The sequence below is a fragment of the Bradyrhizobium betae genome, from assembly GCF_008932115.1.
GTDB lineage: Bacteria > Pseudomonadota > Alphaproteobacteria > Rhizobiales > Xanthobacteraceae > Bradyrhizobium > Bradyrhizobium betae.
Map to the genome: position 1 here is coordinate 2,641,365 of NZ_CP044543.1, position 112,746 is coordinate 2,754,110.

Here is a 112,746-nt window from a genome sequence, read left to right on the forward strand (position 1 = left end):
AGCAGCCCGCTCGACAGGGATCAGTATCACTTTGACGAAGTGATTTTCGAGACGGAGCCGGCGGATGCGGCAGAGTGCGCCAACGTGATCCGCCCGATCCTCGATCAGCTCGCTAATGCCGGCGGCACGCCCGGCTCTCCCGTGTTCGATGCGAGTGGTGTTTTCGTCCCGTTCCAGCGGCGCTGAGTACCGGCTAGAGCGGGAAATCTATTGCGGCTGTCGAACACGCATGACGGTGAGCCGGGCTTGCGCCAAATAAAGCTCGTCGGCCTCGCGCAATTTCGGTTCCATGTAGTCACGATAGCCCGGGTACTTCGAAGTGAGGTCGCGCCGAAGAGCCCCAGTGTACGCGCCGCACCTCGCGACGACCGTCGCCGCAGCAACATCCAAATCTGATGCCACTGGGGCCACGGTGATGGCTTCCCGATTGATGCAGTCTGCTGCCTGACGAGCGTTCGTTTCTGCCTCCTCACGAACCTCCGCTCGGGAGGCGCACGCTGCAAGCAACAATGAAAAGGCAAAGATGAGTGTTAATCGCATTGGCGCCTCACCCTAGCGAGTTAGGAGCAAAAATTTTTAATGATCTCCGGGCCGATATCGACGGGGGCTCCGCTGCCTGTGTCGACGTAAGCTTCCCTGTCTTTCACGAAATACACAAAGCGACGCGGTGCGGATTTCGTGTCTTGCCGCCTCTTGTAGTCGACGGTGCCACAAACGACTGTTGTCATGACACCTTTGTAGTCGATGACGTTCAACTTCTGCACGTTGGTAAACTTCGCCGCACTGGGATTTTGAATCTTCGCTAGAACGGCCTGCCTCGCCTTGTCGAAGGTGGGCTGATCGGCATCGCGCGTACCTCTAGCGTCTGGATTTTCGTTGGCAGCAACAACCATCGCCGACAGCTTTATCCAACCTGCGATCAGCTTCCCTCGGTCGGACTGCTCGACCTTCATCCGCTTGAGAGCTGTGTTTACTCGGGCGAGAACTCGTTCGATCTTCACGAGATCATCAGGCTCGCTGCCACCTCGCCGCTTGGCGTTGAACTCGGAAAAATCGCTAGCGATATAATCGATTGTAAAACAAAGCGCGACGCGATCCTGAGACGGGTTCGGCATCACGTCTTTCCAGCACTCTGCCAGTCGAGCAATCACACCGGGCATTCCCTGTGCTTTAAAGGCAGCATTAAACTCGCCAACGCCTCGTGTTACGCTCGCGTTGTTCTCCTGTGCGAAGCCGATGCCGGTGCAATAGGTCGCTAAGACAAGTGATAAGGTGCAGGTCTTCGCTAGGCGAGGGCCGATCATCGCGCCAGTTGCTTTTCATTTGCGATCGTAACGTTGATTCCCAGCCGCATGGCATCCTTGATCGTGAGCCACTGCACCTCAGAAGGCGAGGGATGGGTTATGTATCGGATTGCATCGGTAGAGAGGCCGAGCTGTCCCAGAAATGCGCCAACCAAAGCGTTGGCTTCGCCGCTCTCGACACTCTGAGTCCCACTTCTCCGGGAAGCTGCGTGGAATCCAATCTGCGATGCCGGCTCCATGTAGCGCCCGTCGCCTGCTAACCAGGCCAGCGCACACGCGGATGCGCACATGTCGCCGGGTCGAACGGCCGTCGAGTAGCCCCTAACCTTGATCTGCTCTGCTATCGCAAGACCGCTTGTCAGCTCACCACCCGGGCTATTGAGCTGCACGATCATCATGAGCACCGGGACCTGCTGAGCGAGCTGCTCAAATTTCTTCGCGTCGCCTTTTTCGATCGGACCCGTGATCTTCAAAACAGAAACTGGATTGCCCTTATCCAGATGCATTTCCGCAGCGGCGGCGCTTGTGCCGAACCCAACGGCAACGGCCGCAACTAGATATCGGAGAACAGCTCGCATCGCTCACTCCGTGCGCTTGACCGGGTCCAGCTCAAAAAGGGGCGACGTCCGGTGCGGAGGGCCTCCACCACGCGTTCACATTATCCGGCACGTCAACGACCTTTCATCACCCTGTTGAAGTCGATTTCATAGCCTGCGGCGTCCAGCTCCTTAGCGAGAGCCATCTTCCAAGCGCCAGCTTCATCCCATTTGACATAGACGGTGCCGACGTAGTCGGTCGGCATTTCGATGTCACCTTTCAGAAGTGCGCAGACTTTATCGCGTCCAAGGCGCCCGACGAAATAGCCCAGCTCTAGGATCACGTTCTGCCGAGCGCGTGGCCTCTCATTAGCTTCAGCTTTAGCGCGCCCCAGATCGTCCGGCGTTAGCAGGACAACAGCGAACCCAACATTTCCATGCTGGATCAGTTTCTCGGGAATGGTCATGCCCCGACTTGCTTGCTCGTGAAGGATTATCGCTTCGAGCCCTTGCTGCTCAACAAATCGCGCAAGGGTCTCCCGCGGAGCATCATCGTGACCATGAACAATAAAGACCTTGCTCTTATCCGCAGAGAAGCCTTCGGATTTCACGGTTGGAATTCTCTGTTGAACGTAAGCCTTGTAGTCCCGGGCGAAGGGGATGATGACCGATTTGGTAAGCTTACGAATTCCCGCGATCAGCTTGCTGCCATCGTAAAACCAGTGATGAGCAAAATCCATGAGCCATCTCGGATTTTCGGCAGCCCTCTCGATTAAGACGATGGTTAGACCCAGTTCCTGCTCCTTATCGTCAGGCCAAGACAGACTTTCACTGCCTAGCATACCATGGCCGCGCTGGGACTGCTCAACGAACTTGTCGAAATCGACGGCGCCCTTTAAGGCCTCGTTCAGCTCCCTCAGCTCCTTGGACTCTAAAGCCTTGCCGAGCTTTCTTACTGGCCTCTCATATGTGTTGTAGTCGGCTTGCTGCAAATCCAAGATAGCGTTGTTCAACTCTGCCAGCGCACCAGCGATCGTCATTGCTTGTCGCCTTCAAGACGCGCAGCTGCCGCGCGCTCTAGAATTTTACTGCGGCCCCATTCCTTGACTTGCTCGGCGACGTTAGCGGCCCAATCGTTCCGCTCATAGCGTGCTGCTTTCGCATCGATCGCGTTGTTCAATTCTTGAATCGCAGCCTCGATGCTGGAAGGGTCGCTCGGATCAAACGCGACGCGCGCTATCTCGCCGTTAAGCTCCTCCGTGAACTTCGCCAGTTCATCCATCTTTTTGGCTAGCTCGCCAAATCCAGTGACTTTTGCCACGTTCGCATCCCCAAAAGCGCGTCGTACAGGCTCGGCAACCCCGTCGATCTTGCGTCGATTCGGGCGAGGTAGTGCAGCACTATAGTTGCACGCACCACCTCCGAACACGGTTTATTGCACCGGCCTCACTCTTCGTTCTCGGCGACGAATTTATCTAGCCCGGCCGGAGTGATCGCGATGCGCCGGCCGATGCGAAGCACCTTCAGCTCACGGCGCTGGATCAGACGGCGGACTGTGAGAGGCGCGACACCGAGAAAGTCGGCGACGCCTTCAACGTTGAGACAGTTCTGGGGAAGTGGTTTTGGCACAAGGGTCTCCCTTGGAGACCTCGGCGGGGCTTAGAGAACCCACCATTGCCGGAGGTGTCGGAGGTGCCTATGCCGTCGCGGCGGGGCGGTGCCGCGCTGCCCGTCTAGGACGGGGCTATGCGACTGGGCTACTCCCGAGCCAAAAGGCCGTCAATGCGGTTTAGGAGCGATATTTCGAGACCACTCAGGAACGCGCCGGGGATATAAACGTGGAAACGAAAAATCCGAAATCGATCCAAATCCTATAAAAAAGGTATCTTGTGCGATCGAAAATGAACATGTAGTCCTCGCAAAGTCTGACAGACGCTAGATATTGTGTCGGCAATGCGCCGAATCACAATGATATATCAAAGACTTGCTAAAGTGTTCTTAATTTGTTCCGAGGCGTTACCAAAGTCTCAATAACAGCGCGACGCCGCGATGGCGTGGACCCGGCGGTCGCCAAGCAGATGAGCGACGAAGCCGTTCTTCGGAAAGATTTTTGCGAAGGCCGCATCGCGGATGCTGAGGCCGCCGGCATAAGCGCCGAAAGCCGGCATCACGGCGCGCATCCCGTCGGAAGCAAAGCAGCGCCGCTCCATCGACCGGCCGCGCGCGGAGACACGGGCTTTGGGGTGCAGATGGCCGGCGATCTCGCCATGCGCGCCGGTCGGCTCGTGGCGAAAGGTAATGGGACCGATCGCGACTTCGTCGGCGACGGTGCCGCCGAGATCGCGCGGTGGCTCGGGATCGTGATTGCCCGAGATCCAGATCCAGTCGCGGCCGGCCTGAAGCGCTGCCACGGCGTCGCGGTCGCCCGCCGACAAGCGTCCATGCGCGGTGCGATCGTGAAAGCTGTCACCGAGTGCGATGACCACGCGCGGATCATGGCGGGAAATGACTGCCGCGAGACGGCTGAGCGTCGCGATCGTATCGTAGGGCGGCAGCAGCACGCCGCGCTTGGCGAAGCTCGAACCCTTTTCCAGATGCAGGTCGGAGACGACGAGCAGGCGCTGCTCTTCCCAGAACAATGCGCCAGAGAGGTCGGCTGCGAACGTCACATCGCTGATGGTGACTTTCGAAACACGCATGTCCTCGACATCCCCTGAAACCAGCGCGCCTGCCGTCACGTCCCGCCTTCTCTTATCCCATCGCCTCTTTGACCAGCTCGTCGGCGGCTTCCGCCAGCAGCTCGTCTGCAGCTTCGCCATAGACTGACTCGCGGCCGATTTCCAGCATCACGGGGACGGCGAGCGGGGAGACGCGATCGAGTTCCCGGTGGGTGATACGGCCCTGGATGCGGGTGAGCATGTCGCTCAGACGGCGCAGATCGAGCAGGCCTGTGGCCGCATCGGCGCGCGCGGCACGGAGCAGCACGTGATCAGCCTGGTGCTTGCGCAGGACGTCGTAGACGAGATCGGTCGAGAACAGCACCTGGCGGCGGCTTTTCTCTTCGCCGGTGTGGCGGCGGGCAATCAGGCCGGAGATGATCGCGCAATTGCGGAACGTCCGCTTCATCAGCGCGGACTCGGCGAGCCATGCCTCGAGGTCGTCGCCGAGCATGTCAGGGTCGAACAGCGCGTTGAGGTCGAGCTTGCCGTTTCGGATCATGAATGACATGTCGCCGAGCGCCCAGATCGCCACCGCATATTCGTTGGCGACGAAGCCGAGCGGCCGGGCGCGGGCCCGCTCCAGCCGGCGCGTCAAGAGCATGCCGAGTGTCTGGTGCGCGAGGCGTCCCTCGAAGGGGTAGAAGACGATGTAATGCTTGTCCGCGCGCGGAAAGCTTTCGACCAGCAGTTCGCGCACCGCCGGCACGCGCGACACATCCTTCTGCAGCGACAGCCAGTCGCGCACCTGCTCCGGCAAGCCGTTCCACGCACGGCTGTCATCCAGCAGCCGGCGCACCCGCTCGGCGAGATAGGTCGAGAGCGGGAACTTGCCGCCCATATAGGACGGCACCTTCGGGTCCTTGTCATGCGCGCGCGAGACGTAGACCTGATCCTCGACCAGAGTTTCGTAGCGCACGACCTCGCCGCTGAACACGAAGGTGTCGCCCGGGCTCAAGCCCTCGATGAAGGCCTCCTCGATCTCGCCGAGCAACCTGCCGCCGCGCGCGATCAACCCTGTCGAGCCGCCTGCCTTTCCCTGACCGCCGCCGCGCGAACGCACCAGCCGCACTTTCAGCATGTCGTCCTCGACGATGGTGCCGACATTCATGCGGTAGCTCTGCCGTACCTTCGGATTGGCGACGCGCCAGCGGCCCTGCTTGTCCTGCTTGATGCGGGCGAAGCGCTCATAGGTTTTCAGCGCGTAGCCGCCGGAGGCGACGAAATCGACGACATCGTCGAAATCCTGGCGCGTCAGATCCGCGTAGGGCGCTGCGGTGCGCACCTCGTTGTAGAGTTCGTCCGCGAGAAAAGGCTCGCCGCAAGCGCAGCCGAGGACGTGCTGGGCCAGCACGTCCAAGGCGCCAGTGCGCAGTGGCGGCGTGTCCTGCGCGTTCTCGGCGATGGCGTCGATGGCAACGCGGCACTCCAGCACCTCGAAACGGTTCGCCGGCACCAGCACCGCGCGAGAGGCTTCGTCGAGACGGTGGTTGGCACGGCCGATCCGCTGCATCAGGCGCGAGGAGCCCTTGGGGGCACCGATATTGACGACCAGATCGACATCACCCCAGTCGACGCCGAGGTCGAGCGAGGAGGTACAGACCACGCCGCGCAGTCTGCCGGCCGACATCGCGTCTTCGACCTTGCGTCGCTGGGCGACGTCGAGCGAACCGTGATGCAGCGCGATGGCAAGGTTGTCGTCGTTCATGCTCCAGAGATTCTGGAACAGCATCTCGGCCTGGCTGCGGGTGTTGACGAAGACCAGCGTGGTCTTGTTCTGCTTGATCAGCTGGTAAATTTCGGGGAGCGCATGGCGCGCACTGTGGCCGGCCCAGGGCAGCCGCTCGCGGGTGTCGAGCATCTCGACCAGTGGCGGCGCGGCGCCGCCGGCGATGACGATATCGGCCGATTCCGCCTTGTCCTTCGGTTGCGGCACCAGGAAGCGCGCCAGCGATTCCGGCTCGGCCACAGTCGCCGACAGACCGATCGCGCGCATCTGCGGCGCAAGCCGCCACAGCCGCGCCAGCCCGAGCGACAGCAGATCGCCGCGCTTGGAGGTCACCAGCGCGTGCAGCTCGTCGAGCACGATGCGCTTGAGCGAGGAGAACAGGAACGGCGCGTCGTCGGAAGAGAGCAAGAGTGCGAGCTGCTCGGGCGTCGTCAGCAGGACATCCGGCGGATAGCGCCGTTGGCGCTGGCGTCGCGACGTCGGTGTATCGCCGGTACGGGTCTCGACCTTGATCGGCAATCCCATCTCAGCGATAGGACGTTCGAGGTTGCGCGCGATGTCGACGGCGAGGGCTTTCAGCGGCGAAATATAGAGAGTGTGCAGACCGCCGCTGCGTTGAACGCCGCTGCCGGTTGAGACGACGGATCTGGCCGGAACCGCCGGCACCGCCGGCACCGAACTCAGCTCCACCAGCGTCGGCAAAAATCCCGCCAGCGTCTTGCCGGCGCCGGTCGGCGCGATCAGCAGCGCGCTAGCGTCTTCGCGCGCCTTCTCCAGCAGCGCCAATTGATGCGTGCGCGGCGACCAGCCGCGGGCCGCGAACCACGCGTTGAAGCGGTCGGGCAGCAGCGCGGCCGGCTCGGCCGGGATTTTGAGGATACGGGGCGGCACGGCACCACAGGTAAGCCGTGGGGCTGGGTTCGTCGAGGGGGCTTACTTCGCCTCGCCCCGCTTGCGGGGAGAGGCCGGCGCGAGGCAACGGGTGAGGGGGAGCCTCCGCGAGTCCAATTGTCGCCGTCCCCGCGGAGGCTCCCCCTCACCCCAACCCTCTCCCCGCAAGCGGGGAGAGGGAGAACATCACTCCGACATCGGCTTGTCGGAAATGTCCCAGTCCTTGCCGGTGAAGGTGGAGATGAAGAGGGTCTTCATCGGCGTGTAGTCGTCGGGCGTGTAGCTGTAATTCACGCCGTCGAGGAAGTAGGGCGAGTGGAAGCCGTTGAGGTTCGACGCCTGCTTCAGCACGTTGGCGCGGGTGAGATCGTCGCCGCAGCGGCGCAGGATCTCGCCCATGGTCACGGCCTGGCCGTAGCCGGCGAACGCGATCGTGTTGTCCTGATCGATCGCCGGCGTGTACTTCTTGCGCAGTTCCTCGAACGCCATCACGTCGGGGTCCTTCTCCCATTTGGGCAGGCCGACTTCCTTGTTGTAGCGGATGGCGACGATGCCGGTGGCATTCTCGAGGCCGGCGGCGTTGAGGATCGAGCGCCCGGTGGAGCCGGCCGACAGGAGCTGCAGCGGCTTCCAGCCGAGCTCGACGACCTTGCGGATCGACTGCGACGTCGCCTTGCCGGTGGTGATGTTGTAGAAGACGTCGGCGCCCGACTTCGAGAGGTTGATCAGCTGGGAATCGACCGTCGGCTCGGTGAGATCATAGGTCTGCTCCATGATCACCTTCGCGGTGCCGCCGGCGTCTTCCAAAACCTTCTTGAAGGGACCGAGGAAGTCGCGGCCGAAATCGTCGTTCTGGTAGAGGATGCCGATCTTGGCGTTTGGCTTCACGGCGACGACGTGGCGCGCCAGGATACGCGCCTCGGTCGGATAGAGCGGCAGGCCCGCCATCGTCCATTTGAACTCTTTCGGGTTGTTCCATTTCGATGCGCCGGTGTTGAGCAGCAGCTGCGGCACGCCCTTGGAGTTCAGGTATTTGTGCACGGAGGTCTGCGGCGCGGTGCCGAGCGAGCCGTACAGCGCGAGCACCTCTTCCTGCTCGACCAGACGCCGTGTCGCCTCGACGCATTTTGGCGCGCTGTAGGCGTCGTCCATGGTGAGGAATTTGACCTTGCGTCCGTTGATGCCGCCCTTCTCGTTCAGCATCTGGAAATAGGCCTCACCGATGCGGCCGAGCACGCCGTAGAGCGAGCCGGGACCGGAATGCGGCACGGTCTGCCCGATCTTGATCTCGGTGTCGCTGGCACCCGCATCGTATTTCTTCTCGGCGGCCCAGACGTAAGGCGCGGGCAAGGTGGATGCAGCGATAGTTGCGATTGCGCCGGCGCTGAAATCGCGCCGCGATGGATTCTTGATCATTTATTTGTTTCTCCCTAGTGCGCGCATTGTGCTGGCATCGCAGCTCCGCTCGCAAGTGGGAAGTCGTCGCTTTGCGACGCAATGACGCTGAGATTGCAGAGTCTTTAGCGCCTAGACTCAAGTTTTTTCAGCGACGACAACGAGACCGCTGACCGGCTCGTTGTTCTCGGTGCGCGGCGAGGCAGGCTCCAGTGTCAACAGTTTGAGGCCGACCATCGCAATCGCAGCGCGTGCATATTCCGCCGAATGGGCATAGCGCAGGCCCTCGCCAAGAACGATGCCGCTGCCATCATGCGTCTCCAGCGTGAAGGCGAGCACGCCGCCGGACGCGAGCACACGCGCTGCTTCGCTCAGCACCGGCGCCAGATCGGAGAGATAGACGAAGGCATCCGCGGCGACGACGAGGTTCGCGCATCCATCGTCCTTGCCGCGCAGGCCTTCGATCATGTCGGCGACTTCGAGCTCGGCATAGAGACCGGTGGCGCGTGCCTGCTTGATCATGCCGGGCGACAGATCGATGCCGACGAAATGATCGACCTGCTTGGCGAAGGCGGCGGCCGCGAGCCCCGTGCCGCAACCGAGATCGATGGCGCGCTTGAACAAGGCGGGCTTCTTCGCAGCGACGCGGGCGGCCACCACCGCCTTGAAGATCAGGGACGGCGCGCGATAGTCGAGATCGTTGACCAGGACATGCTCGAAGCGCGGCGCATATTGATCGAACAGGGCCTGCACATAGGCCTTTGGCATCTCGGACAATTGCTCGTCGCCGAGCCGTATCAGATGCAAATGGGCGCCATGCTTGTCGTCGGGATCGGACTCGCGCGATTTTCGAAACGCCGCGATCGCCTTGTCACGCTCGCCAAGCTGCGCGCGGATTTCGCCGAGCGTGAACCAGGCCGAGGTAAAATTCGGCGCGAGCTCGATGGCCTGCTCGATGAGGTCGGCGGCGGCGGGCAGATCGCCCTTGAGCTGGAGGTCGCGCGCGAACTCGAAACGACGGTCGGCCATGAGATCGCCGGAGGAGTGGAACAGGCGCAGGGGCATTGGGAACCAGGAAGCGAAGCGGGTGATGACTCGAAGATGCGGGGTCGCAACCTATATATCAGGCATGCGTCCGCAAGACATCCTGTTGCCAGCTGCTGCCGGCCTGTGCTGCAAGCCCGGCGGTTTCCATATCGACCCCGTCCGACCGGTGGAGCGGGCCGTGATCACCCACGGCCATTCCGACCATGCCCGCGCCGGCCATGGCGCGGTGCTGGCGACGCAGGAAACGCTGGACATGATGCGGTTGCGCTATGGCGAGAATTTTGCCGGATCGACGCAAGTCATCCGCTATGGCGAGGAGATCCGGCTCGGCGATACCAGGGTGAAATTTCATCCAGCCGGTCATGTGCTGGGCTCGGCGCAGATCGCGGTGACCTGCAAGGACACCTGCATCGTCGCCTCCGGCGACTACAAGGACGCACCAGATCCGACCTGCACGCCGTTCGAGCTGGTGCCCTGCGACGTCTTCATCACCGAGGCGACTTTTGGGCTGCCGGTGTTCCGGCACGGCGATGCCGCCGACGAGGTCGAGAAGCTGCTCGCCTCCGTCGCGCTGTTTCCCGAACGCGCGCATCTGGTCGGCGCATATTCGCTCGGCAAGGCACAGCGCGTGATCAAGCTGCTGCGGCAGGCCGGTTATGACGCGCCGATCTATCTGCATGGCGCGATGGAGAAGATCACGCACTACTACCAGAGCCGGGGAATCGATCTCGGCGAGCTCAGGCCAGTGGCCGGAGTGAAGAAGGCGGCGCTTGCCGGCACCATCACGCTGGCGCCGCCTTCGGCGACATCGGATGTCTGGACGCGGCGCTTTCCCGATCCCGTCACCGCCTTTGCCTCCGGATGGATGCGGGTGCGCGCCCGCGCGCGGCAGCGCGGCATCGAGCTGCCGCTGGTGATCTCCGATCATGCCGACTGGGACGGCCTCACCGCCACCATCGCCGCGACCGGCGCCGGCGAGATCTGGGTCACCCACGGCCAGGAGGATGCGCTGGTGCATTGGTGTCGGTCGCAAGGCTTGCGGGCACAGCCGCTCGATCTCGTCGGCTATGGCGACGAAGAGGAAAGCGAGACGCCGCTTGCCGACGAGGCCGACGCATGAACCGCTTCGCCGAACTGCTCGACCGCCTCGCCTACGAGCCCGGCCGCAACAACAAGCTGCGGCTGATCACCGGCTATTTCCGCGAGGTCGGCGATCCCGACCGCGGCTACGCGCTGGCAGCGCTCACAGGCGCGCTCAGCTTCAAGCACGCCAAGCCGGCGCTGATCCGCGACCTGATCGCATCGCGCACCGACCCGGTGCTGTTCGGACTGAGTTACGATTATGTCGGCGATCTCTCGGAGACGGTGGCGCTGATGTGGCCGAAGGCGGTGGGCGTCCACAACAACCCGCCGCCCCCCACTCTCACTGAGGTCGTCACCACGCTGCGCACCCTCGGCAAGACCGAGCTGCCGAAGCAGATCGAACGCTGGCTCGACGAACTCGATGAAACCGGCCGCTGGGCTTTGCTGAAACTCGTCACGGGGAGCTTGCGCATCGGCATCTCCGCGCGGCTGGCGAAGACTGCGGCCGCGGCGCTCGGCGACAAGGATCCACACGAGGTCGAGCTGATCTGGCCGGGGCTCAGCGCTCCCTATCTCGACCTGTTCGCCTGGCTGGAGGGCCGCGGCGAAAAGCCCGTCAATCGCGATCCCGCACCATTCCGCCCCGTGATGCTGGCGCATGCGATCGAGGATGCTGACTTCCAGAACCTCGATCCCGCCGACTACATCGCCGAATGGAAATGGGACGGCATCCGCGTGCAGGCGGTGGCTGGCCGCGACGAGCGCGGGCAGATCACGGCGCGGCTCTATTCGCGCACCGGCGAGGACATCACGGGCAGCTTTCCGGACCTCGTGCCGTCGCTGCGCCTGCCCGGTGCGATCGATGGTGAACTGCTGATCCTGCGCGAAGGCCGCGTGCAGAGTTTCAACGTCCTGCAGCAGCGGCTCAACCGCAAGCTCGTCTCGCCGAAGCTGATCAAGGAGTTTCCGATTCACCTGCGCGCCTACGATCTGCTCGGCGACGACGAGAACGATCTGCGCGAGCTGTCTTTCGCGGAGCGGCGCGAACGGCTGGAGACATTCATCGGGAAGCTCGGGGATCCCCGCATCGATCTGTCGCCCACCGTGCCCTTCGCGAGTTGGGACGCGCTCACCGCCGCACGCGCCGATCCCGCGAGCGCGGGCGCCGGTGAGGATGCTGAGGCCGTCGAAGGCGTGATGCTGAAACGGCGTGATGCGCCGTACCTGCCCGGGCGACCGAAGGGGCAGTGGTGGAAGTGGAAGCGCGATCCACACATCATCGATGCCGTGCTGATGTATGCGCAGCGCGGCCACGGCAAGCGCTCGTCCTACTACTCCGACTACACATTCGGCGTCTGGACGGAGGGCGATGGCGGCGACGAACTGGTGCCGGTTGGCAAGGCCTATTTCGGCTTCACCGACGAGGAGCTGTTGCAGATCGACCGCTTCGTCCGCCGCAACACCACCGAAAAGTTCGGCCCCGTCCGCCATGTCGTGCATGAGGGCGACAAGGGGCTGGTGCTGGAGGTCGCCTTCGAGGGCCTGCAGCGGTCGCCGCGGCACAAATCCGGCGTCGCCATGCGCTTTCCCCGCATCAGCCGCCTGCGCTGGGACAAGCCGCCGCGCGAGGCGGACCGGCTGGAAACGCTGGAAAAAATGCTGAAGACGGACGAATCCCTGCCAACAATTAAGGTTGCGGCATCCGCCGACAGCCATTGACGAGGGAATACCGGTTCCCCATGTGCCCCGCCGTGACCTATAATGGGGCCAGATCCCCGCGAGGAGTTTTTTGAGATGGTCCAAGACGTCAGAGATTTGCCGGCCGGCCGCAGCGATGGGCTGAACCGCTTTCTCGGCGGCTCGCCGCTGGCGGTCGCGTTTCGCCTGGTCCTGCTCTCGATCCTGGTCGGCGTCGTGCTCGCGGCGATCGGCTTCGATCCCTGGAACATCCTTTACAGCATCCGCCTGCTGTTCCAGCGCCTGTGGGATCTCGGCTTCGACACGGTGAACTGGCTGTGGCGCTACTTCCTGCTCGGCGCCGTCATCGTGATCCCGGTCTGGCTGCTGATGCGCGTGTTCGGCGCACCGCGCAGCCGGTAAGCCGATCGGGCGATGGGTCGGTCAACGCACTGATGCACGCGCCCGTTCATCCCAGGGTCGGCTCACGCCAGGTCTTCGCCATTGCCGGTCCCGCGATGGTCGCGAACCTGACCACGCCGCTCATCGGCGTGGTCTCGACCACCGCGATCGGACGCCTCGACGATGCCGCGCTACTGGGCGGCGTGGCGATGGCGTCGGTGATCTTCGATTGCCTGTTCTGGTTGTTCGGCTTCCTGCGCATGAGCACGCTGGCCTTCACCGCGCAGGCGCTGGGTTCCGGCGAGACCCGCGAGCTGACCGCGATCCTGATGCGCGGCTTCATCGTCGCCGGCCTGATCGGCGCCACGTTGATCGCGTTGCAATTGCCGCTCGCCGCCGCGCTGTTCGACCTGATGGGCGGCAGCGAAGGCGTCACGCGCGCCGCCAAGTCCTATTTCATGATCCGGATCTGGTCGGCGCCGCTCGCCCTCGCCAACTACGTCATCCTGGGCTGGCTGGTCGGCCAGGCCCGCGCCAATCCGGCGCTGTTGCTCCAGGTCGCCATCAACCTCGTCAACATGGTAGCGACGGTTCTGCTGGTGCTGGTCTACGACACCGGCATCGCGGGCGCGGCGGTCGCCGCGCTGCTGTCGGAGACGATCGGATTCGTGCTCGGCGTGATCGTGTGCCGGCGCTTTGCGGATGGCGGCCTTGCCGTTCCTCGCGCGACGCTATTCGACCGGGACAAGTTGATGCGGCTGCTGTCGGTGAACTCCGACATCTTGATCCGCACCGCGGCACTGATCGCCGTGTTCCTGTTCTTCACCGCCAAGGGAGCCCGCGCCGGCGACGTTACGCTGGCCGCAAACTCCGTGCTCAACAATTTCCTGCTGGTCAGCGCCTTCTTCCTCGACGGCCTTGCCAACGCAGCCCAGCAGCTTTGCGGCCGAACTTTTGGCGCGCGCGATGCCAGGGGCTTTGCGGACTCGACCCGGCTGGTGCTGCTGTGGGGGCTCGGCTTCGCGCTGGTCGTGTCGGTCCTGTTCGCCCTGTTCGGACCGGCCTTGATCGATTTCATGACGGCGAGCGAAGCCGTCCGGCGAGCTGCGCGCGAGTTCCTGCCGTTCGTCGTATTCGCGCCCCTGCCCGGCGTTTTCGCGTTCGGCTTCGATGGCATCTATATCGGCGCGACCTGGGCGCGCGAGATGCGCAATCTGATGCTGGCCGCGCTCGCAATCTTCCTGGCCACCTGGTGGGCGCTGCAATCGTTCGGCAATACCGGGCTGTGGTGGGCGTTGATCGCGTCCTACGTCGCGCGCGGCGGCTTGCAGGCGGCCCGCTATCCGGCGCAGTTCAGGGCAACGTTTCGTTCTTCCCCTTCTCCCCGCTTGCGGGGAGAAGGTCGGGATGAGGGGGAGTCTCCACAGGGACGGTGAGAGTTGGACTCGTGGAGAGTACCCCTCACCCGGAATCCGCGCTGCGCGCGCATTCCGGCCTCTCCCCGCACGCGGGGAGAGGCGAAGAAAAGCGCCTCACATCCCCGGCCAGTCTTCCGCCGTCAACGTCGCTGCATCGGCACCGACGATCTCGGAGAGCGAATCCCGGCCCGTGCGCAACATCGTCGATGTCAGGTCGCGCTTGATCTCGTCGACGAGACCGAGGCCCTTGTAGACCAGCGACGAATAGAGCTGGATCAGGCTCGCGCCCGCACGGATTTTCGTCAACGCGGCGCCCCCGGAATCGACGCCGCCGACGCCGATCAGGGGGAATGCGCCTTCGACGCGCACATAGGTCTCCGCGACCATGCGCGTCGACAGGCGGAACAGCGGCCGGCCGGACAGGCCGCCCTGTTCCTTGGCGCGCGTCTCCTCGCGCAGCGTGCTCGGCCGCGCGATCGTGGTGTTGGACACGATCATGCCATCGACCCGGCGCGAGCGCGCGACCTGCACGACGTCGTCGAGCTGGGCGAGGCTTAAGTCCGGCGCGATCTTGAGCAGCACCGGCGTGTCGCCAGCCTTCTGGCGCACCCGCTCGCGGGCGTCGATGACGCGCCCGAGGAGATCGTCGAGCAACGCGCCTTCCTGCAGATTGCGCAGGCCCGGCGTGTTCGGCGAGGAGACGTTGACGGTGAAGTAGCTCGCCACCGGCGCAAAGGTCTCGATCAGCTTGACGTAGTCGGCGACACGATCTGCTGAATCCTTGTTGGCACCGACATTGACGCCGACGATGCCGCCGTGCTGCGCGCGCGCGGCGAGCCGGCGCAGCACCGCTTCGGCGCCGTCATTGTTGAAGCCCATACGGTTGATTACCGCCTCGTCGCGCTCGAGGCGAAACAGCCGCGGCCGCGGATTGCCGGCCTGCGGCTTCGGCGTCACCGAGCCGATCTCGACGAAGCCGAAGCCGAGCCGCAGCAGCGCGTCCGGCACCTCCGCGTTCTTGTCGAAACCTGCGGCCATGCCGATTGGATTGGGGAAGTTGAGCCCGAAGGCGCGCACCGCGAGCTTGGGATCGTCGGCGCGCGGCTTGCCCGGCGGCAGAAAGCGCAGGCCCTGGATCGCCAGGCGATGCGCATCCTCCGGATCGAGCCAGCGCAGCACCGGGAGCGAAAAAGCGTCGAAGGCGCGGATCACGGCAGAAGCTCCGGGATGTCGTGGCCGCCATCGGAGCGCATGTTGAGGTTCATCACCGAGAGCACCGCACCTAAATCGAGCTCGCCATAGAGATGCGGAAACAGCTCCTCATTGCGCGAGCGCTCCCAACGCAATGCGCCGCCGAGCGCATCGCCGTCGACCTCGACCAGAAACAGCGCCCGCTGGCCGAAGTAATGCTTGCGCAGGGTCTCGGGAACCTGAGCAGCGGTCGAGAAGTGGATGAAACCGTCGCGCGAATCGTCCTCGCTGCCCCGGTAAACACCCTGCCGTTCCGCCTCGCGCCAGGCCGAGGCCGGACAGATTTTGTAGATCTTGACCACCGCTTGCGGAGCCCTTTGAATTTCCCGGGTTTTTTCGTCTCTTGCGGGTCTTTAAACCCGGGCGCGACCGTAAAGGCGGCTCCCCCTGAACTCAAGAGTTAGAGCCGCCCCTTGCACGGAAAGCGGAAAACCGGTTGATTTGAGGACAGTTTTCCTGAGTTGCGACGGGCTGGACCTTTCATGGTCAGGCAGGCCAAAGCGCAGAGGATACTCTCTCACGACCAGATCTGGGTCGCGCTGGATCGGCTGGCGGAGCGCGCCGGCCTGTCGCCGTCCGGTCTTGCCAGGCGCGCCGGGCTCGACCCCACCACCTTCAACAGGTCCAAGCGCGTCACCGCCGACGGCCGCGAGCGCTGGCCATCCACCGAATCAATCGCCAAGGCGCTGGCGGCGACCGGCGACTCGCTCGATACCTTTGCCAGGCTGGTCGGCGACGATTCAGGCGACCGCCGTGCGGTGCCGCGGCTCGACCTCGCGCAGGCCAGCGCGAGCGGCGCCTTCGACGAGCAAGGCCGTCCCTCCGGCAAGGGCTGGACCGAGACTGCGCTTCCCACCGACGAGGACAGCCACACCTTTGCGCTGGAGATCTCCGGCGACGCGCTCGCGCCGGTGTATCGCGGCGGCGACATCATCCTGGTCTCGCCCCGCGCGCCGGTCCGCAAAGGGGATCGCGTGGTGGTGAGGACCAAAGCGGGCGAGGTCACGATCGCGACGCTGAAGCGACGCACGGCCAAGGCGCTGGAATTGCAGCCGCTCGAAGCGGCGCAGTCCGAGCGCACGATCGCGGCGAGCGACGTCGGCTGGATCGCGCGCATCGTGTGGGCAAGCCAGTGATTGCAGCGTAGCCGGAGCATGACACCACCGGCCGCGCGGCATCTCGCCCCGGCGACCTTGCGACTCACCACCCCCCTCGCCTAGGTTGCGCGCGCATTGCCGATCAAATTCATCTCAGGGGGAATATGATGAATCGCCGTCACGCATTGAAAGCCCTCGCGGGTCTCGCTCTTTGTCCAGTTTGCAAGCCGGCCTTTGCCGCCGAAGGCGCGCATTGGAGCTATGAGGGCGCCGGCGCCCCGGCCAAATGGGGCGATCTCGATGCAGCCAACAAGGCCTGCGCGGTCGGCCTGCAGCAATCGCCGATCGACATCGAAGCGGCGGTCAAATCGCAATTGCCCGCGCTGAAGCTGAGCTGGGGCAAGAGCGCCGACACCATCGTCAACAACGGGCATACCATCCAGCTCAACTTCGCCGAAGGCAGCACGCTCACGCTCGGCGACGTCAAGTACAAGCTGCTGCAGGTGCACTTCCATCGGCCGAGCGAGCACCAGATTGGCGGCAAGAATTTTCCGATGGAGGCGCATTTCGTCCATCGCAACGATGCCGGCGGTCTCGCCGTGGTCGGCGTGCTGATGGCCGAGGGCAGGCCGAACGCCGCCTTCGGCAAGATCGTCAAGACCATGCCGGCGGCCGAAGGGCCCCCGGTGAAGGCCGAGACGAGCATCGATCTCCACGGCATGCTGCCGACGAGGCTCAGCTACTTCCGCTACCCCGGCTCGCTGACCACGCCGCCCTGCTCCGAAGTGGTCGAATGGCTGCTGCTGACCAACCCGGTCCAGGTGTCGGCGGCCGACGTCGCGGCGTTCGCAAAACTCTATCCGATGAACGCGCGCCCGGTGCAGAAGGACAACCGGCGTTACGTGCTGCGCTCGATCTGAGCGGGGGCGCCCACTCCGCGACTTCGCCGTATTACTCGATGTCATTCCCCGCCACCGGGTCTCGCCTTTGGCGAGCCCGATGACAGGCTCCGCCGGGGACTCCAGTACTCCGCAGCGTCTCGGCCTGATCAGCTATCTCGGCGTACTGGATCGCCCGGTCAAGCCGGGCGATGACGCCGAGGTTATCCCTCACGCGCTCCGCGCCAGCGCGCCGTCGATCATGTTCACCGCGTTCTGGACGCCGTACACCGCCACGAAGGAGCCGAAGCGCGGCCCCTTCTCCTGGCCGAGCAGCACCTGGTAGAGCATGTTGAACCAGTCGAGCGTCACGCCGGGGCGGCCATCCTTGCCCTTCTTGACCTGGTCGAGGAACGGCTCACGGCGGCCGATCTCGTAGACCACGTTCTGGATATCCTCTGGCGTTGCGTCTTGCGGCAGCTGCGACAGCGCATCGCGCAGATCCTGCAACGCGGCGCGCTCGACCTCGGTCGGTTCGCGGAACTGCTTCGTCGGCGCGACGAAGTCGCGGTAATAGTTGATGGCGTAACCGACCATCGCATCGAGCTTGGGATGTGTCTGCGGGCTCACGCCGGGGCGGTAGCGACCGATGAAGCCCCACAGCGTCTCGGCATTCTCCGCATTCGACGACGACACCAGCGTGAGCAGGAGCTGGAAGGTGACGGGCATATCGCCCTTCGGCGGATGGCCGCTGTGGACGTGCCAGACCGGATTGCCGAGCTGCTGCTTGCCGTCCTGCTTGGCGAAGCCGTCGATGAACTGCTGGTAGTCGTCGACGTTGCGCGGGATGACGTCGAAATACAGCCGCTTGGCCGCCTTCGGCTCGCGATACATGAACAGCGACAGCGATTCCGGCGAGGCGTAGCGCAGCCATTCGTCGATGGTGAGGCCGTTACCCTTCGACTTCGAGATCTTCTGGCCCTTCTCGTCGAGGAAGAGCTCGTAGTTGAAGCCTTCGGGCGGCGTGCCGCCGAGCGCCTTTGCGATCGCACCCGACAGCTTCACCGAGTCGATCAGATCCTTGCCGGCCATTTCGTAGTCGACGCCAAGCGCGACCCAGCGCATGGCCCAGTCGGCCTTCCACTGGCATTTGACGTTGCCGCCTGTGACGGGCGTTTCAACTTCCTGGTTGGTGTCAGGATCGACATAGGTCACGGTGCCGGCCGCGACGTCGCGGCGGATCATCGGCACCTGCAGCACGACACCCGTGGTCTTGCTGATCGGCAGGAACGGCGAATAGGTCGCGCGGCGATCCGGGCCGAGCGTCGGCAGGATGATCGCCATCACCTTGTCGTAGGCAGCCAGCATCTTCAGCAGCGTCGCGTCGAAGCGGCCGGACGTATAATAGTCGGTCGAGCTCGCGAACTCGTAGTCGAAGCCGAAATGATCGAGGAAGGCGCGCAGGCGCGCGTTGTTGTGCGCGCCGAACGACGGGTACTCGTTGGAGAACGGATCCGGCACGCGCGTCAGCGGCTTGCCGAGATGCGCGGCCAGCATCTCCTTGTTGGGAACGTTGTCGGGCACTTTCCGAAACCCGTCCATGTCGTCGGAGAAGGCGAGCAGGCGCGTCTTGATCTTGTCTTCGGTCAGCACGCGGAAGGCGTGGCGCACCATCGAGGTGCGCGCGACCTCGCCGAACGTGCCGATATGCGGCAGGCCTGATGGCCCGTAGCCGGTCTCGAACAGCACCTCGTCCTTCGGGCTTTTCTTCAGCCGCGCGACAATGGCCTTCGCCTGCTCGAACGGCCAGGCGTTGGATTGTTCGGCGAGCACGCGCAGGTCGCTCGGATTCGCGGCAAGATCGATAACGGACATCAGGGCCTCCGGGCCGCGGAAAATAGCGATTTCCGGGCAGAATGCAAAAATGGTTCTGATCGTCATTCCGGGGCGACGTGCGAGCATCGAACCCGGAATCTCGAGATTCTCAGGTGCGCAAGTGCGCACCATAGTTCGCGCTTCGCGCGCCCCCGGAATGACGATCGATGGTCAGAACGGGCTCACCGAAAAATACCGCAGCCACAGATCGGTGTAGCGGCCTTTTTCCCAGACGCGGAACAGGGCCCAGTTCAGGGCCTGGCGCAGCACGTCGTTGCCCTTGCGGACGGCGATGCCGATGCCTTCGCCGAAGAAACGGCTCTCGACGAACGGGCCGCCGGAGAAGGCGCAGCAATCGCCGGAATCGGTGCCGTTGATCCAGAACGCCAGCGAGATGGCATCGCCGAAGATGAAGTCGACCTCGCCCTTGCGCAAGGCGCTCCGGAGCGCGTCGTCGTTCGGATAGCCGTGCAGCTCGGCGTCGGTGAACATCGCCTTCAGATAGGCCTCATGTGCGGAGCCGGCGATCGCCCCGACCTTCTTGCCTTCGAGATATTCGGGCCGGATCTCCGGCATCACGGCGTCCTTGCGCGAGGCGAAGCGCGCCGGCACGCGGTAATAGGGATCGGTGAAATCGACGCGGGCGCGCAGCTGCGGGCTCACCGCCATCGAGGCGATGATGGCATCGCCCCGGTTGGAGCTGAGCGCATCGACCAGCGTCTCGAACCGGCGCATCTGCACCGTGCAGGTGACCTTGATCTCCTCGCACAACGCGCGGGCCAGATCGACGTTGAACCCTGCCGGATTGCCGTCGGCGCCGGTGTAGTTGAACGGCGGATAGTCGGTCTCGGTCAGGAAGCGGATCACGGTCAGGCGCGACAGGTCCGGCCGCTCCGGCCGCCGCCGCGGGTCCCAGAAGCCGGGCACCGCCTGCGGCGCGGCTTGGGGGGCGATCTGAGTTGTGGCTTGAGACGTCCCTTGGGGGGCAGCCGGAGGCTGCTTGGCCGGGGCCTGGGCCTGGGCCTGGGCGGCCGGCAGGCCCGAAAGCAGGCAAGCGCCGGCGGCCAGGCCGAGCAGGACGCGGCGCACGGTCTTGGACGATTTTGCCTGTCGCGACGGGGCCATCGGCGGGAAATGAACTGATATCGTTGGGATCGGAGGGCGTTATAGACCATCCGCCCGGGAACGCGAGGGCCGATTGCGGTTAAGAGCGGAGCCTAGAGGTACCGCTTCAGCTCGGTGGCGGCCTCTTCCGGGGTCCGCTTCAGGTTGAACGGCGAGACGAACCGGCCGTCGCGGTCCATCAGATAGATCAGCGCGGTATGGTCCATGGTGTAGTCGCCGTCCTTGGTCGGGACCTTCTTGGCATAGACCCGATAGGACTTGACGACGTTGGCGATCGCGTCGGGATCGCCGCTGAGGCCTTCGAGATGCGGGTCGAAGCTCGACAGATAGTCCTTCATGGTCGCGGGCGTGTCGCGCTCGGGGTCGACCGAGATGAAGACGGCATTGACCTTGTCGGCGTCCTTGCCCATCGCGCGCAGCACCTCCGAGATCTCGAACAGCGAGGTCGGGCAGACGTCGGGGCAATGGGTGTAGCCGAAGAAGATCAGGGTCGGCTTGCCCTTCAGGTTCTTGTCGGTGACGGCCTTGCCGTGCTGGTCGGTGAGCTGGAACGGTCCCCCGATCGCGGCCGGCTGCGCCACTTTGCTGACCCCGCCCATGGCCCAGAACACGAGCAGCAGCCCGACGATGAGGCTTGCGGCGAAGGCTGTCGCGATCACCAGCGGACGGGCGGCTGAACTCATGAGCGGAAAACTTCCTGTCGCGGGTCAGAAGCAGGCGGCAAAGCCGGTCCTGATCATTTCGAAGAACACCTGGCTGCCATAGTGGAACCACAGCGCCAGCGCGCCGAGCACGACCAGCCCACCGACGCCAGCACCAGCCGACAGCAGCACGAGCGGCAGCCGGCCGGCAGTAGGCGAATTGTCCTGTACCGGATGGGTGGGGTGCAGTGGTTGAGCCATGACAATTATCGGGGCGAAGGCCGTGGTTCCTGCCCTTCAAATAGGCTTCAGCCCGCCCGCAGGCAAGCGCCACGGGCGGACCAGGGATCACGTCGTGCTGACAGTCTCAGCGAAGCAACTGGCCCCGGGCGGACTCCAGCTCTTCCACTTTCGGGGAAGGCCGGGGCGAGGCGGGCTTGTTGGCCGAGGCCTGCGCGTCCAGGTAGCAGGGCTTGTACATGGCCTGAAGCTGCTTGCCCTTCAGGAACAGCATGTGCGGGGTGAGGCCGCCGCGCTGGTTGATCCAGCGTTTCACCTGCGACGGATACATCGCATAGAGCATCTGGGTCGCTTCGGTGTTGGTGACGGCGCGGCCGTTGGTGCCGAAGTCCCAGGCGGCGTGGAAGCCCAGCGTCGCGTGCGAGGTCACACAGATGCGGTCGTGCGGGATAGCGCCGAGGACGATGGTGCAGGCCGATGCGCAGAGGCCGTCGATGATGACGGTGTCACCGGACTGGCGCAGGTCCTGGTACTTGTCGACATAGGTTCCGATCCGGCCGCCGCGGTCATCCGCGATCCGAACCACCGCGTGAGAAGCTCCCATGCCCACGATCAGGAGAACCGCCGCGAGCAACCCCGTCAGAACCTTCATTGTCCCCCGCCCCAGTCGAATTCGAATCTGCGTGTCAGGTGGTGATGCACAGCTAGCGTCGGTCGTAACCGCGGTTTTGTCTAGGCACGCCGGCTCGCTCAAAACAAATTCAAATCCAGTGTTGCGTCCGCGCTGCACTCCGTCCGTTCCGGTCCCAAACTGGAACAAGTTAACGGTGTGTTACGCGCCGCACTCTTGATCTCAATTGCAACCGCTGGCTTCAATCCCGGGCAACTACAGGGGGAACCATGAAGGGGGAAACGCATGGCTGAAGAGACTGACGTCATCGTCGTCGGTGCAGGCCTGTCGGGACTGGTGGCCGCGACCGAAATCGCGGATGCGGGCAAGCGCGTGGTCGTGGTCGACCAGGAAGGCGAGCAATCGCTGGGCGGCCAGGCCTTCTGGTCGTTCGGCGGCTTGTTCCTGGTCAATTCGCCGGAGCAGCGCCGGCTCGGCATCAAGGACTCATACGACCTCGCGATGCAGGACTGGCTCGGCACCGCCGGCTTCGACCGCGACGAGGATTTCTGGCCGCGCCAATGGGCCGAGGCCTATGTGGCGTTCGCCGCCGGCGAGAAGCGCGACTGGCTGCGCGCGATGGGCCATCGCATCTTCCCAGTGGTCGGCTGGGCCGAGCGCGGCGGCTATGACGCAATGGGCCACGGCAATTCGGTGCCGCGCTTCCACGTCACCTGGGGAACCGGGCCCGGCATCGTCGAGCCGTTCGAGCGCCGTGCGCGCGAGGCCGTGAAGAGCGGGCGCCTCACCTTCAAGTTCCGCCATCGCGTCGATGCGCTCTCCATCACCAATGGCACGGTGGATGGCGTCAGCGGCGCCATCCTGGCGCCTGACACGATCGAGCGCGGCAAGAGCTCGTCGCGCAATGTCGTCGGCGAATTTGCACTGAAGGCGCAGGCGGTGATCGTGGCGTCCGGCGGCATCGGCGGCAATCACGAGCTGGTGCGGGCGAACTGGCCGAAGCGGCTCGGCGAGCCGCCGAAGTTCATGATCTCCGGCGTGCCCGAGCATGTCGACGGCCGCATGATCGGCATCACCGAAAAATCAGGCGCGCGGCTGATCAACCGCGATCGCATGTGGCATTATGTCGAGGGAATCCAGAACTGGAATCCGATCTGGCCGCGCCATGGCATTCGCATCCTGCCAGGTCCCTCCTCGATGTGGTTCGACGCCACAGGCACGCGATTGCCGGCGCCGCTGTTCCCGGGCTCCGACACGCTCGGCCAGCTCCAGTACATCATGTCCACCGGCTACGAATATTCCTGGTTCATCCTGACCCAGAGCATCATCAAGAAGGAATTTGCGCTGTCGGGCTCGGAGCAGAATCCGGACCTGACCGGCAAGAGCTGGCGCATGACCTTGCGCCGCGCCACCAACAAGGGCGCGCCGGCGCCGGTGGAGGCCTTCAAGAGCCATGGCGTCGACTTCATCGTGCGCGACAGGCTGGAGGATCTCGTTGCGGAGATGAACAAGGTCGCCGGCAGCGACCTCCTCAAGTTCGATCACATCAGGATGCAGATCGAGGCGCGCGACCGCGAGATCGCCAACCCCTACGTCAAGGATGCGCAGGTGATGAACATCCACAATGCGCGGCGCTATATCGGCGACAAGCTGATCCGCACCGCCGCGCCGCACCGCATCCTCGATCCCGCGCAGGGACCGCTGATCGCGGTCAAGCTCAACATCCTCACCCGCAAGACGCTGGGCGGATTCGAGACCGATCTCGACTCGCGCGTGTTCGGCAGCGAGGGCAGCGTCATTCCCGGCCTCTATGCGGTCGGCGAAGCCGCGGGCTTTGGCGGCGGCGGCGTGCACGGCTATCGCTCGCTGGAAGGCACCTTCCTCGGCGGCTGCCTGTTCTCGGGCCGCAATGCGGGCCGCGCAGCGGCAAAGGCAGTGGGATGAGCCGTGCGGCAATGTGGCCCCTCCAGCCGATTGCCGTAGGCGACGCATGCGTGCCCGGGCACGCATGCGTACCCGGGGTGGCAGAGCGCGGGGCACTGGGCTAGACAGGGCCGCCATTCCAGCAGGAGATCCCAAATGAGCATTCAGCGTTTCGAAACCGGCCCGCGCATGAGCCAGGCCGTCGTGCACGGCAACACCGTCTACCTCGCCGGCGTCGTCGCCAACAAGGCGGCCGGCGAAAGCGTGACGAAGCAGACCCAGGACATCCTGGCGACCATCGACAGCCATCTCGCCAAGGCCGGCACCGACAAGTCGAAGCTGCTCTCGGCCACCATCTACATCACCGACATGAAGACCTTCGGCGAGATGAACGCGGTGTGGGACGCCTGGGTCTCGCCCGGCAACACCCCGGCCCGTGCCACCGTCGAAGCCAAGCTGGCCGCGGCACAGTACACCGTCGAGATCATGGTCACGGCGGCGAAGTAATTTTTGCGCAAGTTTGCATGCGAATGGAGCGCGATGAGACCATCATCGCACTCCATTTTTTTTGGAAGCGCTTGAAACTCCGTCGTCGTCCCGGCGAACGCCGGGACCTATACCGCGTGATCTCTCGAGTCGTGGAAGGTGGTAGTACCGAACGCCTAATCTTCGCCAAACTACTCCCTGGGGTTATGGGTCCCGGCGTTCGCCGGGAAAACACCTGTGATTAGGCGCGTGCTGGCTCATGCCATCGCCAGCCGATACGCAGCCTGCGCATTCACACCAAACGCCTTCTCGCGCACCTGCGCACCCAGATTCGCGAGGCACCTCTCCAGCGCATCCTTGATCTCGCCATAGCTCCCTGCCAGCAAGCATACCGGCCAGTCCGAGCCGAAGATCAGGCGATCCTCGCCGAAACATGTCGCGGCATGCGCGACGAACGGAAACAGCCGGTTCGCATCCCAGTCATTCCATTTCGCTTCCGTCGCGAGCCCCGAGATCTTGCACCAGACGTTGCCGCAAGCAGCTAACGCCGCGATGCGGTTGGACCATTCGACGCTCCCACCTTCGGCGATCGGCGGTTTGGCGGCGTGGTCGAGCACGAAACGCGCCTGCGGAAAGGCTTGCGCCGTTGCGATCGCGGCGGGCAGCTCGCGAGTACGCACGAGGAAATCGTAGGCGAGATCGCGAGCGAATACCACGGTGAGGCCGCGCCGCACATCCGGACGCAACAGCCAGTCGGGATCGGGCTCATCGTGGACCTGATGGCGGATGCCGACGAGCTTGTCGCCGCCGGGCGAGGCCCGCAACCGGTCGAGCGTGTCACCGAGCGCGCCATCGGTCAGATCGACCCAGCCGACCACGCCGATGACGGAGGGCGTCGCGTGCGCGATGCGCAGGAATTCCTCGGTCTCCTCCAGCGCGGAGCGGCACTGCACCACGATGCTGGCATCGATGCCGTTCGCTTTGAGCAGCGGCGCGAGATCGGCGGGACCGAAGCTGCGGCGGATCGGCGCCAGCTCGGGTGCATCCATCCAGGGATAGTCCGCGCGCGCCGGGTCCCAGAAATGCTGGTGGCCGTCGATGATCATGGCTTATGCCCCGCCCGGCAGCGGCGCGCGGGCGTCGACGAGGTTTCGCGCGCGCAGCTCCTGCCAGAAGGCTTGCGGCACCGTCGTCTGCGACATCGCGATGTTGTCGGCGACTTCGGTGGCGTTGCGGGCGCCCATCACGGCGACCGTCACCGCCGGATGGGCCATGCCAAACTGAAGCGCGGCGGCCTTCAGCTCGGTGCCGTGCTTGCGGCAGAGCTCATCCAGCTCGAGCGCCCGCGCGATCAGCGCCGGATCGGCGTCCTGATAGTCGAACTTCGTGCTCGTGCGCGGATTGGCCAGGATGCCGCTGTTGTAGATGCCGCCGAGCAGGATGCCGATGTGCTTTGCCGTGCAGACCGGAAACAGCGCATCCAGCGCGCCCTGGTCGAGCAGCGTGTAGCGGCCGGCGAGCAGGAAGCAGTCGACAGGTACGGCCTCGGCAAACCGGACTGGCATCTCCGACTGGTTCATGCCGGCGCCGATCGCCTTGACCGTGCCTTCATCGCGCAGGCGCTGCAGCGCGCGGAAGGCGCCGGCAATTGCGGCGTCATAATGATCGTCGGGATCGTGCACGAGCAGGACGTCGACACGGTCGAGCCCGAGACGGACAAGGCTCTCCTCGACCGAACGCATCACGCCGTCATGGGAGAAGTCGAACACCGGCCGCTCGCGCTGCCCGCTCTTGTAATAATCGTCCTCGGCAGCGGCGCCATCGGGCGCGCGCAGCAGGCGGCCGACCTTGGTCGAGATGGCATAGGAATCGCGCGGCTGCTGCCGCAGGAAAGCCCCCAGCCGCCGTTCGGCCAGGCCAAAGCCGTAGAGCGGAGCGGTGTCGTAGAAGCGGATGCCCGCCGTCCACGCCCGTTCGATGGTCGCTTCCGCGTCGGCATCGCTAACAGGGGTGAACAACCCGCCGAGCGGGGCGGAGCCGAGGCCGATCGAGGTGACGTCGAGGGTGCCGAGCTGCGCGCGTTTCATATCCATGTCCATCCGACAGTCCCAATCATCTCTCCCGCTCCCGGAAACCGCAAGCGAGAGGAGGGCTCCCTTAAACGAATGACGCGCAACACCGAAGAAGTTCCTAAGATTGCATTTCTGTGATCCGCGCTGAGGCGGATTGCTCGCAGCGAGACGGAAGAGATTGCGATGAAGTGGGTGCTTGATATCTCCGAGGACTACCGGTCACAACTCCGCGAAGGTCCCTTTTTCAGACGCGTCGCCACCGCGACCCGGCCCGATGATCTGGAATGGGTTCACCAGCTCGTTCACCAGTCGCGCGAATTCACGCAAGCGCTGTGTCTGCGTTCCTCGCTGTGCCAGGACAGGCGCTATCAGCCCATCTTCGCGGAGCACGCGATGGAGGAAGCAGACCATCCCGATCAACTCATCGCCTGGATGAGGGCGCACGGATTTGTGCGGAACACCGAACCCGGCGACGTGCCACCCACGATGGAAACGATGAATGCGATCTCATATTGCTGGCGCAGCGCGATGCGAGATCCACATGACGTGCAGGTCGTCGCCCTGAATGTGCTCAGCGAGGGGGTCGCGCTCGACTTCTATTCGAACGTGATCCCCGTGCTGGACAGGCTCAGGATCTTGAGCGGGCGCTACTGGAAGGTCCACACCGACGTCGATGCCCGCCATCTGTCCATGGGGCTCGATATCTGCGGCAGCGTCACCAGGGATTCCGACCGGGGCAAGCTGTATCAGCGCGTGCTGTGGCAATCCGCCACGCTGTATCATCAGATGCTCAGCTCCTGGGTCGGCGAACGGGTCGAACCGCTGCCGCAGCGCCTTTGATCGACCTGATCGGCCGCGGCGGGCGGCGCGCTGCTCACCGGGTCAGATCCAGCGTCAGGAACAGGCTGTTGGGATCCTCGACATAGTCTTGGAACGGCCCGCAGAGGACGAAGCCGTGAGCCCGGTAGAGCGCATGCGCGGGCTTGAAATAATCCCACGAACCGGTCTCGAGGCTGAGCCGAACCATGCCCCGCGCGCGGGCCTCGGCGATGATGTGACCGAGCATCTGGCCGCCAAAGCCGCGCCGGCGCGTGGCCTGCAGCGTGTGCATCGACTTCACCTCGCCATGATCGGCGATGAGCGTCTTCAGCGCACCGGTGGCGACCAATGTCTCTCCGTCCCATCCGGTCCAGAACGCGACGTCGGGCGCGCGCAGGCCGGCCAGATCGAGCGCATGCGCACTGCCCGGCGCCGTCTGCGCCCGCGCCGCCGTGACGTGATGATCGAGCAGCGCAATGACGCGCGGATCGAAGGTATCGCCGGTGCGGATCTGCATCGTCACGGCCTCACCCCATTTGCGAGCCGTTTCTGCATGAAGACGAGATCGAGCCAGCGGCCGAACTTGCAGCCGACCTCCGGCATGCGGCCGACTTCGGCAAAGCCGAGCGAAGCGTGCAGCCCGATCGAGGCGGCGTTGGCAGCCTCGATCCCGGCGATCATGGCGTGCTTGTTCAGCCCATTGGCGCGCTCGATCAGCGCGGCCAGCAGGCTGCGGCCGACGCCGAGCCGGTGATGCTGCTCGCCGACATAGACGGAATTCTCCACGGTGTGGCGATAGCCGGGAAACGGGCGGAAATCGCCGAAGGACGCGAAGCCGACCACCTGCCTGCCCTTCATCGCGACCAGCACGGGATAGCCGGCTTCCTGTCGCGCGGACATCCACGCGCGGCGCGAGGCGAGATCGGCCGGGCCGTCGGTCCAGACCGCCGTAGTGTTGATCGCGGCGAAATTGTAGATGGCGAGGATATCCTCGGCATCCTCCAGCGTGGCGTCCCGCACGATCAGCGACATCACATTTTCCCGTATGAGGCGCCGCGCCGCGTGATGACCACGTAGCGTGCGTCCTGTCTGGTTTCGTTCTCGAAGATCACCGCGCGCATCACGTCGAAGTCGAGACAGTCGCCCTCGCGCAGGCGGACCGTCTTGGCGTCGATATGCACGGCGATCGCGCCCTCCAGCATCAGCAATTGCTGGGTGAAGGCGTTGCGGCCCCACGGGCTGTACGGTACCCGCGCCCCGGCCGGCAGATCGACGACGATGATCTCGATCCCGCTCGCCGCATCCGTCGGCGAGGCGTGACGCCGGCGATAACCGCTGTCGGGATCGCGCCAGTGCGGCTGGTCGGCGAGCCGCACCAGCCGCTCCGGCGGCTTCTCGGCGAGAGCGACGACATCGCTCAGCGACACATCGAGCGCCGCGCAGAGTTTTCCCAGCAGCGCAGCGGTCGCGCTGCTCTGCGCCCGCTCCACCCGCCCGATCATGGCCCGGCTGACACCGGAGCGCGCCGCGAGTTCGTTCAGCGTCATGCCGGCCTGCGTCCTCAGCGTCTTCAAGCGGCGACCGATGGCACGGTCGAGTTTCTGCTGGTCCATCGTCCTCATCCAAGCATTACCCCGCGCGAGGGACCGCAGCCGCCAGGGCCAAACGAGCTTAGCGCGGGCAGCGGCGAACGCCGGGAGCGAGAGGCCAATATATTAGAAATTTGGCGTGGCAGCGCTCGGCGCAATTGCACCTGTCAGATCGACCGGAATGGAAGCCACAATCGGGAAAGCCTTGGAGCGGGCGAAGGGAATCGAACCCTCGTATGCAGCTTGGGAAGCTGCCGTTCTACCATTGAACTACGCCCGCGGATGCGCGGCTCACGCCCGTCCTGATTAGCCGAGACGGCGCCGCGCGCCAAGCGGTTTGGCGCGCTCGGCCGGACGGTTGTTAACGTCCCGGTAAGATTTTGGGTGCGCCGGATTGTGGCGGTGTTATGATCGCGTGTCTGGGGAGAAACCTGCACTGAGTGGGGCGTGTGCATGGTGGGGCGGGCTTACGCGATCTTCGACACGGCCATCGGGCGCTGCGGCATCATCTGGAGCAGCAGCGGAATTGTCGCCGTGCAATTGCCGGAGGCGCGGGAAATCGATACCCGCCGGCGGATCTTCGCGGTTCATCCCGAGGCGCGCGAGCAGCCCCCTTCCGTGAATGCCGAGCTTGCCATCGAGGGCATCGCAGGCTTGCTGCAAGGCGGCGATCCCGATTTTTCCGAGGTCAGCCTGGATGCCGGCCGCGTGCCCGGCTTCCACCGCCGCGTCTACGAGGCGGCCTGCGCCATTCCGCGCGGGGAGACGCGCACCTATCACGAGATCGCCAAAGCGCTGGGCGCCTCGGGCGCCGCGTATTCGGTCGCGCAGGCAATCGCCAAGAATCCTTACATGCTGATCGTGCCCTGCCACCGGGTGCTGGAGGCCGGCAATTACACCGACCGGCTCTCGCCCTATGGCGGGGTGATCTCCAAGCGGCGGCTGCTGGCGCTCGAAGGCGCCCATCCGATCGCCAGCAAGACGCTGTTCGAGGTGCTGCTGCCCGTTGCCCCGCCGCGGCCGTCCACCTAGATAGGTGGCATGGATGCAACCACGCTGCTGACGACACCGTCGATGACGGTTTCCGAGTTTCGCTGCGATGCGGGACCAGACGACAAGCCGTTTGCCGAATGCCGCACCGGACATTCCATTGCCTATGTCCGCTCGGGCAGCTTCGGCTGCCAGTGCCGCGCCGGCTTCTTCGAGCTGGTGGCGGGCTCGATGCTGGTCGGCGCGCCCGGTGAGGAATACACCTGCACGCATGACCACGTCTGTGGCGACGTCTGCCTGTCATTCCTCCTCAGCGAGGACCTCGTCGATAGCCTCGGCGGGCGCCGCGAGGCCTGGCAGGTCGGCGCGACGCCGCCGCTGTCCGAACTGATGGTGCTGGGCGAGCTCGCCCAGTCGGCAGCAGGTGGCAATAGCGACCTCGGGCTCGACGAAATCGGCCAGATCCTGGCCGGTCGCTTTGTCGACATCGTTTCGGACAAGGCGCGCAAGCAGGCCACGCCGACGGCGTGCGATCGCCGCCGCGCAGTCGAAGTGGCATTGTGGATCGACGAGAACTCCCATGCCGAGGTCGATCTCGAACAGGCGGCGCGGCATGCGGGCCTCAGTCCGTTCCATTTCCTGCGGCTGTTCTCCAGCGTGCTCGGGGTCACGCCGCATCAATATCTGGTCCGCTCGCGGCTGCGGCACGCGGCGCGGCTGCTGACAGACGACGACATCGCGGTCACCGACATCGCCTATGACGTCGGCTTTGGCGACCTCTCCAACTTCGTCCGCACCTTCCATCGCGCCGCCGGCGTGTCGCCGACGAAATTCCGGCAGGCGTCTCGCGGGCAGAGCAAGATTCTCCAAGAGCCGCTCGCCCTCAACTGACTAGGTTCGTCTCCGGCGCGCGCCACTCGCGGCGCGCTTTGCAATGGAGACGACCATGTACGACCATATCGGATTGCGCGTTGCCGACCTCGACGCCGCCACGCGCTTCTACACCGCGGTGCTGGCGCCGCTCGGCCATGTCCTGTGCTCCAGCGGTGACGGCTATGCCGGCTTTGGCCCGAAGGGCGTGCCCGCACTCTGGCTGCATCTCAACAAGGGGCGCAAGGCCGACGGCGCGCATATCGCGTTTCGCGCCGCCGATCATGACGCGGTCAAGGCATTTCACAGCGAGGGCCTGAAGAGCGGCGGCCGCGACAATGGCGGCGCCGGCCCGCGCAAGGATTACAGCCCGACCTACTACGCGGCGTTCCTGATCGACCCTGACGGCAACAATGTCGAGGCGGTTTGCGTGTGAGCGCTTGCTGCGCACGGGCATTCGTAGGGTGGGCAAAGCGTAGCGTGCCCACCATCGCGTGCGACGGCGCCGATGAATGGTGGGCACGGCGCGCGAAGAGCGCGCCTTTGCCCACCCTACGAATTCTATCCAAATGGACACACTCATGGCCTCCATCCACAACGATGTTTCCCTTAACGTCCCTGCCGACAAGGTCTGGGATGCCGTCCGCGATTTCGGCGCGCTGCCTCAGCGGCTGGCGCCGGGCTTCGTCACGGCCTGCACGCTCGACGGCGATGCGCGCATCGTCAGCTTCGCCAATGGCTCGGTCGCACGCGAGGTGCTGGTGGATTGCGACGAGGCGCGGCGTCGGCTGGTCTATGCGATCGACAACGAGCGGCTGACGCATTACAGCGCCTCGGTGCAAGTGATCGCCGAGGGCGACAAGGCGTGCCGCCTGGTCTGGATCATCGACATGCTGCCGAGCGAGCTTGCGGCTTACGTCCAGGGACAGACCAGGGAAGCGGTGGCCGCGATCCACCGGGCGTTTCCGCCTGCGTGATCTTTCTCACAGAGCTTCTCCCTGCTCGACCGTAACCATGGCCGCGTGCGTCCGGTTGGCTTCGCTCTCCCGGCGGAGCCACGCACGCGAGGAGCAGGCCATGAGAGGTGCGGACAAGGTGATCTGCCAGGCAGCCGCGGTGCTGCTGCTGTTTTCGATCTCGAGCGCGCCGGCAAGGGCGCAGTTCCTCGGCGGCGGAGGCGCCGGCGGCGAGGACATGATGACCCAGATGGCGCCGATGCTGGAAATGATGAAGGCGAAGATGGGCAAGCGCCGCTTCGCCATGCTGATGCAGACCATGGGCCCGATGATGAGCCGCATGATGGAGAATGGCGGCGGCGGGATCGGCGGCATGATGGGCGGCGGCTTCGGCGGCGGCAATTTTGGCGGCGGCTTCGGTGCGCCGAACTACGGCGGCTACACGCCGATGGGCGGAGGCGGCTATATGCCGACCGGGCTCGGCGGCATCGGTGGCGGCGATATCATGGGCATGATGGGCGGCGCCGGCGGCGGCGACATGATGGCGATGATTCCGCAACTGATGCGGCTCGCCAATGTCGGCGGCGGGGGCCATCGCCGCCACAAGCACCGTTAGGGCCGGCACCTTCGGACATGAGGCAACCACCCTTCGCGGGGCACGAAGGATGGTTGCGCCGGGCCGGCGGTCGGGGAGCCGCCGGTATCAAATCCGATCGTTGATCAGGACGCCGGACATCGACGGATCGCTTGGCTTGGTCTCGTCGCTCGATTGCTTCGCGCTGTAGGTCGAATCCGCGATCGAGTTCTTCAGCGACTGAAGGAATTGTTCAAGCAGGTCCGTCGTCGAGCTGCCGCTCGACGAACTGTCCGTGGCGGTGATCGAAGACGTTCCGCTTGCATCCGTCGTGTCGCTCGATCTCGTCGCGCTGGACGAAGTCGAATCCGTCAGCAGGTTCTTCAGCGAGTCGAGGAGTTGCTGAAGCAGGTCCACCACCGAATTGCCGCTCGACGAACTGTCCGTGGCGCCCGCGGGGGGAGGCCCGCCGGGCGGCGGTCCGCCTGCTCCACCGGGGCCACCTGCCCCGCCCGGTCGCTGGGAGAACGCCGCCTTGAAGATGCCCTGCAACTCGGTGGCCTGCTCGTCGGTCAGCTTGCCCGCCGAAACTTCCTTCTTGATGAGATCATCGATCTTCGAGGTGAATGCATCGGGCGATGATCCGCTGCCGCTGGACTGATCGCTCGCGCTGCTTGATTGCAAGGCAGTGTCGATGTCGCTGAGCGCGGATGACAGCGCCGACTGATCAGATGCATTGATCGCGCCGGAACTGACTTCCGCCTGCAATTCATCCTGGAGTCGTTTCAACGGCGATGCGTGGTGGGAGGAGAGCGCCGAAATCGAGGTCATGATGGCCTTCCGTGCTTCTGGTGAACTCGCGGCGAAATTGTTCCCAGGAGCTGGCGCGAAGCCTTCGGCAAGGTGCGGGACCGGTTGCTGGATATTGCCAGGCAACGGTCGGAAATATTCAGAAACAAAAATCCGGCGAGCGAGCCTAGTCCACCGCGGCCGACAGAGCCGGTCTGATCGCGCCCTTGCGCTCGCGCGGCCCCCAGCGGGTCAATACGACGCTGGAGCAGGAGAGCAGGCCGAGCACGACCATCGAGCTCGCCGCCAGCCAGAAGAAGCTCTGCGCGGTGGCATCGTGCGTCGACAACCACCAGCCGAGCGTCGCGATGTAGGTCAGCCGCGCGGTCTGCGCCAGCACCGGCCCGATCACCTTGGCCGCGCCTTGCGAGGAGAAGTACATCGTCGAGGCGAGCCCGATGAAGGCGTAGAATGGCGCCACCGTCGACAGATATTGGTGGCTGGTGGCGCGCACCGTCGCGCTGTCGGTGAAGATGTTGACCCAGAGATCCGGGAAGGTCGCGACCAGACAGGCCGGCGCGCCGACGGCGACGAAGGCGCTCGCACCCGCGATCCAGGCGATCCGCCGGGCGCGCGCAATGCGCCCGGCGCCGACCGCCATGCCGATCATCGGCACCGAGGCGATGCCGAACGAGAACGCGATCGAGGTCAGCAGGAATTCCAGCCGCGCCCCGATGCCGTAGCCGGCGAGGATCGCGGTGCCGAACTTCGCCAGCATGTGGGTGAAGATCGAGATCGTCAGCACCGATTGCAGCGGCGAGAAGCAGGCGATGGCGCCGACCTTGAGGATGTCGAAAAACATCACCCATTGAATGCGAAGACCGCGCAGTTTTGGAACGACGCGGGCGCGGCCGGAAAACAGGTACCAGCCCATCACGCCGATGTTCATGGAGTAGGCGATCAGCGCGCCGGCCGCGACGCCGCGCATGCCGAGCTGCGGCATCGGCCCGAGTCCGAGGCCCAGCGTGCCGCCGAGCACGATCTGCCAGACCGCGGAATTGAGGATCAGCAGCGACGGCAGCTTCATATTGCCGGTGCCGCGCAAAACGCCGGCCATGGTGTTGAGCAGCCAGGGCAGCACGGCGCCGCCGAAGAACACCTGCGTATAGGCGATCGCATGGGTCAGCACATCGCCGCGGCCGCCGAGCATCTCGAGCACCTGCGGCCCGAAGATCAGCATGCCCAGCATGAAGACGAGGCCGAAGCAAATGCCGATCAGCAGCGCATGCGCGGCGAGCGTGCCGGCGCGCTCGCGATCTCCCGCGCCAAGCGCGCGTGCGATGGCGGAGGCCACCGCGCCGCCCATGGCGCCGCCGGACATCGTCATGGTCAGGATCACTGTCGGAAACACCAGCGCCATCGCGGCCAGCGCTTCCACGCCAAGACGCCCGATATAGGAGGTCTCCGCGATCACCACGCAGGTGCCGGCCGACAGCGCCACCACGTTGGGCCAGGCCAGGGAGAGCAGCGTGCGCAGGATCGGGCCATCCGTCAGCGCGCTCCTGGCGGGGCGCGGAGGCGGCGGCAGCGGACGTTCTTGCTCATCGACCGGGATTTCGGCGATGTCGGACATGTCCTCTCCCGGGCACGAGCGCCTTTTGCGGCGCGGCAATCACTTGGTGTACCAATGACTTTTCTCGCGCGTAAGGCGCGGCGGGGCTTGTTAGCACGGTGGGCGCCGATTCCTCCTGCGCCTGATGCAGGCGTGCCCTGCGGCAGCGCATTTCAACGGGTGGAATTACCCGATCGTCCAGACCAGCGGCGGCCGGCCGCCCGCTGTCGGGCGCAGGTGCACGCCAATATGCCGGCCGCACCCCGCGGCCAGCCCCTCGAACAGTCCTTCCAGCACCCTGGCGCCGGCGCGGTGATGATCCGCGACATCGTCCATCAGCTTCCAGCTCTGCTGGCGGATTTCGAAGGTGCCCTCGGATTGCGAGGTCTCGGCAACGTCATCCTGCGCGGCGAACAGCGCTTCGAGGAACGACGCAAACTCCGCGGCGCCGCCTCGCTTCATGGCGAGCGCCGCGGCGACCTCGTCGAAATATTGCATGCCAATCAGCTTGCCGGTGAGATGCAGGAGATAGCCGGCGTCTTCCGGGCCGAACAATTGCACCATCACGGGCGCTGCGGTCCGGACATATTCCATGGCGTAGTTGCGATAGGCTTTTTCGAGCCGCGGTTTTGGCCAGCTCGCAACGGGAAGCGCCGGCGCGGTCTTCGCATCGAACAGCGGCGCTTCGAGGTGACGCGCAAACACCAGGCGCTGGTCGAGTTCGAGCGGGTGGTCGTACTGGTGATAGTAGCCTTCGAGCCCGTCCTGGCCGTCGACGCTCTGCTTGGTGCAGACGAAGCCCAGCCTGAGATCGCCGAGCGCGACGCCGTTGTTGGCGTGCCAGCCGCGCAGCATCGCGCGGCTGACTTCGCCCGGCACGCCGCAGATCGCGGTGCCCTTCCAGATCCAGCGCGGCGGCGGATAGCGGATCCACGCCTTGGTGTCGCTCTCATACATGTATTCGACGTGCACGCCGCCGATCCAGTTGGAGAGATAGTGATACTGCGCGGCCGCCACCGCCGGCGGCAGATGACTGAGGCCGAGCTTCTTCAACCCCGGCAGGAAGCGCTCCTGCTGCTGGCGGCGGAACACGCGGAAGACGAATTCCGCAGCGTCGGCCGTGCCGCGCCGCGTGACGACGGTGAGGATGAGGCCGGTGAAGTAAGCATGATAGAGATCGGCCACCGCGCGCCAGCGCTTCCATTGGGCTTCCTGCGCAGTGTCAGCTGCGGCGGTCATGTTCGCTCCCGGCTTGTTGTTTTGCCGGAGTGTGTCATCGCGGATGGAGTGACGCAACCGACTACACATTGGCTGTCATCGCCCGCGCAGGCGGGCGATCCAGTATTCCAGAGACGATTGTGATTGAATCGAGAGGCCGCGGCGTACTGGATTCCCCGCCTACGCGGGGAATGACAGCGGAAATTAGGGCTGGCACTACACCCGGAAGTGCTTGCTCAGCTTTAACCCCTGCGCCTGGTAGTTGGAGCCGATGCGCTGGCCGTACATCGCGTCGGGACGGGCCAGCATCTTCTCGTAGACGAGGCGGCCGACGATCTGGCCGTGCTCGAGGATGAAGGGCACTTCGCGCGAGCGCACTTCGAGCACCGCGCGGGAGCCTTGCCCGCCGGCGCCGGCATAGCCGAAGCCGGGATCGAAAAAGCCGGCATAGTGCACGCGGAATTCGCCGACCAGCGGATCGAACGGTACCATCTCCGCGGCGTAGTCGGGCGGCACCTGCACCGCTTCCTTGGAGGCGAGGATGTAGAACTCGCCGGGATCGAGGATGAGGCTGCCGTCGGGGCGGGCCGAGATCGGCTCCCAAAACTCTCCCACCGCATAGCCCGAGCGGCGGTCGACGTCGACAACGCCGGTGTGGCGCTTGGCGCGGTAGCCGACGAAGCCGCTTCCCTTCTCACCGGACAGATCGACGGAGACGGCAACACCGCCCGACAGATCGGCATCGTCGATGTCGACGAGACGCTCGGTGGCATGCAAGCTTTCGAGCGCGTCGGCATTGAGGATGGCATCGCCGGTGCGGAAACGAACCTGCGACAGGCGCGAGCCCTCGCGCACCAGCACCGGAAACGTCTTCGGGCTGATCTCGGCATAGAGCGGGCCGTGATAGCCGGCGCCGATCATGTCGAAGCGGCGGGTGCCGTCGGCGATCACGCGGGTGAAGACGTCGAGCCGGCCGGTCGAGCTCTTCGGATTCGCGGCCGCGACGATCTCCGGCGGCAGCGCGAGGCTCTCGAGCAGCGGCACGATGTAAACGCAGTTGGTCTCCAGCACCGCACCGTCGGCGAGGCTGAACTCGTGCAGCTTCAACTCGTCGATGCGCTCGGCGACGGTGGCGCCAGGACCAGGCAGGAAGCTGGCGCGAACACGATAGGCGATGTCGCCGAGGCGAAGGTCGAGGCTCGCCGGCTGGATCTGGCTTTCGACGAAGTCGTAAGCGGGCAGAATGAGCCCCGCTTCCGCCATCGCCGCGATCATGCGGTCGGGCAGGATACCATTGGCGTCGGCGGCGACCGTGAACGTCAAACGGGGGTCCTCGTCAGGGGCAAATGTATCCGGACATGCGGAAAATACAGCTTTTTACGGCTATCCGATGGACGCCTTGACGAAAAGGGCATTGCGGAATATGAGCATGACTTATCCCGTGGTGATTTGAGCCGGCCGGCTTGCAGCCACGTTAAATAAGTCGCTAAACAGGCCGGGGACCTCTGTGATCCCGGCCCGTGGAAGTTATCCAGGCCGGTTTTTTTGTGACCATTTTCGATGGTCACGCAGAGGAGGTCCTATGTCGAAGTCCCCGGCGTCCGCCACGCAATACCGCCCCGAAACCCGCCTGGTCCATTCCGGCACCCTGCGCTCGCAATATGGCGAGACGTCGGAGGCGCTGTTCCTGACCCAGGGCTACGTCTACAACAGCGCCGAGGAGTGCGAGGCGCGGTTCAAGGGCGAGGACCCCGGCTTCATCTATTCGCGCTATTCCAACCCCACCATCGCGATGTTCGAGCGCCGCATGATCGAGCTCGAAGGCGCCGAAGCGGCCCGCTCGGCCGCGACCGGTATGGCCGCGGTGACGACCGCGATCCTGGCGCCGCTGAAGGCCGGCGATCACGTCGTCGCCTCGCGCGCGCTGTTCGGCTCGTGCCTCTATGTCATCCAGGACCTGTTGCCGCGCTACGGCATCGAGACAACGCTGGTCGACGGTTTCGATCTCGACCAATGGCAGCGTGCGCTGAAGCCGAACACCAAGACGTTCTTCCTGGAGAGCCCGACCAACCCGACCCTCGACGTGCTCGACATTCCCGCCATCGCCGAGATCGCGCATAGCGGCGGCGCGCGGCTCGTCGTCGACAACGTGTTCGCGACCCCGATCTGGCAGAGCCCGCTCGCTCTCGGTGCCGATGTCGTGGTCTATTCCGCGACCAAGCACATCGACGGCCAGGGCCGCTGTCTCGGCGGCATCATCCTGTCGTCGGAGGCGTTCGTCGCCGAGCACCTCCATAATTTCATGCGCCAGACCGGCCCGTCGATCTCGCCGTTCAACGCCTGGGTCCTGCTCAAGGGCCTGGAAACGCTGGCCGTGCGCGTGCGCGCGCAGACCGACACAGCGGCGCGCGTCGCAGACGTGCTGGCGGACCATCCCAAGATTTCGCGGCTGGTCTATCCCGGCCGCGCCGATCATCCGCAGGCAGCGCTCGTGAAGAAGCAGATGCGCGGCGGCTCGACGCTGGTCGGCTTCGAGGTGAAGGGCGGCAAGCAGGGTGCGTTCCGCATGCTCAACGAGCTCAAGCTGGCGAAGATCTCCAACAATCTCGGCGATGCCAAGAGTATCGTCACGCATCCGGCGACCACGACGCATCAGCGCCTGAAGCCGGAAGACCGCGCCGCCCTCGGCATCAGCGAGGGCTTCATCCGCTTCTCCGCAGGACTCGAGCATGCGGATGACCTGATCGAGGATCTGACGGCGGCGCTGGAGAAGGCGTGAGCCACACACTCGGACCCGTAGGGTGGGTTAGCCGCAAGGCGTAACCCACCTCTTCTGTCTCCGCGGAGATGAACAGTGGTGGGTTACGGCTTCGCCTAACCCACCCCACGGCACCGAACTACATCGGCCGGTACGCGCGCACATCGCCGGGCACGTTCACGCCGAGCTTGATCTGGCCGACTGAGCGGATGATGTCGTCGCCGAGGAGCTGGGCGAAGCAGGCGTAGCCCCAATCGTTCATGTGCAGTCCGTCGGCGATGACGAAGCTCTCGACCGGGATCGATTGGTTCTCGTGCCAGTCGCGCATCACCTCGAACCGCGGGAAGATGCCGACGTGACGGAGCTCGGCGACCTTGCCGAGCAGCTTCACCATCTTGCCGGCGCTCTCCTTGCGCTGGTTGACGGCCGGCGAATATTGCGGATCGACCAGCACGATGTCGGCGCCGCCGGCGGCCTGGATGCTGGCGATGCCGTCCTCGACGAGCTTGGCGGTGTCGCCGGGATCGAGGTTGCGCAGCACGGCGTTGGTGCCGACCTGCCAGATCACGAGATCCGGATGCACGTCGATCACCTCGGTCTGGAGGCGCTTCATCATCTCGGGCGCGTCCTCGCCGCCGACGCCGGCATTGATGACGGTGATGTCGGCGGTCGGATATTGCCGGCGCAGCTGCGTGGCGAGACGGTTCGGATAATTGAAATCGGGCGAGCTCGCGCCATAGCCGGCGGTCGAGGACGAGCCGAACGCGACGATCACGACCGGCTTGCCGGCAACGAGCTTGTTCGCGACATGCGGCAGCGAGCCCATCGCCTTCGAGCCGCCCTTCGGCGCGAGACACGGCACGCGGTTGAAGATGTCGCCCGCGGATTTGGCGACCTGCTTCACCCTGTCGATCGCGCGCCCGGTGATACCGCGCTGCTCCGCGGATGGGTGGGTGGCGGCAATTGTGGTCTGGGAGGGCGAGGCGGGCGCGGGATTAGCGGACTGCGCAGGCGCGGGCGTGCCCTGCGCGGCTTGAGCTTGAGCTTGAGCCTGCGCCACTGGCGTCAGCAACAGCAGGACCATTGCGGGTGCGGCCAGCCATGCCGTCAGGCGAAAAGGGTGGAGAGAACTCATTAACGCTAGACCTCAATTTTGCTGCTGGGTCGGCCCCAGATGGGCTGCGTCGATCACAAACTGTGCCAACGCCCGACCAAGGCAATCGTGGACCTGCTTCGCCAGCTCGGGCCCGCGGGACGGGCTGAACAGGTCGAACTGACCCTGATCATTCCACTGCCGCATGATCGCGAAACGGTCGAACAGCGGGACGTCATGCTCCTGCGCCACCACCCGCATATTGTCGAGATAGGGCGGTACCGAGATCATGGTTTCGGTGCGCGGGCTGTACTGCAAGTTCATCAACACGACGTCAGCCCCTGCATTTTGCAGCGCGGCAACCCCTTCGGTCACAGCACCGCGAAAATCGTCGGGATCGATGGCTCGGATAGCATCCACGGTCCCGGTCTGCCAGATGACCAAAGTAGGCCTTTTTGCTTCCATCAGCTTAACGAAGGTTCCAGCTGCCTCCTCCGCCGTTTTCTTGCTCTGTATTTCTACGGAGACGTGCACTGCTTCCGATGGCGGCAGCTTGTCCTTCAAAATGGCCTGCATGCGCGCTGGATATGAGGCGTCCTCGGAAGCCGGAATCGTGGTCGAACGGCTGCCGATGACCAGGATTTCGAGCGGTTTGCCGCCCTTGATGGCATCGGCCACCTTGGGAAGCTGGCTTTCGCTGGTCAGCAGATAGGACGGCAATTCGCAGGCTGGAGGCGCGGCCGGGACGGAAGGCGCAGCATCGCCCGCGCGCGCCGAGGGCGCGGCGAGGTTACCGCACAGCAGGACCAGGCTCAGGAGAACCTTCGCCTTCATCAGCCCCCTCCCGCCAGATCGGCGCTGCCGACGGCGTTTTTGGTCTTCGCACCACTCTTGTCAGCCACGCGTTTGTACCACGAAATCACCCATGCCACGCCCCACATGATCAGGATTCCGGAGAGACTAATTAGCGCATGCACGGCTGGGCCGCCGGAAACTTCGGCCAGGATGAAATGGCCTGCAAAAGCGAGGAAGACGCCGAGACAGAAGATCTCCAGGGAATGCGAGCCGCACAGGATCAGCGGCCGCAGCCAGGGCGATTTCAGGCCCGGCCAGTCGCGCGGCAGGAAACGCACGGTGAGTGCGGCGAGCGCCAGGAAATGCGTGAAGCGCAACACGTCGAGGTTAGTCTTGTCGATCGGATACATCCATTGCTCGAGCCGCTTCGGCATCAGATGGGGCACTTGCGGCACGTACCAGGTCAGCGTCACGTAGAACGCCGCCACGAGATAGGCGATCGAGATCCACATCGTCACCGGCGAAGCCAGAATACGTGACATGCGCCGCGCACCTCCGAGCGCACACCATGCACCGAAGACGAAAAGCAATTGCCAGGCCAGCGGATTGAACGCCCAGAAGCCGTTCGGATAGGCGGAGAAGTAGAGGTCGTATTCCCAGGTGGCGGCGTAGAGCGCGACCGAGAAGCCGAGCGTCAAATCGGGCTTCCACTTCATCGACCACAGGATCAGGGGCAGCGCCAGCATCAGCACGATGTAGAGCGGCAACACGTCCATGTTGACGGGACGGAAGCGGAGCAGCAGCGCCTGCACGATGGTGACGTCGGGCTGCTTGAGGAAATCCATGATGCCCATCTCTTCGGTGTAGAGCGGGTTCTCGAAGCTGGTCGCGACGTAGGAGATTTCGGCGAGGAAGATCGTGAACAGGAAGACGTGGGCGACGTAGATCTGCCAGACGCGCCGCATGATGCGCGCGGTGGCGATGACGACACCCGACTCCAGCATCGCCCGGCCGTAGACGAACGCCGCGGTGTAACCGGAGATGAAGATGAAGATCTCGGTGGCGTCGCTGAAGCCGTAGTTGCGGATCGTGAACCAGGTCAGCAGGCTTGCCGGCAGATGGTCGATGAAGATCAGCCACAGCGCGAGACCACGGAACAGGTCGAGCCTGAGCTCGCGCTCGCCGATGGCGGGCAGCGAGATGGCCGCGGCGGCGGCGCGCGGCTTCGCCTCTGCAGGCTTGGCCTCCACGGCGGTGGCGGTTCCTGCGATCGTCGATCCCGTCACTTGGTGGGCAATGGTCATCGGGGCCCGAAACCCTCACGCAAATCGCGACGTTGAAATGGAGTGTACCGGTCCGGCCGTGGTCTCGCAAAGCGGCCGGATCACATCGGGGTGTATTTCCCCGGGGGTGTACTTCCTCGCAAATTCTGGCGGGACGATGTCGCCAAGGCCGCCTGTGGCGTTTGGTTCCCGGGCGGATTTCGGTATGATGGCAGCCATGTACCGCGCCGTGACCCGCCAGATCGAAGTGACCGTCGAGCCGAATTTTGTTCCGGAGCAGTCGGCGGCCGACCGTTCCCGCTTTTTCTGGTCCTACACCATCGTCATCACCAATTCCGGCGACGAGACCGTGCAGCTCAAGACGCGGCACTGGATCATCACCGACGCCACCGGCCGGCAGCAGGAGGTGAAGGGCGAGGGCGTGGTCGGCGAGCAGCCGACCCTGGCCCCCGGCGAGCGCTTCGAATACACCTCCGGCGTCCCGCTCACGACCGCCTCCGGCTTCATGACCGGCCGCTACCAGATGGTCAGCGAAAGCGGCGAACGCTTCGAGATCGACGTGCCGACATTCTCGCTGGACAGCCCGGACAACAAGCGGGTGTTGAATTAGGGCGCTTTCGCAGTCCCGTCATCCTGAGGCGCGAGCGATGAGGCGCTAGGCGCCTCATCGGGAGCCTCGAAGGATGCACGGCCCCGATGCAGCCGGGCTGTCGCCCTTAGAGGCTTGCTCCGCGGCGCGATGCGCCGCAGAGCGCGCACCTCCAGCGACAACCGCTTCGCGGTTGCGCGGGGGTGACGGTTACAAGATTGATCCCCCATCAACGATTTTTGAATCTCAGACACGCCTTCGCAGCCTCGCGGCGCATCTCGCCCGAGTTTTGCTTCTTCTCTCGGCCCTCAAATCCAAGAGGGCGCAGGGAAGACCGGGTGCCGACGGGCACCCGCGGTCTGCTGCGCGAAAATGTAGCGCAAAGAGACCGCACAGCAGCATACAGGTGTCGCCGATCACTCGGCCTTCCCTGCGCGATGGTCGGACGGCTTATGCCGTGCTCTCCCGGGAGCCGAACTTTCCTTCTGGCCTCCCTCGCCCCGCGAATTGACGATGCCGTCCGCCCGGTTGGGCTCGCGCGCATCTCCGCAAAAGGCTTGACCGTAGCAACGACGGCCAGGACCACACGGTTTTGCCGTACGCTTCGGCGCCGCTCGTCCGCACGTGGCCACGGGCTCACAGGGACTACCCGCCCTGCCCGGACCTCTCGCGCACGACGCTGCCGCGTCCACCGCAGGCCCGGCTCGCAACTCGTGACGACGTACGATCGCCGCTCAAGGATGAGCCGGGATGAAGCGACACATACGCCATTTCCGAATTTCGGTAAAGTGGAATATTTTTACGAGGAGAGATTGACAGCCTTCGCAGGTGTTTTGCCCGTCGGGCAATTTGAAGCCTGCAGCTGGGCCATCGCCCTTCGAGGCCTCCGCTTCGCTACGGCACCTCAGGGTGACGGGGATGGAGTGGTGCTCGCAAAGACGGAGTATGACGCCTACGCGTCTTCCACGCCCGCCTCGTCCGGCGTGAATTCGTATACCGACGAGCAGAACTCGCAGGTCACGACGACCTTGTCGTCCTTGACCATGTCGGCGCGGTCCTCGGCCGAGAAGCTCTTCAGCATCGCACCGACCGCATCGCGCGAGCAGGAGCATTGCGCCTTGAGGACCAGCGGATTGAACACGCGCACGCCGCGTTCGTGGAATAGACGGTACAGCAGCCGCTCACCGGAGAGATCCGGATCGATCAGCTCGACGTCTTCGACGGTCTCGATCAGCGAGCGTGCCTCGACCCAGGCGTCGTCTTCAGCGACCGCGTGCACCTCGACGCCTTCGGGCGCATCGCCGGGGTGCAGATCGGCCTGCCGCGCGCGCTCCGGCGCCTTGGGCAGGAACTGCATCAGCATGCCGCCGGCGCGCCAGCGATGCTTGCCGCCGTCGTTCGAGCGCCACTCCTCGCCGACCGCAAGACGCACGCGCGTCGGGATCTGCTCGGAGCGCAGGAAATATTCGTGGGCGGCGTCTTCCAGGCTGCCGCCGTCGAGCGCGACCAGGCCCTGGTAGCGGCTCATGTCGGGGCCCTGGTCGATGGTCATGGCGAGATGACCGCGGCCGAGCAGCGTGCCGGAATCCCTGATATCGCCGAGACGCTCGGCATCAAAGCGCGCATAGGCGCGCAGGCGATCCGGCGCCTGGTAGTCGACGACCAGGAACGAGACCGGACCGTCGGTCTGGGCCTGGAGGATAAAGCGGCCCTCGAATTTCAGCGCCGAGCCGAGCAGGGTCGTCAGCACGATGGCCTCGCCGAGCAGCTTGCCCACCGCAGGGGGATAATCGTGCTTGGTCAGGATCTCGTCGAGCGCCGGGCCGAGCCGCACCAGCCGCCCGCGTACGTCGAGCGCGTCGACCTCGTAGGGCAGCACGGCATCGTCGATCGGAACCGCCGATGGCGCGCGAACCGGGCCTTCGGGCCCGGTTTTCATGTCAGGGGATTGGGAAACCATGGCGCATTATCTGGGGTCGGAGGGCGGAAATGGAAGGGGGTGCGGGGTGCCTCAAACTCAGTGTCGTCCCGGGGCGCGCGGAGCGCGAACCCGGGATCCATAACCACAGGATGACGTGATAGCGCGAGATGGACAACTCCGAGTCATCGCTACACGACGTCCTGTGGTTATGGATCCCGGATCTGCGCGCCGCTGCGCGGCGCTTGTCCGGGACGACAGCGGAGGGTGGCGCAGCAGCCCACTCTACCGCCGCTTCACTTCACCGCATCAAAACACCAGGCCAGAATGCCCTTCTGCGCGTGCAGGCGGTTTTCGGCCTCGTCGAACACGACCGATTGCGGGCCGTCGATCACGTCATCCGTGACTTCCTCGCCGCGATGGGCGGGCAGGCAGTGCATGAACAGCGCGTCGGGCTTGGCCAGCGACATCAGCTTCGCATTGACCTGGTAGGGCTTGAGCACGTTGTGGCGATGCTCGCCTTCCTTGTCGCCCATCGACACCCAGGTGTCGGTGACGACGCAATCGGCGCCCTTCACGGCGGCCTCCGGATCGGTGCCGAGCATGATCGGCGCGCCGGTCGCCTTGATGAAATCGCGCATGACTTTCTTCGGCGCGAGCTCCGGCGGGGTTGCGACGTTGAGCTGGAACTTGAACCGCTCGGCGGCATGAGCCCACGAGGCCAGAACGTTGTTGTCGTCGCCGGTCCAGGCCACCGTCCTGCCCTCGATCGAGCCGCGATGCTCCTCAAAGGTCATCAGGTCGGCCATCACCTGGCAAGGATGCGACCGGCGCGTCAGGCCGTTGATGACGGGCACCGTCGCATATTCGGCAAGCTCGAGCAGCGCATCGTGGTTGAGGATGCGGATCATGATGGCGTCGACATAGCGCGACAGCACGCGCGCGGTATCGGCGATGGTCTCGCCACGGCCGAGCTGCATCTCGGCACCGGTGAGCATGATGGGCTCGCCGCCGAGCTGGCGCATGGCGACATCGAACGACACGCGGGTGCGGGTCGAGGGACGCTCGAAGATCATCGCCAGGGTCTTGCCTTCGAGCGGCCTGACCGGCTGATGCGCCTTCTGCTTCGCCTTCATGGCGGAGGATGCGGCGAGCATGCTCTTGAGTTCCGACAGCGGCAGCTCGTTGATATCGAGGAAGTGCTTCGGGGACTTGCTCATCAGCTTGCCGCCCGCTTGGTCTGACTGGACGAGATTGCGGCGCAGGCGCGCTCGAGCCGCCCGACGCTGTCCTCGATTTCGGCTTCGGTGACGATCAAGGGCGGCAGGAACCGCACGACATTGTCGCCGGCGCCGACCGTGAGCAGTTTTTCGTTCCGCAACGCCGCGACGAGATCGCCGGATGGCACCACGGCCTTGATGCCGATCAGCAGGCCCTCGCCGCGCACTTCGCTGACCACGTCGGGATGGCGGTCGATCACGGAGGCGAGCTTCTGCTTGAGCAGCAGCGACATCTTCTGCACGTGGTCGAAGAAGCCGGGCTTGAGCATGACGTCGAGCACGGCGTTCGCAGCCGCGATCGCCAGCGGGTTGCCGCCGAAGGTCGAGCCGTGCGAGCCGGGGCCCATGCCGGACGCCGCGTCCGCGGTCGCCAGCACCGCGCCGATCGGGAAGCCGCCGCCGAGCGCCTTGGCCAGCGACATCACGTCGGGTGTGACGCCGGTGCGGCGATGCGCGAACAGATCGCCGGTGCGGCCCATGCCGGTCTGCACCTCGTCGAACGCCAGCAGCAGCCCCTTGTCGTCGCAGACCTGGCGCAACGCCCTCAGGAACGCGGGCGTCGCCGAACGCACGCCGCCCTCGCCCTGGATCGGCTCGATCAGGATACCGGCGGTCTGCGGACCGATCGCCTTCTTGACGGCTTCGATGTCGCCGTGCGGGACCTGGTCGAAACCGTCCATCGGCGGGCCGAAGCCTTCGAGATATTTTGCCGATCCGGTCGCCGCCAGCGTCGCCAGCGTGCGGCCGTGGAAGGCGCCTTCGAAGGTGATGATGCGATAGCGCTCCGGATGCCCCTTGGAGAAGTGATGATGGCGGACCAGCTTGATCACACCCTCCAGCGCCTCGGCGCCGGAATTGCAGAAGAACACGAAGTCCGCGAAACTCTCGCTGCACAGACGCGCGGCGAGCTTCTCGCCGTCCGGGCTCTGGAACAGGTTCGACATGTGCCAGAGTTTCGTCGCCTGCTCCTGCAACGCCTTGACCAGCGCGGGATGGGCATGGCCGAGCGCATTCACCGCCACGCCCGAGGTGAAATCGAGATAGCGCTCGCCATTGGTCGCGATCAGCCAGCAGCCTTCGCCGCGCTCGAAACCGAGGTCGGACCTGGCGAAAACGGGGAGCAAATGCGGCGCTGCGCTGTTAGTCATGACGGTCACTTGAATGTTGCGGACGATGAGCGTGCATTACGCAACGCACCATTCACCGGCCCGGAAAACGAAACATGCCGCCTTTTAAGGGCGGCACGCGGGACTATCTTATGCCCCGTGAAACGGGTGTCAATGCCGCCTGGAAAGCCTCGCGAAACGATGAATCCGTAGTCTTGCGGTGGCGATCTTGCGTGTTTTCGCGACGGAACATGTGGAAGCGAGTCGGCGGACTCTTGCGCGTGAGTCACGCCATATTGTAGCGTTTGGCTTGTCAGATACGACATCTCGTGCGGCAGTTCTGATCTCTAAGTCCTCATGTACCGGCGTAAACGTTCGGGCGGCTCTCGATGCCCGGCGAGCCTTAAGGGATTCTGACGGCACGGGTTTTTCGAGGCTTAGGCATTCGCTGTGCAGCCCCAGGATGGCAGGCGCGCGGCGAAGGAAAGGGTGCAATGACGGTTTTGACCTGGTCGGATGATCGCGTCGAGCAACTGAAGAAGCTCTGGGAGGCCGGGTTGTCGGCCAGCCAGATCGCGGCAGAGCTCGGTAATGTCACCCGCAACGCCGTGATCGGCAAGGTGCACAGGCTCGGCCTGTCCGGCCGCGCCAAGAGCCCTTCATCCGCTGCGCCGCGGCCGCGCAAGGCGCGTCCCGCCCAGCACATGATGCGGGTGAGCCGGCCCATCGCACGCGGCAACACCGCGCTGGCTCAGGCCTTCGAGGTCGAGGTCGAGGCCGAACCTGTTACCTACGACAACGTGGTGCCGATGAGCCAGCGGCTGTCGCTGCTGGAGCTCAACGAGGCGACCTGCCACTGGCCGGTCGGCGATCCCTCGAGCCCGGACTTCTTCTTCTGCGGCGGCAAGGCGCTCTCCGGCCTGCCCTATTGCGCCCAGCACTCGCGGGTTGCGTATCAGCCGGCAGCGGATCGCCGGCGCGCGCCGGCCAAGCCAGGTCCGCGCTGAGTTAGCGGAATTCTCTGATTGCCAAGACGGGTGCCGTCACACGATGACGGCTCCAGATACTCGGTGTCATCCCCGCGGACGTGGGGATCCATAACCACAGGGCGCAGTTGTTGCGAGCGATGGTTACTCCGAGTCTTCGCCAAACCACATCCTGTGGTTATGGATCCCGGGCTCGCGCTACGCGCGCCCCGGGATGACAGCGGAGATTGCTGCCGCAGCTACCAAGCAACAGCCTTTAAATCACCTTACGTCTGCTCCGCCTTCGCAAACCGATCGTCGAGCGCATAGCCGGCGCCGCGGACGGTGCGGATCGGGTCCTGCTCGCGGCCGAGATTGAGCAGCTTGCGCAGGCGGCCGATATGCACGTCGACGGTGCGTTCATCGATGTAGATGTCGCGGCCCCAGACGCTGTCGAGCAGCTGCTCGCGCGAGAACACGCGGCCGGGATGCTCCAGGAAGAACTCCAGCAGGCGATATTCGGTCGGGCCGAGGTCGATCGGACGGCCCGAGCGCGCCACGCGGCGCTTGTCGCGATCAAGCTCGATGTCGCCGTAGGCCAGCACGGTGGCGAGCCGCTCCGGACTGGCGCGGCGCAGCAGGCCCTTCACGCGCGCCAGCAGCTCCGGCACCGAGAACGGCTTGACGATGTAGTCGTCCGCGCCGGTCGCAAGTCCCCGCACCCGCTCGCTCTCCTCGCCGCGCGCGGTGAGCATGATGATCGGCAGCTGCTTGGTCTCCGGCCTGGTGCGAAGCCGCCGGCACAATTCGATGCCGGACAGCCCCGGCAGCATCCAGTCGAGCACGATCAGGTCGGGGATGTGCTCCTTGAGACGGGTGTCGGCGTCGTCGCCGCGCATCACCGTCTCGACGTCATAGCCGTCGCCTTCGAGGTTGTAGCGAAGCAGCTCGGTGAGAGCTTCCTCGTCTTCAACCACCATAATGCGTGCGCCCATCGGGTCGTCGCTCCTCAAGTCGTCAGGTATTCGGGATTGTCGTGGCGAAGGTCGTCATGTCGCCCTTCGGCCGCTTGTCGGTGATCGCCTGACCTTCGATCATGTAGAACACGGTCTCGGCGATGTTGGTGGCGTGATCGCCGATGCGCTCGATGTTCTTGGCGCAGAACATCAGATGGATGCAGAACGAGATGTTGCGCGGATCCTCCATCATGTAGGTCAGGAGCTCGCGGAACAGCGAGGTGCAGATGGCATCGACTTCCTCGTCGCCCTTCCACACCGCCATCGCCGCCGGCAGATCGTGCGCGGCATAGGCGTCCAGCACCGACTTGACCTGCTGCTGCACGAGGTCGGTCATGTGCTCGAGACCGCGGAACAGCTTGAGCGGATGGAAATCCGTCTCCAGCGCCGCGACGCGCTTGCCCATGTTCTTGGCGAGGTCGCCGATGCGCTCGAGATCGGTCGCGACGCGCATCGCGCCGACGATCTCGCGCAAATCGACCGCCATCGGCTGGCGGCGCGCGATTGTGAGCACGGCGCGCTCCTCGATCTTCTTCTGCAGTGCGTCGAGCTCGGCGTCGATGGTGACGACGCGCTGACCAAGCGCGACGTCGCGGCGGATCAGCGCGTCGACGGAATCGACGATCATGCGCTCGGCGATGCCGCCCATTTCCGCGACCAGCCGGGTGAGTTCCTGCAGGTCGGTGTCGAAGGCCTTTGCGGTATGTTCAGTACCCATGTCCCGTCTCCTCAGCCGAACCGGCCGGTGATGTAATCCTGGGTGCGCCGATCGGTCGGCGACGTGAAGATCTTGCTGGTGTCGTCGAACTCGATCAATTCGCCGAGATACATGAAGGCGGTCTTGTCGGAGACGCGCGCCGCCTGCTGCATGTTGTGGGTGACGATCGCGATCGTGTAGTTCTCGGACAGCTCCTGGATCAGCTCCTCGACCTTGGCGGTCGAGATCGGATCGAGCGCCGAGCACGGCTCGTCGAACAGGATCACTTCGGGCCGCACCGCGACGGTGCGGGCGATGCACAGACGCTGCTGCTGGCCGCCGGAGAGCGACAGGCCCGACGCGTTGAGCTTGTCCTTGACCTCGTTCCAAAGCGCGCCGCCGCGCAGCGCCTTCTCGACGCGGTCGTCCATCTCGGACTTCGAGATCTTCTCGTAGAGACGGATGCCGAAGGCGATGTTCTCGTAGATCGTCATCGGGAACGGCGTCGGCTTCTGGAACACCATGCCGACGCGAGCGCGCAGCAGGTTGAGATCGAGCCTGGGGTCGAGGATATTGGTCTGGTCGAGCATGAGCTGGCCGCTGGCGCGCTGGCCCGGATAGAGGTCGTACATCCGGTTGAAGATGCGCAGCAGGGTCGACTTGCCGCAGCCCGACGGGCCGATGAACGCCGTGACGCGGTTGGTGCCGAGCGCCAGGTTGATGTTCTTCAGCGCGTGGTGCTCCCCGTAATAGAAGTTCAGGTTGCGCACCGTCACCTTGGCGGGGGCCTCGGGCAGCACCGACGCCTGGGGCAAGCCACCGGCCGCGCTCATCGATACGGAAAGCTCACTCATTTTGCGGTCCTCTCGGCGCCAAGGATGCGCGCGCCAATATTCAGGGCAAGAACGGTCAGGGTGATGAGCAGCGCGCCGCTCCAGGCGAGCTGCTTCCAATAGGCGTAGGGGCTCTGCACGAAGTTGTTGATCGTGACCGGCAGGTTCGCCATCGTCTTGTTCAGGCTGAGGCTGAAGAACTGGTTCGACAGCGCGGTGAACAGCAGCGGCGCGGTCTCGCCGGCGACGCGGGCGGTCGCGAGCAGCACGCCGGTGATGAGGCCGGAGCGGGCAGCACGATAAGCGATGCGTTTGATCACCAGCGAGCGCGGCAGACCGAGCGCGGAGGCCGCCTCGCGCAGCGCGTTCGGCACCAGCAGCAGCATGTCCTCGGTCGTGCGCAGCACCACCGGGATGACGATGACCGCCAGCGCGAGCGCGCCCGCGATCGCCGAGAAGCCGCGCATCGGCACCACCACCGCGCCGTAGATGAACAGGCCGATGATGATCGAGGGCGCCGAGAGCAGGATGTCGTTGATGAAGCGGATCACCGAGGTCAGGCGATCGTTGCGGCCGTATTCGGCGAGGTAGGTGCCGGCGAACATGCCGAGCGGCGCACCGATGCCGACGCCGATCACGGTCATGATCAGCGAGCCGACGATGGCGTTGAGCAGACCGCCTTCGTTCGAGCCGGGCGGCGGCGTGTTCTCGGTGAACAACTGGACGTTCAGGCCGGCAAGGCCGTTGTACAGCAGCGTGATCAGGATCAGCGCGAGCCAGGTGACGCCGAAGGCGGCGGCTGCGAAGCAGAGGCCGCGGATGACGAAGTCCTTGCGGCGGCGGCGTGAATAGATCGGATTCATGGCGCTAGTTCCCCGCCTTCTTTTCCAGCCGCATCAGCATCAGCCGCGCTCCCGCGAGCACGAAGAACGTCAGCACGAACAGCAGCAGGCCGAGCAGGATCAGGCCGGACTGGTGCAGGCCGTCGCTCTCGGCGAATTCGGATGCGATCGCCGCCGAGATCGTGGTGCCCGGCGCGAAGATCGACGAGGAGATCCGGAACGAATTGCCGATGATGAAGGTCACCGCCATGGTCTCGCCGAGCGCACGGCCCAGCGCCAGCATGACGCCGCCGATGATGCCGACACGGGTGTAGGGGATCACCACGCTGCGGACGACTTCCCAGGTGGTGCAGCCGACGCCGTAGGCGGCTTCCTTCAGCACCGGCGGCACCGTCTTGAACACGTCGACCGAGATCGAGGTGATGAAGGGCAGCACCATGATCGCGAGGATCAGCGCGGCATTGAACAGGCTGAGATAGGACGGCGGGCCGGCGAAGATCGCGCCGAGCACGGGAACGCCGTCGAAGATCTTGATCATGAACGGCTGGAAGCTGTTGGCCAGGAACGGGCCCAGCACGAAGAAGCCCCACATGCCGTAGATGATCGAGGGAATGCCGGCGAGCAGCTCGATCGCCATGCCGATCGGACGGCGCAGCCATTGCGGACACAGCTCGGTCAGGAAGATCGCAATGCCGATGCCGACGGGAATGGCGATCAGCATCGCGATGAAGGAGGTGACGAGCGTGCCGTACATCGGTCCGAGCGCGCCGAGCACCGGCGGATCGGCGGACGGCGCCCAGCGCTGCGTCCACAGGAAGGAGAGGCCGTATTCCTTCATCGCCGGATAGGCACCGACGATCAGCGAAATGATGATGCCGCCGAGGATCAGCAGCACGGAGATCGCGCTCAGGCGCGTGATCCAGTAAAACGTGACGTCCCCGAGCTTGAACGCGCTCAACGCCTTGGCGCGATCATAAGGTCCGGCGGCATCAACTACATTGCGCTCGACAGCCATCTCAGCCACGCCGATCCCCTGTACTAACAATACTTGCTTTTAGGTCGCCGGTCTCGCGCCCCGGATGCCTTGCAGCGCGAAGCGGTGCGACGCTGATCCGGGGCCTAGCGCTTGGGGGTCCCGGCTCTGCGCTGCAGCGTTGCACGCTGCAGCGCGTCCGGGACACGAGAGCCCTACTCAGCTCTTGATGTCGGCGGACCAGGTCTTCTCGATCAGCTTCACGACGCTGTCGGGCATCGGGATGTAGTCGAGCTCCTCGGCCATCTTGTCGCCGCTCTTGAACGCCCAGGCGAAGAACTTGAGCGCTTCCTTGGAGGCGGCCTTGTCGGTCGGTTCCTTGTGCATCAGGATGAAGGTCGCCGCCGTGATCGGCCAGGACTTCTCGCCGGGCTGGTCAGTCAGGATGACGTAGTAGCCGGGAGCCTTGGCCCAGTCGGCGTTGGACGCGGCCGCCTGGAAGGCTTCGACCGTCGGCTGCACCGTCTTGCCGGCCTTGTTGACGAGACCGGTGTAGGTCAGCTTGTTCTGCTTGGCGTAGGCATACTCGACGTAGCCGATCGAGTTCTTGGTCTGGCTGATGTTGCCCGACACGCCTTCGTTGCCCTTGGCGCCGACGCCGACCGGCCACTCGACGGCGGTGCCTTCACCGATCTTGCTCTTCCAGTCCGCGCTGGCCTTGGAGAGGTAGTTGGTGAAGTTGAAGGTGGTGCCCGAGCCGTCCGAACGGCGGACCACGGTGATGGCCTCCGACGGCAGCTTCACGTTCGGATTGAGCTTCTTGATCGCGGCGTCGTCCCACTTGGTGATCTTGCCGAGATAGATGCTGGCGAGGGTCTCGCCGTCGAACACCATCTCACCCGGCTTCACGCCATCGAGATTGACGACGGGAACGATGGCACCCATCACCATCGGCCACTGGACGAGGCCGTCCTTCTCGAGTTGCTCGGCCTTGAGCGGCGCGTCGCTGGCGCCGAAGGTCACGGTCTTGGCCTGGATCTGCTTGATGCCGCCGCCGGAGCCGATCGACTGGTAGTTCAGACCGTTGCCGGTCTCTTTCTTGTAGGCGTCAGCCCACTTCGAATAGATCGGGAAGGGGAAGGTCGCACCGGCGCCCGTGATGTCGGCAGCAAAGGCTACCGTCGTCGATGCGGCGACCAAGCCGGCAGCGACGATCGTCTTGAGGAAATTCATGCTGGTCTCCATACAGGGGAGCGAAGCGCCATCAGCGCCCGATCGCGCTCCCCGTGCCGCCCCTTTAGGAGCGGTCGGCTGTGCTTTTACGAAGGTTTCGTGACAGTCGGATGACAGGCGTAACCAGCTGAAATGACTTTGATTTCAGGCTGAAGCCGGAGTCCTGACCTGGGGAAAACAAGCCGTGAAAGTGGCGCCCTGCTTGGGCACGCTTTCGATCAGAAGCCGGCCGCGATGACGGTTAAGAATATGTTTCACCAGCGATAATCCGAGCCCGGTCCCGCCCTGCGAGCGGCTGTCGCCGACGTCCACCCGGTAGAACCGCTCGGTCAGCCGCGGCAGGTGCTCGGGCGCGATGCCGGGGCCGAAATCGCGGACCAGGACCCGGATTTCCTGAGTTCCATCAGGGGCCGAGCCGGGCACGAGCGACACGATGACGCGTCCGCCCGAGGCACCGTATTTGAGCGCGTTCTCGATCAAATTCTCGAACAGGCGGAGCAGCTCCTCGCGGTCGCCCGCGATCATCACCGGCGCTTCCGGAAGGTTGGTCTCGATCTCGACCTGGCGTTCCCGGGCCAGCGGCTCGAGCCCGTCGGCGACCTGGAAGATGATCGGCAGCAGGTCGACCAGGGCGTCGGGCCGCACATGGGCCGACAGCTCGACCCGCGACAGCGACAAGAGATCGTCGATCAGGCGCGCCATCCGCGTCGCCTGGTTGTGCATGATGCCGAGGAAGCGCTCGCGCGCCTTGGGATCGTCCTTGGCCTGGCCCTGGAGCGTGTCGATGAAGCCCGACAGCGCGGCGAGCGGCGTACGCAGCTCGTGGCTGGCGTTGGCGACGAAGTCGGCGCGCATCTCCTCGACCCGGCGCAGCGGCGTCTGGTCGTGGAAGGTCATCAGCATGCATTTGTCGGCGCCGCCAAAGGTGGTGGGCACCGGCACCGGCGTGATGATCAGCTCCATCCAGCGATCGACGGGTACATGGTCGAGATAGGTGGCGCGCCGCGGTTCGGTGGTCGCGATCGACTCGCGCAGCGCCGTGATGATTTCCGGCGAGCGCAGTGCGAACTGGGCGAGCTCGTTCCTGCGCAGCGCGGGCGCCAGCTGGGCGGCCGCGGCATTGAGATGGATGACGCGGCCGGCGCGGTCGAGCAGCACCGCCGGGTCCGGCATGCCGGCGACGACCGCCGCCACCGCCGCGCTCTCGACCGGGTTGACGCGCCGCGTGTCGTCGCGCGAGGTGGCGGTATCGTGCAGCCGCCAGGGGATCAGCGCCGCAGCCGCGATGCACAGCAATACCGCGACTGCCCGCATCACCGACAATTCGCCGAGCGCGACCAGCACCGACAGCGCCAGCGCCGCGGCGATCAGGATGATCGTCGAGTGCCGCAGCCGGTCGGACCATGGCTGTGCGGAGGGAGAAGATGGGGCGTCGATCGCCATCGGGGCAGGCTTATCCTTGGGGGCAGTGCCGGTCAGGCGCCGCCGTCGCTACGCTCTCTCACATAGGCGGCTTCAGGCGCCGGGCCCGGGTCGAGTTTGAGCGCCGCCTGTTGCAGTCGCTTCGATCGCGCGCCGATTATAACCTCGCGAAACGTCAGCAAGATTACAGAGATGACGAAGGGAGACAGATAATAGAGCACGCGGAACAGAAGCATGCCGCCAAGCAGCTCCTCGCGGTCCATCTGCCAGAGGCCGACCAGCATGGCGGCGTCGAACACGCCCAGGCCCCCGGGCGAATGGCTGGCAAAGCCGAGCAGCGTCGCCGAGACGAAGATCACGGCGACCACGACGAAGCCGAGATTTGGCTCGTCCGGGACCAGCACGTACATCGCGAGCGCGCAGAAGCCGAGATCGATGATGCCGATCGCGATCTGGAGCAGCGTCAGCGGACCGCCCGGCAGCACCACGGTCCAGGGGCCGCGACCGACCACGCGCGGATGGGTCCAGACCCAGACCACATAGGTGACCAGCCCCGCGATGATTGCCATCGCCAGGGCCCGGTTCAGCCAGGGCGGCAGCTGGTCGATCGAGGCGGCGGCTTCCGGATGGTAGGTGATGCCGAGGCCGAGCACCGCGGCATTGCCGAGCCAGAAGGTCAGGCCGGCGAGAAAGCAGATCTTTGCGACGTCGATCGCGTTCAGGCCATAGGCCGAATAGATGCGGTAGCGCACCGCGCCGCCGGTGAAGACGCTGGCGCCGACATTGTGGCCGATCGAGTAGCTGGTGAAGGCGGCGAGCGCGTTGATGCGGTAAGGCACATGGCTGTGGCCGATCGCACGCACGGCGAACAGATCGTAGAAGGTCAGGGTGAAATAGCCCGCGGCCACGAACAGCGCCGCCATCGCGATCTGGCGCGGCTCGGTGCTCTTGATCGCCTCGATCACCTCGTTCATGTCGATGCCGCGCAGCATGTGGTAGAGCACATAGCAAGCGATGCCGATGACCGCGACGCTGATCACAACTCCAAGCTTATGCAGGACTTGCTTCTGGCGCAGAAACGTCATCGCCCTGCGTATGGCTTCCAGCATCTAGACCTCGAAAAACGCTTCAGCGGCCAGGGTGGCCGGCGGACAGGCGGACGACGCACAGGCACTCAACGAACCCTCGCCACCGGCTCCGGCATCGCGCATGCCCCCTGTCTCTCCACTAGCGCGTTTTCGGGCGCAGTGGAATTCGCCAATTCGAACAAAAACTCGTGCCTTCAATATTTTAGGCAGGATTGCGGACTCCTGATGCACGGTTTGGCGCTTTCGGCGGCAAGACTGGCGCGAATCTCCATGGCAATCCTGCGCAGGTGCGATGAAGTTTTGATGATTTCAGCCGTATAATGTTCCGTCATGGCTTAAGCCGACGTCAATCTATGGGCCGCGCCCGCCCGTTGAAAGAGGGGGCGACCGGTGCGTCTGGTCACGGTTTTCCGGTGCCCTCCGCGACCAGGGTGCACGGCAACATCACAGAGCAGCCGCAGGCTGGCTCCGCGAGACCACCCGGTCGCGCAGCCAGGCGCCAATGGTGCAGCCGACGAGGTAGCAGGCGAACATGATCAGGGCGAGGTCGAGCCAGTAGCCGAAGCGGCCGGGCACCACATGCGCGAGGGAGGCTGCGACCAGGGCGACGGCGAGCGCCGCGAGCCAGCCTGCGGTCACCTTCGAAGTGCCGTTGCCGCGCTGGACCACCGAGATCCAGCCCATGCAGAAGCCGAGCAGCAGCGAGCCGATCAGCCAGCCCATATGAAACGAGACGAGATAGGGCATCGTCACCTCACCAGAAATTCGATGCGGCGGTTCTGCGCCTTGCCGTCGTCAGTGTCGTTGCCCGCAACGGGTTGCGTGCTGCCATAGCCGACCGCGGTGAAGCGGCTGGCGGGCAGGCCGGCCTTGACCAGATAGTCGATCACCGCTTGGGCTCGCTTCTCCGAGAGAGCTTGATTGACGGAGTCCTCGCCGTCGGCATCGGTATGCCCGGCAACCTCGATATTGGTGGTGGGACAGCGCAATGCCGTCTCGATGAGATGATCGAGAATACCGGCGGAGTCCGGATCGATGTCGGCGCGCCTCGTTGCGAAGCGGATCTTGCCCTTGTTCAGCAGCTCCGAGAACAATTGCTGGCAGACGGTGCCGTCGACCGGCCCCGCCGCGGGTTTCACCGTGATCTCCGGCTTGTACTGCCAGTTCTTGGGAAAATCCTTGCCGAGGCCTGCGCGGATGTCGTTCGCGGCGCCCTCGTAGAGCGCATCGCCCGACAGCTTCACCTCGCGATCGGAGACGACGAGCGTGCCGGTCGACAGCCGCGACAATGCGCCAAGGGCTGCGACCACCGCGGTATTGAAAGAGCCGGGGGCTCCGATGCTGGCCTTGAGATTGTCGACGACCTTCTCGGTGAAGAACTTTCGCGAAGCACTCGTTGCAATGGCCGCGTGCAGATTGTTGTCGGGCACGTAGCCGGTCAGCGTCACGGTCGCGGCGACCGGGTCCTTGTAGGCCTGGAAGATATAGGGCGGCGCCTTGATCTCGTTGGCGGCGATCGAAAAGCCCTCGGGCAGGTTCTTGAGCGCAGCCGCAATCGCCTCGCGGCCGCCGAGATCACGCGCCATGCCGGAGAGATTGACCTTGGTGTCGGTGATCGTGATCTTGCCGTCCTTCAGCCTGCCGATCTGGTCGAGCAGCAGCATCGCGGCCGCCTCGAACCGCGGCGGCGCACCGCGCGCCAGACCCATCTGATCGGCGACTTCGACGCCGCCGACCTCCTTGCGAGCCGCCTCGGTCAGCCGGCCCTTCATCGACGGCAGCGGCGCGGAGCCCGACAGCGTCACCCGCACCACGTCACGTTCGGCATTCCAGACGAAGGGTTTCGCCTCGGGAACAAGGCGGGTCCGGTCGTCGACCACGCGCACACCGGGCACGATCTCGACCGCCATCACGGCGTCACGGCGCCCTTCCTCGGAAAAGGCGTCCGCGGCCAGGCTGACGTCGCGGCCGTCCACCGTGATCCGGGTCTTGTCCAGGACGGTGTCCTTCAGGGCGGCCGAGCTGCGGGCGGAGAGGTCCGCCTCGACCGGCAAAGTGTTATTCCAGGCCGCAAATCCCCACATGACGGCCAGGGGGATCAGCCCTGGCCACCATTTGCTGGCCCACCTGAAAAGCTTTTGCATTCGACGACCTGAAATCTGGAACCGGAGACAAAACAAACCCTTGGCAGGCTGTCAAACCTGAAATGGCGGCCCTCCCAAGGCTCTGCATGGACAATTGGAATAACTTTTTCTTCAAGGGTCACACCCTAAGTTGAGGGCGGAATGCCCAGGGGTCCACCAGCCTGCAATGAAACAACTCCGCAATAACGTCATCCGCGCCGGGCTGGGGGCGCTCTATTTCAGTGGGGCGCATCACTTGCTGCGTCCATTGCTATCGGGCGTGGGCGCCATTTTCATGCTGCACCACGTGCGGCCGGCCCGCGAGGCTGTGTTTCAGCCGAACCGGCATCTCGAGGTCACCCCGGAATTCCTGCGCGCCACCCTCTGCCATTTGCGCTCGCGCGAGATCGACATCGTCAGCATGGACGAGCTGCATGAGCGGCTGGTGCAGGGCCGGTTCGCCCGCCGCTTCGCCGCCTTCGCCCTGGACGACGGCTATCGCGACAATCTCGACCATGCGCTGCCGGTGCTGCGCGAATTTGACGCGCCTTTTACCGTCTACGTCGCGAGCGATTTCGCCGAGGGCACCGGACGTCTGTGGTGGACCGCGCTGGAGGCCGTCATCGCCAAGGCCGAGCAGATCGATGTGCAGGTCGGCCATTCCGCGCTGCGGTTCGATGCGACGACGCCAGCCGCCAAGCAGGCGGCATTCGATCGCCTGCACGACTGGCTCCGCGCGCTGCCGGGCGAGCACGATCTCAAGCGCGAGATCGAGGCGCTCTGTGCCAGATACGACGTCGACATGGCCGCGTTGTGCCGCAGCCTCTGCCTGAGCTGGGACGAGGTAAGGACATTTGCCGCCGATCCGCTGGTCACGATCGGCGCCCACAGCGTCAGTCACTGCAATCTCGCCAAGCAGAGCGAGGAGATCGCCGCGCAAGAAATGGCAATCAGCCGTGCAGGAATTGAAGAGGCGCTGGAGCGTCCCGTGCTGCATTTCGCCTATCCCTATGGCGACCGCGAGGCGGCGGGCGAGCGTGAATTCGCGCTTGCCGCGGCCGCCGGCTTCAAGACTGCGGTGACGACGCGGCCCGGCATGCTGTTCGCCGAGAACGCCGACCACATGACTGCGCTGCCGCGCGTCTCGCTCAACGGCAACTACCAGGACGCGCGCATTCTGCCGGTGCTGACCTCGGGCGCAGCGACCGCGATGTGGAACGGCTTTCGCCGGATCGCGGCGGCGTAAGCCTCAATCTCCGCCGTCGTCCCTGCCTAGTGCGCAATTGCGCACGGGCGCAGGGACCCATACCGCGAAATCCATCAATCGCCTTCGGTAACAATACAGAACGACCAGTCTTCGCCAAACTTCTCCCTGTGGTTATGGGTCCCCGCCTTCGCGGGGACGACATCGCGTTTGCTGGACGACTTTAGCGCCACACGCTTATCCTGCCGCATTCCTTGACTCCCTTCCCCTCCCCGCTCAAAAGGTCGCCAACCAAGGGAGGCACCATGTTCAACGATCTGTTCTCGCTCAAGGGCCGCACTGCGCTGGTGACCGGCGGCTCGCGCGGCATCGGCAAGATGATCGCGGCGGGATTTCTCAGCGCCGGCGCCGCCAAGGTCTACATCACCGCGCGCAAGGCGGGGCCGTGCGAGGCGACGGCCAAGGAGCTCACCGCGCAATATGGCGGCGAGTGCATCGCGCTGCCGATCGACATCTCCACGCTCGCCGGCTGCGAGCTGCTGGCCAGCGAATTCAGGAAGCACGAGCAGAAGCTGGACATCCTCGTCAACAATGCGGGCGCGGCCTGGGGCGCGGAGTTCGACGAGTTTCCGGAGAGCGGATGGGACAAGGTGATGAACCTCAACGTCAAGGCGCCGTTCTTCCTGACCAAGGCGCTGGCGCCGACGCTGCGCGCATCCGCAAGCGCGGAGCGGCCGGCCAAGGTGATCAACATCGCCTCGATCGACGGCATCTTCGTCAATCCCGGCGAGACCTATTCCTACGCGGCGAGCAAGGCCGGCCTGATCCATCTGACACGGCGCATGGCCGTCAAGCTCGTCTCCGATCACATCGTGGTCACCGCGATCGCGCCCGGCCCGTTCAAGTCCGACATGAACCGCGCGGCACGCGATCATGCCGACGAGGTCTCGACCCGCGTGCCGGTGGGCCGCATCGGCACCGACGAGGACATGGCGGGCGCGGCGATCTATCTCGCCTCGCGCGCGGGGGACTATGTGGTGGGCGCGACCATCGCGGTGGACGGCGGGATCGTCTACGCCAATCCGGGGATCAAGGGGAGCGGGTGGGATAGCGATTAGACTGGAGCTGATTCAGCTCTCACCTCATACGCGGTGTCATGCCCCGGCTTGACCGGGGCATACAGTACGCCGCGGCTTCTCGGCTAAACCCTGACCGCCTCTGGGATACAGGATCACCCGCTTTCGCGGGTGATGACAGCTACCATTGTTGCAAGAGCGTCCGCCTCAGCCTTACGTCTCGATCTTCACGTACTCGAAATCGCCCGGCTTGTTGTCGATGCCGACCTTCGGCGGCGAGATCCAGGAGGCGTATTTGCCAGTCTCGGTGACGGGCTGCATCAGCGAGGTGATGAAGTCGCCGTCGGCGGTCGAGGGCAGCCACTCGTCCTTGCGCTTGGTCCAGGTCGCATCGTCGATCAAGAGACCATCCGGCGTCGCGTGCACGTCCTTGAACTCGCCGATGTGTCGGTGGAAGGCGACGTTGGGCAGCTTGAGCTGGAAGTCGTAGCCCGCGGTCGAGATCACCTTGTTCCAGCGCAGCAGGCCCTTGACGCAATCCTGGCTGTAATCGTCGCGCAGGCGCATGTTGAGCGCGGTCAGCGCCGGCTCGTCGACCAGCTTGATCTGTCCGTCGATGAACTTGAGCACCGGATAGGTGGCGTTCTTGAGCTGGTGGTCATCGTCGATCTGGGTTTCGTGATAGCGGCCCTTGATGCCGGTGTTGAAGGCGTTGGCCGCGTTCGTCGAGACTTCCGAGCCGAACAGATCCAGCGACAGCGTGTAGTGCAGGTTCAGCTTCTTCTGGATGGTCGGAAGATCGATCACCCCGAGCGCGCGGACCCTTGCGATCTCGGTGGGATCAGTGATGCCGGCTTCGCGCATCGCATCGCAGGTGCGCTGCACGACACGGGTGATGCCGGTCTCGCCGACGAACATGTGGTGGGCTTCCTCGGTCAGCATGAAGCGGCAGGTGCGCGACAAGGGATCGAAGCCCGACTGCGCGAGGCTGTGCAGCTGCATCTTGCCGTCGCGGTCGGTGAAGTAGGTGAACATGAAGAAGGACAGCCAGTCCGGCGTGGCCTCGTTGAAGGCGCCCAGCATGCGCGGCGCGTCGGCATCGCCGGAGCGGCGGCGCAGCAAATCGTCGGCCTCTTCACGGCCGTCGCGGCCAAAGTACTTTTGCAGCAGGTAGACCATCGCCCAGAGGTGACGGCCCTCCTCGACATTGACCTGGAACAGGTTGCGCATGTCGTAGAGCGAAGGCGCAGTCTTGCCGAGATGGCGCTGCTGCTCGACCGAGGCGGGCTCGGTATCGCCCTGGATCACGATCAGGCGGCGCAGAAGTGCGCGATATTCGCCGGGGACTTCCTGCCAGGCCGGCTCGCCATAATGCTCGCCGAACGGCACGACGCGGTTTTCTTCCTGGGGCGCCAGCAGAATGCCCCAGCGATAGTCGGGCATGCGGACATAATCGAACTTGGCCCAGCCGCGCGGATCGACCGAATAGGCGGTGCGCAAATAGACCAGCGATTCCTGGAAGCCTTCCGGCCCCATGTCGCTCCACCAGTCCATGTAACCGGGATGCCAGCCTTCGAGCGCCTTCAGCACCTGGCGGTCTTCGGCGAGATTGACGTTGTTCGGAATCTTGGTCGAGTAGTCGACGTTCATGATGTTCATGTTCATGGCCGTGCTTCTCCCTAAACTCTTGTCATATCGAATTTCGGCTTCTGGCCGCTGCCGTAGCGGCGCAGCGCGCCTTCCTCGCCGACGGCGTTCGGGCGCTGGAAGATCCAGTTCTGCCACGCGGTCAGGCGCGAGAAGATTTTCGATTCCATCGTCTCGGGGCCGACGAAGCGCAGGCTCGCTTCCATGCCGGTGAGACTGTCGGGCGAGAAGCTGGCGCGCTCCTCGAGGAAGACGCGGACCTCGTCGTCCCAGTCGATGTCGTCGAGCGCGAAGGTGACGAGGCCGAGCTCTTCGGCCTGCTCGGCATCGAGTGTCGTACCGAGCGTGGCTTCCGCCCGCTCAACGTCGGAGGGATCGGCCTGGAAGCGCGACTGCAGCCGGGTCAGGCCATGGCTCATCGGATACGGGCCGAAATTCATCGCCGAGAGTTCGATCGACGGCGGCGGGCGATTGTCGCCCTGGCGCGTGCCGATCAGCATGTAGGAGCGGTCGGCGGCGAAGACGAGCTCGGCGAGCGTGCCGGCAAAGCAGGAGCCCGGCTCGACCAGCGTCACCAGCGTGCGCGAGGTGACGTCGATGCGCTTGAGCACACGCTTCCAGTAGTGCCTGATCTCGTTGACCAGCCAGTGCGCCTTGTTGGCTTCGAGGAAGGCGTCGGACGCGAGCACATGGGCGCGGTCGCCATGGCTCTTGAACACCAGCATCGCGGTCTCGAGCTCGTTGATGCGCAGATGCAGGATGGCGTCGTCGAGTTCGCGCGCCACTTGCAGCGGCCAGAACGACGCACCCTGCGCCATCATGCCGTCGATATCGGCGGGCGGCGCGGCCTCCGGTGCCTTGATCGAGATGGTGGCGATGCGGGCGGCGCGGTCGATATCGACGGTGACGAAGCCGTAGCGGATGCTGGTCTGGTCGATCACGCGATCGAGCGGGGTGAGCGCGATGCCCTTGCCGCTGCCCTTGCGCTTCGAGGCGGCGGCGAACTCCCTGGCGCGCTCGGCGATTTTGGCTTCCAGCTTCGAATTCGGCGCGATCTCGTCGACGAGACGCCACTGCACGGCGCGCTTGCCCTTCACGCCTTCCTCGATGGTGCAGAAGAAATCGGCGTGGTCGCGGCGCACCTTGCGCTTGTCGACGACGCGCGTGAGGCCGCCGGTGCCCGGCAGCACCGCGAGCAGCGGCACTTCGGGCAGCGCGACGGCGGAGGCGCCGTCGTCGGCGAGGATGATGTGGTCGGTCGCGAGCGCCAGCTCATAGCCGCCGCCGGCAGCCGAACCGTTCACCACCGTGATGAAGCGCTGACCGGAATTCTCCGAAGAGTCCTCCATGCCGTTGCGGGTCTCGTTGGTGAACTTGCAGAAATTGACCTTATGGGCGTGGGTGGAGCCCGCGAGCATGCGGATGTTGGCACCAGCGCAGAACACGCGGTTCTTGGCCGAACGCATCACCACGACCTTCACCTCGGGGTGCTCGAAGCGCAGGCGCTGGACCACGTCGGCGAGCTCGATGTCGACGCCGAGATCGTAGGAATTGAGCTTGAGCAGGTAGCCCTCGAACAAGCCCCCGTTCTCGTCGACATCCATGGTCAGCGTCGCGACGTCACCGTCGACCGCGAGCTTCCAGTGCCGGTAACGGGACGGCTCGGTCTGGAAATCGATGAATGTCGCGCCGCCTGCGAGGCGCCGATCTTCCCCGGCCATGGGCCATCCCTATGCTTGTCTTGGCTCTATCTTAGATGCACAATAATGCATCTTCCTGAGCGCGTCTAGTCCATTCCTGTCGGTATATGCACTTTGCTTCATACTCAGGAGCGCACGATGGCGCTGATCGCGATCCAGTCGGCTTTGGAAAGCTGGGGACGGCCGAGCTTGGCTTGAAGCAGGGCCGTCAATGCCGGAATCGGAAAGCTCTCGACGAAGCCATCGCCGGCCGGCGCCGCCTTGCGCGAGGTGAGAGACCTCAACTCCCCAAGCGCGTCGCCGAACAGGCGCGCGGCCGAATGCGCCTTCTGCATCCGCAGCCGCAAATTCGCATTGGCGATCTGGATGCAGGCGCGCAGCAGGATGCGCTCGCGGCCGCCTTGCGGCGCCGCGGCCCACACCGCCTCCAGCACTTCCTGCGATTCCCAGAAATAGCCGCGGTCGTTCAGCGCGAGCCCGTAGCGTAGATGGGGTAACGGGCCCCGGAGGCCTTCCAGTCAAGCCGCGCTAGCTACGGCGCTATTTTGATTGCGCGCGTCGCGCGGCTTGACTGGAAGGTTTGCGGTCGTCCCTCACATTGATGGTGTAGCGGAGTCGAGGCCTAAGCTTCGCTCCAAGCATCAAGGAGGAACGACCATGGACTACTATGCCGGAATCGACGTGTCATTGGAATGCTCCAGCGTGTGCGTTGTCGACGCGAGCGGAAAGATCGTTCGGGAGGTCAAGGTTGCCAGCGAGCCTGTGGCGCTGATTGGCTGGTTCCGCTCGCTCGGGTTCGAACTCGCCAGGATCGGGCTGGAGGCCGGACCGCTGTCTCAGTGGCTTTATACAGCCATGAAGCACGAGGGCCTCGCGGTCGAGCTCCTGGAAACGCGGCACGTGAGCGATGCCTTCAAGGCGATGCCGGTGAAGTCGGACCGTAACGACGCCCGCAACATCGCGCAATTGATGCGGCTCGGCTGGTTCCGGCCGGTGCATTGCAAGTCGATGAGTGCCCAGGAGACCCGTGCGATGCTGACGGCGCGCAAGCTGATCCAGGCCAAGCTTCAGGACATCGAGAACAGCCTGCGCGGGATCCTGCGCGGCTTCGGATTGAAGGTTGGCAAAACGACGAAGCGCAGTTTTGCGGCACGCATCCGTGAGCTGGTGGCCGGCCATCAGGCCCTCGAGACGATCGCTACTGCGACGCTGGCGGTTCATGCAGTGCTACTGCGCGAGTTCAACGGCTTTGAGAAGCGGGTGCGGGCGATGTCGCTTTTGGATGCCAAAGCCAAGCTGCTGATGTCGACACCGGCCGTGGGACCGATCATCTCGCTGACCTTTGCCAGCGCCATCGATGACCCCTCGCGCTTCAACTCGGCGAAGCGCGCGGGACCGTTGTTCGGCTTGACGCCGAAGAAGTACCAGTCAGGCGAGACCGACTACCGCGGCCGCATCAGTAAAAATGGCGACGCCTCCGTGCGCGAGGCGCTCTATGAAGCCGCCCACATCATCCTGACCAAGCCGATCAAGGGCTGCGCGCCGCTCAAGAGCTGGGCCATGCGGATCGCCAAGCGCGCCGGCATGAACAAGGCCAAGGTAGCGTTAGCACGCAAGCTCGCCGTGATCATGCTGCGCATGCTCAAGGACAACGCACCGTTCAGGACGACTGCCATGGCTTAAAGCAAGAGCACACAGATTCGGGCGGGCATCACACCAGCCTCCCCGAAGCGAAGTCCCTTCGCCGGGACGATGGATCAGGCCAGGCCGTCATCCGGGTTGTCGACGCATCCGTCGATGCGATCACGCTTCCGTAGATTGGCCGACCTGCTCCTCTCTAGAACCCCATCAGGCGACGGCCACCGCGCCGATCCCGTACAGAAGCAGGTTCCCGGCGAGTGGACGACGCAAAAAGGGATTGACTAACCAGGGCCCGTTACAGAAGCGCCGGATGGCGCGCGGGCACGTAGCCGCGAAACGCCGGCGGCACCAGCGCCTTGGCCAGGTCGAGCGTGATGTAATCGGCGTCGAGCCCGGCGGCATCGCCCGGCACATAGGCCCATTGCGGCCACGGCAACGGGCCGCTCGCATACGGCGGCACATTCATGGATGTGCCCCCGCAAGATCATGCGGCGCGTCCCTGGAGTCCCTGATCGTCGCGCAGGGCCGCTCGTGCAAATTGCTCAATAGCGTCAAGCGTCGCCCCCGGCGCTTCACGATGCGGGGAATGGCCCGCGTCTGAAATAATTTTAATATCTACCGGACAGTAGCACTCTTCCTGCGCAATTTCGACCTGTCGCAATGTCCCATATTGGTCATCGGCACCTTGCAGGATCAAAATGGGAACGCGGATGTAGGCCAGATATTCCGAGATGTCCCAGTCACGGAATTTCGGATCGAGCCAGGCGCCGTTCCAGCCGTAGAAAGCGCTGTCGACGTCCTTGTGCCAGCGCCCGAGCCTGGCCTTGAGATCCGTGGTCTCGAAGCTGGTCTTGATCGCGGCGATGGACTGCACCGAAATGTCCTCGACGATGAAATGCGGCGCCAGCAGCACGAGGCCCTGCAGCCGGTGATCCTGATGGGCGCCGGCATAAATCGTCGCGATCGAGGCGCCGTCGGAATGGCCGAGCAGCAGACCGCGCTTGAAGCCAATCATGTCGAGCAGCTTCGGCAGTACGTCCAGCGCCTCGCGCTGCATGTAGTCGAGCGGCCGCGGCAGCGCGACCGGGCTCGACTGGCCGTAGCCCGCGCGCGAATAGGCAAAGATGCCGGCGCCGGTGGCCTGTTGAAGCCTTTCGGGGAAGTCGCCCCACAGCCCGACGGAGCCGAGGCCTTCGTGCAGCATGACGATGGTCGGCGCATCGGCTGATTGCGGTGCGAGCCATTTGTATTCGAGGCTGGCGTTGCCGATGCCGAGGAAACCAGCTGGGGTGAGGTTGGTCATGCTGTCACTCAATTCGCCCCCTCGCGCAGCTTGAAGCGCTGGATCTTTCCCGTCGCCGTCTTCGGCAAGGACTCCACCACGTCGATCCAGCGCGGATATTTCCACGGGCCGATCTTGTGCTTGACGTGCTCCTTCAGCATCTCCTGCAGGCCCGCCGGCGTCGCGCCGGGGCGCAGGACGACAAAGGCCTTCGGCTTCAGCAGGCCTTCCGGATCGGCTTCGGGCACGACGGCGGCTTCCAGCACGGCGGGATGGGTGATCAGCGCGCTCTCGACCTCGAATGGCGAGACCCAGATGCCGGAGACCTTGAACATGTCGTCGGCGCGGCCGCAGAAGGTGTAGCGGCCCTCAGTGTCGCGGACATATTTGTCGCCGGTGCGGGTCCACGGGCCCTCGAACGTGCGGCGGCTCTTGTGGCGCTGGTTCCAGTAGCCCTCGCCGGCGGAGGGCGCATCGACCAGGAGCTCGCCGACCTCGCCGTCGGCGACGTCCTGGCCGGCCTCGTTGACGAGCCGCACCGCATAGCCCGGCACCGGCTTGCCTGATGAGCCGTATTTGATGTCGCCGGGCGCGTTCGACAGGAAGATGTGCAGGAGCTCGGTCGAGCCGACGCCGTCGAGGATGTCGACGCCGAAGCGCGCCTTCCAGCTGTTGCCCACGGATTCCGGCAGCGCCTCGCCGGCGGAGGTGCAGATTCGCAAGCTCTTGCCGCCCCGCTCCGCCTTCATCGTCTCGTCGTTGAGCATCGCCGCGAACAGCGTCGGCACGCCGTAGAAGATCGACGGATTGTAGCGGTTCATCAGGTCGAACATGCGCGCCGGCGTCGGCCGCTCGCTGTTGAGAATGACGGTGGCGCCGACCGACATCGGAAAGGTCAGCGCATTGCCGAGGCCGTAGGCGAAGAACAGTTTTGCCGCGGAGAGACAGACGTCGCTCTCGCGAATGCCGAGCACTTGCCTGGCGTAGGCGTCAGCCGTCGCCTGCAAATTCGAATGGATGTGGCGCACGCCCTTGGGCATGCCGGTCGAGCCCGACGAATACAGCCAGAACGCCGGCTCGTCCGGATGCGTCGCCGCCGTGATGAACTGGTCGCTCTCACCAGCGAGCTCTTCGGCCAGCTGCTTATGTCCGTTCTGCTTGGCGCCGGAGACCACGACATGCTCGAGATCGGGCATGCGACCGACCACGTCCTTGATGACGGGGTAGAGCGCTTCGGAGACGAACAGCACACGGGCGCGGCAGTCGGCGAGGATGTAGGCGTATTGGTCCGCGGTCAGCAGCGTATTGAGCGGCACCGGCACGATGCCGGCGCGGATCGCGCCCAGGAACAGCAGCGGGAAATCGACCGTATCCAGCATGATCATCGCCACGCGCTCTTCACGGCGCACGCCAAGACGGCGCAGCATGTTGGCGACGCGCCGCGTCTGTTGCTGAAGCTCGCCATAGGTGAGCCGGGAGACGGTGTCGTCGAAGACGAGCTTGCCTCCCCTGCCCTCCTCGACGTTGCGGTCGAGCAGCCAGGTCACCGCGTTATAGGATCCCTCGCTCACGGACTTCTCCCTCGATTTTTTAGAATTATAATTCATAGAAAGACACCGCGGTGGCTTGCTGTCAATGTTAGCAGGCATTATGTTTCATTAAAATGCGCCGCAGGAGCTTTTTCAAAGACGGCATCCGTTAAAGAAGGCTCATGATCGACAGTCCCGACGCCGAATCCCGATTTCTCGAACAGCTCGGCCAGCGCGTGCGCACCATGCGCGCGCTGCGCGGCATGTCGCGCAAAGTGCTCGCCAAGGTCTCCGGAATTTCGGAGCGCTACATCGCGCAGCTCGAGAGCGGCAAGGGCAACGTCTCCATCGTGCTGCTCCGCCGCGTCTCCGACGCGATGGGCGCGCATCTGGAGGACCTGCTTCCCTCGGCCGATCCGACGCCGGACTGGCAGATGTTTCGCGACCTCCTGCGCAAGGCGACGCCGGCGCAGATCGCACAGGCCAAGGACCTGCTCGCCGGCGGCAGCGCCTCCGCGCCGCGGCGCGCACCGTTCTGCGGCATCGCGCTGATCGGCCTGCGCGGCGCCGGCAAATCCACGCTCGGCAAGATCCTGGCGAAGAAGATCGGCTGGAGCTTCGTCGAGCTCAACAAGGAGGTCGAGCAGCAGAACGGCCTCTCGGTCGCCGAGATCATCGCGCTGTACGGCCAGGAAGGCTTTCGCCGCATGGAGCAGGCGGCGCTGCAGCAGTTGCTCGCGCGCAACGAGCTGATGGTGCTGGCGACCGGCGGCGGCATCGTCTCGGAGCCGCTGACCTTCGACCAGATCCTGTCGTCGTTCTACACGATCTGGCTGAAGGCCGAGCCCGAGGAGCACATGGCCCGCGTCCGGCGCCAGGGCGATCTGCGGCCGATGGCAGACGATCGCTCCGCGATGGCCGAGCTGCGCAACATCCTGCTGAGCCGCGAGCCGCTGTATGCGCGCGCGACCGCGGTGGTGGACACGGCAGGGCTGTCGGTCGATGCGGCGGCGGCGCGGCTGATCGATGCGGTGCGCCCGGTACTGCAGAACGAAGCCCGCAGCTTTGGGCTGCGGAGCGTGGCGCTGTAATCCTCGCTGCCTCCAAACCTCCGATGACCCTATATGCGAGCTCGGCGGCAAACTTCAGGACTTCTCGATGACCTCCAGCGACGTCACCATCTCCATCTTCGAGCGGATCGGCGGCAGCGCCACGATTGACCGGCTGGTCGATCGCTTTTACGACCGGATGGATACACTGCCGGAGGCGCAGATCATCCGCGCCATGCACGCCGCCGACCTCGGCCTGATCAGAGACGTGCTCAAGCGCTATCTCACCGAGTGGACCGGGGGCCCAAAGCTCTATTCCGTCGAGAAGGGCCATCCGCGGCTGCGGCAGCGGCACCTCGGTTTTGCGATCGGCGATCCAGAGCGCGACGCCTGGCTCCTCTGCATGCGCGGCGCGCTGGAGGAGACGGTTACTGACGCTGCCGCACGGCAGGACCTCGATCGCGCGATATCGGGCCTCGCCGACTGGATGCGCAACCGGCAGTGACAGGTCCGCAGCGCCTCGACGCAAAACGAGGACGCACCATGCTCACGCGCAATGCGCCATTGCGTCGCGCGGTTTGAGTTCCGCGCAAATCACCTGTTAAGCTCGCCACATGACCGACATTCTCCCCGACACCATCCGCCGCCTCTACACCGATCCCGGCGAGTACATCGACAGCGATCATCCCGCGGTGCGGCAATTCGCCGAGACCGCGGTGCGCGAGGGTGCGAGCGCGCGCGAGAAGGCGAGCGTGCTCTACAAGGCGGTGCGCGACGGCATTCGCTACAATCCTTATGTCAGCATGCGCATCGCCGAGACCTTTCGCGCGTCGAGCGTGCTCGCCGCAGGCCAGGGCTATTGCGTCGGCAAGGCCTCTCTCTATGCCGCCGCCTGCCGCGTCCACGGTATTCCGGCTCGCGTGGGGTTCGCCGACGTGAAGAACCATCTCACCACCGAGAAGCTGCGGCAAAGCATGGGCACTGACATCTTCACCTGGCACGGTTTCACGGAAGTGCATGTCGACGGTGCATGGCGCAAGGCGACACCGACCTTCAACGACACGCTCTGCGCCAAGGTCGGCGTGGCGCCGCTCGATTTCGACGGCCACACCGACGCGCTGCTGCATCCCTTCGACGGCGAAGGCCGCGCCTACATGCAATATGTCAACGACCGCGGCACCTATCACGACGTGCCGGCGAAGTTCTTGATGCGCGAGATGGCGCGGGACTACGCCAACATGCAGGGCGAGGATTTGTCGGGGCGCGACATGGAGCGCGAGGCGGCGGAAACCGGTCGCTCTTTCCCGCCGGCGTGATCAGGTCAAACGACCGAACCGACAGCGAGCGTGCGGGGATCTTGCTGGGCAGCATCCGGATTTCTCCTCTCCAGCTCCTCGATCATGCCGCGCGCGATTTCCCGCTCGCCCATGATGACGACGTCGGCCCCAAGCCCCTTGAGATGATCGACCTCGGCATCCGCATGCGCTCGCGCGATGATGCGGATGTCCGGATTGGCCGCGCGCGCCTGCTGCACGATCTGTCCCGCCTCGAACGCTTCGGGGATCGCGATCACCAGATGCCGCGCCCGCGCCGGGTTGGCGGCCTCGAGGATGTCGGGCTGCGCCGCATTGCCCATGATGGCCTCGATGCCGCCCTGCTTCAGATTCGCCAGCGCGCTCTCGCCGACCTCGGCGACGAGGAACGGCAATTGCCGCTGCTTCAACGCGTCGCCGACGAGCGCGCCGACGCGGCCATAGCCGATCACGATCGTATGGTCGGTCAGATCGGTGGTGCGGATCGGCTCGGGCCCGGCGGCCGGGGCTTGCGGCGAATCCCGCCTGTGATCGAGCCGCGGCGCGAGCCAGGTCGCGGCCGCGAACATCAGCGGATTGAGCATGATGGAGAGGATCGCGCCGGCCATGATCAGGTCGCGCCCATCGCTGGGGAGGATCTGCGAGGCGACGCCGAGCTCGGCCAGGATGAAGGAGAACTCGCCGATCTGCGACAGGCTCGCCGAGATCGTCAGCGCGGTCGCGACGGGATGCCGGAACAGCACCACGATCAGGAACGCGGCGACCGATTTGCCGAGCATGATGATGGCGAGCGTCGCCAGCAGCGGCCAGGGCTCGCGGACCACGCTCATCGGATCGAACATCATGCCGACCGAGACGAAGAACAGGACGGCGAAGGCATCGCGCAGCGGCAGCGATTCCTGCGCGGCGCGCGCGCTGAGCGGCGATTCCCGCAGCATCATGCCGGCGAAGAACGCGCCGAGCGCCAGCGAGACGTCGAACAGCTTGGTCGCCCCGAACGCGACGCACAGCGCGATCGCGAGCACGGCGAGGCGGAACAATTCGCGCGAGCCGGTATGGGCGATATAATGCAGGATCCACGGGATCACCCGGCGCCCCACCACAAGCATCAAGCCGATGAACACGACGATCTTGACGAGGGTCAGCATCACGATTCCGGCAAGCCCGAAGCCGGCCTGCGCCGCGAGCGGCGCGAACGCCGGCTGGCTGCCGTTGCCGCCCTGAAGGCTCGCGATCGCGGGGAACAGCACCAGCACGAGCACCATCGCGAGGTCCTCGACGATCAGCCAGCCGACGGCGATGCGTCCGCGATCGGTCTCCATCAGGCGCCGCTCCTGCAGCGCGCGGAGCAGCACGACGGTGCTCGCGACCGACAGCGCCAATCCGAACACCAGGCCCGCGGCGATGCCCCAGCCCATCAGCCATGCAAGGCCGAGCCCCATCAATGTCGCAGCCGCAATCTGCACGACGGCGCCGGGCACGGCGATCTTTCGCACCGAAAGCAGGTCCTGCAGCGAGAAGTGCAGGCCGACGCCGAACATCAGCAGGATGATACCGAGCTCGGCGAGTTCGTTGGCAAGCGCTTGGTCGGCGACAAAGCCTGGCGTGAACGGACCGACCGCGACGCCAGCCAGGAGGTAACCGACGAGCGGCGGGATGCGGAACCGCTGTACGATAGTTCCGAAGACGAAGGCTAGTCCGAGTCCAACGACGATGGTGGCGATGAGAGGCGTGTCATGTGGCATTTTTGCCTTTTGACACAGCGAGCACGGGTGCGCACCGCGACCTGTGCGCGCGGATCGCAGGCTCACAGCAATTGCGAGCGCACGGATTCCGCGCCGTCGCGCAGCAGCGGCAGGAAACGCTCGATCAATTCCTGTGTCGGCACGCGGTCGACATGGGCGCCCATGTTGACGGCGGCCACGATCACATTGTCGTAACGACGCACCGGGACCGAGATCGAGCGGAAATGCGGCTCGGCCTCGCGGTCGACCAGCGAGTAGTCCTGCGCGCGATCGGCCTGGATGCGCGCGAGCAACGCCTTGGGTTCGGTCACGGTCTGCGGCGTCAGGGCTTCGCGCTTCATTGTTTCCAGGCGCGCGGCGAGATCGGCATCGTCGAGCTGGCCGAGCATGGCGCGGCCGACCGAGGTGCAGAAGGCGGGCAGCCGGTAGCCGATTTCGAGACCGCCGGAGAACATCCGCGCCGGACTGCTGCGGGCAACGAACACGACATCGTCACCGTCCAGCACCGCGAGCGAAGAGATTTCATTCGCCGCGATCGCGACACGATCGAGCACCGGTTGCAGGACCGTGACGAGCTGGTTGGAGCGCAGATAGGACGCCGCGAGCGTCAGCACATGCGGCGTCAGCGAGAACAGTTTTCCGTCACCGGAGACGAAGCCGCCGCGCTGAAGCGTGAACAGCATGCGCCGCGCGGTGGCGCGCGGCAGATCGGCGGCGCGGGCGAGATCGCTCAGCGTCATCGGGCCCGTCGTCGCTCCGAAGCATTGGAGCAGACGCAAGCCACGATCGAGGCTCTCGACGAAATCCGTCGCGCGCTCGTCGGTCTCGCTTCGCTTCAGCTTGGGCATGGGCCTTTCGGACGCTCCTGCAAAATAGTGCTTGCCGCCGTTCCGAGGCATGTCATAATTCGCCCATTCGTTCAATAGGCGAACATTCGCCACTCCACAGAGGATGCACTCACCATGATGAGCCAGGAGCAGAACGACCTGATCACCCGCACCGGGCCGAAGGACCCCTGCGGCAAGCTGATGCGCAGCTACTGGCAGCCGGCGGCGCTGGTTGACGAGTTGGAGGGCGACCGTCCGATCCGTCCCGTCAAATTGCTCGGCGAAAACCTGGTGCTGTTTCGCGACGAGACCGGGCGCTACGGCCTGATCGACCGCCTCTGTGCACATCGCGGCGCCGACCTCGCCTTCGGACGGCTCGAACATGGCGGATTGCGCTGTGCCTTCCATGGCTGGCTGTTCGACGCGACCGGCCAGTGCATCGAGACTCCGGCCGAGCCGAAGGATTCAAAGCTCTGCCAGAACATCCGCCAGCGCTCATACCCGGTGGTGGAGAAGAGCGGCATCCTCTGGGCTTATCTTGGCGAGGGCGAACCGCCGGCCTTCCCGGAGATCGACTGCTTCGTCGCGCCCGGCACGCACACCTTTGCGTTCAAGGGCCACATGGCCTGCAACTGGCTGCAGGCGCTGGAAGTCGGCATCGACCCCGCGCACGCCTCGTACCTGCACCGTTTCTTCGAGGACGAAGACACCTCCACGGCCTATGGCAAGCAGTTCCGCGGCGCCTCCGCAGGCTCCGACCTGCCGATGACCAAGATCCTGCGCGAATACGACCGCCCGATCATCAATGTCGAGCACACCGAATATGGCCTCAGGCTGATCGCGCTGCGCGAAATCGACGAGGAGCGCACCCATGTGCGCGTCACCAACCAGCTCTTTCCGCACGCTTTCGTCATCCCCATGAGCACGGAGATGACGATCACGCAGTGGCACGTGCCGGTCGACGACGAGAACTGCTACTGGTACGCGATCTTCACCAGCTACGCCGCGCCGGTCGATAAAAAGAAGATGCGCGATCAGCGGCTCGAACTCTACGAGTTGCCCGACTACAAGTCGCGCAAGAACAGCGGCAACGATTACGGCTTCGATCCGCACGAACAGCAGACCGCGACCTATACCGGCATGGGCAACGACATCAACGTCCACGACCAGTGGGCGGTGGAATCGATGGGCGCGATCCAGGATCGCACCAAGGAGCATCTTGGCTCGAGCGACAAGGCGATCGTGCAATATCGCCGCCTGCTGCGGCAGGAAATCGAGAAGGTCGGCGGCGGCGAGAGGCCGATCCTGTTTCTCGACGAGGCCAATGCACGCAGCATCCAGGGACCGGCGACCATGGACGGCATCGGGCCGACCCGGGGCTGGGAGACCTACTGGATGGAAGTCGACGTCAAGCGCCGCCGCGGCGCGCCTTGGACGGCACCCGTGCCGAAGGAGATCGCCGACAACGTGCACCGGCTGACGGCGGCGGAGTGACGATGCCATTGGCTGTTGGCGATTCGCGACGGTGGCTCGACATTTGTCGCTGTCATGCTCCGCGAAAGCGGGGCATCCAGTACGCCGCGACCTCTCTTGGATCCACGACCGTCTCTGGAATACTGGATCGCCCGCCTTCGCCGGCGATGACAGCGTGGACTGAGGAGCAACCAAAGTGAGTTTCGTCGCGCGTCACGCGCTGTGGTCGGATGAGCAGAAGGACGCCGCAGCGCGCATGCGCCGCATCGTCGAGGAGAGGAATCTCGAAGTCATCCGCCTCGCCTTCCCCGACCAGCACGGCATTCTGCGCGGCAAGACCATCATCGCCGCCGAAGCCATTGCCTCGCTGGAGAGTGGCTGTTCCATCACCACCACCATGCTCGCCAAGGACACATCGCACCGCACGGTGTTCCCGGTGTTCACCGCCGGCGGCGGCTTCGGCATGAAGGAGATGGAGGGCGCCGCCGACGTGCTGATGGTGCCTGATACCACCACGTTCCGCGTGCTGCCTTGGGCCCCCACGACCGGCTGGGTGTTGTGCGACCTCTATTTCCAGGACGGCCGTCCCGTGCCGTTCGCCACGCGCGGGCTCTATCGCAAGGTGCTCGACGAGCTCGGCAGCCGCGGCCACGACTTCGTCGCAGGGCTCGAGGTCGAATTCCACATCTTCAAGCTCGACGATCCGCATATGCGGCCCGAGGACGCCGGCCAGCCCGGCACGCCGCCCTCGGTGAGCCTGCTCAGCCACGGCTACCAATATCTCACCGAGCAGCGCTTCGATCAGATGGAGCCGGTCCTGGAGATCCTGCGGCGCGACATCGTCGCGCTCGGGCTGCCCTTGCGCTCGGTCGAGGTCGAGTTCGGGCCGAGCCAGTGCGAGTTCACGTTCGCGCCGAAGAAGGGCCTGGAGCCTGCCGACAACATGGTGCTGTTCCGCAGCGCTGTGAAGCAGATCGCGCGCCGCCACGGCTATCACGCCACCTTCATGTGCCGGCCGAAACTGCCGAATTTGTTTGCGAGCGGCTGGCACCTGCATCAGTCGATCGTCTCGCGCACGACGGGTGAAAACCAGTTCATGACCAAGGAAACGGCGAAGGACGGCGGCGAGCCGCTCAGCGCGTTCGGCCGCTTCTATCTGGCCGGCCTGCTCGACCACGCCCGCGCGTCCACATTGTTCACCACGCCGACCATCAACGGCTACAAGCGCTACCGCTCCTATTCGCTGGCGCCGGATCGCGCGATCTGGGGCCGCGACAATCGCGGCGTGATGATCCGCGTGCTCGGCGGCGCCAATGATGCCGCCACGCGCCTCGAGAACCGCATCGGCGAGCCCGCCGCCAATCCCTATCTCTACATGGCCTCGCAGATTCTCTCAGGTCTCGACGGCGTCGACCGCAAGCTCGATCCCGGCCCGTCGGCCGACACCCCCTACGAGACCAAGGCGCCGCTGCTGCCGAAGTCGCTGCGCGATGCGGTGAGCGCGCTGAAGGACGACCCGTTCTTCCGCGAGAAGCTGGGGGCGGAGTTCGTCGATTATTACACGCATATCAAGAACGCCGAGATCGACCGTTTCCTGGCAGAGGTGACCGACTGGGAGCACCGGGAATATTTCGAGGTGTTTTGAGGGCAGCTCTCTCCCCGACGTCGTCCCCGCGAACGCGGGGACCCATAACCCCAGGGAGACGTTTGGCGAAGGCTCGTCGTTCGGGATCGATACTGTGCGCGTTCGATCGATTCCGCGGTATGGGTCCCTGCGTTCACAGGGACGTCACCGTTTGCGAAGCACGAGCCTCCCGTCGCTCAAATCCCCAGATATTTATGCTGCAGATCCGGCTCGGCCATCAGCTGGTCGGACGTGCCGCTCCACACCGTCTTGCCGCGCTCGATGATGTAGTGGCGGTCGCAGATGCGGGCGAGATGGTCGACGTTCTTGTCGACGACCAGGATCGACTGGCCGCGGCTCTTGAGCAGCGACAGGCAGCTCCAGATCTCTTCGCGGATCAGCGGGGCGAGGCCTTCGGTCGCTTCGTCCAGGATCAGCAGCTTCGGATTGGTCATCAGCGCGCGGCCGATCGCAAGCATCTGCTGCTCGCCGCCGGAAAGCTGGTTACCCATGTTGGAGGCGCGCTCGGCGAGCCGCGGGAACATCACGTAGATCGCCGCGAGCGTCCAGGGATTGGTGCTGCCGAAGCGATCGGCGGCGGCCGCGACCAGGTTTTCGCGCACGGTGAGATTCGGGAAGATCTGTCGCCCCTCGGGGACAAGGCCGACGCCGAGCTTGGCAATTCGGTAGGACGGCTGCGGCCGCACTTCGGTGCCGGCAAAACGGATGCTGCCCGCGCGCGCCGGTGTCAGGCCCATGATGGAGCGGATGGTGGTGGTCTTGCCCATGCCGTTGCGGCCCATCAGCGAAACCATCTCGCCCGATTTGATCGACAGCGACAGGCCGAACAGGACCTGGCTGAGGCCGTAACAGGTCTCGATGCCGTCGACGTCGAGCAGCGCGTCAGCCATCATCTTTTCAGCCATGGTGCGTCACCACGTGCTGGTCGCCGAGATAGGCGCGCTTGACCTCGTCGTTGGCGCGGATCGCGGCCGGATCGCCCGAGGCGATGACGCGGCCATAGACCAGCACCGTGATGCGGTCGGCCAGCGCGAACACCGCGGGCATGTCGTGCTCGACGAGGACGATCGAGACCTCCTTGCGCAGCTCCTGCAGCAGCTTGACCATGCTCTGGGATTCGGTGACGCCGAGGCCCGCCATCGGCTCGTCGAGCAGCAGCAATTTCGGCTTGCTCGCGAGCGCGACCGCAAGCTCGATCTGGCGACGCTCGCCATGGCTGAGCCTGGACACCAGGATATCGGCACGATGCAGCAGCCCGACGCGGTCGAGCGCCGCATGGGCGGCATCGCGCAGGCCCTTTTCCTTGCGGGCGTTGGCGAAGAAGCGGAACGAGTGGCCCGCATGCGCCTGGGCTGCCAGCGCGACATTGTCGGCGGCGGTGAAATCGAGCAGCAACGAAGTGATCTGGAACGAGCGGGCAAGGCCGAGCGCGCAGCGGCGATAGGCCGGCAGATAGGTGATGTCGCGGCCGCCGAGCGAGACGCTGCCGGAATGCGGTTCGAGGTGTCCGGTGAGCTGGCTGATCAGCGTGGTCTTGCCGGCTCCGTTCGGGCCGATGATGGCGTGCAGCTCGCCGGCCGCGACGTCGAGCGAAACGTGGTCCGTCGCGATGATGCCGCCGAAGCGACGCACCAGTCTGTCGACCCGGAGCAGAGGTTCAGCCACGATTGAACCTCCCGAGCAGGCCCATGATGCCGCCGCGGCCGAACAGCACGATCAGCAGCAGCATCGGCCCCATGATCAGCGCCCAATATTCGGTGAGCTGCGACAGGAACTCTTCCAGCAGCAGATACACCACGGCGCCCATGACGGGGCCGAACAGCGTGCCCATGCCGCCCAGGATCACCATCACCATGAGATCGCCGGACCGGGTCCAGTACATCACGGCCGGGCTGATGAAATCGGTGTTGTTGGCGAGCAGCGCGCCGGCGAGGCCGCACATCATGCCGGAGATGACGAAGCAGACGAGCTGATAGCGTTTGGCTGGGAAGCCGATCGCCTGCATGCGCTGCTCGTTGGAGCGCAATCCCTGCACGACGAGACCGAAACGCGAATTGGCGATGCGCCAGATCAGGAAGATGACCCCGAACAGGCAGGCGAGGCAGAGGTAATAGAACTGCGTGCGATTGCCGAGATTGACCAGGCCGGAGAAGTCGCTGCGCTTGTAGACGGTGAGGCCGTCGTCGCCGCCGTAGCGGGCCAGGCCCGAGGCGACGTAATAGGCCATCTGCGCGAAGGCGAGCGTGATCATGATGAAATAGACGCCGCGGGTGCGCAAGCTCAGCGCGCCGATCACCAGCGCATAGAGCGCGGAGGCCGCGAGCGCGACCGGGAACTGGATGAAGCCGGAGCCGACGCCTTCCTGCGCGAGCATGCCGACGGCATAGCCGCCGATGCCGAGATAGGCGGCGTGGCCGAAGCTCATCATGCCGCCATAGCCCATGATGAGGTTGAGGCTCGCGGCCGCCAGCGCCAGGATGACGATGCGGGTGAACAGCGTCAGGATGAAGACGTTGCCGGATGCTTGCGAATAGAGCGGCAGCAGCACGAGGCCGGCCAGCATCAGGGCCGTGACGGCCTTGCTCACGGTGAAAGCCTTCATCGACGGTTGGCCGGAAACAGCCCCTCCGGCCGCACCACCAGCACGATCGCCATCACCAGATAGATCAACATGGAGGACAGCGCCGGCGCGGCAGTGGACGCAGCGGCGCCGCTCAGCACCTGCCGTAGCAAATTGGGCAGGAAGGCGCGGCCGAGTGTGTCGATCATGCCGACGAAGATCGCGGCGAGGAACGCACCGCGGATCGAGCCGATGCCGCCGATCACGATGATGACGAAGGCGAGGATCAGGATGTTCTCGCCCATGCCGATCTGCACGGTGAGGATCGGCGCCTGCATCAGGCCGGCGAGGCCGGCGAGCGCGGCCCCGAGGCCGAACACCAGCGTGTAGAGCAGCTTGATGTTGATGCCGAGCGCACCGATCATCTCGCGGTTGGAGGCGCCGGCCCGGATCAGCATGCCGATGCGGGTGCGCATCACGCCGAGATAGAGCAGGAGCGCGACCAGCAGCGCCACCGCGATGATGGCGAGGCGATAGGCGGGATAGTGAATGCCGGGCAGGATCGGCACCGGCACCGTGAGCCAGGCGGGCAGCGGCAGCGCGAGACCGGCCGGGCCCCAGATCAGCCGCACCGCCTCGTTGAAGAACAGGATCAGGCCGAAGGTCGCGAGCACGTGGTCGAGATGGTCGCGGCCATAGAGATGCCGCAGCGCACTCATCTCCAGCACGATGCCCAGCAGAAGCGTGGCGCCGAGCGCCAGCAGCGCACCGAGCAGGAAGCTGCCGGTCCAGGCCGCGAAGGTCGCGGCGAAATAAGCGCCCATCATGTAGAGCGAGCCGTGCGCGAGGTTGACGAGATCCATGATCCCGAACACCAGCGTCAGGCCGGCGGCGAGCAGGAACAGCAGCAGGCCAAACTGCAATCCGTTCAGGAACTGTTCGACGACGAGCAGCATCAGAACTCTTTCAGGCGCACGCGGTACAGCGCCGACCTTCGAACACGGTCGTCATCAGTGAAAGAGCTCCCCCGCCTCGACAAGGCGAAAAAATGGGTAATGGCAGTATCGTTCCGAGGCAAGAGCGATTCCGCGCCAGACATGCACTTTGTTGCATCCGGCGCGCGTGGTCGAACGCGCCCTGCTCGTGTCCCTGCAAGAAGGCTGCCGAGCGGCGTGGGGCAACCTGCCGCACCCAAACGATCACCCTCCCCGCAGCAAAGCCGCGGGGAGGGTGCGAATTCGTCGGAATGAGGAGGATGTCTAGTGCGACCTGATCTCCCGGGAACGATCATCCCGTTCGGGAAGCACGCTCTCTGCCGTCGAGGCCTCGAGTGCCGCCATCCGGAACAGATAGGCGAGCGTCGCCAATCCGGAGTCTTCCGCCATTTGCGCCAGCTCGAGCGCCATGTCGGACATGTAGCCGAGATTCTCGTCCTTGGTCTGCGCCATGCTCTGGCTGTCCCGCATCATGTTCGTCATCTCAGGCGCTCTTTCGTTGCGCGGCAGCGAGGCCGCAGAGGTTGGCACGGGCAACGGCGTCCAGACGCGGGCCGTCCTGTCGCACGATCGACGCCACGCCGATGCGATCATGCAGGGCGTCGACCGTCTCGCGGCGAATGTCGATGGTCGCCGCCATGGTCCAGGCGTTCTCCACCAGACCCGGCAGGCCGAGCGGAGTCACGACGAAGCCGGCCTCGTGGAAGCGCGGCAGCCACCAGGTCTCCATGATCGCGCTGACCTGCGCGATGCCCTGATTGAGGCAGAACTCCTGCACCGCCGCCATCAGTTGCAGGTTGAGCGGGCCGTCGCGGCGGTCGCGAACGACGAAGTAGCGCGACCACTCCCAGACCAGCGGATCGGCCGGGCAGCCGCGCACCGCGGCCAGATGCGGAAAGACCTCGCTCATCATCGAGGGCTTGGTGGTCGGGTAGAGCCGGTGACCGCCAATGACGCGGCGCCCCTCCAGCGCAAGCAGATAGACAGTATCCTCGTTGTCGTAGGAATCGATCTCGCGACCATCCGGCTTGCGCAGCGTGTCCCAATGCCGCTCCTCGACGAAGATGTCGTGGCGCAGCCGGAAATGCTGCTCGAGTACGTCTTCGTAAAGGTGGCGATTGACCGCAGAAATCGCATGAATCATGAAAACCCCCATTCAGCCTCAATGGGGGTCAGCCTCTGTGAAAAGAGACAGGCTCGATACTGGGAAATTTCCCAGTATGTCGCTCAGGGATTGATGATCTTGTTGCGAATCGCCAGCGCGACCGCATGCGTGCGGTTGACGGCGCCCAGCTTGCGCGCAGCGGTTGCAAGGTGTTCTTCGGCGGTGCGCTGCGTGATGTGCAGGATCTCGCCGATTTCCCAGGCCGACTTGCCCTGCGAGGCCCACGCGATCACCTCGCGTTCGCGCGGGGTGAGACGCGCCGGGGGATACGGCACCGGCTGGAGCAGGCGGCGGATGTGGTCGAAGCCATACATCGCCATCAGGTGCAGCGCCGGCTTGCTGCGGGCGTTGAGATCGAGATGAACGCCGCCGAGCGACACCGCGGCCTCGTAGCCGGTGAGCCCGTGGATCGGCACGATGAAACCGCGCGACATGCGAAAATCGCCGGCGCGGTTCATCACCTCGGCCGCATCCGGCTCGAGGTCGGCGTCATACGGCGCTTCCGCCCATTCGAACGGGTTGACCGATTGGCGGCACAAGCGGACCACCGGATCGACGCGGTCGTAATTGTTCCGGGTGTAGAGACTGAACCATTCCGCCGGCCAGCGCTTGGCCAGCACCATCTGCGCGAAGCGTTGATCGGGATTCGGCAATCCCGTCACGATGATGGTTTCGAAGCCGAAGCGGCCGAACGCCGTTTCGAGCGCATTCATGGCGTCCGGGACCTTGCGATAGGTTCCGAGGCCCTCGATGAAGTCGAGCGCCTCCCGGCCATAGTCTACGGCGGACATCGGTGCGTTTCCTGACCCACGCCTTCCCGTATAGCACGTATTCGAGGGCTGCCTCAATTCGCTGCCCCCGTAGTTTTGCGGCCCCTGCTCGATCCGAGAATTTAATCTACTTGTGGAGGAAGTGATGCCAAGTTACACCTGTGACGTCTAAAGCGGGAAAACCACGATGGAACACGAGGACATCGCCCTCAACAGCGTGCTCGGCCTTGAACTGAACCGCGTGTTTTTCGCCGTCCACGAAACGGCGAACAAGCAGAAGATCATCGAGTTCGCGCGCGAGGTGCTGCAAAGCGAGCACGCGGAGCGGCCCGGCAGCGTGTTGCCGGAAGGACCGGCGAGCTAGAGCGCAGTCGCAGCAAATGCGACGCCGATGAAACGGATCGCGCGCCGATGCCCCGTCGTTCAAACGGGCTGATTTTAGTCGAAACAATCCGACTCCCGTCCACATCGTCCCCCACTTGCAGCTGGATGACATCGCGGCTCTCGTGAGATGATCGCCGCCACGATCCTCATTCGGATGCCCGGGACATGATGACGCTGCGCCAGGTTGAAGTGATCCGTGCCGTGATGGTGACGGGCACCATCGGCGGCGCGGCGAAGCTGCTCAACGTGTCGGCGCCGGGGATCAGCCGCCTGGTCAAATACACCGAGCGCTCGCTCGGCATCCGTTTCTTCCAGCGCCAGAACGGCCGCTACTTCCCGACGCCGGAAGCCGAGAGCATTTTCGAGCAGATCAACGGCGTCTACAAGAAGGTGGACGATCTCTCCGAGATCATCTCCAAGATCGGCCGGGGCGGATTGTCGGAGCTGCGCATCGGCTCGGTGCCGAGCATCTCGCAGGTGATGGTGCCGCGCGCGATCGAGCGCGTCCGGCGCCGCTATCCCGATCTCGGCATCGACATCAACATCCTCAAGCTCGAGGAAGCCATCGACTACCTGATGCTCGGCCGCGGCGAGTGCGTCGCGATGAGCTACCGCCTGGAGCATTCCGGCCTCGACTTCATGCCGCTCGCATCGGGCGAGCTCTATTGCATCGTGCCGCCGGGCCACGAGCTTGCCGGTCGCAAGCAGGTCTCGGCCGCCGAGATCACCCGCTATCCGCTGATCGGCATCGATCCCAACGACCCCTACGGACGGATCATGGCCGATATCTTCGCGCGCAACCGGCTCGACTACGACATCACCATCCGCGCGCGCTTCGGCACCACCGTCTGCGCATTGGTGAAGGCCGGGCTCGGCATCGCCTTCATCGACCAGTTCACGGTGGCCCATGGCGGCTATCCCGGCATCGAGCTGCTCAGGATCACCGAGCCGACCCGGTTCGACACCTACATCGCGGTCAAGCGCGGCGCGCCGCTGTCGCTGCATGCCGAGCATTTCATCGAATCCCTGCGTACCGAGATGCGCGCGATCGAGCCGTCCCGCGGCAACGGCAGGGCCGCGCCGGCGCGCGGGCGAAAGAAAATAACATGACGTTAGGTTTGTTGGATAAATGGGTAATTGTGTTAGGCGGGGGACAGGCTATCGTCGCACCGGAAAACGCATTGAAAGCGCCCTTGAAAGCCCACGTCGAAGCCCCCTTCGAAGCCCCCTTCGAAGCCCACTTCGAAGCCCACTTGGAATTGCGCGGATTTCCCCGCTAATGGCCGGGACCGAAGGCTCCCAGCGAGACGATAGAAAGCCATGTCCAAGCGCGGATACGCCGCCAGCAAGAAGCTCCTCACCGGCCTGATCGGCGCGCCGATCGCGCATTCCGCGTCCCCCGCAATGCACGAGCGCGCCGCCGAGGCGCTCGGCCTGCGCTGTCACTACCAGCTCATCGAAGTCGCCGGCGCCGATGCGGCCGGGCTCGCCATGATGCTCGAAGGCGTGCGCCGCCTGGGCTTCGCCGGCGTCAATGTCACGTTCCCCTACAAGGAAGCGGTGGTGCCGCTACTCGACGCGCTGGCGCCGGGCGCGGCCGCGATGGGCGCCGTCAACACCGTCGTCGTCAAGGACGGACGGCTGACCGGCCACAACACCGACACGACAGGCTTTGCGCGCGCGGTGGCGCCGCTGCTGGCGCCCTCCGGCAACGCCGTCGCCGTGATCGGCGCGGGCGGCGTCGGCAAGGCGATCGCCTTCGCGCTGGCGAGCCTCGACGTGGCCGACATTCGCATTTTCGACAGCGAGCCCGCGCGCGCCGAGACGCTGGCCTCCCTGCTTGCCCCGCGGGGCGGCGCGAGGGTGGCTGCAGGCGTCGAGGACGCACTGCATGGCGCAACCGGTCTCGTCAACGGCACGCCGGTCGGCATGTTGCCGAACCGGGACATGCCCGTTGCGGCCACGCTGCTGCACGACAAATTGTGGGTGGCGGACGCGGTATATTCGCCGCTGATCACCCCGCTGCTCGCCGCGGCGCAGGAGCGCGGCGCGCGGATCATGACCGGACGTGAGCTCGCGATCTACCAGGCCGCCGACGCCTTCGAGCTGTTCACCGGTCTTGCCCCCTCGACCGAGATCATGGGAGAGGCTTTCGACGAGGTGATGGCGGCGCGAAGTTCGACCTATCACCCGGCGTAATCCAAGCGGCCGGACACAAGGCCGCGGACAATACCGGGACATCGAGGGAGGAATGGGATGAGATCCGCGCATGGAGCAGGCAGCATGAACAAGCGCTCGATCGCAACCGTTTCCCTTTCAGGTGCTCTCGACGAAAAGCTCCGCGCCATCGCATCCGCCGGCTTCGACGCGGTCGAGATTTTCGAGAACGACCTGTTGTCGTTTGGATCAGGTCCGCGCGAAGTGGCGCAGCTCTGCAAGGATCTCGATCTCGAGATCTGTGCGTTCCAGCCGTTCCGCGATTTCGAGGGCATGCCGGAGCCGCAGCGCTCGCGCAACTTCGCCCGCGCCGAGCGGAAGTTCGACCTGATGCAGGAACTCGGCACCGACCTGCTGCTGATCTGCTCCAACGTTTCCCCTAGCTCGCTCGGCGGCATCGACCGCGCCGCGGACGATTTCCGCGAGCTTGGCGAGCGCGCGGCCAAACGCAATCTGCGGGTCGGCTACGAGGCGCTGGCCTGGGGCCGCCATGTCAACGACTACCGCGACGCCTGGGAGATCGTGCGCCGCGCCGATCATCCCTCGATCGGAATCATCCTCGACAGTTTTCACGCACTGGCCCCGGGGTTTCCGGTCCGCGCAATGGCCTCGATCCCCGGCGACAAGATCTTTCTGGTGCAGCTAGCCGACGCACCGAAGCTCGAACTCGACATCCTGTCGTGGAGCCGGCACTTCCGCTCCTTCCCCGGCCAGGGCGACCTGCCGGTTGGTGAGTTCATGGCGGCGATCGCGGCGACCGGCTATGCCGGGCCGCTGTCGCTGGAGATCTTCAACGACCAGTTCCGCGCCGGCTCGGCTGCACAGACCGCCATCGACGGCCTGCGCTCGCTGATCCTGCTGGAGGACCAGCTCGCACCGGATTGGCCCAAGCTCGTCAGTGAGCCACTGGCGCCGAAAGCCAGGAGCCGCGGCACCGGCTTCATCGAGTTCGCCGTCAACGAGACCAAGGCCGGCGAGCTCGCGCAACTGTTCGCTCAGCTCGGCTTCCGCAAGACCGGCAAGCACCGCAGCAAGGCCGTGGAGCGCTGGTCGCAAGGCAAGGTCGAACTGGTAATCAATTGCGAGACCGACGGCTTTGCGCATTCGCACTACGTCACCCACGGCCCCGGTGTCTGCGCCATCGCGCTCGATGTCGACAATGCCGGCCTCGCCATGCGGCGCGCCGAGACGCTGAAGGCGCGCACCTTCTACCAGCCGGTCGGGCCCGGCGAACTCGAGATCCCCGCGATCCACGGTGTCGGCGGCAGCCTGCTGTATTTCCTCGATCAGGCCGGCAAGAACTGGGACACGGATTTCGAACCCGTGGCCAGCGATGCCGGCACGGACGCGCTGCTGGCGGTGGACCACATCGCGCAGTCGATGCCCTATGACGAGATGCTGTCCTGGCTGCTGTTCTACACCGGCATCCTCGACCTCAAGCGTCTGCCGCAGATGGAGATCGCCGACCCCAGAGGCCTCGTGCAGAGCCAGGCCGTCGTCAATGCCGACCAGAGCCTGCGTTTCGTGCTGAACGGCTCCTCCGCCAACCGCACCCTGCCGGCCCGCTTCATCTCGGAGTTCTTCGGCTCAGGCGTGCAGCACGTCGCATTCTCCTGCAACGACATCTTCGCGACGGTCGCGGAGATGCGCGAGCGCGGCGCGGACTTCCTGGATATTCCTGACAATTACTACGACGACATCGAAGCCAAATACGACCTCTCGCCCGGCCTGATGGCGCAGCTGCGCGCCAACCACATCCTCTACGACCGCGAGGGCGACGGCGAGTTCTTCCAGGTCTACACGCACATCTTCGACGAGCGGTTCTTCTTCGAAGTCGTCGAGCGGAGGGACTATCAGGGGTTCGGCACGGCCAATGCCGGGATCAGGCTCGCGGCGCAGGCGCGAGAGGTAAGGCCTGTGAGCATGCCGCGGGTGTGATGCCCCTCTCCCCTTGTGGGAGAGGGTGGCTCGCCGCTCAGCGGCGAGACGGGTGAGGGGTATCTCTCCACGAGCACATCTCTCGCAGTTGAATACGTGGAGAGACACCCCTCATCCGGCGCTTCGCGCCACCTTCTCCCACAAGGGGAGAAGGGACTACGTCGCTTGTAGCTAAATCACCTCACTTCATCGCGCATTTGTCGTGGAAACGATCCTGGTCGTTCTCGACGATCGTCGCGACCGTCTTCAGCGAGAGCTGGCCTTCGCCGTCCTTGACCACGTCCTGGAGATAGAAGCTCTGCACCGGGATGTGGTTCTTGCCGTATTTGAAGGGGCCGCGCAGCGACTTGAAGTTGGCCTTCTCCATCTCGGCCTTCATCGCGTCCTTCTTGCTGGTGTCGCCCTTCACCGCGACGACGGCGCTGTTGATGAGCTGGGCCGCGTCATAGGCTTGCGCGCCGTAATAGGTCGGGCGCAGGCCGGTGTACTTCTTGCGGTAGTCGGCGACGAAGCGCTTGTTCTGCTCGTTGGGCAGGTCGTTGACCCATTCCTGCGCACCGGGAACACCGAGCGCATTTTCCTTCTGCAGCGGCAGCGACAGCTCGTCGACGGTGAACGCAGTGTAGAGCGGCATCGTGCTCTTCAGGCCGGCCTGCGCATATTGATTGAGGAACTGCACGCCGGCCGCACCGGGATAGAACACGAAGATCGATTCCGCGCCCGAGGCACGCGCCTTGGAGAGCTCGGCGGAGAAATCGAGCTGGCTCGGCCAGACCGTGTACTCCTCGCCCTTGACCTCGCCCTTGAAGGTGCTCTTCACGCCCGCGAGCATGTCCTTGCCCGCCGCGTAGTTCGGGCCGATCAGGAACACGCTCTTGACGCCCTTCTGGTTCATGTAGAGGCCCATGGCGGCCGGCGTCTGGTCGTTCTGCCAGGAGGTCGAGAACACGTAAGGGCTGCACAGCTCGCCCGCGAGCTGCGACGGGCCGGCATTGGCCGAGATCAGGAAGGTCTGCGAGTCCACCGCGGTCTTGAGCGAGGCCAGCAGCACGTTCGACCAGATGTAGCCGACGATGAAATCGACCTTGTCGGACTGCACCAGCTTCTCGGTCTTCTGCTTGCCGACGTCGGGCTTCTGCCCGTCGTCCTCGTAGATCACCTCGACCGGCTTGCCGTCCATCTTGCGGCCGATGTGGTCGAGCGCCAGTTCGAAGGAGTTGCGCATGTCGTTGCCGATCACGGCGGTCGGGCCGCTGAAGGTCGAAACGAAGCCGATCTTGATGGTGTCGCCGGCGAATGCCGGGCTTGCCAGCGTGAGCGCAGCCGCACCCGCCAGCCAGAATGCCGTCCTCATAACCACTCCCCTCCATATTATTGATCCCGGCAGCAGGGTGATCGCCGCCCCGGGTCGTCTCTATTGAACGCAAAATCTGTCGCGCCGCCAATGGCTCAGCGCCCGCCCCTGCACCATATTTCGCTCCAATCGGGGATGGCAAGAAATATAATTCTACTTACTTCGACCAAAGCTGCGGCGCTTTTTCACAGACGTCGATACACCCGCCCTATTCCCCGATTGATGACCGCTATTGGACTGTAGCGCCCAATCAGCACTTAAATGAAGGAAGCAGAGACAGCGAGATTCGAGGACGCATCATGACCACGACACCGCATCGCGTCGTCATCGTCGGCGCCGGCTTCGGCGGCCTCGAGGCGACCTACCGGCTTGCGGGCGCGCCGGTCGAGATCACCCTGATCGACCGCCGCAACCATCATCTGTTCCAGCCGCTGCTCTACCAGGTCGCGACCGCGTCGCTCGCGACCAGCGAGATCGCCTGGCCGGTCCGCCACCTGATGCGCGACCGCCGCGAGGTGACGACGCTGTTTGCGACCGTGAGCGGCGTCGATGCCGACAGGCGCTGCGTACTGATCGACGACGGCAGCGAGGTCCCCTACGACACGCTGGTGCTCGCCACCGGCGCACGCCATGCCTATTTCGGCCATGACGAATGGGAGCAGTTCGCGCCCGGCCTGAAGACGCTGGAGGATGCGACCACGCTGCGCCGTCATATCCTGGTGGCATTCGAGCGCGCCGAGCGCGAGACCGATCCGGCCAGGCGCGCGGCGCGGCTGACCTTCGTCATCGTCGGCGCCGGTCCCACCGGCGTCGAGCTCGCCGGCACCATCGCCGAGATGGCGCATCACACCCTGCCCGCCGATTTTCGCAACATCGACACCACCAAGGCGCGCGTGGTGCTGATCGAGGCCGGGCCGCGCGTGCTGGCCGGATTTCCCGACGATCTCTCGGCCTATGCGCAGGCGTCGCTGGAAAGGATCGGCGTCGAGGTCGAGCTGGGACAGGCAGTCACCGAAATCAATCGTGAAGGCGTGGTGTTCGGCGGCCAGCTGCTCGCGGCCAAGACACGAATCTGGGCCGCCGGCGTGCGCGCCTCGCCCGCCGCGGAATGGCTCGGCGCACCAAGCGATCGCGCCGGGCGGGTTCAGGTCGAGGCCGACCTGACCATCCCCGGCCATCCCGAGATCTTTGCGATCGGCGACACCGTCCTGATCAACGCCTGGGACGGCAAGCCGGTGCCCGGCATCGCGCCGGCGGCGAAGCAGCAGGGCAAGCATGTCGCCGCAACCATCAAGGCGCGACTGCGCGGCGCGGCGACAGGCCCGTTCCGCTACAAGCATGCCGGCAGCCTCGCGCAGATCGGCAAGCGGCTCGCGGTGATCGACTTCGGCAATGTCAAACTGCGCGGCACCATCGCGTGGTGGATCTGGGGCATCGCCCACATCTACTTCCTGATCGGGCTCCGCCACCGCCTCAGCGTCGCGCTCAGCTGGCTCTGGATCTACGCGCGAGATCAGCGGGCGGCGCGGTTGATCACGCAGGGAAGCAGCAAGGTGGTGTAGTTCTTTCTTCCTTCTCCCCTTGTGGGAGAAGGTGGCGCGAAGCGCCGGATGAGGGGTTCTCTCCACTCGCGAAACTATTCGTGAGGAGAGAGACCCCTCACCCGGCTTCGCTTTGCGAAGCCACCCTCTCCCACAAGGGGCGAGGGTGCAGCGGCGCGCGCCGCAATCACTTCACCAATTCGCACCCACCCTCGGCCAGCGGCCTGAACGCCTGCTCCGCCGGAATGGTCGAAACCAGCCTATAATAGTCGTACGGATATTTCGACTCCTCCGGCTTCTTCACCTCGAACAGATACATGGGATGCACGACGCGGCCGTCCTGGCGGATCGCGGTGTCGCCGAACAGTTTGTCCTTGCCTTTGAATGTCTTCATCTGCGGCACGGCGTCCTTGGCGTTGTCGCTGCCGGTGGCCGCGACCGCATTGAGATAAGCGAGCGTGGAGGCATAGACGCCAGCCTGGTTGCCGCTCGGCATCTTGCCGTTCATGCCGGGCCGCGCGGCGAACCGCTTGGCAAACGCGCGGGTGTCATCGTTCATGTCCCAATAGAAGGCCTCCATCAGCTGGAGGCCCTGCGCGACCTTGATGCCCATGCCGTGGACGTCGTTGATGAAGAGCAGGAACGCGACGAGCTTCTGCCCGTTCTGCTGCACCCCGAACTCGGCCGCCTGCTTCACCGCGTTGATGGTGTCGCCGCCGGCATTGGCAAGGCCGATCACCTGCGCCTTCGAGCTCTGTGCCTGCAACAGGAAGGACGCGAAATCGGAGGTGCCGAGCGGATGCTTCGAGGAGCCGAGCACCTTGCCGCCGTGACCCTCGATGTATTTCTGCGCTTCGGCCTCGATGCCCTTGCCCAGCGCGTAGTCGACCGTGAGGAAGTACCAGTCCTTGCCGCCGCGCGACATCATCGCGGCCGCCGTGGTGTTGCCGGTGGCCCAGGTGTCGTTGACCCATTGGATGGTGTTGGGCGAGCAGGCCTTGCCGGTGAGATCCGAGCTTGCGGTCGACGACGCCAGGAAGGTCATGCGGCTGTCGCGCAGCAGCGTGTTGATGGAGAGGCCGACGGCCGAATTCGGCACGTCGACGATGGCATCGACGCCTTCGACATCGAGCCATTTGCGCGCGATGGCGTTGCCGACATCGGCCTTGTTCTGGTGGTCGGCATAGACGATCTCAACCTTGATGCCTTTGCCGCCGCCGTTGAAATCCTCCGCCGCCATGCGCGCGGCCTCGACCGAGCCCATGCCGTTGGTATCCTGGAAGATGCCGGAGATGTCGTTGAGCACGCCGACACGCACCACGTTGTCGGAGATTTCGGCGCTCGCCGCGCCGCTCATCAGGCTCGCAGCCAGCGCGAGCGTCCATTTCAGATTCTTCATTATTCCCTCCCCGATTGATTGTTTTCGCCGCCGGTCGTCAGGCGGGCGTGATCGTCACCGGCAGGCTGTCGAGCCCGCGCAGCGTGTTGTTGAAGCGGCGCTTTGGCTCGCCCGTGATCTCGATGCTGGCGACACGGCGGGCCAAGGCCGACAACATGGTCTCGCCTTCGAGCCGCGCCACCAGCTGGCCGACGCACATGTGAATGCCGGAGCCGTAGCCGACGTGGCCGGAGGTGCGGCGGGTGATGTCGTAGCTGTCGGGCTTGTCCCAGCGGCGGGGATCGCGGTTGGCCGCAGCGAGGAACATCAGCACTTTCTCGCCTTCGCCGATGGTCGCGCCTGAGAGTTCGACCTCACGCGTGGTGGTGCGGAAGAAGGTCTGCACCGGGCTTTCGAACCGCACCGCCTCCTCGAAGGCGTTGCGCGCAAGCGTGAGGTCGCCGCGCAGCCGCTGCCATTGCTCCGGGAAGCGCGCGAGGCAATAGACGGCAGCGCCGATGCCGTTGACGGTGGTGTCGAGTCCGGCCGACAACAGCGAGCGCACCAGCAACGGCGCCTCGGTCGCCGTGATCGCGCCCTCGTCGACGTGGGCATGGATGCAGGCACCGATGCCGCCGGGCGTGAGGTTGTCACGCTGGCATTGATCGGTGACGTAAGCCTGGTGCGGCGCCGAGCGCGCGATGGCGTCCTGGCGCAGTTGGTTCGGCGGACCGAAGGCGTTGAACACCACGCTCGCATAGGGGATGAGATGCTCGCGTCCCTCGGGCTTCAGACCGAGCGCATCCGGGAAGATCGAGAGCGGATAGGCTTCGGCAAGATCCGTGATGGCATCGAAGCTGCTCTTGTCGAGCAGCGCGTCGACCCGCTGCTCTGCGACGGCGGCAAAGCGGTCGCGCATTCCTTTCATCACGGTCGGCGACAGCACCTTGGACAACACCGCACGGGTGCGGGTGTGCTCGGGCGGATCGGCCTCCAGGATCAGGCTCGGCGGACGCCACGGCGTCTCCTTCTTGAAGTCGGACAGGCCGACGCCGCGGCTGGAGCAGAACGTCGCGGGATCGTTCAGGACCGCATGGACCTCGGCATAGCGCGCCACGCCATAGAGCTTCCACTTGTCGAGATAGACGACCGGGCCCGTCTCGCGCAGCAGTTCGTGCGCAGGGTAGGGATCGGCAAAAAACTTCATGTCGAACGGATCGACGTCGACATGCGGGACCCTTGACGGCGCGGAGCCGGGTGCGCTCATGAAAATCCTCCCTCATTTTGATCTTGTGAAAGGGACGCGCTTGCCTTTAGGTCTGCGGGCATCCCGCGAGTCGAAACCCCGATATGCCGCCATCCTCGACCAGAGCCCGCCAGAAGCCTGCGCCCATGGAGGCGGGACCGACGCTCGATCTCGACCGTTACGTTCCGGCGTTCATCACCTTCATCGCCAACAAGCTCTCGAACAGCGCGACGGCGTTCTATCAGAAGCAGTTCGGCGTCAACGTCACGGAATGGCGAATCATGTCGCTGCTGGCGATCGAGCCAGGCATTCCCGCCTCGCGCATCTGCCACGTGATCGGTTTCGACAAGGGCCCGGTGAGCCGCACGCTCGCGGGCCTGGAGAAGCGCGGGCTGGTGTCGATCCGTACCGACCCGAACGACGGCCGCACCCATTCGATCTCGCTGACGGCAAAGGGCCGCGCCACCCATGACAAGGTGATCGTCGCGGCATTCGAGCGCGAGAGGCGGTTGCTGTCGTGTCTGAGTAAGGAGGAGCGCGAGGTGCTGATCGACCTGCTGCGCAGGCTGCACGAGAATCTCGGCGCGGTGACCGGCGGCAGCGACGCCTGACGGATCCCGCGCCGCGCGCGATCCCCCGTCACACCCAGGCATACGCCGGCGTTCGCCCGCGGCACCCCTTCTGCCGAGCATCGTTTCCTCCAAGACAGGCGCAGCGGTTTCCCCGCCGTCATCCTTGTATGGAACGGTTCGCACAAATTAGTTGCTTCGGCAACAAAAGAATCCTGCAGGATATTGCGACAGGATGACTGGCGTATTTGAGCGCTTCGCTCTCGTGTCCCGGACGCAGCGCATCACTGCGTGCTGCGCTGCGTCCGGGGCACAGGAGCAACGAATGCGGTCATTTTGCAGTTAGAGCCCGATCCACTCCGCCGACGCATCGTCGTTCAGCCGCGCCACGGCGTCCGCGCGCCGTGTCAGCACCGCGCGCTGGTTGATGTAGCCTTTGTCGGTGATCTCGCCGCCGTCGACGGATGGCGGCTCGACGAGCAGCAGCGCCCGCGTCGCATGGCCGGAGGAGTTGGCGCCCTGCCGCTTCAGTTTGGCGAGGCCCTGCGCGATCGCGGTCCTGACCCTGTCACGACCAAGCACGTCGCTCACGCTCGCCGTCTCGGGCAAGCCGGCATGCGCACGACAGGCGACAACATTCGGGAACACCAGGAAGCGCACCTCGTCGCCGCCATGGCCCGCGACGACGATGTCCTGCGCGAGCGGTGCCAGCGCGGCAATGCCAGCGACGCGCAGCGTGCCGACATTGACCCAGGTGCCGGAGTTGAGCTTGAAGTCTTCCGCGATCCGGCCATCGAAGAACAGGCCGCGCTCGGGCCGTTCTGCATCGGCCAACTTCACGGCATCGCCGATGAGATAGAAGCCTTCGTCATCGAAGGCCTGCTTCGTCAGTTCGGGCGCCTTCCAATAGCCCGGCGTGACGTTGGGGCCTCGCACGCGCACCTCCAGCTTGTCGCCGGACGCAACGAGCTTCAGCTCGGTACCGGGAATCGGCACGCCGATATTGCCGGAGCGGTCGGCGAGGAAATGGCAATCGGTCGCCAGCGGCGAGGTCTCGGTCGAGCCCCAGGCCGAGACCATCGGCAGCGGGCGGCCGACGGTCTCGATGGAGAGCTGTTCGAGCGCATCCCAGAGATTCTGCGGCAGCGCCGCCCCGGCATAGAAGGCGAATTTCACCTCACTGAAGAAGCGGCGGCGCAGCTTCTCGTCGCCGCGCAGCGCCGCGATCAGCATGTCGAAGCCGCGCGGCACGTTGAAATAGACCGTCGGCATCACGCTGCTGAGATTGGCAAGCGACGTCGTGAACAGGCCGGGCGCGGGCTTGCCGCCGTCGATATAGAGCGAGCCGCCATTGCGCAGCACCAGGTTGAAATTGTGGTTGGCGCCAAAGGTGTGGCTCCAGGGCAGCCAGTCGAGGATGACGAGATCGCTGCCAGCCTGTTCCAGAAAAGTCCAGGTCTGCGCCTTGGCCTGCTGGCTCGAGGTCAGCATGCGCTGGGTGTTAATCACGGCCTTGGGCGTGCCGGTCGAGCCCGAGGTGAACAGGAACTTTGCGATCGTATCCGGCGTCACCGCGGCGAACGCCTTGGCGACGTCGTCCGCTTCAGGCGTTGCCGCGATGTCACGGAAGGCGAGCGCATCGGCATCGCCAGATCTGCCGCTGATGATCTGTGCTTCGTGCAGCGGCTTGATCGCTGCCAGCGCCGCGGCAAACGGCGTGGTCGCGGAGACATAGATCGCACCCGGCTGAAGCAGCGCGATCATGCTCTTGAGCTTGTCGAAATCTCTGGACATCAACGAATAGGCAGGCGAGATCGCGGCCGAGGGAACGCCGACATGCTGGGCGGCGAGCGCGAGCAGCGCATGGTCGATGCTGTTGTCGGAGAGAATGACGACGGGGCGCTCGGCGCTGAGCTTCTGCGCCAGCATCCAGGACGCCGCCGCGCGGACCCGCCGCAGGGCACCTGCGTAGGTCATGGTGGCCCAGGGCGTATCGGCGCTGTCACGCTCGGCGAGGAAGATCGTGTCGGGCGTTTGCCGCGCAAAATGCTCCAGCCAGTCGCCGATGCAGCGCGCGCTCTCGCGAAGAGGCTCAGGCGAACGCAACACGATGCTGCCGTCGGTGCGATGCTCGGCAACGGTCCTGGGCGTTGCGAACAGGCTCGCAGCGTCACCGCGTGTGGCGGTTGTCATGGCTTCCTCCTCGCCCGTAGCGGTGATGGGCTGCGGCCTCGTTCCGGGCTGCTTTGACCATAATGTTGGGCATGGTAATTGTTGTCGTCAACAACAATCTTTCGCCGGGCCGGGTGGCGCGCTAGGGTGACACATGGCAGGAGACGCGATGTGACAGCCACCGCAGCCCGGATTTCCCCACGCGGACGCGCGAGCAGCGGCGCCCCGCAGCGGATCGACGCGGACCAGATCGGCCTCGACGCGCTGGTCGGGCACGCCGGCTACGCGGTGCGGCGCTTCCAGATCTGGATTTTCCAGGACTTCATCAAGACGCTTGGCGAGGTCGATATCCGGCCGACACAATATTCGGTGCTGACGGTGATCGGCGCCAATCCGGGGCTCTCGCAGATGGCGGTGGCCAAGCGCCTCGGCATCGAGCGCGCCCGGCTGGTGCACCTGCTCGACAGCCTCGAGCAGCGCAGGCTCGTAAGGCGGGTCAAGTCGAAGACGGACCGGCGCTCCCACGCGTTGCATCTCACCGCGCCGGGAGAGACTGCGTTGGCGAAGTTCAAGCGCCTCGCTGCCGAGCACGAGCGGCATGTCGAGGCGAAGATCGGCAAGGCGAACCGGGAGCGGCTGCTCCAGATCCTCGCCGGCTTCACCTGATCCCGACTGCTCATGATTTGTGCAAATGCCCGGAACGGGGCGCTGGCACGGCGGCTCAATCATTCATCGAAATATCACCCAAGGCACTGATCTGACGATAGTATCCGCAGGAGCCATCCTGCCCGGATTCTGTACACAATGGCACATCGCTTGCTTCAATCCGGGTGAGACCTGTTGCCGGAGTTTGTCACCATGGGGGCTGAGCAGCCTGAAACGATCGCCGCGATTGTGGCCGCGCATCGCGCGGGCACGATCACGCCGGCGCAGACGATCGCACGGACCTATCAGCGCATCCGCGACCACAACGATCCCGCCTTGTTCATCAGCCTGCGCGACGAGAAAGACGCGATCGCGGAGGCCGAGAAGCTTGCCGCGAGGGATGTCGCCGGCCTGCCGCTCCACGGCGTCCCGGTCGCGGTGAAGGACAATATCGACGCGCTCGGATTTCCGACCACGGCCGCCTGCCCGGCCTTCGCCTACACGCCGACGCACGATTCGACCGCAGTGGAACGGCTCCGCGCGGCCGGAGCGATCATCATCGGCAAGACCAACCTCGACCAGTTCGCGACCGGCCTCGTCGGCGTGCGCTCGCCCTACGGCATTCCCAGAAATTCGATCCGCGGGGATCTCATTCCCGGCGGCTCGAGCTCGGGATCAGCCACCGCCGTCGGCGCGGGCCTGGTGCCGCTGTCGCTCGGCACCGACACCGCCGGCAGCGGCCGCGTGCCGGCGATGCTCAACAACATCGTCGGGCTGAAACCGAGCCTCGGCATGATCTCGACCGCGGGTCTCGTGCCGGCGTGCCGCACGCTCGACTGTATTTCGGTGTTCGCGCTGACCGTGGACGATGCCGCGCTGGCGCTGTCGGTGATTTCCGGGCCCGACCAGGCCGATCCGTTCTCGCGCGACCGGCCGCTTGGCGCGCTCACGCCGTTTCCGTCCAACATGCGCCTCGGCGTGCCGCGCAACGGGCAACTGATCTTCTTCGGCGACAAGAAGGCGGAGGCCGCTTACGCGGATGCATTGAAACGCTGGACGGCGCTCGGCGCAACGCTGGTGGAGTTCGACCTCGAGCCGTTCTACGAGACGGCGCGGCTGCTCTATGAAGGTCCCTGGGTCGCCGAGCGCTATCTCGTGATCAAGAACCTGCTGGCGTCGGCGCCCGATACGATTCATCCCGTCACGCGCGAGATCACCGCGGCCGGGGCACGGCTCACGGCGGCGGACACCTTCTCCGCGCTCTATCGCTTGCAGGGCCTGCGCAAGATCGCCGAGCGGACCTTTGCCAATATCGATGCGCTGGTGCTGCCGACGGCGCCGACGGCGTATACGACCGCCCAGGTGCTGGCCAATCCGATCGAGCTCAACAGCCGGCTCGGCACCTACACCAATTTCGTCAATCTGCTCGACCTCTGCGGTCTCGCGGTGCCGGCATCGATGCGCGCCGAGGGCATTCCCTTCGGCATCACGCTGCTGGCGCCGGCGGGGCGTGATGCGCTGCTCGCGAGCATCGGGCGCGTCTTCCATGCGGATACGAAATTGCCCCTCGGAGCAAAGGGCGTGGCGCAAGCACCGCTCGCGCCGCTTCCAGCAAATGGCGGCGACGAGATTCCGATCGCCGTGGTCGGCGCGCATCTGTCCGGCATGGCGCTGAACGGTGAATTGAAGGCGCTGAACGCAAAGCTGGTCGAGGCGACCAGCACCGCGCCGGACTACAAGCTCTATGCGCTGAAGACCACGCCGCCGAAGCCGGGCCTGCTGCGCGTCGAGGCCGGCAAGGGGGCGTCGATCGAACTGGAGATCTGGTCGCTGTCGTCGTCCGCCTTCGGCAAGTTCGTCAATGCGATTCCGGCGCCGATGGCGATCGGGACAGTTCGCTTGGCGGACGGTCGCAGCGTGAAGGGGTTTCTCGTTGAGCCGGAGGTGCTGGGCGAAGCGCGGGATATCACGGCGTTTGGGGGATGGCGCAAGTTCATGGCGGAAGCCGCGACGGGGTAGGTGCCGTAGGGTGGGCAAAGCGAAGCGTGCCCACCATCATCGCCAGCTTGGATAGATGGTTGGCACGGCGCTTTGCGCCTTTGCCCACCCTACAGCACAGAGTGCGCGGCCTACACCGACACCGCGTAAATCTCATACTCCCCGCGCACCAATTCGATATGCGCGCGCATGGCGGCGGCGGCGCCCTGCTTGTCGCCGCGCATGATGGCGACGACGACGCGATCGTGCTCGGCTTGCGACTTGGCGAGACGGCCGAGGTTGCGGAACTGGGCGCGGCGGAACGGCTGCACGCGCACGCGGGTGGCGAGCGTGATCTCGGCGATGTAGCCGTTCTGCGAGCCCGCATAGATCGCGTTGTGGAAGCGTTCGTTGACCTCGTGGAAGCGATCGGGATTGCCGGCATAGCTCAGCACCCGCAGCTCTTCGTGCACGGCCTCCAGACCATGACGCTCGACGGCCAACATCCGCTCGGCGGCAAGGCCGGCGCACATCGCCTCGAGTTCCGCCATCGCCTCGAACATGCTCGTCAGCCGTTCGAGCGAGGGCTGCGCCACCACCGCGCCGCGATGCGGCCGTGCCTCGACCAGGCCACTCGCGACGAGCTGGCGCAGCGCCTCGCGCACCGGGGTCCGCGAGACGCTGAAGCGACGCGCGATGTCGGTCTCGTCCAGCGGCGAGCCTGGGGCCAGGGCTCCCCGCACGATCTCGTCGGCGAGCTGCAGACGCAGTTCCTCGGCGCGCGTGACCTTCTGCAGCGACGGCAGCGCCCGGTCGACGCGCGGCACCACCGGTTCAGCCGGCAGTGTTCCCTGCGGAAGATCGTCAAGCGTCATAAGGTCAGGTCTCTTTCGACTCGTCGATGATGCTGACATGGGCAGCGACGACGCGCCAGCCCTCCGGGAAGCGAATCCAGGTCTGCATCTGCCGGCCGACCTTGCCGGGAGCCGTGTCGCGATAGAACAGGGTGGAGGCGACCGCCGTGTCGCGGCCATAGCTGGTGATCACGGTCTTGGCGGTGCGGCGGTTCAGGCCGACCGGCGAGCGGCCGGCGCGGAAGCCGGAGATCGCCGCGTAGCCATAGAGGTTCTCGCCGATGCCGTAGCGCAGCGTGCGAGGATCGTTGCGGAACAGCTCGCCAAGCACGGCGACGTCGTTGCTGATCAGCGCCTGCTCATAACGATCGAACGCGGCTTTGACTTCCGCGATCACGTCGGGGAGATCGATCTCCATTCTAGATTCCTCTCAAAGTCCCCTTGGCGCGGGCGCGGCGACGACGCCCATCTTCTCCAATGCGTACGCGACGCGCAGCGCGATGTCCTCGCGCCAGGGCGCGGCGATGATCTGCACGCCGATCGGCAGCGGCTCGAGCGGCACGGGAACCGCGACCACGGGCAGGCCGACGAACGAGATCGGCTGGGTGTGAATGCCGATATTTGCGCGCACCGGCAGCTCGACGCCGTCGAGATTGAAATTCACCTGGCCGAGTTTCGGCGCGGTGCAGGGCGTCGCCGGCGCGATCAGCACGTCGACCGATCTGAACAACTCGGCAAGCTGGGCGCGATACCAGCGGCGGAATTTTTGCGCGCGATCGACCAGCGGCGCCGGCACCATGGCGCCCGCGATCAGCCGGTCGCGCACGGCGGGATCGAAATCGTTCGGACGCTTGCGGAGGCGATCGAGATGCAGCGAGGCGCCTTCGGTGGTCGAGATGACGTAAGCCGCCGCGCGGGCCCGCGCGGCCTCGGGGACTTCCACCAGGCGCGTCGCGCCGAGCGCCTTGGCGACCCGGCTGACGGCTTCGACAGCTTCGGGAAAGACGTTGTTCTGGAAGTAGCCGCCGGCGATGGCGATGCGAAGGTCTGACACCGGATTGGCGAGCAGCGGCGTGGTCGGCTCCAGACCGCGGGTGGTGCAGGCGGCATCGTCGGCATCCGGCCCCTGCATCGCGTCGTAAGCGAGCGCGAGATCGGTGACGGAGCGTGCGAACGGGCCGAGATGATCGAAGCTCGCGACGAACGGAAAGGACCGCGCGCGAGACAGCCGGCCATAGGTCGGCTTCAGGCCGAAGATGCCGCAGAACGACGACGGCACGCGGATCGACCCATTGGTGTCGGAGCCGAGCGCAATCGGCACCAGCGCGCCGCCGACGGCGCTGCCCGAACCACCGGACGAGCCGCCGCTCATCCGCGTCGTGTCGTGCGGATTGCGCGAGGGACCGTCGTGGATGTTCTCGCCGGTGAAGTCGTAGGCGTATTCGCCCATGTTGAGTGCGCCGACGAGCACGGCGCCGGCGGCTTCCATGCGCTCGATCAGCGTGGCGTCGCGCTCGGCCGGCGCGCGATCGCGATTGATCTTCGAGCCGGCGCGGGTGGGAAGACCCGCGACGTCGAACAGGTTCTTCACCGCGAAGGGCACGCCGGCGAGCGGACCGACGTCCTTGCCCGCGGCGATGTCGGCATCGACCGCGCGGGCTTTGGCACGGGCACGCTCGGCGGTGACGTCCGTGAAGGCGTTGAGGGCGCCGTCGTGCTGCTTGATGCGCGCGAGCGCAGCCTCGGTCGCATCGAGCGCGGACAGTTTCCCGCCGGCCACCGCCTTGGCGATGTCGGCAGCGCTCAAATCTGGCTTGGCTGTCATGGCGGCGTCAGACGGCGAAGATCGGCGCCGGCTCGGTCTCGTCCGGCAGCGCGAATTCATCGACCAGGCGGGCGAGCCGCAGCGAGACCTCGAGATTGGCGCGCACCGCCGGCCTCCAGGCGTCTTCGACCGGCAGCGCCAGCGCTTTGGAAACGGCGTCGATATAATCGTCCAGCGGCTCGGCCATCACTCTCTCAAAACTCTCGCGTGCTCATCCGTGAGCCGGCAGCGGCGGGTGCGGGATCGCCGTCAGCAGCTCCTTGGTGTAGTCGTCCTGCGGATCGCTCAAGACCCTCTCGGAAGAGCCTTCCTCGACGATTCGACCCGACCGCATGACAATGACACGATCGCACAACAAGCGCACTACGTTCAAATCATGCGAGACGAACAGATAACTCATACCTAGCCGGGCCTTGAGATCCTGGAGCAGGTTCAGCACCACGGCCTGGACCGACACGTCCAGCGCCGCGGTCGGCTCATCCAGGATGACCAGCTTCGGATGCAGGGCGATGGCGCGGGCGATGCCGACGCGGGCCTTCTGGCCGCCGGACAATTGGTGCGGGAAGCGATCCAGCAGATTGTGCGGCAGGCCGACCATGGTGGCCAGCTCCTCGCATCGGTCACGGAGCGCATCGCGGCCCTTGACGTCGCCGAGTTGCATGATGGGATCGGCGATGGCGCGCGCGGCGGTGAAGCGCGGGTTGAGGCTGTCGGTCGGGTCCTGGAACACCATCTGGATGCGGCTGCGCTGCGGCAACCGGGCGAAGGAGGCAGGCGCGATGGCGCCGATGTCCTCGCCGTCGAACTGGATCAGGCCGGAGGTCTGGTCGAGCAGCCGCATCACCATCATCGAGGTGGTCGATTTGCCGCAGCCGGACTCGCCGACGAGGCCCACGCTCTCGCCATGGCCGATCGAGAAGCTGATGCCATCGACGGCGCGGAACACGTCGGGCTCGACCGGCGGCTTGCGGCCGAACAGCTTTCCGAGCGTCGCGGTCGCGCCCTGGCGGGGATATTCCTTGACGAGCTTTTCGATGAGGAGGAGAGGCTTTTCGCTCGCTGCGACGGTCGGAGCAGATTCCGCGGACACTATGCTGGCGGCAGCAGCAGCTGCCCCCTCCTCCTCCGGCAGCAGATCGCGCAGGCTCACGCCGAGCCGCGGCGTCGCGCGCATCAGCTTCTTGGTGTAGGGGTGCTGCGGATTGGCGAAGATGTCGGCGGCCTTGGCGGTCTCGACGACGCGGCCCTTCTCCATCACCACGACGAGGTCGCAATAGGCGGCGACGAGGCCGAGATCATGCGTGATCAGGATGGTCGACATCGCCTTGCGCTTGGTCAAGCCGCGGGAGTCGCGGCCGCCGCGGACGGCAGCCAGGGCCTGGAAGCCTGCCGCACGAACAGCGGCAAGGTGCTCTATGACTGCGTCGCCAACGTGCTGGACAAAATGAGCGGCGGCATGGCGCGAGGGGCAGATCCTGCGGCGCGAGGTGCGTTGCAGACGGCGGCGGCGCAATTGCGGGCCGCCAGCAACAAGGCCCAGGCCCTCTCCGCCATCGCGCAATGCCGCTCCGTGTTCTCGGGCGCGATCCAGCATATGCGATCAATCGGCGGAGATGCGTCCGGGCTGAGCGCCATCGCCGGCGTGCTGAGCAAGGCGGCGGCGCTGATCCAGTCAAAAGGCTAACGGCAGCTTCGGACGACGCCGTTGATTGGAGGCAGAGCGATCAATCCGCCCAGATCAAGTCTTGAAGTTCGACCAGATCGCCGGCCTTCTCCTGCCAGCCCTTGATGCAGATGTGGCTGTTGAGATCGCTGGCGCGGTGCAGGAGCATCAGCGCCATCAGGCGGCGCTTGAGTGCGAAGTCCGGCTTCGCATAGCCAAAACCTTCGAGCAGGCTGCGCACCCTTCCCGGCCGGCCTGCCGCCATGAAGGCGCTGGGGCCGAGCAGGTCGTAGTCGCGCCATCCCGCCAGCACGTCGCCGAAGTCGAACAGGCCTTTGAGCGACCATTGATCGTCGTGGCAGGCGAGCAGGAAATTCTCCGGAATGTATTCGCCGATCAGGATCACCGGCGGTGCGTCCATGGGGATCAGCTCGGCTGCGTCGCGCAGGAGATCGTCGAGACCGGAGAGGAATTTCGGCGCAAGGCCGAGACGCGTGTGCCGCGCCTTGCAGCCCTGCATCTGCGCACGCATAAAGTCGCCCCAGCGCGGCTCGATCTGCGCGAGCGGGCCGAGCGGCGCGGCTTGAACGGCGGCGATAGTCTCGCCGATCTGGCGCAGCAGGCGCTCCTTCTGGCCTTCGGGCAATTGCGGCCAGGCCTCGGAGCCGAGCGTGCCGGCAAGGCGGGTGATGACGAGGTAGGGCCAGCCGTCACGCATCCCTTCCGCGACGATCTCGGGAATCGGCAGATGGAGACGGCCTTTGAGCTGCGTCAGCGAACCGCGCTCGGAGACGAATTGCGCGCGGAGCAGCGGCGGGAAGATTTTCAGGATCAGGCCCTCGCCGAGCCCGACGACGAGATTGGTGCCGGTCGCGAACACATGCGGCGCGGTGGTATCGAGACCGTGGCTGCGGGCGATGTCGAGCGCGATGGGGAGCCATTGCGGCGGATCGGAGCGAAAGGCGCGAAAGCTTTCGGCGTCGGTGAACTGGGGTAGTGGCTTCGACATCGCGACCTTCGTAGCATTTCAAGAAGCAGTTCCCCCCCGCGGCCATCCTTCGAGACGCCCGCTTCGCGGGCTCCTCAGGATGAGGGCGGAGTATGCGGCGGCGGCGGGCACCGATGATGCTTAGCCTCATCCTGAGGAGACCGCGATAGCGGTCGTCTCGAAGGACGAGGCGCGTGCGCAGCTACCGGTCCGGACTGGCACGCTCGAACTGGCGCAGGATCTTGTTGCCGCGCTCGACCGCGCCATCGAGCGCGCGTTGCGCGCTCTTCTGGCCGGCAAAGGCCTGCTCCAGCTCGTCCTCGATCGCGCCGCGGATCAGCACGAAGGAGCCGAGCCGGATGCCCTTCGAATTCTCGGTCGGCGGATGCAGCGTGATCTCCTCGAACGAGATCGCCGTGCCCGGATTGCGCTCGTAGAAGCCCTGCGCGCGCGTCAGCTCGAAGGCGGCGCGGGTCACAGGCAGGTAGCCGGTGTTCTGGTGCCAGGCCGCCTGCACGCCGGGCTGCGACAGATAGGCGAAGAACCGCGCCACGCCCTTGTATTCCTCGCGCGGCCGGTCGCGCAGCACCCAGAGCGTGGCGCCGCCGATGATCGAGTTCTGCGGCGCGTCCTTCACGTCCGGCCAATACGGCATCATGCCGTAGCCGGTCTCGAACTTCGAGTTCGCCTTGATGTCGGCGCGCGTCGCCGAGGAGCCGATGAAGATGCCGCATTCGCCGTTCTGGAAGCGCGGCTCGGCCGACTGCCCGCGGCCGCTATAGTCGAACAGTTTCGTCTTCTGCCATTCGGCGAGCTGGGCGACGTGCTTGACGATAACAGGATTGTTGATGGTCAGCTCCGCATCGAGCCCGGCAAAACCGTTGGCGCGGGTCGCCAGCGGCAAATTGTGGAAGGCGGAGAAATTCTCGATGTGGATCCAAGATGGCCACGACGTGGTGAAGCCGCACACCGCGCCGCGATCGCGCAGGCGTTTAGCGGCAAGCCCGAGCTCGGGCCAGGTCTTCGGCGGCGTCTCCGGATCGAGGCCCGCGTCGCGGAACATGGCCTTGTTGTAGTACAGGATCGGCGTCGACGAATTGAACGGGAACGACAGGAGATTGCCGGCCGCGTCGGTGTAGTAGCCGGAGACCGCGGGGAGATAATCGGCCAGCGAGAACGGCTCGTTCATGTCGCGCATCAACGTGAACACCGGATAGATCGCGCCCTTGGCCGCGGTCATGGTCGCGGTGGCGACCTCGTTGACCTGGACGATCGCCGGCTGGCTGCGCGAGCGGAAGGCGAAGATCGCAGCCGTCACCGTCTCGGTGTAATTGCCCTTGAAGGTGGGCACGATGCGATAGTCCGTCTGCGAGGCGTTGAAGTCGGCGGCGAGCTTTTCCAGTTGCCGGCCGAGCTCGCCCGACATGGCATGCCACCACGCGATGTCGGTGGCGGCATGAACCTGCGAGGTGAGCGTGAGGGCCGCGGAAGCGGCAACGATCTGCAAGAGGCGCCATGCTGACATCACGACCGATGATCCTGTCTCGCGAACAAAAGGCGACCTTTGCCCGGCATCTGCATAGAGCGCCGCCCCTGCGGATTCAATCAGGAATGAAACTCGGTCGCGTCGCACAATCGGACGACGCCTCGCGGGGCCGCGGCAGGATAGCCTTCCCTTAACCTTCTGCTAGATTGCGTTGAACCTTTTGGTCCCGCCATGGACTCCACCACTAAGGGGTTGAGTGTGCCAGTGTTGAACCGTGCCGAACTCTCGCGGACCGGGGTGGTCGTCGTCGCGCTTCTGCTCGCCAAACCTGCGATGGCCATCGGCGCGACGGGCGCCGTTGCGTGCGACCTCGGCTCTGCCGGCAGCAAGGTGGAGTGAGGCCGCTTGGCAGCGCCCGGACACAGCGAGCACGCAGACCGACCGCCGGGCCCGATCGGGCGCCTGCGCGCGCGTCTGGTCGGCGTGCTACGCGCGGTGCCGATCCGCTGGCGCATCCTGTCGATCGCGGCGCTGAACTCCGCCGTGGTGGTGGTGCTGGTGGCGCTGATCTGGAACGGCTCGCAGGTGCTGGGCTCGGCCTGGGACGACGTGCGCCAGGTGCGCGAGTCCGACCGGATCCTGGCGCTGCTCGAAAGCGAGACCGGGCGGCTGCAGAACCTGATCCACCGCTACATCAACCAGCCGAGCCCGGACCTGTTCGCCGAGATCCTGCTGCTGCGCGAGGCCGTGCTGGGCACGCTGACCGACCGCGCCGCCAAGGACCCGATGTTGGCCGGCTCGGTCGAGGAGCTGGAGCGCACCACCGACCGCTTCCTCAACGGCTTTGGCGAGCTGCGCGCCGTGCAGGCCACCATCGCCACGACCTATGAGGACCAGGTGCAGGGCCCGGCCAGGGACATGGCCGGCCTCTATTCCATTATCGAGGGCGCCACCGGCCATCGCGACGCGCTGATCTGGCCGTCGCTCGGCAAGTCGCGCGAGGCCTTCACCGCGATGCTGGTCGCGGCCAATTCCTATTATCTGTCGCAGTCGACAGGCGCCGCCGACGACGCGCGCCGCAACACCGAGACGATCGAGAAGACCATTCCGGTGATGATCGACCTCGCCGACAACGACCTGCAGCGCATGGCACTGCAAAAGCTCGGGGCCCGCACCATGGCCATGCGCGAGGGCTTTGCAAGGCTCTCCGAACAGCTGACGAACCGCACCGAGCTCTTGCGCAACACCATCGACGCCAGCCAGGCCGAGGCGATCGGCGCGATCGACGATCTCTCGACCAAGATGCGCCAGCGCGAGCAGAAGGCGCAGGAGACCTTCGACCGCACGCTGGCGGACATTTCCCGCCGCGTCCTTTCCATCGCGGTGATCTTCCTCGGCATCATCCTCACCGCCGGCGTGCTGATCGCGCTGTCGATCCGGCTGCCGCTGCAGCAGATCATGACCGCGATGCGCGCGATCGCGCTGGGCGACCTCGACCGCCAGGTGCAGGGCACCAAGGCCCGCGACGAGGTTGGCGCCATGGCGCGCGCGGTGGAGGTGTTCCGCGAGAACGCGATCGCCAAGCGCCAGACCGAAGACGAGCTGCGCGCATCCAAGGAGAAGGCCGAGAGCGCGCTGCTCGAACTCAATACCGCGCAGCAGAATTTGATCGACGCCGAACGGCTCGCGGCCCTCGGCGGCCTCGTCGCCGGCGTCGCCCACGAGGTCAACAACCCGATCGGCATCAGCCTGACCGTGGCCTCCAGCCTTGCCCGGCGCAGCGAGATCTTCGAGGCCCAGCTCAAGGGCGACGGGGGCCTGCGCCGCTCGCAGCTGGAAGAATTCGTGCAGTCCTCGCGCGATGCCTCGCAGCAGCTGGTCGCCAACCTCACCCGCGCCGGCGAGCTGATCCAGTCGTTCAAGCAGGTCGCGGTCGACCGCTCGCACGCCGAGCGGCGCCAGTTCTCGCTCAGCGAAGCCACCGACCAGATCATCGCCAGCCTGAAGCCGGTGCTGAAGCGCTCGCCGATCACGCTCCAGGTCGACGTGCTCGAGGGACTGCTGCTCGACGGCTATCCCGGCTCCTACGGCCAGATCCTGACCAATCTGTTCCTCAACGCCGCCAACCACGCCTTCGCCGACGGGCGCGCCGGCACCATCACGATCTCGGCCAAGCCGCGCGGGAGCGACGACATCGAGATCATCTTCGCCGATGACGGGGCCGGCATGACCCCCGACGTGCAGCGCCAGGCCTTTGACCCGTTCTTTACCACGCGGCGCAACGAAGGTGGCACGGGACTCGGGCTCCATATCGTCTATAACCTCGTCACCCAGCAGCTCGGCGGGCGCATGATGCTGGAATCCAAGCTGGGACAAGGCACCACTTTTCGCATTATCATGCCCCGGGTCGCCAAGGGCGGCGCGCAAAGCACAGAGACTGACGGGACTGCTCAATGGCCGAACAGGACGATGTCCTCCACCTGATCGACGACACCGGTACCGCGCCGGAGGACCAGAACGCCCGGAAGTGGAAGATCGCCGTCATCGACGACGATCCGGCCGTGCATGACGGCACGCGTTTTGCGCTCTCGGACTATTCCCTCAACGGCCAGGGCCTGGAGATCCTCTCGGCGCATTCCGCGGCCGAAGGCCGCAAGCTGATGGCCGCGCACAGCGACATCGCCGCCGTGCTGCTCGACGTCATCATGGAGACCGATGTCGCGGGCCTCGAGCTGGTCGAATTCATCCGCAACGAGCTTCAGAACGAGACCGTGCGCATCATCCTGCGCACCGGACAGCCGGGCCAGGCGCCCGAGCGTCGCGTGATCGTTCAGTACGACATCAACGACTACAAGGCCAAGACCGAGCTCACCGCCGACAAGCTGTTCACCTCGCTGACCGCGGCGCTGCGCTCCTATCAGCAGCTCGAGCGCATGTTGCAGACGCGGCGCGGGCTCGAGATCATCATCGACGCCGCCTCGACGCTGTACGACTTCAAGTCGATGCAGCGGCTCGCCGAGGGCGTGCTGACCCAGCTCGCCTCGCTGCTCAATGTCGATTGCGCCGGCATACTGGTTTTGCGCGACAATGGCGGCGTCGACCCCGAGCTCTCGGTGCTCGCCGGCAGCGGCTGCTACAGCCGCTTCATCGGCACGACGTCCTCGCGCGCGCTCGACCCCGATCTGCGCGACATGGTCGAGGCAGCTTTCTCGCGCCGCAAGAACGAATTCGCCGACCATCGCAGCGTGATTTACTTGCGCACCGGAAGCGGCCGCGAGGTCGTGGTGCTGCTGCAGGCCGAGCGCGAGCTGTCGGAGACCGACCGCTCGCTGGTTGAGATCTTCTCCAGCCGGCTCTCGATCGCGTTCGACAACGTCATCCTCTACCAGCAGCTCCAGGACGCCAACACGCAGCTGGAAGACCGCGTCGCCCAGCGCACTCGCGCGCTGATGCAGGCCAACCGCCGGCTCTCGGCGCAATGGCTGCGGCTGCAGCGCGCCAACGGCTTCAAGAACGAGATCCTCGGCACCGTCGCGCACGACCTGAAGAATCCGCTCGGCGTCATTCTCGGCCGCACCGAGATGCTGAAGGAGCTGATCTCGACCGGCGCCTCGGCAAGCGGCGTGGTCGCCCAGGTCGACCACATCCGCGACGCCACCAAGCGCCTGACCACGATGGTCGACCATTTGATCTCGGACGCGATGGCCGACGCCTTCGACATCACCATCCGCCGCGAGCCGGTCGATGTCGCAGCCCTGGTCAAGGAGGTCGCGGAGGCCAACCAGCCGCTGGCGGTCAACAAGCAGCAGGCGATCAACGTCACCGCGCCGCCGAACATCGTCACCATGTGCGACACCGATCGCATCCGCGAGGCGATCGACAACCTCATCAGCAACGCCATCAAATACTCGCCGATCGGCGGCAAGATCACCGTCGCGGTCACCCACGAGGGCAGCGAGACCATCGTCCGCGTCAGCGACGAGGGCGCCGGCCTGTCACCGGAGGATCTCGGCCGCCTGTTCGGCCGGTTCCAGCGGCTGTCGGCCAAGCCGACCGCCGGCGAGAGCTCGACGGGGCTTGGGCTTTCCATCGTCAAGCGTATTATCGACATGCATGGCGGCGAGGTGACGGCCGAGAGCCAAGGCCCCGGCAAGGGCGCGACCTTCACCATCACCCTGCCCGCGACCGAGATGCCGTGATCCAGAGACCATGACCCAAAGCCAGCACATCATGATCGTCGACGACGAGGCCCCGGCCCGGGAGATGGTCGGCGATTACCTCAAGATGCACGGCTTCACCGTGACGCTGTGCGACGGCGGCAAGTCGTTGCGCACCGCGATCGACGGCGGCATGCCCGACCTCGTCGTGCTCGATCTCAACATGCCCGAGGAAGACGGCCTCTCGATCATCCGCGACCTCAAGAGCCGCATCAACGTGCCGGTCATCATGCTCACGGCGACGGCGAGCCCGATCGACCGCGTCGTCGGCCTCGAGCTCGGCGCGGACGACTACGTCGCCAAGCCCTGCGAGCTGCGCGAGCTGATGGCGCGTATCCGCTCGGTGCTGCGGCGGAGCACGCCGACAAAGGCCGCCGCGGCCGAGGCCGCGCCCGCCAAATCCGACAAGGACCAGCTGGTGCGCTTCGGCACCAAATGGCTCGATCTCGAAGCCCAGGCCTTGCGCGACGACGAGGGCAACGAGCATCCGCTGACCGCATCCGAGTTCGGGCTCTTGAAAGTGTTCGCGGCCAATCCGAAGCGCGTGCTGTCGCGCGAGCGCCTGCTGGAGCTGGCCAATGCGCGCGATGCCGAAGCCTTCGACCGCGCCGTGGACCTGCGCATCATGCGCATCCGCCGCAAGATCGAGCCCGACCCGACCAAGCCCGCCGTGATCCGCACCATCCGCGGCGGCGGCTATCTGTTCTCGCCGGCGGGCGAGAAGGCGTAAGCGGGCGGCACCTACCGCTGTCATCCCGGGGCGCGCACAGCGCGAGCCCGGGATCCATAACCACAGGGAGTGGTGATGGCGCCAAGCTGGTAACTCCGAGTCTTCGTCAAACTGCTCCCTGGGGCTATGGGTCCCGGGTTCGCTTCGCGCCCCGGGACGACGGCGGTGGGCGTGGCGCGACGAACGCAATCCCCCTAAATTCGTTCCCGGCGGTTCAGAGCGCCGCCAAACGCCCCTCCCCGTATTTTCCGTACATTGAAATTACACGCTTTTTTGCCCTGAATGTTTCGTCGCCCCCACTCCGACGAAACAATTTTGCGGCGCACGAAACCATTTTCCCCTTTTCGTGCAGACGTCCCGAAACGTTGGCTCATTAACACTTTGGTCCAAGGAAACGCCGCTCGGTTGCGGCGCTACGGGGAGCCAAGTCTATGCCGAACGTCATCGCCATCAACGCCCAGGCCAGTCAGAGCATCATTGCCGCTCAGGCGACTTCGGACGACATGCTTCTCGAGAGCATTGCCGACGGCAATCGGACGTCGATGCACATCCTTTATTGCCGTCACAACGTGCGCGTTTATCGCTTCATCCTGCGCATCGTGCGTGACGCCACCACCGCCGAAGACCTCGTGAGCCAGGTGTTTCTCGACGTTTGGCGGACCGCCGGCCAGTTCCAGGGCCGCTCGCAGGTCTCGACCTGGTTGCTGTCGATCGCCCGTTTCAAGGCGCTGACCGCGATGCGCCAGCGCCGCTTCGAGGACATCGACCAGGAAGACGTCCGCGAGATTCCGGACGGAGCCGATACGCCCGAGACCTCGCTCGACCGCAGCGACACCAGCGCCATCCTGCGCGCCTGTGTTCAGAAGCTGTCACCCGCGCATCGCGAGATCATCACGCTGGTCTACTATCATGAGAAGTCGGTGGAGGAGGTCGGACAGATCATCGGCATCCCCCAGAGCACGGTGAAGACCCGGATGTTCTACGCCCGCAAGCAGCTGGCCGATTTGCTTAAGGGCGCTGGCGTCGATCGCTTCGCTGCTTAAATCAAATGATTTCAATGGGATAGGATCGCGCACGCGACCCTGTCCCGGGACACGGAAGTGTTACCGCCGACGAAACAATTGAAACAAAGCACAACATCAGGCGGAAAAACTTCCCTCCTATAAAGCTCACATACGGTTTTCGTTAAACCTCCCAAGACCTCCAGCGACCCGGACGATGCCCCCGTCCGGGTCGTTTTGTATTTGGGCTTGCGGTGACCACCCCGGGCTCCCGTCACGAATGTGTGACGCCGCGTAACGGCGGCCCCGCCACTCCCGAACCTCCCTCGTGACCCCCATCACGAGTGTCCCATGCTCGAACTTCTCTTCGCACTCCTCGCCGGCATCCTCACCATCGCCGCGCCCTGCACGCTGCCGATGCTGCCGATCCTGCTCGGCGCTTCGATCGGGCGCGCAGGGCATTTGCGGCCGGCGATGATCGCGCTCGGCTTCGTCGTCTCGTTCTCCGCGACCGCGCTGCTGCTCGGTGCGATCACGCAGGCATTCGATTTCGATCCGAACGTGCTGCGCGAGGCGGCGTCGATCCTGCTGCTCGGCTTCGGGCTGCTGATGCTGTGGCCGGCGCCGTTCGAGTGGCTGTCGATCCGGCTCAATGGCTGGCTCGATCTCGGCAACTCCAGCGCCACACAGCGCGAGGGCGCGCTCGGCGGGCTGGTGCTTGGCACCACGCTCGGCCTGGTCTGGACGCCTTGCGCCGGCCCCGTACTCGGCTCGATCCTGACGCTGGTCGCGACCACGAAGAACGCGAGCTGGGCCGGCACGCTGCTGATCGCCTACGCCGTCGGCGCCGCGATCCCGATGCTGGCGATCGCCTATGGCGGACAGGCCGCGACCACGCGCGTGCGCAGCCTCGCGCGGATCTCGCCGCGGCTGCAGCAGGGTTTTGGCGTCGTCGTGATCGCTTTCGCAGTCGCCGCCTATTTCCAATACGACACGCTGATCGTGGCGTGGCTCACCGGCTTCTATCCCACCGGCCAGATCGGCCTGTGATCGCTTCCCATCTCAACGGAGGACGCTTCCATGACCCTGAAACTGCTCGCCGTGTCTGCCTCGCTGATCGGCTTCGCCCTGACCGGCGCCGCCGTCCCCGGCATCTGTGACGAGGCCGCGCCGGCAACGCCGATCACCGTCGCGGCCGCCAGCCAGGGGAGCGCGCCCGACTTCACCGGCATCACCAACTGGTTCAACTCGAAACCGCTTGGTATCGCCGACCTGCGCGGCAAGGTCGTGCTGGTCGACTTCTGGACCTATGGCTGCGTCAACTGCGTCAACACGTTGCCGCACGTCACCGACCTCTACGCGAAATACAAGGACAAGGGCCTCGTCGTGATTGGCGTGCACACGCCGGAATTTCCGTTCGAGCGCTCGGCCTCCAACGTGCAGGCGGCGCTGAAGCGCCACGGCATCACCTATCCGGTGGCGCAGGACAATGAGTCCAAAACCTGGAACGCCTACAGCAACCAGTATTGGCCGGCGCAATACATCATCGACCAGACCGGCAAGATCGTATTCCAGCACGCGGGCGAAGGTCGCTACGACGAGATCGACCGCACAGTGGCAAAGCTGCTGAATGCAAACAGCTGACGTCGTGCGGTTAGACAAAGAGTCCTATAGCATAAGAGCCCGGCATGGGCCATCATGCGCAGGCCGGGCGCGATGACATAGCCAAGCAGCCAGATCGGCGCCCCCACAGCCACAACCTGCCCGGTTGTGACGGGAGCGCCGATGCTATCGAACCTCGATCCGATCGTGCTTGCACGCGCGCAGTTCGCATTCACGATGTCGTTCCACATCGTGTTTCCCGCGTTCTCGATCGGGCTTGCAAGTTATCTTGCGGTGCTTGAAGCCCTCTGGCTGTGGACAGGCCGCGAGGTCTTCCTCAACCTGTTCCACTATTGGCTGAAAATCTTCGCGATCGCGTTCGGCATGGGCGTGGTGTCGGGCATCGTGATGTCCTACCAGTTCGGAACCAACTGGTCGGTGTTCGCCGACAAGACGGGACCGGTCATCGGCCCGTTAATGGCTTACGAGGTGCTGACCGCATTCTTCCTCGAGGCGGGCTTTCTCGGCGTCATGCTGTTCGGTCTCGAACGCGTCGGCCCACGGCTGCACTTTTTCGCAACGTTGATGGTCGCGATCGGCACGCTGATCTCGGCGTTCTGGATTCTCTCCGCCAATTCGTGGATGCAGACCCCGACAGGCTACGCCGTCAATGCCGATGGCCAGTTCGTGGTCGCCGACTGGTTCAAGGTGATCTTCAATCCGTCTTTCCCCTACCGGCTCGTGCATATGGTGCTGGCCGCCTACCTGACGACATCGCTCGTGGTCGGCGCGGTCGGCGCCTATCACCTGCTGCGCGACCCGCATCTGCCCGGTCCCCGGGTGATGTTCTCGATGGCGATGTGGATGGCGGCGCTGGTCGCGCCGATCCAGATCCTGGCCGGCGACCAGCACGGGCTCAACACGCTCGCGCATCAACCGGCAAAGGTCATGGCGATGGAAGGGCACTACCAGAGCCACAAGGACGGTGCGCCGCTGATTCTGTTCGGCCTGCCGGATCAGGCCGCCGGCCGGGTCGACTACGCGATCCAGATTCCGAAACTGTCCTCTCTGATCCTGAAGCATTCGCTCGATGCGCCGCTCGCGGGCCTCGACACCGTGCCGCGCGAAAACTGGCCGCCGGTCCCGATCACCTTCTGGTCGTTCCGCATCATGATTGCGCTGGGCTTCCTGATCTTCGGGCTCGGGCTGTTCAGCCTGTGGACGCGCTGGCGCGGCACCCTGTTCGATTCCCGGCCGCTGCACATCTTCGCGCTGACGATGGGGCCGGCGGGTTTCATCGCAGTGCTCGCGGGCTGGATCACGACAGAGACCGGCCGGCAGCCTTTCACGGTCTACGGCCTGTTGCGAACCGCGGACGCCGCCTCCCCGCTGGCCGCGCCCGCGGTGGGTTCGTCATTGCTGGCCTTCGTCATCGTCTATTTCATCGTGTTTGCGGCGGGGGCCATTTACATTCTGCGCCTGATGGCGG

General features: G+C 65.0%; 110 protein-coding genes, 1 tRNA gene, 1 pseudogene and 1 riboswitch (2 of these 113 running past the window's edge). Of the genes and pseudogenes, 43 read left to right on the forward strand and 69 right to left on the reverse strand.

Annotated elements, in window-relative coordinates; all coding sequences use genetic code 11:
• Window positions 1–186, forward strand: the 3' portion of a protein-coding gene (locus F8237_RS12675) for an AlbA family DNA-binding domain-containing protein (RefSeq protein WP_151645105.1). It extends 1,026 nt beyond the left edge of the window; the window shows 186 of its 1,212 coding nt (coding positions 1,027–1,212); its start codon lies off the left edge, out of view; it ends in the stop codon at window positions 184–186.
• 21 nt (window positions 187–207) lie between these two features.
• On the opposite strand, the gene F8237_RS12680 is transcribed toward F8237_RS12675, so the two are convergent.
• The 10 genes from F8237_RS12680 to F8237_RS12725 all read right to left on the reverse strand — a co-directional run bounded on the left by F8237_RS12680 (window position 208) and on the right by F8237_RS12725 (window position 9,637).
• Window positions 208–540, reverse strand: coding sequence for a hypothetical protein (locus F8237_RS12680; protein ID WP_151645107.1), 333 nt, complete (start codon window positions 538–540; stop codon window positions 208–210).
• A 20-nt stretch (window positions 541–560) separates the two neighbouring features.
• Window positions 561–1,304: a hypothetical protein gene (locus F8237_RS12685; RefSeq protein ID WP_151645109.1), complete on the reverse strand. Its 744-nt coding sequence runs from the start codon at window positions 1,302–1,304 to the stop codon at window positions 561–563.
• Entirely contained in the window at window positions 1,301–1,882 is a 582-nt protein-coding gene (locus F8237_RS12690) for a COG3904 family protein (protein ID WP_151645110.1), read from the reverse strand. Before F8237_RS12690 ends, F8237_RS12685 begins: the two co-directional genes overlap by 4 nt.
• Window positions 1,883–1,974: 92 nt before the next feature.
• Window positions 1,975–2,880, reverse strand: coding sequence for a TIR domain-containing protein (locus F8237_RS12695; RefSeq protein ID WP_151645112.1), 906 nt, complete (start codon window positions 2,878–2,880; stop codon window positions 1,975–1,977).
• Window positions 2,877–3,161, reverse strand: coding sequence for a hypothetical protein (locus F8237_RS12700; protein WP_151645114.1), 285 nt, complete (start codon window positions 3,159–3,161; stop codon window positions 2,877–2,879). Before F8237_RS12700 ends, F8237_RS12695 begins: the two co-directional genes overlap by 4 nt.
• Before the next feature lie 125 nt (window positions 3,162–3,286).
• A complete protein-coding gene (locus F8237_RS12705) occupies window positions 3,287–3,469 on the reverse strand; it encodes a helix-turn-helix domain-containing protein (protein ID WP_151645116.1) in 183 nt (60 codons plus the stop codon).
• Between the two features lie 398 nt (window positions 3,470–3,867).
• Window positions 3,868–4,539, reverse strand: coding sequence for a ligase-associated DNA damage response endonuclease PdeM (gene pdeM, locus F8237_RS12710; RefSeq protein WP_167527474.1), 672 nt, complete (start codon window positions 4,537–4,539; stop codon window positions 3,868–3,870).
• A gap of 52 nt (window positions 4,540–4,591) precedes the next feature.
• Window positions 4,592–7,177, reverse strand: coding sequence for a ligase-associated DNA damage response DEXH box helicase (locus tag F8237_RS12715; protein ID WP_151645120.1), 2,586 nt, complete (start codon window positions 7,175–7,177; stop codon window positions 4,592–4,594).
• 186 nt (window positions 7,178–7,363) lie between these two features.
• Window positions 7,364–8,593, reverse strand: coding sequence for an ABC transporter substrate-binding protein (locus F8237_RS12720; RefSeq protein WP_151645122.1), 1,230 nt, complete (start codon window positions 8,591–8,593; stop codon window positions 7,364–7,366).
• A gap of 117 nt (window positions 8,594–8,710) precedes the next feature.
• The gene (locus F8237_RS12725) at window positions 8,711–9,637 is read right to left on the reverse strand and encodes a class I SAM-dependent DNA methyltransferase (protein ID WP_151645124.1); all 927 of its coding nucleotides are present in this window, start codon (window positions 9,635–9,637) and stop codon (window positions 8,711–8,713) included.
• A gap of 64 nt (window positions 9,638–9,701) precedes the next feature.
• On the opposite strand from F8237_RS12725, the gene F8237_RS12730 reads away from it, so the two are divergent.
• From F8237_RS12730 to F8237_RS12745, 4 genes are all read left to right on the forward strand, one after another.
• Window positions 9,702–10,739 (forward strand): ligase-associated DNA damage response exonuclease, encoded by a 1,038-nt coding sequence (locus tag F8237_RS12730; protein WP_151645126.1) that lies wholly within the window; start codon window positions 9,702–9,704, stop codon window positions 10,737–10,739.
• A complete protein-coding gene (locus F8237_RS12735; protein ID WP_151645128.1) occupies window positions 10,736–12,421 on the forward strand; it encodes a cisplatin damage response ATP-dependent DNA ligase in 1,686 nt (561 codons plus the stop codon). Before F8237_RS12730 ends, F8237_RS12735 begins: the two co-directional genes overlap by 4 nt.
• Window positions 12,422–12,496: 75 nt before the next feature.
• Window positions 12,497–12,802, forward strand: coding sequence for a DUF6460 domain-containing protein (locus F8237_RS12740; RefSeq protein ID WP_151645130.1), 306 nt, complete (start codon window positions 12,497–12,499; stop codon window positions 12,800–12,802).
• A 32-nt stretch (window positions 12,803–12,834) separates the two neighbouring features.
• On the forward strand, window positions 12,835–14,217 hold the full coding sequence (locus tag F8237_RS12745) for an MATE family efflux transporter (RefSeq protein WP_151645131.1): 1,383 nt from the start codon (window positions 12,835–12,837) through the stop codon (window positions 14,215–14,217).
• Window positions 14,218–14,313: 96 nt separating this feature from the next.
• Here the strand turns inward: F8237_RS12745 and F8237_RS12750 are convergent, their stop codons facing one another.
• Together F8237_RS12750 and F8237_RS12755 are read right to left on the reverse strand one after the other, a co-directional pair.
• Window positions 14,314–15,411: a quinone-dependent dihydroorotate dehydrogenase gene (locus tag F8237_RS12750; RefSeq protein ID WP_151645133.1), complete on the reverse strand. Its 1,098-nt coding sequence runs from the start codon at window positions 15,409–15,411 to the stop codon at window positions 14,314–14,316.
• The gene (locus F8237_RS12755) at window positions 15,408–15,752 is read right to left on the reverse strand and encodes a DUF952 domain-containing protein (RefSeq protein ID WP_151645135.1); all 345 of its coding nucleotides are present in this window, start codon (window positions 15,750–15,752) and stop codon (window positions 15,408–15,410) included. Before F8237_RS12755 ends, F8237_RS12750 begins: the two co-directional genes overlap by 4 nt.
• Before the next feature lie 180 nt (window positions 15,753–15,932).
• Between F8237_RS12755 and F8237_RS12760 the strand changes: the two genes are divergently transcribed.
• Window positions 15,933–16,586, forward strand: a complete 654-nt coding sequence (locus F8237_RS12760; RefSeq protein WP_151645137.1) for a S24 family peptidase — start codon at window positions 15,933–15,935, stop codon at window positions 16,584–16,586.
• A 128-nt stretch (window positions 16,587–16,714) separates the two neighbouring features.
• A complete protein-coding gene (locus F8237_RS12765) occupies window positions 16,715–17,467 on the forward strand; it encodes a carbonic anhydrase (RefSeq protein ID WP_151645139.1) in 753 nt (250 codons plus the stop codon).
• 189 nt (window positions 17,468–17,656) lie between these two features.
• On the opposite strand, the gene F8237_RS12770 is transcribed toward F8237_RS12765, so the two are convergent.
• The 5 genes from F8237_RS12770 to F8237_RS12790 form a co-directional block, all read right to left on the reverse strand.
• Window positions 17,657–19,300: a lysine--tRNA ligase gene (locus F8237_RS12770; RefSeq protein ID WP_151645141.1), complete on the reverse strand. Its 1,644-nt coding sequence runs from the start codon at window positions 19,298–19,300 to the stop codon at window positions 17,657–17,659.
• A 171-nt stretch (window positions 19,301–19,471) separates the two neighbouring features.
• The gene (locus F8237_RS12775; RefSeq protein WP_151645143.1) at window positions 19,472–20,425 is read right to left on the reverse strand and encodes a transporter substrate-binding domain-containing protein; all 954 of its coding nucleotides are present in this window, start codon (window positions 20,423–20,425) and stop codon (window positions 19,472–19,474) included.
• 92 nt (window positions 20,426–20,517) lie between these two features.
• The gene (locus F8237_RS12780) at window positions 20,518–21,108 is read right to left on the reverse strand and encodes an SCO family protein (RefSeq protein ID WP_151645145.1); all 591 of its coding nucleotides are present in this window, start codon (window positions 21,106–21,108) and stop codon (window positions 20,518–20,520) included.
• A 24-nt stretch (window positions 21,109–21,132) separates the two neighbouring features.
• Window positions 21,133–21,327, reverse strand: coding sequence for a hypothetical protein (locus F8237_RS12785; protein WP_015689122.1), 195 nt, complete (start codon window positions 21,325–21,327; stop codon window positions 21,133–21,135).
• Window positions 21,328–21,433: 106 nt separating this feature from the next.
• Window positions 21,434–21,958: a Clp protease/crotonase-like domain-containing protein gene (locus F8237_RS12790; RefSeq protein WP_162006018.1), complete on the reverse strand. Its 525-nt coding sequence runs from the start codon at window positions 21,956–21,958 to the stop codon at window positions 21,434–21,436.
• A gap of 264 nt (window positions 21,959–22,222) precedes the next feature.
• On the opposite strand from F8237_RS12790, the gene F8237_RS12795 reads away from it, so the two are divergent.
• Window positions 22,223–23,881 (forward strand): FAD-binding dehydrogenase, encoded by a 1,659-nt coding sequence (locus F8237_RS12795; protein WP_151645149.1) that lies wholly within the window; start codon window positions 22,223–22,225, stop codon window positions 23,879–23,881.
• A 135-nt stretch (window positions 23,882–24,016) separates the two neighbouring features.
• Window positions 24,017–24,367, forward strand: coding sequence for a RidA family protein (locus tag F8237_RS12800; RefSeq protein ID WP_015689125.1), 351 nt, complete (start codon window positions 24,017–24,019; stop codon window positions 24,365–24,367).
• A 236-nt stretch (window positions 24,368–24,603) separates the two neighbouring features.
• On the opposite strand, the gene F8237_RS12805 is transcribed toward F8237_RS12800, so the two are convergent.
• Window positions 24,604–25,452: an amidohydrolase family protein gene (locus F8237_RS12805; RefSeq protein WP_151645151.1), complete on the reverse strand. Its 849-nt coding sequence runs from the start codon at window positions 25,450–25,452 to the stop codon at window positions 24,604–24,606.
• 3 nt (window positions 25,453–25,455) lie between these two features.
• Window positions 25,456–26,433: an aldo/keto reductase gene (locus F8237_RS12810; RefSeq protein WP_151645153.1), complete on the reverse strand. Its 978-nt coding sequence runs from the start codon at window positions 26,431–26,433 to the stop codon at window positions 25,456–25,458.
• A gap of 168 nt (window positions 26,434–26,601) precedes the next feature.
• Between F8237_RS12810 and F8237_RS12815 the strand changes: the two genes are divergently transcribed.
• Window positions 26,602–27,258 (forward strand): iron-containing redox enzyme family protein, encoded by a 657-nt coding sequence (locus tag F8237_RS12815; protein ID WP_151645155.1) that lies wholly within the window; start codon window positions 26,602–26,604, stop codon window positions 27,256–27,258.
• 34 nt (window positions 27,259–27,292) lie between these two features.
• Here the strand turns inward: F8237_RS12815 and F8237_RS12820 are convergent, their stop codons facing one another.
• From F8237_RS12820 to F8237_RS12835, 4 genes are all read right to left on the reverse strand, one after another.
• Window positions 27,293–27,754 carry a GNAT family N-acetyltransferase gene (locus F8237_RS12820; RefSeq protein WP_162006369.1) on the reverse strand — a complete coding sequence of 154 codons (462 nt, stop codon included), beginning with the start codon at window positions 27,752–27,754 and terminating at the stop codon, window positions 27,293–27,295.
• Window positions 27,755–27,756: 2 nt separating this feature from the next.
• Window positions 27,757–28,269 carry a GNAT family N-acetyltransferase gene (locus F8237_RS12825; protein WP_162006019.1) on the reverse strand — a complete coding sequence of 171 codons (513 nt, stop codon included), beginning with the start codon at window positions 28,267–28,269 and terminating at the stop codon, window positions 27,757–27,759.
• Entirely contained in the window at window positions 28,269–28,850 is a 582-nt protein-coding gene (locus tag F8237_RS12830) for a helix-turn-helix domain-containing protein (RefSeq protein WP_162006020.1), read from the reverse strand. Before F8237_RS12830 ends, F8237_RS12825 begins: the two co-directional genes overlap by 1 nt.
• 182 nt (window positions 28,851–29,032) lie before the next feature.
• A tRNA-Gly gene (locus F8237_RS12835) sits at window positions 29,033–29,106 on the reverse strand.
• A 173-nt stretch (window positions 29,107–29,279) separates the two neighbouring features.
• Between F8237_RS12835 and F8237_RS12840 the strand changes: the two genes are divergently transcribed.
• From F8237_RS12840 to F8237_RS12860, 5 genes are all read left to right on the forward strand, one after another.
• A complete protein-coding gene (locus F8237_RS12840; protein WP_151645163.1) occupies window positions 29,280–29,858 on the forward strand; it encodes a methylated-DNA--[protein]-cysteine S-methyltransferase in 579 nt (192 codons plus the stop codon).
• 9 nt (window positions 29,859–29,867) lie between these two features.
• Window positions 29,868–30,707 carry an AraC family transcriptional regulator gene (locus F8237_RS12845; protein WP_151645165.1) on the forward strand — a complete coding sequence of 280 codons (840 nt, stop codon included), beginning with the start codon at window positions 29,868–29,870 and terminating at the stop codon, window positions 30,705–30,707.
• A gap of 55 nt (window positions 30,708–30,762) precedes the next feature.
• Window positions 30,763–31,122 (forward strand): VOC family protein, encoded by a 360-nt coding sequence (locus tag F8237_RS12850; protein WP_162006021.1) that lies wholly within the window; start codon window positions 30,763–30,765, stop codon window positions 31,120–31,122.
• Between the two features lie 145 nt (window positions 31,123–31,267).
• Window positions 31,268–31,663, forward strand: coding sequence for an SRPBCC family protein (locus tag F8237_RS12855; protein ID WP_151645169.1), 396 nt, complete (start codon window positions 31,268–31,270; stop codon window positions 31,661–31,663).
• 100 nt (window positions 31,664–31,763) lie between these two features.
• Complete coding sequence (locus F8237_RS12860) at window positions 31,764–32,258, forward strand: hypothetical protein (protein WP_162006022.1); 495 nt, start codon at window positions 31,764–31,766, stop codon at window positions 32,256–32,258.
• A gap of 87 nt (window positions 32,259–32,345) precedes the next feature.
• Here F8237_RS12860 and F8237_RS12865 read toward each other — a convergent pair whose 3' ends face one another.
• The 4 genes from F8237_RS12865 to F8237_RS12880 form a co-directional block, all read right to left on the reverse strand.
• Entirely contained in the window at window positions 32,346–33,152 is an 807-nt protein-coding gene (locus F8237_RS12865) for a hypothetical protein (RefSeq protein ID WP_244626117.1), read from the reverse strand.
• 40 nt (window positions 33,153–33,192) lie between these two features.
• Complete coding sequence (locus tag F8237_RS12870; protein WP_151645173.1) at window positions 33,193–34,638, reverse strand: MATE family efflux transporter; 1,446 nt, start codon at window positions 34,636–34,638, stop codon at window positions 33,193–33,195.
• 165 nt (window positions 34,639–34,803) lie between these two features.
• Window positions 34,804–35,856 (reverse strand): hypothetical protein, encoded by a 1,053-nt coding sequence (locus tag F8237_RS12875; protein ID WP_151645175.1) that lies wholly within the window; start codon window positions 35,854–35,856, stop codon window positions 34,804–34,806.
• 195 nt (window positions 35,857–36,051) lie between these two features.
• A complete protein-coding gene (locus tag F8237_RS12880) occupies window positions 36,052–37,158 on the reverse strand; it encodes a 2'-deoxycytidine 5'-triphosphate deaminase (protein ID WP_151645177.1) in 1,107 nt (368 codons plus the stop codon).
• Window positions 37,159–37,266: 108 nt separating this feature from the next.
• Window positions 37,267–37,346, forward strand: a riboswitch (SAM riboswitch).
• A gap of 71 nt (window positions 37,347–37,417) precedes the next feature.
• On the opposite strand from F8237_RS12880, the gene F8237_RS12885 reads away from it, so the two are divergent.
• Entirely contained in the window at window positions 37,418–38,614 is a 1,197-nt protein-coding gene (locus F8237_RS12885; RefSeq protein WP_151645179.1) for an O-succinylhomoserine sulfhydrylase, read from the forward strand.
• 118 nt (window positions 38,615–38,732) lie between these two features.
• On the opposite strand, the gene F8237_RS12890 is transcribed toward F8237_RS12885, so the two are convergent.
• From F8237_RS12890 to F8237_RS12900, 3 genes are read right to left on the reverse strand one after another with little or no spacing between them, the layout of a single operon-like run.
• Window positions 38,733–39,728: an SGNH/GDSL hydrolase family protein gene (locus tag F8237_RS12890; RefSeq protein ID WP_151645181.1), complete on the reverse strand. Its 996-nt coding sequence runs from the start codon at window positions 39,726–39,728 to the stop codon at window positions 38,733–38,735.
• A gap of 12 nt (window positions 39,729–39,740) precedes the next feature.
• Window positions 39,741–40,520, reverse strand: a complete 780-nt coding sequence (locus F8237_RS12895; protein ID WP_151645183.1) for an SGNH/GDSL hydrolase family protein — start codon at window positions 40,518–40,520, stop codon at window positions 39,741–39,743.
• Entirely contained in the window at window positions 40,520–41,785 is a 1,266-nt protein-coding gene (locus F8237_RS12900) for an OpgC domain-containing protein (protein WP_151645185.1), read from the reverse strand. Before F8237_RS12900 ends, F8237_RS12895 begins: the two co-directional genes overlap by 1 nt.
• Before the next feature lie 196 nt (window positions 41,786–41,981).
• Between F8237_RS12900 and apaG the strand changes: the two genes are divergently transcribed.
• Window positions 41,982–42,374 (forward strand): Co2+/Mg2+ efflux protein ApaG, encoded by a 393-nt coding sequence (apaG, locus tag F8237_RS12905; RefSeq protein WP_162006370.1) that lies wholly within the window; start codon window positions 41,982–41,984, stop codon window positions 42,372–42,374.
• A gap of 931 nt (window positions 42,375–43,305) precedes the next feature.
• Here the strand turns inward: apaG and F8237_RS12920 are convergent.
• The 3 genes from F8237_RS12920 to F8237_RS12930 all read right to left on the reverse strand — a co-directional run bounded on the left by F8237_RS12920 (window position 43,306) and on the right by F8237_RS12930 (window position 46,699).
• Window positions 43,306–44,313 (reverse strand): Hsp33 family molecular chaperone, encoded by a 1,008-nt coding sequence (locus tag F8237_RS12920; RefSeq protein ID WP_151645189.1) that lies wholly within the window; start codon window positions 44,311–44,313, stop codon window positions 43,306–43,308.
• Window positions 44,314–44,567: 254 nt separating this feature from the next.
• Window positions 44,568–45,491 (reverse strand): ornithine carbamoyltransferase, encoded by a 924-nt coding sequence (gene argF, locus F8237_RS12925; protein ID WP_151645191.1) that lies wholly within the window; start codon window positions 45,489–45,491, stop codon window positions 44,568–44,570.
• A complete protein-coding gene (locus tag F8237_RS12930; RefSeq protein ID WP_162006023.1) occupies window positions 45,491–46,699 on the reverse strand; it encodes an aspartate aminotransferase family protein in 1,209 nt (402 codons plus the stop codon). Before F8237_RS12930 ends, argF begins: the two co-directional genes overlap by 1 nt.
• Before the next feature lie 452 nt (window positions 46,700–47,151).
• On the opposite strand from F8237_RS12930, the gene F8237_RS12935 reads away from it, so the two are divergent.
• Window positions 47,152–47,664, forward strand: a complete 513-nt coding sequence (locus tag F8237_RS12935) for a GcrA family cell cycle regulator (protein WP_015689154.1) — start codon at window positions 47,152–47,154, stop codon at window positions 47,662–47,664.
• 245 nt (window positions 47,665–47,909) lie between these two features.
• Here the strand turns inward: F8237_RS12935 and phoB are convergent, their stop codons facing one another.
• The 10 genes from phoB to F8237_RS12985 all read right to left on the reverse strand — a co-directional run bounded on the left by phoB (window position 47,910) and on the right by F8237_RS12985 (window position 57,870).
• Entirely contained in the window at window positions 47,910–48,617 is a 708-nt protein-coding gene (gene phoB / locus F8237_RS12940) for a phosphate regulon transcriptional regulator PhoB (RefSeq protein ID WP_008143479.1), read from the reverse strand.
• 22 nt (window positions 48,618–48,639) lie between these two features.
• Entirely contained in the window at window positions 48,640–49,356 is a 717-nt protein-coding gene (phoU, locus tag F8237_RS12945) for a phosphate signaling complex protein PhoU (protein ID WP_151645196.1), read from the reverse strand.
• A gap of 11 nt (window positions 49,357–49,367) precedes the next feature.
• Window positions 49,368–50,189, reverse strand: coding sequence for a phosphate ABC transporter ATP-binding protein PstB (pstB, locus tag F8237_RS12950; protein WP_151645198.1), 822 nt, complete (start codon window positions 50,187–50,189; stop codon window positions 49,368–49,370).
• The gene (gene pstA, locus F8237_RS12955; RefSeq protein WP_151645200.1) at window positions 50,186–51,031 is read right to left on the reverse strand and encodes a phosphate ABC transporter permease PstA; all 846 of its coding nucleotides are present in this window, start codon (window positions 51,029–51,031) and stop codon (window positions 50,186–50,188) included. Before pstA ends, pstB begins: the two co-directional genes overlap by 4 nt.
• A gap of 4 nt (window positions 51,032–51,035) precedes the next feature.
• Complete coding sequence (gene pstC, locus F8237_RS12960; RefSeq protein WP_162006371.1) at window positions 51,036–52,025, reverse strand: phosphate ABC transporter permease subunit PstC; 990 nt, start codon at window positions 52,023–52,025, stop codon at window positions 51,036–51,038.
• A 177-nt stretch (window positions 52,026–52,202) separates the two neighbouring features.
• Entirely contained in the window at window positions 52,203–53,216 is a 1,014-nt protein-coding gene (gene pstS / locus F8237_RS12965; protein WP_151645204.1) for a phosphate ABC transporter substrate-binding protein PstS, read from the reverse strand.
• Window positions 53,217–53,360: 144 nt separating this feature from the next.
• Complete coding sequence (locus tag F8237_RS12970) at window positions 53,361–54,659, reverse strand: ATP-binding protein (RefSeq protein WP_151645206.1); 1,299 nt, start codon at window positions 54,657–54,659, stop codon at window positions 53,361–53,363.
• A gap of 32 nt (window positions 54,660–54,691) precedes the next feature.
• Window positions 54,692–55,747 carry a lysylphosphatidylglycerol synthase domain-containing protein gene (locus tag F8237_RS12975; RefSeq protein WP_151645208.1) on the reverse strand — a complete coding sequence of 352 codons (1,056 nt, stop codon included), beginning with the start codon at window positions 55,745–55,747 and terminating at the stop codon, window positions 54,692–54,694.
• Window positions 55,748–56,170: 423 nt separating this feature from the next.
• The gene (locus F8237_RS12980; protein ID WP_162006024.1) at window positions 56,171–56,473 is read right to left on the reverse strand and encodes a hypothetical protein; all 303 of its coding nucleotides are present in this window, start codon (window positions 56,471–56,473) and stop codon (window positions 56,171–56,173) included.
• A 2-nt stretch (window positions 56,474–56,475) separates the two neighbouring features.
• A complete protein-coding gene (locus F8237_RS12985; protein ID WP_151645212.1) occupies window positions 56,476–57,870 on the reverse strand; it encodes an OmpA family protein in 1,395 nt (464 codons plus the stop codon).
• 166 nt (window positions 57,871–58,036) lie between these two features.
• Here F8237_RS12985 and F8237_RS12990 point away from each other — a divergent pair, with 166 nt between their 5' ends.
• A complete protein-coding gene (locus F8237_RS12990; protein ID WP_151645214.1) occupies window positions 58,037–59,095 on the forward strand; it encodes a polysaccharide deacetylase family protein in 1,059 nt (352 codons plus the stop codon).
• Window positions 59,096–59,358: 263 nt separating this feature from the next.
• Complete coding sequence (locus F8237_RS13000) at window positions 59,359–60,171, forward strand: SDR family oxidoreductase (RefSeq protein WP_151645216.1); 813 nt, start codon at window positions 59,359–59,361, stop codon at window positions 60,169–60,171.
• A gap of 171 nt (window positions 60,172–60,342) precedes the next feature.
• Here the strand turns inward: F8237_RS13000 and boxB are convergent, their stop codons facing one another.
• The 3 genes from boxB to F8237_RS13015 all read right to left on the reverse strand — a co-directional run bounded on the left by boxB (window position 60,343) and on the right by F8237_RS13015 (window position 63,994).
• Complete coding sequence (gene boxB / locus F8237_RS13005) at window positions 60,343–61,794, reverse strand: benzoyl-CoA 2,3-epoxidase subunit BoxB (protein ID WP_151645218.1); 1,452 nt, start codon at window positions 61,792–61,794, stop codon at window positions 60,343–60,345.
• Window positions 61,795–61,808: 14 nt separating this feature from the next.
• The gene (gene boxC / locus F8237_RS13010; protein ID WP_151645220.1) at window positions 61,809–63,497 is read right to left on the reverse strand and encodes a 2,3-epoxybenzoyl-CoA dihydrolase; all 1,689 of its coding nucleotides are present in this window, start codon (window positions 63,495–63,497) and stop codon (window positions 61,809–61,811) included.
• Between the two features lie 104 nt (window positions 63,498–63,601).
• On the reverse strand, window positions 63,602–63,994 hold the full coding sequence (locus F8237_RS13015; RefSeq protein WP_259174417.1) for a DUF309 domain-containing protein: 393 nt from the start codon (window positions 63,992–63,994) through the stop codon (window positions 63,602–63,604).
• A gap of 139 nt (window positions 63,995–64,133) precedes the next feature.
• Here F8237_RS13015 and F8237_RS13020 point away from each other — a divergent pair, with 139 nt between their 5' ends.
• The gene (locus F8237_RS13020; RefSeq protein ID WP_151644825.1) at window positions 64,134–65,159 is read left to right on the forward strand and encodes an IS110 family RNA-guided transposase; all 1,026 of its coding nucleotides are present in this window, start codon (window positions 64,134–64,136) and stop codon (window positions 65,157–65,159) included.
• 253 nt (window positions 65,160–65,412) lie between these two features.
• On the opposite strand, the gene F8237_RS13025 is transcribed toward F8237_RS13020, so the two are convergent.
• Genes F8237_RS13025 through F8237_RS13035 form a run of 3 tightly spaced genes read right to left on the reverse strand, consistent with a single transcriptional unit; the run spans window position 65,413 to window position 67,970 of the window.
• The gene (locus F8237_RS13025) at window positions 65,413–65,583 is read right to left on the reverse strand and encodes a hypothetical protein (RefSeq protein ID WP_244626119.1); all 171 of its coding nucleotides are present in this window, start codon (window positions 65,581–65,583) and stop codon (window positions 65,413–65,415) included.
• Between the two features lie 18 nt (window positions 65,584–65,601).
• A complete protein-coding gene (locus F8237_RS13030; RefSeq protein ID WP_151645222.1) occupies window positions 65,602–66,420 on the reverse strand; it encodes an alpha/beta fold hydrolase in 819 nt (272 codons plus the stop codon).
• A gap of 8 nt (window positions 66,421–66,428) precedes the next feature.
• Window positions 66,429–67,970, reverse strand: coding sequence for a benzoate-CoA ligase family protein (locus tag F8237_RS13035; RefSeq protein ID WP_151645224.1), 1,542 nt, complete (start codon window positions 67,968–67,970; stop codon window positions 66,429–66,431).
• A 140-nt stretch (window positions 67,971–68,110) separates the two neighbouring features.
• Between F8237_RS13035 and F8237_RS13040 the strand changes: the two genes are divergently transcribed.
• The 3 genes from F8237_RS13040 to F8237_RS13050 all read left to right on the forward strand — a co-directional run bounded on the left by F8237_RS13040 (window position 68,111) and on the right by F8237_RS13050 (window position 70,293).
• Window positions 68,111–69,019, forward strand: a complete 909-nt coding sequence (locus F8237_RS13040; RefSeq protein WP_151645226.1) for a helix-turn-helix transcriptional regulator — start codon at window positions 68,111–68,113, stop codon at window positions 69,017–69,019.
• Between the two features lie 67 nt (window positions 69,020–69,086).
• Window positions 69,087–69,482: a group II truncated hemoglobin gene (locus F8237_RS13045; protein WP_151645228.1), complete on the forward strand. Its 396-nt coding sequence runs from the start codon at window positions 69,087–69,089 to the stop codon at window positions 69,480–69,482.
• 109 nt (window positions 69,483–69,591) lie between these two features.
• Complete coding sequence (locus tag F8237_RS13050; protein WP_151645230.1) at window positions 69,592–70,293, forward strand: transglutaminase-like domain-containing protein; 702 nt, start codon at window positions 69,592–69,594, stop codon at window positions 70,291–70,293.
• Window positions 70,294–70,298: 5 nt separating this feature from the next.
• Here F8237_RS13050 and ybaL read toward each other — a convergent pair whose 3' ends face one another.
• Both ybaL and F8237_RS13060 read right to left on the reverse strand, forming a co-directional pair.
• Entirely contained in the window at window positions 70,299–72,035 is a 1,737-nt protein-coding gene (gene ybaL / locus F8237_RS13055) for a YbaL family putative K(+) efflux transporter (protein WP_151645232.1), read from the reverse strand.
• Window positions 72,036–72,097: 62 nt separating this feature from the next.
• Entirely contained in the window at window positions 72,098–72,883 is a 786-nt protein-coding gene (locus F8237_RS13060; RefSeq protein ID WP_151645234.1) for an IclR family transcriptional regulator domain-containing protein, read from the reverse strand.
• A 114-nt stretch (window positions 72,884–72,997) separates the two neighbouring features.
• Here F8237_RS13060 and F8237_RS13065 point away from each other — a divergent pair, with 114 nt between their 5' ends.
• Both F8237_RS13065 and F8237_RS13070 read left to right on the forward strand, forming a co-directional pair.
• Window positions 72,998–74,356 carry an aromatic ring-hydroxylating dioxygenase subunit alpha gene (locus F8237_RS13065; RefSeq protein ID WP_151645236.1) on the forward strand — a complete coding sequence of 453 codons (1,359 nt, stop codon included), beginning with the start codon at window positions 72,998–73,000 and terminating at the stop codon, window positions 74,354–74,356.
• Window positions 74,357–74,531: 175 nt separating this feature from the next.
• Window positions 74,532–75,980 (forward strand): glutamine synthetase family protein, encoded by a 1,449-nt coding sequence (locus F8237_RS13070; protein ID WP_151645238.1) that lies wholly within the window; start codon window positions 74,532–74,534, stop codon window positions 75,978–75,980.
• 176 nt (window positions 75,981–76,156) lie between these two features.
• Here F8237_RS13070 and F8237_RS13075 read toward each other — a convergent pair whose 3' ends face one another.
• The 7 genes from F8237_RS13075 to F8237_RS13105 all read right to left on the reverse strand — a co-directional run bounded on the left by F8237_RS13075 (window position 76,157) and on the right by F8237_RS13105 (window position 81,491).
• The gene (locus F8237_RS13075) at window positions 76,157–76,885 is read right to left on the reverse strand and encodes an ABC transporter ATP-binding protein (protein WP_162006025.1); all 729 of its coding nucleotides are present in this window, start codon (window positions 76,883–76,885) and stop codon (window positions 76,157–76,159) included.
• Window positions 76,878–77,645: an ABC transporter ATP-binding protein gene (locus F8237_RS13080; protein ID WP_015689178.1), complete on the reverse strand. Its 768-nt coding sequence runs from the start codon at window positions 77,643–77,645 to the stop codon at window positions 76,878–76,880. Before F8237_RS13080 ends, F8237_RS13075 begins: the two co-directional genes overlap by 8 nt.
• Entirely contained in the window at window positions 77,638–78,582 is a 945-nt protein-coding gene (locus F8237_RS13085) for a branched-chain amino acid ABC transporter permease (RefSeq protein WP_151645240.1), read from the reverse strand. The genes F8237_RS13080 and F8237_RS13085 overlap by 8 nt, the downstream gene beginning before the upstream one ends.
• Window positions 78,579–79,496, reverse strand: a complete 918-nt coding sequence (locus F8237_RS13090) for a branched-chain amino acid ABC transporter permease (protein WP_151645242.1) — start codon at window positions 79,494–79,496, stop codon at window positions 78,579–78,581. Before F8237_RS13090 ends, F8237_RS13085 begins: the two co-directional genes overlap by 4 nt.
• Window positions 79,497–79,799: 303 nt before the next feature.
• Complete coding sequence (locus tag F8237_RS13095) at window positions 79,800–80,018, reverse strand: hypothetical protein (RefSeq protein ID WP_151645244.1); 219 nt, start codon at window positions 80,016–80,018, stop codon at window positions 79,800–79,802.
• 1 nt (window position 80,019) lies between these two features.
• A complete protein-coding gene (locus F8237_RS13100) occupies window positions 80,020–80,679 on the reverse strand; it encodes an acyl-homoserine-lactone synthase (RefSeq protein WP_162006026.1) in 660 nt (219 codons plus the stop codon).
• An 83-nt stretch (window positions 80,680–80,762) separates the two neighbouring features.
• Complete coding sequence (locus tag F8237_RS13105; RefSeq protein WP_151645248.1) at window positions 80,763–81,491, reverse strand: helix-turn-helix transcriptional regulator; 729 nt, start codon at window positions 81,489–81,491, stop codon at window positions 80,763–80,765.
• A 166-nt stretch (window positions 81,492–81,657) separates the two neighbouring features.
• On the opposite strand from F8237_RS13105, the gene F8237_RS36335 reads away from it, so the two are divergent.
• The 4 genes from F8237_RS36335 to F8237_RS13125 all read left to right on the forward strand — a co-directional run bounded on the left by F8237_RS36335 (window position 81,658) and on the right by F8237_RS13125 (window position 86,009).
• Window positions 81,658–81,834, forward strand: coding sequence for a hypothetical protein (locus F8237_RS36335; protein ID WP_151645250.1), 177 nt, complete (start codon window positions 81,658–81,660; stop codon window positions 81,832–81,834).
• Between the two features lie 185 nt (window positions 81,835–82,019).
• Window positions 82,020–82,964, forward strand: coding sequence for a LysR family transcriptional regulator (locus F8237_RS13115; RefSeq protein ID WP_151645251.1), 945 nt, complete (start codon window positions 82,020–82,022; stop codon window positions 82,962–82,964).
• A 210-nt stretch (window positions 82,965–83,174) separates the two neighbouring features.
• Window positions 83,175–84,053: a shikimate dehydrogenase gene (locus F8237_RS13120; RefSeq protein ID WP_151645253.1), complete on the forward strand. Its 879-nt coding sequence runs from the start codon at window positions 83,175–83,177 to the stop codon at window positions 84,051–84,053.
• 84 nt (window positions 84,054–84,137) lie between these two features.
• A complete protein-coding gene (locus tag F8237_RS13125) occupies window positions 84,138–86,009 on the forward strand; it encodes a bifunctional sugar phosphate isomerase/epimerase/4-hydroxyphenylpyruvate dioxygenase family protein (RefSeq protein ID WP_151645255.1) in 1,872 nt (623 codons plus the stop codon).
• Between the two features lie 181 nt (window positions 86,010–86,190).
• On the opposite strand, the gene F8237_RS13130 is transcribed toward F8237_RS13125, so the two are convergent.
• A complete protein-coding gene (locus tag F8237_RS13130) occupies window positions 86,191–87,363 on the reverse strand; it encodes an ABC transporter substrate-binding protein (protein ID WP_151645257.1) in 1,173 nt (390 codons plus the stop codon).
• 299 nt (window positions 87,364–87,662) lie between these two features.
• Here F8237_RS13130 and F8237_RS13135 point away from each other — a divergent pair, with 299 nt between their 5' ends.
• Complete coding sequence (locus F8237_RS13135) at window positions 87,663–88,925, forward strand: NAD(P)/FAD-dependent oxidoreductase (RefSeq protein ID WP_151645260.1); 1,263 nt, start codon at window positions 87,663–87,665, stop codon at window positions 88,923–88,925.
• Window positions 88,926–89,091: 166 nt separating this feature from the next.
• On the opposite strand, the gene F8237_RS13140 is transcribed toward F8237_RS13135, so the two are convergent.
• On the reverse strand, window positions 89,092–90,303 hold the full coding sequence (locus F8237_RS13140; RefSeq protein WP_151645262.1) for an ABC transporter substrate-binding protein: 1,212 nt from the start codon (window positions 90,301–90,303) through the stop codon (window positions 89,092–89,094).
• 37 nt (window positions 90,304–90,340) lie between these two features.
• The gene (locus F8237_RS13145) at window positions 90,341–91,549 is read right to left on the reverse strand and encodes a cytochrome P450 (protein WP_151645264.1); all 1,209 of its coding nucleotides are present in this window, start codon (window positions 91,547–91,549) and stop codon (window positions 90,341–90,343) included.
• Between the two features lie 83 nt (window positions 91,550–91,632).
• On the opposite strand from F8237_RS13145, the gene F8237_RS13150 reads away from it, so the two are divergent.
• Window positions 91,633–92,139 (forward strand): MarR family winged helix-turn-helix transcriptional regulator, encoded by a 507-nt coding sequence (locus F8237_RS13150; protein ID WP_151645266.1) that lies wholly within the window; start codon window positions 91,633–91,635, stop codon window positions 92,137–92,139.
• A 300-nt stretch (window positions 92,140–92,439) separates the two neighbouring features.
• On the opposite strand, the gene F8237_RS13155 is transcribed toward F8237_RS13150, so the two are convergent.
• The gene (locus F8237_RS13155; RefSeq protein ID WP_162006027.1) at window positions 92,440–94,290 is read right to left on the reverse strand and encodes a feruloyl-CoA synthase; all 1,851 of its coding nucleotides are present in this window, start codon (window positions 94,288–94,290) and stop codon (window positions 92,440–92,442) included.
• A gap of 150 nt (window positions 94,291–94,440) precedes the next feature.
• Between F8237_RS13155 and F8237_RS13160 the strand changes: the two genes are divergently transcribed.
• Together F8237_RS13160 and atzF are read left to right on the forward strand one after the other, a co-directional pair.
• The gene (locus F8237_RS13160) at window positions 94,441–94,935 is read left to right on the forward strand and encodes a MarR family winged helix-turn-helix transcriptional regulator (RefSeq protein ID WP_151645270.1); all 495 of its coding nucleotides are present in this window, start codon (window positions 94,441–94,443) and stop codon (window positions 94,933–94,935) included.
• A 192-nt stretch (window positions 94,936–95,127) separates the two neighbouring features.
• Window positions 95,128–96,933, forward strand: a complete 1,806-nt coding sequence (gene atzF / locus F8237_RS13165) for an allophanate hydrolase (protein ID WP_151650537.1) — start codon at window positions 95,128–95,130, stop codon at window positions 96,931–96,933.
• Between the two features lie 110 nt (window positions 96,934–97,043).
• On the opposite strand, the gene F8237_RS13170 is transcribed toward atzF, so the two are convergent.
• The 5 genes and pseudogenes from F8237_RS13170 to F8237_RS13190 form a co-directional block, all read right to left on the reverse strand.
• Window positions 97,044–97,766: a GntR family transcriptional regulator gene (locus F8237_RS13170; protein ID WP_162006028.1), complete on the reverse strand. Its 723-nt coding sequence runs from the start codon at window positions 97,764–97,766 to the stop codon at window positions 97,044–97,046.
• A 4-nt stretch (window positions 97,767–97,770) separates the two neighbouring features.
• Complete coding sequence (hpxZ, locus tag F8237_RS13175; RefSeq protein WP_151645274.1) at window positions 97,771–98,163, reverse strand: oxalurate catabolism protein HpxZ; 393 nt, start codon at window positions 98,161–98,163, stop codon at window positions 97,771–97,773.
• A 12-nt stretch (window positions 98,164–98,175) separates the two neighbouring features.
• A complete protein-coding gene (locus tag F8237_RS13180) occupies window positions 98,176–99,570 on the reverse strand; it encodes an AtzE family amidohydrolase (RefSeq protein ID WP_201280193.1) in 1,395 nt (464 codons plus the stop codon).
• A gap of 7 nt (window positions 99,571–99,577) precedes the next feature.
• Window positions 99,578–99,757, reverse strand: coding sequence for a DUF4089 domain-containing protein (locus tag F8237_RS13185; protein ID WP_015689197.1), 180 nt, complete (start codon window positions 99,755–99,757; stop codon window positions 99,578–99,580).
• Between the two features lie 24 nt (window positions 99,758–99,781).
• Window positions 99,782–100,909, reverse strand: a pseudogene (locus tag F8237_RS13190) (ATP-binding cassette domain-containing protein); the annotation flags it as partial.
• Between F8237_RS13190 and F8237_RS13195 the strand changes: the two are divergent.
• Window positions 100,868–101,254 (forward strand): hypothetical protein, encoded by a 387-nt coding sequence (locus tag F8237_RS13195; protein ID WP_151645276.1) that lies wholly within the window; start codon window positions 100,868–100,870, stop codon window positions 101,252–101,254. The pseudogene F8237_RS13190 and the gene F8237_RS13195 overlap by 42 nt on opposite strands.
• A 40-nt stretch (window positions 101,255–101,294) precedes the next feature.
• Here F8237_RS13195 and F8237_RS13200 read toward each other — a convergent pair whose 3' ends face one another.
• Window positions 101,295–102,242, reverse strand: coding sequence for an aminoglycoside phosphotransferase family protein (locus F8237_RS13200; RefSeq protein ID WP_151645278.1), 948 nt, complete (start codon window positions 102,240–102,242; stop codon window positions 101,295–101,297).
• A 181-nt stretch (window positions 102,243–102,423) separates the two neighbouring features.
• On the reverse strand, window positions 102,424–103,746 hold the full coding sequence (ugpB, locus tag F8237_RS13205; protein ID WP_151650539.1) for a sn-glycerol-3-phosphate ABC transporter substrate-binding protein UgpB: 1,323 nt from the start codon (window positions 103,744–103,746) through the stop codon (window positions 102,424–102,426).
• 219 nt (window positions 103,747–103,965) lie between these two features.
• On the opposite strand from ugpB, the gene F8237_RS35910 reads away from it, so the two are divergent.
• From F8237_RS35910 to F8237_RS13240, 8 genes are all read left to right on the forward strand, one after another.
• Window positions 103,966–104,106, forward strand: coding sequence for a hypothetical protein (locus F8237_RS35910; protein ID WP_154696359.1), 141 nt, complete (start codon window positions 103,966–103,968; stop codon window positions 104,104–104,106).
• A 54-nt stretch (window positions 104,107–104,160) separates the two neighbouring features.
• Complete coding sequence (locus F8237_RS13210; RefSeq protein WP_162006372.1) at window positions 104,161–106,191, forward strand: sensor histidine kinase; 2,031 nt, start codon at window positions 104,161–104,163, stop codon at window positions 106,189–106,191.
• On the forward strand, window positions 106,161–107,906 hold the full coding sequence (locus tag F8237_RS13215; RefSeq protein WP_151645280.1) for an ATP-binding response regulator: 1,746 nt from the start codon (window positions 106,161–106,163) through the stop codon (window positions 107,904–107,906). The genes F8237_RS13210 and F8237_RS13215 overlap by 31 nt, the downstream gene beginning before the upstream one ends.
• A 10-nt stretch (window positions 107,907–107,916) precedes the next feature.
• Window positions 107,917–108,654 (forward strand): response regulator, encoded by a 738-nt coding sequence (locus tag F8237_RS13220; RefSeq protein WP_151645282.1) that lies wholly within the window; start codon window positions 107,917–107,919, stop codon window positions 108,652–108,654.
• Window positions 108,655–109,085: 431 nt separating this feature from the next.
• Window positions 109,086–109,697: a sigma-70 family RNA polymerase sigma factor gene (locus tag F8237_RS13225; protein WP_015689209.1), complete on the forward strand. Its 612-nt coding sequence runs from the start codon at window positions 109,086–109,088 to the stop codon at window positions 109,695–109,697.
• Window positions 109,698–110,006: 309 nt separating this feature from the next.
• Complete coding sequence (locus tag F8237_RS13230) at window positions 110,007–110,705, forward strand: cytochrome c biogenesis CcdA family protein (protein ID WP_151645285.1); 699 nt, start codon at window positions 110,007–110,009, stop codon at window positions 110,703–110,705.
• 30 nt (window positions 110,706–110,735) lie between these two features.
• Window positions 110,736–111,299 carry a thioredoxin family protein gene (locus tag F8237_RS13235; RefSeq protein WP_151645287.1) on the forward strand — a complete coding sequence of 188 codons (564 nt, stop codon included), beginning with the start codon at window positions 110,736–110,738 and terminating at the stop codon, window positions 111,297–111,299.
• A gap of 141 nt (window positions 111,300–111,440) precedes the next feature.
• Window positions 111,441–112,746, forward strand: the 5' portion of a protein-coding gene (locus F8237_RS13240; RefSeq protein ID WP_151645289.1) for a cytochrome ubiquinol oxidase subunit I. It continues 104 nt past the right edge of the window; only the first 1,306 of its 1,410 coding nucleotides appear in the window; its start codon is at window positions 111,441–111,443; its stop codon lies off the right edge, out of view.

Coding starts and splice junctions, on each gene's coding strand:
- F8237_RS12680 (WP_151645107.1), bottom strand. CDS start 540: ATGCGATTAACACTCATCTTTGCCTTTTCATTGTTGCTTGCAGCGTGC.
- F8237_RS12685 (WP_151645109.1), bottom strand. CDS start 1,304: ATGATCGGCCCTCGCCTAGCGAAGACCTGCACCTTATCACTTGTCTTA.
- F8237_RS12690 (WP_151645110.1), bottom strand. CDS start 1,882: ATGCGAGCTGTTCTCCGATATCTAGTTGCGGCCGTTGCCGTTGGGTTC.
- F8237_RS12695 (WP_151645112.1), bottom strand. CDS start 2,880: ATGACGATCGCTGGTGCGCTGGCAGAGTTGAACAACGCTATCTTGGAT.
- pdeM (WP_167527474.1), bottom strand. CDS start 4,539: ATGCGTGTTTCGAAAGTCACCATCAGCGATGTGACGTTCGCAGCCGAC.
- F8237_RS12720 (WP_151645122.1), bottom strand. CDS start 8,593: ATGATCAAGAATCCATCGCGGCGCGATTTCAGCGCCGGCGCAATCGCA.
- F8237_RS12725 (WP_151645124.1), bottom strand. CDS start 9,637: ATGCCCCTGCGCCTGTTCCACTCCTCCGGCGATCTCATGGCCGACCGT.
- F8237_RS12730 (WP_151645126.1), top strand. CDS start 9,702: ATGCGTCCGCAAGACATCCTGTTGCCAGCTGCTGCCGGCCTGTGCTGC.
- F8237_RS12735 (WP_151645128.1), top strand. CDS start 10,736: ATGAACCGCTTCGCCGAACTGCTCGACCGCCTCGCCTACGAGCCCGGC.
- F8237_RS12740 (WP_151645130.1), top strand. CDS start 12,497: ATGGTCCAAGACGTCAGAGATTTGCCGGCCGGCCGCAGCGATGGGCTG.
- F8237_RS12745 (WP_151645131.1), top strand. CDS start 12,835: ATGCACGCGCCCGTTCATCCCAGGGTCGGCTCACGCCAGGTCTTCGCC.
- F8237_RS12760 (WP_151645137.1), top strand. CDS start 15,933: ATGGTCAGGCAGGCCAAAGCGCAGAGGATACTCTCTCACGACCAGATC.
- F8237_RS12765 (WP_151645139.1), top strand. CDS start 16,715: ATGAATCGCCGTCACGCATTGAAAGCCCTCGCGGGTCTCGCTCTTTGT.
- F8237_RS12770 (WP_151645141.1), bottom strand. CDS start 19,300: ATGTCCGTTATCGATCTTGCCGCGAATCCGAGCGACCTGCGCGTGCTC.
- F8237_RS12775 (WP_151645143.1), bottom strand. CDS start 20,425: ATGGCCCCGTCGCGACAGGCAAAATCGTCCAAGACCGTGCGCCGCGTC.
- F8237_RS12780 (WP_151645145.1), bottom strand. CDS start 21,108: ATGAGTTCAGCCGCCCGTCCGCTGGTGATCGCGACAGCCTTCGCCGCA.
- F8237_RS12785 (WP_015689122.1), bottom strand. CDS start 21,327: ATGGCTCAACCACTGCACCCCACCCATCCGGTACAGGACAATTCGCCT.
- F8237_RS12790 (WP_162006018.1), bottom strand. CDS start 21,958: ATGAAGGTTCTGACGGGGTTGCTCGCGGCGGTTCTCCTGATCGTGGGC.
- F8237_RS12795 (WP_151645149.1), top strand. CDS start 22,223: ATGGCTGAAGAGACTGACGTCATCGTCGTCGGTGCAGGCCTGTCGGGA.
- F8237_RS12800 (WP_015689125.1), top strand. CDS start 24,017: ATGAGCATTCAGCGTTTCGAAACCGGCCCGCGCATGAGCCAGGCCGTC.
- F8237_RS12805 (WP_151645151.1), bottom strand. CDS start 25,452: ATGATCATCGACGGCCACCAGCATTTCTGGGACCCGGCGCGCGCGGAC.
- F8237_RS12810 (WP_151645153.1), bottom strand. CDS start 26,433: ATGAAACGCGCGCAGCTCGGCACCCTCGACGTCACCTCGATCGGCCTC.
- F8237_RS12815 (WP_151645155.1), top strand. CDS start 26,602: ATGAAGTGGGTGCTTGATATCTCCGAGGACTACCGGTCACAACTCCGC.
- F8237_RS12820 (WP_162006369.1), bottom strand. CDS start 27,754: ATGCAGATCCGCACCGGCGATACCTTCGATCCGCGCGTCATTGCGCTG.
- F8237_RS12825 (WP_162006019.1), bottom strand. CDS start 28,269: ATGTCGCTGATCGTGCGGGACGCCACGCTGGAGGATGCCGAGGATATC.
- F8237_RS12830 (WP_162006020.1), bottom strand. CDS start 28,850: ATGGACCAGCAGAAACTCGACCGTGCCATCGGTCGCCGCTTGAAGACG.
- F8237_RS12840 (WP_151645163.1), top strand. CDS start 29,280: ATGGTGGGGCGGGCTTACGCGATCTTCGACACGGCCATCGGGCGCTGC.
- F8237_RS12845 (WP_151645165.1), top strand. CDS start 29,868: ATGGATGCAACCACGCTGCTGACGACACCGTCGATGACGGTTTCCGAG.
- F8237_RS12850 (WP_162006021.1), top strand. CDS start 30,763: ATGTACGACCATATCGGATTGCGCGTTGCCGACCTCGACGCCGCCACG.
- F8237_RS12855 (WP_151645169.1), top strand. CDS start 31,268: ATGGCCTCCATCCACAACGATGTTTCCCTTAACGTCCCTGCCGACAAG.
- F8237_RS12860 (WP_162006022.1), top strand. CDS start 31,764: ATGAGAGGTGCGGACAAGGTGATCTGCCAGGCAGCCGCGGTGCTGCTG.
- F8237_RS12870 (WP_151645173.1), bottom strand. CDS start 34,638: ATGTCCGACATCGCCGAAATCCCGGTCGATGAGCAAGAACGTCCGCTG.
- F8237_RS12875 (WP_151645175.1), bottom strand. CDS start 35,856: ATGACCGCCGCAGCTGACACTGCGCAGGAAGCCCAATGGAAGCGCTGG.
- F8237_RS12885 (WP_151645179.1), top strand. CDS start 37,418: ATGTCGAAGTCCCCGGCGTCCGCCACGCAATACCGCCCCGAAACCCGC.
- F8237_RS12890 (WP_151645181.1), bottom strand. CDS start 39,728: ATGAGTTCTCTCCACCCTTTTCGCCTGACGGCATGGCTGGCCGCACCC.
- F8237_RS12895 (WP_151645183.1), bottom strand. CDS start 40,520: ATGAAGGCGAAGGTTCTCCTGAGCCTGGTCCTGCTGTGCGGTAACCTC.
- F8237_RS12900 (WP_151645185.1), bottom strand. CDS start 41,785: ATGACCATTGCCCACCAAGTGACGGGATCGACGATCGCAGGAACCGCC.
- apaG (WP_162006370.1), top strand. CDS start 41,982: ATGTACCGCGCCGTGACCCGCCAGATCGAAGTGACCGTCGAGCCGAAT.
- F8237_RS12920 (WP_151645189.1), bottom strand. CDS start 44,313: ATGGTTTCCCAATCCCCTGACATGAAAACCGGGCCCGAAGGCCCGGTT.
- argF (WP_151645191.1), bottom strand. CDS start 45,491: ATGAGCAAGTCCCCGAAGCACTTCCTCGATATCAACGAGCTGCCGCTG.
- F8237_RS12930 (WP_162006023.1), bottom strand. CDS start 46,699: ATGACTAACAGCGCAGCGCCGCATTTGCTCCCCGTTTTCGCCAGGTCC.
- F8237_RS12935 (WP_015689154.1), top strand. CDS start 47,152: ATGACGGTTTTGACCTGGTCGGATGATCGCGTCGAGCAACTGAAGAAG.
- phoB (WP_008143479.1), bottom strand. CDS start 48,617: ATGGGCGCACGCATTATGGTGGTTGAAGACGAGGAAGCTCTCACCGAG.
- phoU (WP_151645196.1), bottom strand. CDS start 49,356: ATGGGTACTGAACATACCGCAAAGGCCTTCGACACCGACCTGCAGGAA.
- pstB (WP_151645198.1), bottom strand. CDS start 50,189: ATGAGTGAGCTTTCCGTATCGATGAGCGCGGCCGGTGGCTTGCCCCAG.
- pstA (WP_151645200.1), bottom strand. CDS start 51,031: ATGAATCCGATCTATTCACGCCGCCGCCGCAAGGACTTCGTCATCCGC.
- pstC (WP_162006371.1), bottom strand. CDS start 52,025: ATGGCTGTCGAGCGCAATGTAGTTGATGCCGCCGGACCTTATGATCGC.
- pstS (WP_151645204.1), bottom strand. CDS start 53,216: ATGAATTTCCTCAAGACGATCGTCGCTGCCGGCTTGGTCGCCGCATCG.
- F8237_RS12970 (WP_151645206.1), bottom strand. CDS start 54,659: ATGGCGATCGACGCCCCATCTTCTCCCTCCGCACAGCCATGGTCCGAC.
- F8237_RS12975 (WP_151645208.1), bottom strand. CDS start 55,747: ATGCTGGAAGCCATACGCAGGGCGATGACGTTTCTGCGCCAGAAGCAA.
- F8237_RS12980 (WP_162006024.1), bottom strand. CDS start 56,473: ATGCCCTATCTCGTCTCGTTTCATATGGGCTGGCTGATCGGCTCGCTG.
- F8237_RS12985 (WP_151645212.1), bottom strand. CDS start 57,870: ATGCAAAAGCTTTTCAGGTGGGCCAGCAAATGGTGGCCAGGGCTGATC.
- F8237_RS12990 (WP_151645214.1), top strand. CDS start 58,037: ATGAAACAACTCCGCAATAACGTCATCCGCGCCGGGCTGGGGGCGCTC.
- F8237_RS13000 (WP_151645216.1), top strand. CDS start 59,359: ATGTTCAACGATCTGTTCTCGCTCAAGGGCCGCACTGCGCTGGTGACC.
- boxB (WP_151645218.1), bottom strand. CDS start 61,794: ATGAACATGAACATCATGAACGTCGACTACTCGACCAAGATTCCGAAC.
- boxC (WP_151645220.1), bottom strand. CDS start 63,497: ATGGCCGGGGAAGATCGGCGCCTCGCAGGCGGCGCGACATTCATCGAT.
- F8237_RS13020 (WP_151644825.1), top strand. CDS start 64,134: ATGGACTACTATGCCGGAATCGACGTGTCATTGGAATGCTCCAGCGTG.
- F8237_RS13025 (WP_244626119.1), bottom strand. CDS start 65,583: ATGAATGTGCCGCCGTATGCGAGCGGCCCGTTGCCGTGGCCGCAATGG.
- F8237_RS13030 (WP_151645222.1), bottom strand. CDS start 66,420: ATGACCAACCTCACCCCAGCTGGTTTCCTCGGCATCGGCAACGCCAGC.
- F8237_RS13040 (WP_151645226.1), top strand. CDS start 68,111: ATGATCGACAGTCCCGACGCCGAATCCCGATTTCTCGAACAGCTCGGC.
- F8237_RS13045 (WP_151645228.1), top strand. CDS start 69,087: ATGACCTCCAGCGACGTCACCATCTCCATCTTCGAGCGGATCGGCGGC.
- F8237_RS13050 (WP_151645230.1), top strand. CDS start 69,592: ATGACCGACATTCTCCCCGACACCATCCGCCGCCTCTACACCGATCCC.
- ybaL (WP_151645232.1), bottom strand. CDS start 72,035: ATGCCACATGACACGCCTCTCATCGCCACCATCGTCGTTGGACTCGGA.
- F8237_RS13060 (WP_151645234.1), bottom strand. CDS start 72,883: ATGCCCAAGCTGAAGCGAAGCGAGACCGACGAGCGCGCGACGGATTTC.
- F8237_RS13065 (WP_151645236.1), top strand. CDS start 72,998: ATGATGAGCCAGGAGCAGAACGACCTGATCACCCGCACCGGGCCGAAG.
- F8237_RS13075 (WP_162006025.1), bottom strand. CDS start 76,885: ATGGCTGAAAAGATGATGGCTGACGCGCTGCTCGACGTCGACGGCATC.
- F8237_RS13085 (WP_151645240.1), bottom strand. CDS start 78,582: ATGAAGGCTTTCACCGTGAGCAAGGCCGTCACGGCCCTGATGCTGGCC.
- F8237_RS13090 (WP_151645242.1), bottom strand. CDS start 79,496: ATGCTGCTCGTCGTCGAACAGTTCCTGAACGGATTGCAGTTTGGCCTG.
- F8237_RS13095 (WP_151645244.1), bottom strand. CDS start 80,018: ATGACGAACATGATGCGGGACAGCCAGAGCATGGCGCAGACCAAGGAC.
- F8237_RS13100 (WP_162006026.1), bottom strand. CDS start 80,679: ATGATTCATGCGATTTCTGCGGTCAATCGCCACCTTTACGAAGACGTA.
- F8237_RS13105 (WP_151645248.1), bottom strand. CDS start 81,491: ATGTCCGCCGTAGACTATGGCCGGGAGGCGCTCGACTTCATCGAGGGC.
- F8237_RS36335 (WP_151645250.1), top strand. CDS start 81,658: ATGGAACACGAGGACATCGCCCTCAACAGCGTGCTCGGCCTTGAACTG.
- F8237_RS13115 (WP_151645251.1), top strand. CDS start 82,020: ATGATGACGCTGCGCCAGGTTGAAGTGATCCGTGCCGTGATGGTGACG.
- F8237_RS13120 (WP_151645253.1), top strand. CDS start 83,175: ATGTCCAAGCGCGGATACGCCGCCAGCAAGAAGCTCCTCACCGGCCTG.
- F8237_RS13125 (WP_151645255.1), top strand. CDS start 84,138: ATGAACAAGCGCTCGATCGCAACCGTTTCCCTTTCAGGTGCTCTCGAC.
- F8237_RS13130 (WP_151645257.1), bottom strand. CDS start 87,363: ATGAGGACGGCATTCTGGCTGGCGGGTGCGGCTGCGCTCACGCTGGCA.
- F8237_RS13135 (WP_151645260.1), top strand. CDS start 87,663: ATGACCACGACACCGCATCGCGTCGTCATCGTCGGCGCCGGCTTCGGC.
- F8237_RS13140 (WP_151645262.1), bottom strand. CDS start 90,303: ATGAAGAATCTGAAATGGACGCTCGCGCTGGCTGCGAGCCTGATGAGC.
- F8237_RS13145 (WP_151645264.1), bottom strand. CDS start 91,549: ATGAGCGCACCCGGCTCCGCGCCGTCAAGGGTCCCGCATGTCGACGTC.
- F8237_RS13150 (WP_151645266.1), top strand. CDS start 91,633: ATGCCGCCATCCTCGACCAGAGCCCGCCAGAAGCCTGCGCCCATGGAG.
- F8237_RS13155 (WP_162006027.1), bottom strand. CDS start 94,290: ATGACAACCGCCACACGCGGTGACGCTGCGAGCCTGTTCGCAACGCCC.
- atzF (WP_151650537.1), top strand. CDS start 95,128: ATGGGGGCTGAGCAGCCTGAAACGATCGCCGCGATTGTGGCCGCGCAT.
- F8237_RS13170 (WP_162006028.1), bottom strand. CDS start 97,766: ATGACGCTTGACGATCTTCCGCAGGGAACACTGCCGGCTGAACCGGTG.
- hpxZ (WP_151645274.1), bottom strand. CDS start 98,163: ATGGAGATCGATCTCCCCGACGTGATCGCGGAAGTCAAAGCCGCGTTC.
- F8237_RS13180 (WP_201280193.1), bottom strand. CDS start 99,570: ATGACAGCCAAGCCAGATTTGAGCGCTGCCGACATCGCCAAGGCGGTG.
- F8237_RS13185 (WP_015689197.1), bottom strand. CDS start 99,757: ATGGCCGAGCCGCTGGACGATTATATCGACGCCGTTTCCAAAGCGCTG.
- F8237_RS13195 (WP_151645276.1), top strand. CDS start 100,868: ATGCGTGATCAGGATGGTCGACATCGCCTTGCGCTTGGTCAAGCCGCG.
- F8237_RS13200 (WP_151645278.1), bottom strand. CDS start 102,242: ATGTCGAAGCCACTACCCCAGTTCACCGACGCCGAAAGCTTTCGCGCC.
- ugpB (WP_151650539.1), bottom strand. CDS start 103,746: ATGTCAGCATGGCGCCTCTTGCAGATCGTTGCCGCTTCCGCGGCCCTC.
- F8237_RS13215 (WP_151645280.1), top strand. CDS start 106,161: ATGGCCGAACAGGACGATGTCCTCCACCTGATCGACGACACCGGTACC.
- F8237_RS13220 (WP_151645282.1), top strand. CDS start 107,917: ATGACCCAAAGCCAGCACATCATGATCGTCGACGACGAGGCCCCGGCC.
- F8237_RS13225 (WP_015689209.1), top strand. CDS start 109,086: ATGCCGAACGTCATCGCCATCAACGCCCAGGCCAGTCAGAGCATCATT.
- F8237_RS13230 (WP_151645285.1), top strand. CDS start 110,007: ATGCTCGAACTTCTCTTCGCACTCCTCGCCGGCATCCTCACCATCGCC.
- F8237_RS13235 (WP_151645287.1), top strand. CDS start 110,736: ATGACCCTGAAACTGCTCGCCGTGTCTGCCTCGCTGATCGGCTTCGCC.